This is a genomic window from Mesorhizobium sp. B2-1-3 (assembly GCF_006442495.1).
GTDB lineage: Bacteria > Pseudomonadota > Alphaproteobacteria > Rhizobiales > Rhizobiaceae > Mesorhizobium.
On the sequence record NZ_VFWL01000001.1, the window covers coordinates 668,527 to 781,547 of the forward strand.

Annotated in this window: 103 protein-coding genes, 1 tRNA gene, 1 other RNA gene and 2 pseudogenes (2 of these 107 only partly in view); 73 read left to right on the forward strand and 34 right to left on the reverse strand. The window is 64.3% G+C overall.

What is annotated here, in order from left to right:
• Positions 1-38: the final stretch of an MFS transporter gene (locus FJ973_RS03535; RefSeq protein ID WP_140880322.1), read on the forward strand. It extends 1,246 nt beyond the left edge of the window; 38 of the gene's 1,284 nt are visible here — the last part of the coding sequence; its start codon lies beyond the left edge, outside the window; it ends in the stop codon at positions 36-38.
• An 85-nt stretch (positions 39-123) separates the two neighbouring features.
• Here FJ973_RS03535 and FJ973_RS03540 read toward each other — a convergent pair whose 3' ends face one another.
• Positions 124-405, reverse strand: coding sequence for a hypothetical protein (locus FJ973_RS03540; protein ID WP_140554862.1), 282 nt, complete (start codon positions 403-405; stop codon positions 124-126).
• A gap of 199 nt (positions 406-604) precedes the next feature.
• On the opposite strand from FJ973_RS03540, the gene typA reads away from it, so the two are divergent.
• A complete protein-coding gene (gene typA / locus FJ973_RS03545) occupies positions 605-2,434 on the forward strand; it encodes a translational GTPase TypA (RefSeq protein WP_140492867.1) in 1,830 nt (609 codons plus the stop codon).
• A 55-nt stretch (positions 2,435-2,489) separates the two neighbouring features.
• Here the strand turns inward: typA and FJ973_RS03550 are convergent, their stop codons facing one another.
• Complete coding sequence (locus tag FJ973_RS03550) at positions 2,490-3,116, reverse strand: DUF1062 domain-containing protein (protein ID WP_140554863.1); 627 nt, start codon at positions 3,114-3,116, stop codon at positions 2,490-2,492.
• A gap of 383 nt (positions 3,117-3,499) precedes the next feature.
• On the opposite strand from FJ973_RS03550, the gene FJ973_RS03555 reads away from it, so the two are divergent.
• On the forward strand, positions 3,500-4,114 hold the full coding sequence (locus tag FJ973_RS03555; protein WP_140554964.1) for a LysE family translocator: 615 nt from the start codon (positions 3,500-3,502) through the stop codon (positions 4,112-4,114).
• 3 nt (positions 4,115-4,117) lie between these two features.
• Here FJ973_RS03555 and FJ973_RS03560 read toward each other — a convergent pair whose 3' ends face one another.
• Together FJ973_RS03560 and FJ973_RS03565 are read right to left on the reverse strand one after the other, a co-directional pair.
• Positions 4,118-4,441 carry a YciI family protein gene (locus FJ973_RS03560; protein WP_140554864.1) on the reverse strand — a complete coding sequence of 108 codons (324 nt, stop codon included), beginning with the start codon at positions 4,439-4,441 and terminating at the stop codon, positions 4,118-4,120.
• Between the two features lie 126 nt (positions 4,442-4,567).
• Entirely contained in the window at positions 4,568-5,131 is a 564-nt protein-coding gene (locus tag FJ973_RS03565) for a peroxidase-related enzyme (protein WP_140554865.1), read from the reverse strand.
• Between the two features lie 135 nt (positions 5,132-5,266).
• Between FJ973_RS03565 and FJ973_RS03570 the strand changes: the two genes are divergently transcribed.
• Together FJ973_RS03570 and FJ973_RS03575 are read left to right on the forward strand one after the other, a co-directional pair.
• Entirely contained in the window at positions 5,267-10,099 is a 4,833-nt protein-coding gene (locus FJ973_RS03570; RefSeq protein ID WP_140554866.1) for an NAD-glutamate dehydrogenase, read from the forward strand.
• 251 nt (positions 10,100-10,350) lie between these two features.
• A complete protein-coding gene (locus FJ973_RS03575) occupies positions 10,351-11,727 on the forward strand; it encodes an MFS transporter (RefSeq protein WP_140492883.1) in 1,377 nt (458 codons plus the stop codon).
• Positions 11,728-11,862: 135 nt separating this feature from the next.
• Here the strand turns inward: FJ973_RS03575 and purH are convergent, their stop codons facing one another.
• From purH to htpX, 4 genes are all read right to left on the reverse strand, one after another.
• Complete coding sequence (gene purH, locus FJ973_RS03580) at positions 11,863-13,479, reverse strand: bifunctional phosphoribosylaminoimidazolecarboxamide formyltransferase/IMP cyclohydrolase (protein WP_140492888.1); 1,617 nt, start codon at positions 13,477-13,479, stop codon at positions 11,863-11,865.
• Positions 13,480-13,569: 90 nt separating this feature from the next.
• Complete coding sequence (locus tag FJ973_RS03585; protein ID WP_140492891.1) at positions 13,570-15,294, reverse strand: heparinase II/III family protein; 1,725 nt, start codon at positions 15,292-15,294, stop codon at positions 13,570-13,572.
• A gap of 249 nt (positions 15,295-15,543) precedes the next feature.
• Complete coding sequence (locus tag FJ973_RS03590; RefSeq protein WP_224681105.1) at positions 15,544-16,926, reverse strand: RsmB/NOP family class I SAM-dependent RNA methyltransferase; 1,383 nt, start codon at positions 16,924-16,926, stop codon at positions 15,544-15,546.
• A complete protein-coding gene (htpX, locus tag FJ973_RS03595; protein WP_140524985.1) occupies positions 16,923-17,936 on the reverse strand; it encodes a zinc metalloprotease HtpX in 1,014 nt (337 codons plus the stop codon). Before htpX ends, FJ973_RS03590 begins: the two co-directional genes overlap by 4 nt.
• Positions 17,937-18,054: 118 nt before the next feature.
• On the opposite strand from htpX, the gene FJ973_RS03600 reads away from it, so the two are divergent.
• Positions 18,055-18,273, forward strand: coding sequence for a DUF1674 domain-containing protein (locus FJ973_RS03600; RefSeq protein ID WP_140492901.1), 219 nt, complete (start codon positions 18,055-18,057; stop codon positions 18,271-18,273).
• Between the two features lie 59 nt (positions 18,274-18,332).
• On the opposite strand, the gene FJ973_RS03605 is transcribed toward FJ973_RS03600, so the two are convergent.
• Positions 18,333-19,007 (reverse strand): HAD-IA family hydrolase, encoded by a 675-nt coding sequence (locus FJ973_RS03605; protein ID WP_140492904.1) that lies wholly within the window; start codon positions 19,005-19,007, stop codon positions 18,333-18,335.
• A 181-nt stretch (positions 19,008-19,188) separates the two neighbouring features.
• Between FJ973_RS03605 and FJ973_RS03610 the strand changes: the two genes are divergently transcribed.
• The 3 genes from FJ973_RS03610 to FJ973_RS03620 all read left to right on the forward strand — a co-directional run bounded on the left by FJ973_RS03610 (position 19,189) and on the right by FJ973_RS03620 (position 23,455).
• On the forward strand, positions 19,189-20,058 hold the full coding sequence (locus FJ973_RS03610) for a transglutaminase family protein (RefSeq protein ID WP_140518227.1): 870 nt from the start codon (positions 19,189-19,191) through the stop codon (positions 20,056-20,058).
• A gap of 290 nt (positions 20,059-20,348) precedes the next feature.
• Positions 20,349-21,827: a TadE/TadG family type IV pilus assembly protein gene (locus FJ973_RS03615; RefSeq protein WP_140554868.1), complete on the forward strand. Its 1,479-nt coding sequence runs from the start codon at positions 20,349-20,351 to the stop codon at positions 21,825-21,827.
• 365 nt (positions 21,828-22,192) lie between these two features.
• The gene (locus FJ973_RS03620; RefSeq protein ID WP_140492912.1) at positions 22,193-23,455 is read left to right on the forward strand and encodes a cyclopropane-fatty-acyl-phospholipid synthase family protein; all 1,263 of its coding nucleotides are present in this window, start codon (positions 22,193-22,195) and stop codon (positions 23,453-23,455) included.
• Between the two features lies 1 nt (position 23,456).
• Here the strand turns inward: FJ973_RS03620 and FJ973_RS03625 are convergent, their stop codons facing one another.
• Both FJ973_RS03625 and acs read right to left on the reverse strand, forming a co-directional pair.
• Complete coding sequence (locus tag FJ973_RS03625) at positions 23,457-24,197, reverse strand: MOSC domain-containing protein (RefSeq protein WP_140492915.1); 741 nt, start codon at positions 24,195-24,197, stop codon at positions 23,457-23,459.
• An 8-nt stretch (positions 24,198-24,205) separates the two neighbouring features.
• Positions 24,206-26,161 (reverse strand): acetate--CoA ligase, encoded by a 1,956-nt coding sequence (acs, locus tag FJ973_RS03630; RefSeq protein ID WP_140554869.1) that lies wholly within the window; start codon positions 26,159-26,161, stop codon positions 24,206-24,208.
• A 304-nt stretch (positions 26,162-26,465) separates the two neighbouring features.
• Between acs and FJ973_RS03635 the strand changes: the two genes are divergently transcribed.
• Positions 26,466-26,738 carry an usg protein gene (locus FJ973_RS03635; protein ID WP_140492921.1) on the forward strand — a complete coding sequence of 91 codons (273 nt, stop codon included), beginning with the start codon at positions 26,466-26,468 and terminating at the stop codon, positions 26,736-26,738.
• A gap of 231 nt (positions 26,739-26,969) precedes the next feature.
• Here FJ973_RS03635 and FJ973_RS03640 read toward each other — a convergent pair whose 3' ends face one another.
• Positions 26,970-28,004 carry an aldo/keto reductase gene (locus tag FJ973_RS03640; protein WP_140554870.1) on the reverse strand — a complete coding sequence of 345 codons (1,035 nt, stop codon included), beginning with the start codon at positions 28,002-28,004 and terminating at the stop codon, positions 26,970-26,972.
• Positions 28,005-28,062: 58 nt separating this feature from the next.
• A complete protein-coding gene (locus tag FJ973_RS03645) occupies positions 28,063-29,244 on the reverse strand; it encodes an MFS transporter (protein ID WP_140554871.1) in 1,182 nt (393 codons plus the stop codon).
• 124 nt (positions 29,245-29,368) lie between these two features.
• Between FJ973_RS03645 and FJ973_RS03650 the strand changes: the two genes are divergently transcribed.
• Positions 29,369-30,274 (forward strand): LysR family transcriptional regulator, encoded by a 906-nt coding sequence (locus FJ973_RS03650; RefSeq protein ID WP_140554872.1) that lies wholly within the window; start codon positions 29,369-29,371, stop codon positions 30,272-30,274.
• Positions 30,275-30,434: 160 nt separating this feature from the next.
• On the opposite strand, the pseudogene FJ973_RS03655 reads toward FJ973_RS03650, so the two are convergent.
• The 3 genes and pseudogenes from FJ973_RS03655 to FJ973_RS03665 all read right to left on the reverse strand — a co-directional run.
• Positions 30,435-31,478 (reverse strand): annotated as a pseudogene (locus tag FJ973_RS03655) (aldo/keto reductase); the annotation flags it as partial.
• A 117-nt stretch (positions 31,479-31,595) separates the two neighbouring features.
• Positions 31,596-31,850, reverse strand: a complete 255-nt coding sequence (locus FJ973_RS03660; protein WP_140554874.1) for a type II toxin-antitoxin system Phd/YefM family antitoxin — start codon at positions 31,848-31,850, stop codon at positions 31,596-31,598.
• A gap of 100 nt (positions 31,851-31,950) precedes the next feature.
• The gene (locus FJ973_RS03665) at positions 31,951-32,613 is read right to left on the reverse strand and encodes a YggS family pyridoxal phosphate-dependent enzyme (protein WP_140554875.1); all 663 of its coding nucleotides are present in this window, start codon (positions 32,611-32,613) and stop codon (positions 31,951-31,953) included.
• Positions 32,614-32,766: 153 nt separating this feature from the next.
• On the opposite strand from FJ973_RS03665, the gene leuS reads away from it, so the two are divergent.
• From leuS to FJ973_RS03680, 3 genes are all read left to right on the forward strand, one after another.
• Positions 32,767-35,391: a leucine--tRNA ligase gene (gene leuS / locus FJ973_RS03670; RefSeq protein ID WP_140524996.1), complete on the forward strand. Its 2,625-nt coding sequence runs from the start codon at positions 32,767-32,769 to the stop codon at positions 35,389-35,391.
• Positions 35,378-35,956, forward strand: coding sequence for an LPS assembly lipoprotein LptE (gene lptE / locus FJ973_RS03675; protein ID WP_140518239.1), 579 nt, complete (start codon positions 35,378-35,380; stop codon positions 35,954-35,956). The genes leuS and lptE overlap by 14 nt, the downstream gene beginning before the upstream one ends.
• 263 nt (positions 35,957-36,219) lie before the next feature.
• Positions 36,220-38,781, forward strand: a complete 2,562-nt coding sequence (locus FJ973_RS03680) for a DNA translocase FtsK (RefSeq protein WP_140554876.1) — start codon at positions 36,220-36,222, stop codon at positions 38,779-38,781.
• A gap of 73 nt (positions 38,782-38,854) precedes the next feature.
• Here FJ973_RS03680 and fsa read toward each other — a convergent pair whose 3' ends face one another.
• Positions 38,855-39,511, reverse strand: a complete 657-nt coding sequence (gene fsa, locus FJ973_RS03685) for a fructose-6-phosphate aldolase (protein ID WP_140518241.1) — start codon at positions 39,509-39,511, stop codon at positions 38,855-38,857.
• 90 nt (positions 39,512-39,601) lie between these two features.
• On the opposite strand from fsa, the gene FJ973_RS03690 reads away from it, so the two are divergent.
• Entirely contained in the window at positions 39,602-41,785 is a 2,184-nt protein-coding gene (locus tag FJ973_RS03690) for a primosomal protein N' (protein WP_140554877.1), read from the forward strand.
• A gap of 6 nt (positions 41,786-41,791) precedes the next feature.
• Here the strand turns inward: FJ973_RS03690 and FJ973_RS03695 are convergent, their stop codons facing one another.
• Entirely contained in the window at positions 41,792-41,998 is a 207-nt protein-coding gene (locus FJ973_RS03695; RefSeq protein ID WP_140492958.1) for a type II toxin-antitoxin system prevent-host-death family antitoxin, read from the reverse strand.
• 62 nt (positions 41,999-42,060) lie between these two features.
• Here FJ973_RS03695 and FJ973_RS03700 point away from each other — a divergent pair, with 62 nt between their 5' ends.
• From FJ973_RS03700 to FJ973_RS03735, 7 genes are all read left to right on the forward strand, one after another.
• Positions 42,061-42,756, forward strand: coding sequence for an aspartate/glutamate racemase family protein (locus tag FJ973_RS03700; RefSeq protein WP_140554878.1), 696 nt, complete (start codon positions 42,061-42,063; stop codon positions 42,754-42,756).
• A gap of 95 nt (positions 42,757-42,851) precedes the next feature.
• The gene (locus FJ973_RS03705) at positions 42,852-43,247 is read left to right on the forward strand and encodes a DUF4345 family protein (RefSeq protein WP_140518245.1); all 396 of its coding nucleotides are present in this window, start codon (positions 42,852-42,854) and stop codon (positions 43,245-43,247) included.
• Between the two features lie 235 nt (positions 43,248-43,482).
• On the forward strand, positions 43,483-44,043 hold the full coding sequence (locus FJ973_RS03710) for a F0F1 ATP synthase subunit delta (protein WP_140492968.1): 561 nt from the start codon (positions 43,483-43,485) through the stop codon (positions 44,041-44,043).
• A complete protein-coding gene (atpA, locus tag FJ973_RS03715) occupies positions 44,043-45,572 on the forward strand; it encodes a F0F1 ATP synthase subunit alpha (protein WP_140492971.1) in 1,530 nt (509 codons plus the stop codon). The genes FJ973_RS03710 and atpA overlap by 1 nt, the downstream gene beginning before the upstream one ends.
• Positions 45,573-45,618: 46 nt before the next feature.
• Positions 45,619-46,503, forward strand: coding sequence for a F0F1 ATP synthase subunit gamma (locus FJ973_RS03720; RefSeq protein ID WP_140492974.1), 885 nt, complete (start codon positions 45,619-45,621; stop codon positions 46,501-46,503).
• A 70-nt stretch (positions 46,504-46,573) separates the two neighbouring features.
• The gene (gene atpD / locus FJ973_RS03730; protein ID WP_181169578.1) at positions 46,574-48,160 is read left to right on the forward strand and encodes a F0F1 ATP synthase subunit beta; all 1,587 of its coding nucleotides are present in this window, start codon (positions 46,574-46,576) and stop codon (positions 48,158-48,160) included.
• 114 nt (positions 48,161-48,274) lie between these two features.
• Positions 48,275-48,682, forward strand: a complete 408-nt coding sequence (locus FJ973_RS03735) for a F0F1 ATP synthase subunit epsilon (protein WP_140492977.1) — start codon at positions 48,275-48,277, stop codon at positions 48,680-48,682.
• Between the two features lie 53 nt (positions 48,683-48,735).
• Here FJ973_RS03735 and FJ973_RS03740 read toward each other — a convergent pair whose 3' ends face one another.
• On the reverse strand, positions 48,736-50,226 hold the full coding sequence (locus tag FJ973_RS03740; protein ID WP_140554879.1) for a mannitol dehydrogenase family protein: 1,491 nt from the start codon (positions 50,224-50,226) through the stop codon (positions 48,736-48,738).
• A gap of 359 nt (positions 50,227-50,585) precedes the next feature.
• On the opposite strand from FJ973_RS03740, the gene FJ973_RS03745 reads away from it, so the two are divergent.
• Genes FJ973_RS03745 through FJ973_RS03775 form a run of 7 tightly spaced genes read left to right on the forward strand, consistent with a single transcriptional unit; the run spans position 50,586 to position 56,203 of the window.
• Complete coding sequence (locus FJ973_RS03745; protein WP_140554880.1) at positions 50,586-51,563, forward strand: TRAP transporter substrate-binding protein; 978 nt, start codon at positions 50,586-50,588, stop codon at positions 51,561-51,563.
• Positions 51,560-52,150, forward strand: coding sequence for a TRAP transporter small permease (locus FJ973_RS03750; RefSeq protein WP_224681114.1), 591 nt, complete (start codon positions 51,560-51,562; stop codon positions 52,148-52,150). Before FJ973_RS03745 ends, FJ973_RS03750 begins: the two co-directional genes overlap by 4 nt.
• Positions 52,151-52,153: 3 nt before the next feature.
• Positions 52,154-53,434: a TRAP transporter large permease gene (locus tag FJ973_RS03755; RefSeq protein WP_140554881.1), complete on the forward strand. Its 1,281-nt coding sequence runs from the start codon at positions 52,154-52,156 to the stop codon at positions 53,432-53,434.
• An 11-nt stretch (positions 53,435-53,445) separates the two neighbouring features.
• Entirely contained in the window at positions 53,446-54,219 is a 774-nt protein-coding gene (locus FJ973_RS03760) for a FadR/GntR family transcriptional regulator (protein ID WP_140554882.1), read from the forward strand.
• Positions 54,220-54,241: 22 nt separating this feature from the next.
• Entirely contained in the window at positions 54,242-55,093 is an 852-nt protein-coding gene (kduI, locus tag FJ973_RS03765) for a 5-dehydro-4-deoxy-D-glucuronate isomerase (protein ID WP_140554883.1), read from the forward strand.
• Complete coding sequence (gene kduD / locus FJ973_RS03770) at positions 55,090-55,854, forward strand: 2-dehydro-3-deoxy-D-gluconate 5-dehydrogenase KduD (RefSeq protein WP_140554884.1); 765 nt, start codon at positions 55,090-55,092, stop codon at positions 55,852-55,854. Before kduI ends, kduD begins: the two co-directional genes overlap by 4 nt.
• A 10-nt stretch (positions 55,855-55,864) precedes the next feature.
• Positions 55,865-56,203 carry a cupin domain-containing protein gene (locus tag FJ973_RS03775; protein ID WP_140518251.1) on the forward strand — a complete coding sequence of 113 codons (339 nt, stop codon included), beginning with the start codon at positions 55,865-55,867 and terminating at the stop codon, positions 56,201-56,203.
• Between the two features lie 238 nt (positions 56,204-56,441).
• On the opposite strand, the gene FJ973_RS03780 is transcribed toward FJ973_RS03775, so the two are convergent.
• Positions 56,442-57,863 (reverse strand): coniferyl aldehyde dehydrogenase, encoded by a 1,422-nt coding sequence (locus FJ973_RS03780; RefSeq protein WP_140554885.1) that lies wholly within the window; start codon positions 57,861-57,863, stop codon positions 56,442-56,444.
• Positions 57,864-58,053: 190 nt separating this feature from the next.
• Here FJ973_RS03780 and recQ point away from each other — a divergent pair.
• Both recQ and FJ973_RS03790 read left to right on the forward strand, forming a co-directional pair.
• A pseudogene (gene recQ, locus FJ973_RS03785) lies at positions 58,054-59,893 on the forward strand (DNA helicase RecQ).
• A 1,005-nt stretch (positions 59,894-60,898) separates the two neighbouring features.
• Positions 60,899-61,084 carry a hypothetical protein gene (locus tag FJ973_RS03790; protein WP_140554886.1) on the forward strand — a complete coding sequence of 62 codons (186 nt, stop codon included), beginning with the start codon at positions 60,899-60,901 and terminating at the stop codon, positions 61,082-61,084.
• Positions 61,085-61,277: 193 nt separating this feature from the next.
• On the opposite strand, the gene FJ973_RS03795 is transcribed toward FJ973_RS03790, so the two are convergent.
• Positions 61,278-61,367: transfer RNA gene (locus FJ973_RS03795), tRNA-Ser, on the reverse strand.
• A gap of 574 nt (positions 61,368-61,941) precedes the next feature.
• On the opposite strand from FJ973_RS03795, the gene FJ973_RS03800 reads away from it, so the two are divergent.
• The 3 genes from FJ973_RS03800 (at position 61,942) to FJ973_RS03810 (ending at position 63,705) form a co-directional block, all read left to right on the forward strand.
• Positions 61,942-62,610 (forward strand): 50S ribosomal protein L21, encoded by a 669-nt coding sequence (locus FJ973_RS03800; protein ID WP_140554887.1) that lies wholly within the window; start codon positions 61,942-61,944, stop codon positions 62,608-62,610.
• Positions 62,611-62,710: 100 nt separating this feature from the next.
• Positions 62,711-62,980: a 50S ribosomal protein L27 gene (gene rpmA / locus FJ973_RS03805; RefSeq protein ID WP_140493012.1), complete on the forward strand. Its 270-nt coding sequence runs from the start codon at positions 62,711-62,713 to the stop codon at positions 62,978-62,980.
• 137 nt (positions 62,981-63,117) lie between these two features.
• A complete protein-coding gene (locus FJ973_RS03810) occupies positions 63,118-63,705 on the forward strand; it encodes a GNAT family protein (protein WP_181167602.1) in 588 nt (195 codons plus the stop codon).
• Positions 63,706-63,899: 194 nt separating this feature from the next.
• Here the strand turns inward: FJ973_RS03810 and FJ973_RS03815 are convergent, their stop codons facing one another.
• Positions 63,900-64,769: an endonuclease/exonuclease/phosphatase family protein gene (locus FJ973_RS03815; RefSeq protein WP_140525012.1), complete on the reverse strand. Its 870-nt coding sequence runs from the start codon at positions 64,767-64,769 to the stop codon at positions 63,900-63,902.
• A 129-nt stretch (positions 64,770-64,898) separates the two neighbouring features.
• On the opposite strand from FJ973_RS03815, the gene obgE reads away from it, so the two are divergent.
• The 5 genes from obgE (at position 64,899) to FJ973_RS03845 (ending at position 70,603) form a co-directional block, all read left to right on the forward strand.
• Positions 64,899-65,930: a GTPase ObgE gene (obgE, locus tag FJ973_RS03820; protein ID WP_140554889.1), complete on the forward strand. Its 1,032-nt coding sequence runs from the start codon at positions 64,899-64,901 to the stop codon at positions 65,928-65,930.
• Positions 65,931-65,937: 7 nt separating this feature from the next.
• Complete coding sequence (gene proB / locus FJ973_RS03825) at positions 65,938-67,077, forward strand: glutamate 5-kinase (RefSeq protein WP_140554967.1); 1,140 nt, start codon at positions 65,938-65,940, stop codon at positions 67,075-67,077.
• Positions 67,078-67,080: 3 nt separating this feature from the next.
• Positions 67,081-68,367 (forward strand): glutamate-5-semialdehyde dehydrogenase, encoded by a 1,287-nt coding sequence (locus FJ973_RS03830; protein WP_140554890.1) that lies wholly within the window; start codon positions 67,081-67,083, stop codon positions 68,365-68,367.
• A gap of 248 nt (positions 68,368-68,615) precedes the next feature.
• Positions 68,616-69,203: a nicotinate-nucleotide adenylyltransferase gene (locus FJ973_RS03840; RefSeq protein ID WP_140554968.1), complete on the forward strand. Its 588-nt coding sequence runs from the start codon at positions 68,616-68,618 to the stop codon at positions 69,201-69,203.
• Positions 69,204-69,304: 101 nt separating this feature from the next.
• The gene (locus FJ973_RS03845) at positions 69,305-70,603 is read left to right on the forward strand and encodes an MFS transporter (RefSeq protein WP_140517515.1); all 1,299 of its coding nucleotides are present in this window, start codon (positions 69,305-69,307) and stop codon (positions 70,601-70,603) included.
• Here FJ973_RS03845 and FJ973_RS03850 read toward each other — a convergent pair whose 3' ends face one another.
• Complete coding sequence (locus tag FJ973_RS03850; protein ID WP_140554892.1) at positions 70,604-71,455, reverse strand: mechanosensitive ion channel domain-containing protein; 852 nt, start codon at positions 71,453-71,455, stop codon at positions 70,604-70,606.
• 242 nt (positions 71,456-71,697) lie between these two features.
• On the opposite strand from FJ973_RS03850, the gene rsfS reads away from it, so the two are divergent.
• The 10 genes from rsfS to FJ973_RS03900 all read left to right on the forward strand — a co-directional run bounded on the left by rsfS (position 71,698) and on the right by FJ973_RS03900 (position 81,314).
• Positions 71,698-72,075 (forward strand): ribosome silencing factor, encoded by a 378-nt coding sequence (gene rsfS, locus FJ973_RS03855; RefSeq protein WP_135902362.1) that lies wholly within the window; start codon positions 71,698-71,700, stop codon positions 72,073-72,075.
• Between the two features lie 84 nt (positions 72,076-72,159).
• Positions 72,160-72,642 (forward strand): 23S rRNA (pseudouridine(1915)-N(3))-methyltransferase RlmH, encoded by a 483-nt coding sequence (gene rlmH, locus FJ973_RS03860; RefSeq protein ID WP_140517517.1) that lies wholly within the window; start codon positions 72,160-72,162, stop codon positions 72,640-72,642.
• Between the two features lie 167 nt (positions 72,643-72,809).
• Positions 72,810-74,189 (forward strand): murein hydrolase activator EnvC, encoded by a 1,380-nt coding sequence (locus FJ973_RS03865; protein ID WP_140554893.1) that lies wholly within the window; start codon positions 72,810-72,812, stop codon positions 74,187-74,189.
• A gap of 1 nt (position 74,190) precedes the next feature.
• On the forward strand, positions 74,191-75,522 hold the full coding sequence (locus FJ973_RS03870) for a S41 family peptidase (RefSeq protein WP_181168618.1): 1,332 nt from the start codon (positions 74,191-74,193) through the stop codon (positions 75,520-75,522).
• A gap of 198 nt (positions 75,523-75,720) precedes the next feature.
• Positions 75,721-76,896 carry a divergent polysaccharide deacetylase family protein gene (locus tag FJ973_RS03875; protein WP_140554894.1) on the forward strand — a complete coding sequence of 392 codons (1,176 nt, stop codon included), beginning with the start codon at positions 75,721-75,723 and terminating at the stop codon, positions 76,894-76,896.
• A gap of 30 nt (positions 76,897-76,926) precedes the next feature.
• Positions 76,927-77,448 (forward strand): RNA pyrophosphohydrolase, encoded by a 522-nt coding sequence (locus FJ973_RS03880; RefSeq protein ID WP_140493512.1) that lies wholly within the window; start codon positions 76,927-76,929, stop codon positions 77,446-77,448.
• A 92-nt stretch (positions 77,449-77,540) separates the two neighbouring features.
• Positions 77,541-78,680, forward strand: coding sequence for an alanine racemase (gene alr / locus FJ973_RS03885; RefSeq protein ID WP_140493041.1), 1,140 nt, complete (start codon positions 77,541-77,543; stop codon positions 78,678-78,680).
• A gap of 275 nt (positions 78,681-78,955) precedes the next feature.
• On the forward strand, positions 78,956-79,378 hold the full coding sequence (rnk, locus tag FJ973_RS03890; RefSeq protein ID WP_140493045.1) for a nucleoside diphosphate kinase regulator: 423 nt from the start codon (positions 78,956-78,958) through the stop codon (positions 79,376-79,378).
• Entirely contained in the window at positions 79,347-79,934 is a 588-nt protein-coding gene (locus tag FJ973_RS03895; protein ID WP_246675818.1) for a nucleoside-diphosphate kinase, read from the forward strand. Before rnk ends, FJ973_RS03895 begins: the two co-directional genes overlap by 32 nt.
• Before the next feature lie 123 nt (positions 79,935-80,057).
• Positions 80,058-81,314: a D-amino acid dehydrogenase gene (locus FJ973_RS03900; protein WP_140493047.1), complete on the forward strand. Its 1,257-nt coding sequence runs from the start codon at positions 80,058-80,060 to the stop codon at positions 81,312-81,314.
• A 224-nt stretch (positions 81,315-81,538) separates the two neighbouring features.
• Here FJ973_RS03900 and FJ973_RS03905 read toward each other — a convergent pair whose 3' ends face one another.
• Positions 81,539-82,420, reverse strand: a complete 882-nt coding sequence (locus FJ973_RS03905; protein WP_140517524.1) for a LysR family transcriptional regulator — start codon at positions 82,418-82,420, stop codon at positions 81,539-81,541.
• 222 nt (positions 82,421-82,642) lie between these two features.
• Between FJ973_RS03905 and FJ973_RS03910 the strand changes: the two genes are divergently transcribed.
• Positions 82,643-84,139 carry a CoA-acylating methylmalonate-semialdehyde dehydrogenase gene (locus FJ973_RS03910; protein WP_140554895.1) on the forward strand — a complete coding sequence of 499 codons (1,497 nt, stop codon included), beginning with the start codon at positions 82,643-82,645 and terminating at the stop codon, positions 84,137-84,139.
• A gap of 439 nt (positions 84,140-84,578) precedes the next feature.
• The gene (locus FJ973_RS03915) at positions 84,579-84,878 is read left to right on the forward strand and encodes a hypothetical protein (protein ID WP_140517526.1); all 300 of its coding nucleotides are present in this window, start codon (positions 84,579-84,581) and stop codon (positions 84,876-84,878) included.
• 85 nt (positions 84,879-84,963) lie between these two features.
• On the opposite strand, the gene FJ973_RS03920 is transcribed toward FJ973_RS03915, so the two are convergent.
• Complete coding sequence (locus tag FJ973_RS03920; RefSeq protein WP_246672784.1) at positions 84,964-85,614, reverse strand: GntR family transcriptional regulator; 651 nt, start codon at positions 85,612-85,614, stop codon at positions 84,964-84,966.
• 110 nt (positions 85,615-85,724) lie between these two features.
• Here FJ973_RS03920 and FJ973_RS03925 point away from each other — a divergent pair, with 110 nt between their 5' ends.
• The 13 genes from FJ973_RS03925 to FJ973_RS03985 all read left to right on the forward strand — a co-directional run bounded on the left by FJ973_RS03925 (position 85,725) and on the right by FJ973_RS03985 (position 100,607).
• On the forward strand, positions 85,725-86,618 hold the full coding sequence (locus tag FJ973_RS03925) for a dihydrodipicolinate synthase family protein (protein WP_140554897.1): 894 nt from the start codon (positions 85,725-85,727) through the stop codon (positions 86,616-86,618).
• 108 nt (positions 86,619-86,726) lie between these two features.
• Positions 86,727-87,959: an FAD-binding oxidoreductase gene (locus tag FJ973_RS03930; RefSeq protein ID WP_140554898.1), complete on the forward strand. Its 1,233-nt coding sequence runs from the start codon at positions 86,727-86,729 to the stop codon at positions 87,957-87,959.
• A 16-nt stretch (positions 87,960-87,975) separates the two neighbouring features.
• Positions 87,976-88,977, forward strand: a complete 1,002-nt coding sequence (locus FJ973_RS03935; protein WP_140554899.1) for a 4-hydroxyproline epimerase — start codon at positions 87,976-87,978, stop codon at positions 88,975-88,977.
• A gap of 335 nt (positions 88,978-89,312) precedes the next feature.
• Positions 89,313-90,215, forward strand: a complete 903-nt coding sequence (locus FJ973_RS03940) for a branched-chain amino acid ABC transporter permease LivH (RefSeq protein ID WP_140493067.1) — start codon at positions 89,313-89,315, stop codon at positions 90,213-90,215.
• A 4-nt stretch (positions 90,216-90,219) separates the two neighbouring features.
• Positions 90,220-91,818, forward strand: coding sequence for a high-affinity branched-chain amino acid ABC transporter permease LivM (gene livM / locus FJ973_RS03945; protein WP_140493070.1), 1,599 nt, complete (start codon positions 90,220-90,222; stop codon positions 91,816-91,818).
• On the forward strand, positions 91,818-93,320 hold the full coding sequence (locus FJ973_RS03950; RefSeq protein ID WP_140554900.1) for an ATP-binding cassette domain-containing protein: 1,503 nt from the start codon (positions 91,818-91,820) through the stop codon (positions 93,318-93,320). Before livM ends, FJ973_RS03950 begins: the two co-directional genes overlap by 1 nt.
• Entirely contained in the window at positions 93,320-94,048 is a 729-nt protein-coding gene (locus FJ973_RS03955) for an ABC transporter ATP-binding protein (protein WP_140517530.1), read from the forward strand. Before FJ973_RS03950 ends, FJ973_RS03955 begins: the two co-directional genes overlap by 1 nt.
• Positions 94,049-94,065: 17 nt before the next feature.
• The gene (locus tag FJ973_RS03960) at positions 94,066-94,413 is read left to right on the forward strand and encodes a DUF6867 family protein (protein ID WP_140493080.1); all 348 of its coding nucleotides are present in this window, start codon (positions 94,066-94,068) and stop codon (positions 94,411-94,413) included.
• A 137-nt stretch (positions 94,414-94,550) separates the two neighbouring features.
• Entirely contained in the window at positions 94,551-95,669 is a 1,119-nt protein-coding gene (locus FJ973_RS03965; protein WP_140493083.1) for a branched-chain amino acid ABC transporter substrate-binding protein, read from the forward strand.
• A 273-nt stretch (positions 95,670-95,942) separates the two neighbouring features.
• Positions 95,943-99,401 carry a pyruvate carboxylase gene (pyc, locus tag FJ973_RS03970; RefSeq protein WP_140554901.1) on the forward strand — a complete coding sequence of 1,153 codons (3,459 nt, stop codon included), beginning with the start codon at positions 95,943-95,945 and terminating at the stop codon, positions 99,399-99,401.
• 165 nt (positions 99,402-99,566) lie between these two features.
• Positions 99,567-99,827 (forward strand): DUF2312 domain-containing protein, encoded by a 261-nt coding sequence (locus FJ973_RS03975; RefSeq protein ID WP_140493089.1) that lies wholly within the window; start codon positions 99,567-99,569, stop codon positions 99,825-99,827.
• Between the two features lie 32 nt (positions 99,828-99,859).
• A complete protein-coding gene (locus FJ973_RS03980; protein ID WP_140517533.1) occupies positions 99,860-100,300 on the forward strand; it encodes a hypothetical protein in 441 nt (146 codons plus the stop codon).
• 7 nt (positions 100,301-100,307) lie between these two features.
• Positions 100,308-100,607, forward strand: coding sequence for a hypothetical protein (locus FJ973_RS03985; RefSeq protein ID WP_140517534.1), 300 nt, complete (start codon positions 100,308-100,310; stop codon positions 100,605-100,607).
• A 62-nt stretch (positions 100,608-100,669) separates the two neighbouring features.
• On the opposite strand, the gene msrB is transcribed toward FJ973_RS03985, so the two are convergent.
• The 5 genes from msrB to FJ973_RS04010 form a co-directional block, all read right to left on the reverse strand.
• Positions 100,670-101,074: a peptide-methionine (R)-S-oxide reductase MsrB gene (msrB, locus tag FJ973_RS03990; RefSeq protein WP_140493098.1), complete on the reverse strand. Its 405-nt coding sequence runs from the start codon at positions 101,072-101,074 to the stop codon at positions 100,670-100,672.
• 113 nt (positions 101,075-101,187) lie between these two features.
• Positions 101,188-101,985: an MBL fold metallo-hydrolase gene (locus tag FJ973_RS03995; protein WP_140554902.1), complete on the reverse strand. Its 798-nt coding sequence runs from the start codon at positions 101,983-101,985 to the stop codon at positions 101,188-101,190.
• Positions 101,986-102,009: 24 nt separating this feature from the next.
• Positions 102,010-103,200, reverse strand: coding sequence for a VWA domain-containing protein (locus FJ973_RS04000; protein WP_140554903.1), 1,191 nt, complete (start codon positions 103,198-103,200; stop codon positions 102,010-102,012).
• A 7-nt stretch (positions 103,201-103,207) separates the two neighbouring features.
• Positions 103,208-103,654, reverse strand: coding sequence for a GNAT family N-acetyltransferase (locus FJ973_RS04005; protein WP_140525030.1), 447 nt, complete (start codon positions 103,652-103,654; stop codon positions 103,208-103,210).
• Between the two features lie 65 nt (positions 103,655-103,719).
• Positions 103,720-104,583, reverse strand: coding sequence for a LysR family transcriptional regulator (locus tag FJ973_RS04010; protein WP_140554904.1), 864 nt, complete (start codon positions 104,581-104,583; stop codon positions 103,720-103,722).
• A 143-nt stretch (positions 104,584-104,726) separates the two neighbouring features.
• On the opposite strand from FJ973_RS04010, the gene FJ973_RS04015 reads away from it, so the two are divergent.
• Positions 104,727-106,289 (forward strand): MFS transporter, encoded by a 1,563-nt coding sequence (locus tag FJ973_RS04015; RefSeq protein WP_246675819.1) that lies wholly within the window; start codon positions 104,727-104,729, stop codon positions 106,287-106,289.
• A 40-nt stretch (positions 106,290-106,329) separates the two neighbouring features.
• Here the strand turns inward: FJ973_RS04015 and FJ973_RS04020 are convergent, their stop codons facing one another.
• Positions 106,330-107,169: a MoxR family ATPase gene (locus FJ973_RS04020; protein WP_140493116.1), complete on the reverse strand. Its 840-nt coding sequence runs from the start codon at positions 107,167-107,169 to the stop codon at positions 106,330-106,332.
• 159 nt (positions 107,170-107,328) lie between these two features.
• On the opposite strand from FJ973_RS04020, the gene ssrS reads away from it, so the two are divergent.
• From ssrS to FJ973_RS04050, 6 genes are all read left to right on the forward strand, one after another.
• Positions 107,329-107,484, forward strand: a non-coding RNA gene (ssrS, locus tag FJ973_RS04025) — 6S RNA.
• Positions 107,485-107,579: 95 nt separating this feature from the next.
• A complete protein-coding gene (locus FJ973_RS04030; protein ID WP_140554906.1) occupies positions 107,580-108,167 on the forward strand; it encodes a 5-formyltetrahydrofolate cyclo-ligase in 588 nt (195 codons plus the stop codon).
• Positions 108,168-108,229: 62 nt separating this feature from the next.
• Positions 108,230-109,054, forward strand: coding sequence for a YmdB family metallophosphoesterase (locus FJ973_RS04035; RefSeq protein ID WP_140493122.1), 825 nt, complete (start codon positions 108,230-108,232; stop codon positions 109,052-109,054).
• Positions 109,055-109,124: 70 nt separating this feature from the next.
• A complete protein-coding gene (locus FJ973_RS04040; RefSeq protein WP_140554907.1) occupies positions 109,125-109,892 on the forward strand; it encodes a TerC family protein in 768 nt (255 codons plus the stop codon).
• 80 nt (positions 109,893-109,972) lie between these two features.
• Positions 109,973-110,260 carry a BrnT family toxin gene (locus FJ973_RS04045; RefSeq protein WP_140525035.1) on the forward strand — a complete coding sequence of 96 codons (288 nt, stop codon included), beginning with the start codon at positions 109,973-109,975 and terminating at the stop codon, positions 110,258-110,260.
• Positions 110,241-110,528 carry a BrnA antitoxin family protein gene (locus FJ973_RS04050; protein ID WP_140525036.1) on the forward strand — a complete coding sequence of 96 codons (288 nt, stop codon included), beginning with the start codon at positions 110,241-110,243 and terminating at the stop codon, positions 110,526-110,528. Before FJ973_RS04045 ends, FJ973_RS04050 begins: the two co-directional genes overlap by 20 nt.
• 6 nt (positions 110,529-110,534) lie before the next feature.
• Here the strand turns inward: FJ973_RS04050 and FJ973_RS04055 are convergent, their stop codons facing one another.
• The 3 genes from FJ973_RS04055 to FJ973_RS04065 all read right to left on the reverse strand — a co-directional run bounded on the left by FJ973_RS04055 (position 110,535) and on the right by FJ973_RS04065 (position 112,110).
• Positions 110,535-111,002, reverse strand: a complete 468-nt coding sequence (locus FJ973_RS04055) for an SRPBCC family protein (RefSeq protein WP_140554908.1) — start codon at positions 111,000-111,002, stop codon at positions 110,535-110,537.
• Positions 111,003-111,220: 218 nt separating this feature from the next.
• A complete protein-coding gene (locus tag FJ973_RS04060) occupies positions 111,221-111,610 on the reverse strand; it encodes a VOC family protein (protein ID WP_224618075.1) in 390 nt (129 codons plus the stop codon).
• Positions 111,611-111,627: 17 nt separating this feature from the next.
• Positions 111,628-112,110: an SRPBCC domain-containing protein gene (locus tag FJ973_RS04065; RefSeq protein WP_140493137.1), complete on the reverse strand. Its 483-nt coding sequence runs from the start codon at positions 112,108-112,110 to the stop codon at positions 111,628-111,630.
• 51 nt (positions 112,111-112,161) lie between these two features.
• Between FJ973_RS04065 and FJ973_RS04070 the strand changes: the two genes are divergently transcribed.
• Both FJ973_RS04070 and FJ973_RS04075 read left to right on the forward strand, forming a co-directional pair.
• On the forward strand, positions 112,162-112,485 hold the full coding sequence (locus FJ973_RS04070; RefSeq protein ID WP_140525038.1) for a helix-turn-helix domain-containing protein: 324 nt from the start codon (positions 112,162-112,164) through the stop codon (positions 112,483-112,485).
• A 211-nt stretch (positions 112,486-112,696) separates the two neighbouring features.
• A protein-coding gene (locus FJ973_RS04075; RefSeq protein WP_140525039.1) for a YebC/PmpR family DNA-binding transcriptional regulator crosses the window boundary here: on the forward strand, positions 112,697-113,021 show its 5' end (the start). 425 nt of this gene lie beyond the right edge of the window; 325 of the gene's 750 nt are visible here — the first part of the coding sequence; its start codon is at positions 112,697-112,699; the stop codon falls past the right edge of the window.

Genomic DNA, 113,021 nt, shown 5'->3' on the forward strand with positions numbered 1-113,021 from the left:
GCCGGCCGGCGTTCGACCCGGAGCCGCAAGCGGCATAGTGCGCCTTCGAACGAGTGTGCCGTCGGTCAGATTGGCGATCTTTTCGATAAAGGGGAGATCGGCAGTTCGACGGCGCGCAGCCGATCAGTCGGGATAGCAGACCAACGGGACGTTGGGCCAAACCGCACTATCGCAATTGGCGCTTTCCTGCCTTTGCTTGAAGGCCGCGCTGACGGGCCCCGTCACCACCGGATCGACGCCATCGGGCGCATCCGCAAAGACCTGTTCGGCGCTCGGGACATCGCTCGGCAGAGCGGGCCGCGCTTCCTTGAGCGTCGCCGCGGATTGAGCGGCGCCGGCAGCCAGCAGCACGGCGAGAGCCGCAGTTGCAAGAATCGGCCGAAATTTGACGACTGCGTTGGTCATGGTGTTCGAACTGCCCGGGCCCGCAAAAGGTTCCCGCCTTGGTTAACAAAACCATTTCACATGGCGATGCTTAAGATTTGATGATTATTTGGTGTCGCGCTTCCTCTTTCGCAAATGCGAAAAACCCTGTATGAGCCGCGCAACACGAAAGAGGCGGCGCCTTTTGGCCTGCTGCCTGCAACGCTCCCGAGACCAGATCATGAACCTCCGCAATATCGCGATCATCGCGCACGTCGACCATGGAAAGACCACCCTTGTCGACCAGCTTCTGAAACAATCCGGCGCCTTCCGCGACAATCAGCGCGTCGCCGAACGCGCCATGGATTCCAACGACCTCGAAAAGGAACGCGGCATCACCATCCTGGCCAAGGCGACCTCGGTCGACTGGAAGGGCACCCGCGTCAACATCGTCGACACCCCCGGCCACGCCGATTTCGGCGGTGAGGTCGAGCGCATCCTGTCGATGGTGGATTCGGCGATCGTGCTGGTCGACGCCGCCGAAGGCCCGATGCCGCAGACCAAGTTCGTCGTCGGCAAGGCGCTCAAGGTCGGCTTGAAGCCCATCGTCGTCATCAACAAGATCGACCGGCCGGACGCCCGCCATGTCGAGGTGGTCAACGAGGTGTTCGACCTGTTTGCCGCGCTCGACGCCACCGACGAGCAGCTCGACTTCCCGATCCTTTATGGTTCGGGGCGCGACGGCTGGGTCTCGGAAAATCCGGAAGGTCCCAAGGACCAGGGCCTGTCGCCGCTGTTCGACCTCGTCCTCAAGCATGTGCCCGCGCCGACCGTGCATCCCGGCCCGTTCCGCATGATCGGCACCATCCTGGAAGCCAATCCGTTCCTCGGCCGTATCATCACCGGCCGCATCGAGAGCGGCACGCTGAAGGCCAACCAGGCGGTCAAGGTGCTGCATCATGACGGCACCCAGATCGAAACCGGCCGCATTTCCAAGATACTGGCCTTCCGCGGCCTCGAGCGCCAGCCGATCGAGGAAGCGCAGGCGGGCGACATCGTGGCCATTGCCGGCCTGTCCAAAGGCACCGTCGCCGACACGTTCTGCGACCTGAGCGTGAGCGAGCCGCTGCACGCGCAGCCGATCGATCCGCCGACCGTGACCATGTCTTTCCTCGTCAACGATTCGCCGCTGGCCGGCACGGAAGGCGACAAGGTGACCAGCCGCGTCATCCGCGACCGCCTGCTGCGCGAAGCCGAGGGCAATGTCGCGCTCAAGATCGAGGAATCGCCTGACAAGGATTCCTTCTTCGTGTCGGGCCGTGGCGAATTGCAGCTTGCCGTGCTGATCGAGACCATGCGCCGCGAGGGCTTTGAAATCGCCGTGTCGCGGCCGCGCGTGGTCATGCAGAAGGGCGAGAACGGCGAATTGCTGGAGCCGGTCGAGGAAGTCGTCATCGACGTCGACGAGGAGCATGCCGGCGTCGTCGTGCAGAAAATGTCCGAGCGCAAGGCCGAGATGGTCGAATTGCGCCCCTCCGGCGGCAACCGCCAGCGCCTCGTCTTCCACGCGCCGACGCGCGGCCTGATCGGCTACCAGTCGGAACTCTTGACCGACACGCGCGGCACCGCCGTGATGAACCGGCTGTTCCATGCCTATGAGCCCTATAAGGGCGAACTGCCCGGCCGCACCAACGGCGTGCTGATCTCCAACGAGCAGGGCGAGTCCGTCGCCTACGCCATGTGGAACCTGGAGGATCGTGGCCCGATGGTCATCGATCCGGGCGTCAAGGTCTATCAGGGCATGATCATCGGCATCCACTCCCGCGACAACGACCTGGAAGTGAACGTGCTGAAGGGCAAGAAGCTGACCAACATCCGCGCCGCCGGCAAGGACGAGGCGGTCAAGCTGACACCGCCGATCCGCATGACGTTGGAGCGCGCGCTGGCCTGGATCCAGGACGACGAGCTGGTCGAGGTGACACCGAAGACCATCCGCCTGCGCAAGCTTTATCTGGATCCCAACGAGCGCAAGCGCTTCGAGAAATCGTCCAAGGCCGTCGGCGCCGCGTAATTTCTGCTTTCTGATCGGGAGGGGCGGAGCACCTGGTGCTTCGCCCCTCTGCCGTTCATCCCCTGGCGGCAGATATGATGGCCTGCCGGTCGGGTTCGCCGGCCAGATCGACGCGGACCGTCGTCCCGTCGCGTGCCGGCTTGCGCAAAGCCTTGGCCCCGTCGCAATCGACAACCAACAGGCGTTTCTCTTCCAGGGCCTGAAGCCGCGACCGTGAGATGCCGAGTTCGTTGGCGAGCAAACGATCGAGTCGCAGCGATATCGGCATTTCGAGCCCGAGCCGGAGCTCCAGCACGCTTGCAGCTTCGCTTGTCCCGCCAAGCGCCGTCTTGTGCACGTCGACGTCGGGAAACTCCTCGACACGCCCCACCTGGCCGCGCAGTGCGGTCACATCGAATGCATGGCGCCGGGCAAGTGCTGCATCGTTGCTCTCCAGCGCCCGCAGCAGCGCCGGCTCGATGTCGCGGCGGTTGCGGCGCTCGAAAATGCCGAAATTCCAGGAATTGTCGCAGTTGATACAACGATAGATCAGCCAGACGTCAATGCGCTTGCCGTTGGCGTTGACGCGGAACTTTCCGCTGCTGCGATAGGCTTTGACGCCGCCGCAGCGATTGCAGGTGATCAGGGGACGTGGTGCGGTTTGAGGCGCGATCGTCCAGCGGATGCGCAAGGCGGAAGACATGCCGATAAGCCCTTCCCGTCGGGAAGTTCATCAGGTCGGCAATGTCGAGATGCCCAGGCGGGCACGGCGTGGCGGTAGGCTGCGGTTCTTGGGATCAGGCGTCGCGGCGCATGCGACAGCGGTTCAGCAGTGCCAAACCGGTCTCGAACCGCCGCCCAGAGGAACACATGAAATGGAAAAAGGCACCGTTGTGGCGGCGCCATGCATTGTGTCGGGGGAGTTGACGAGACCGGCGGTTACGTAGGCAAAGTGAAGCTCGAAATTGTTTCGCGGCGATCTATCTAGCCGCGTGATGCCGGGCCGGCAAGCATGTTGATGCTACCGAAGCTCGATCGCTTGCGCTAATGTCTGGCATTGAAGGTTTTCAAGCCGAGATCCTCGCCATGCACCTCACCTCGCTCCTGATCTTCGCCGCCGCGCTCTTCGTGGCCGCCGGTTCGCCGGGCCCTTCGATCGCGGCACTCGTCGCCCGCGTCATCGCCAAGGGATTTCGCGACGTGTTCCCATTCCTGCTCGCCATGTGGATCGGCGAGGGCATCTGGCTGTCGCTGGCCGTGTTCGGGCTGGCGGTGGTGGCGCAGACTTTCCATTTCGCTTTCGTCATCGTCAAATGGGTCGGCGTCGCCTATCTCGCTTACCTCGCCTGGAAGATGTGGACCGCGCCTGTCGAAGCGAAAGAAGGCGAGATGCCGCGCGAGGATTCGCCCGGCAAACTGTTCTTCGCCGGCATGGCCGTGACGCTCGGCAACCCCAAGATCATGATGTTCTACCTGGCCTTGCTGCCGACCATCATCGACCTTGCTTCGGTGACGGTGGTTGGCTGGATCGAGCTGACGGCGACCATGGCGGTGGTGCTTGTTATCATCGACCTTGCCTGGGTGCTTGCCGCCGCCCAGGCGCGCAAGCTCCTGAAGAGCAAGCGCGCCATGAGAATTGCCAACCGCGTCAGCGCCACCACCATGGCCAGTGCAGCCGCGGCGATCGCGGCGCGCTCGTGACCGTCACATCATTTCGACGATCGGCGCGATCTCGACGCTGAAGGCCGGGTTCATCAGGATCGGGCAATCCCTGGCCTTGGCGACGGCATCGTCGATGTCCCTGGCTTCCACGATCGTGTAGCCGGCGGTCGGGTTGCTGCCGCCATTGTTCTCGACCTTGCCGTCGGGCAGCACCGTCTTCGACATGCCGACCGGATTGCCGCCGTCGACCACGGCCGAGCCGAGCTTGCCGTACCAGCCGTTCCAGGCATCCATCGCCGCTTTGCGTTCGGCCTCCTCGATCGGCATCTTGCCGGAGCCGTGATAGACATAGAGAAATTTCGCCATGTTCTCCTCCCTTGTCGGCGGCATCGAACCGGCATGCGGTCATGCCGCCCGGCGATCATCTGACCAAACCGGCAAACAAGCAATGAAAATGAGAGGTGGCTAATATATGAGCAGGTAGCCTGCTCGTCACCTTGCCATGGCGTGGTACTCGGAGTTCGGGCGCATATCGATTGCCGCCGCCACCCGGTTCGACATGTTGAAGAAGGCGGCCGTGGAGGCGATGTCCCAGATGTCGCGGTCGGTGAAGCCGGCCATGCGCAGGGCCGCGCGGTCGGCTTCGACGATCTTGGCCGGCTCCTCTGTCAGCTTGACCGAGAATTCCAGCATCGCGACCTGCTTCGATGAAAGATCGGCGGCGCGGAAATTCATTACCATCATTTCGCCGAGCGAAGGGTCGCCCGACAGCTGCCGCACGGCGGCGCCATGCGCCGTCAAGCAGTAGTAGCAATGGTTGATGGAGGAGACAGCGACCGCGATCATCTCGCGCTCCAGCTTCGACAGGCCTGAATCACCCAGCATCAGATCATTGTACATGTCGGTGAAGGCACGCAGCTTCTTGTCGTCGAAGGCATAGGCGCGCAACACGTTGGGGACCAGGCCGAGCTTCTCCTCGCATTTGGTGAAATAGGTCCTGGTCGCATCGCTCAGTTCAGCGGCGGCGAGATCGAGCGCGGTGATCTTGTCGGTCATGGGCATTCCTCCTCGTTTGTCGCCGGCTGCCGCCGAATTGCGATAATTCTTGGCACGCCGTCAAACCTTTGTCGCCAAATAGCGGTCATCTGCTACATAGTCCGCAAAAGCATACGACGGGAGGAAAGAAGCATCATGGCCAGCGTGAAATCGGCGAGCAGGTCGAAGAAGAAAGCCACGGCGATGCCGAAGACGCAGGAAAGGCCGGCCAGGCTTGCCGACTACCTGCTCGCCCGCGCGCCGGCGGAAGACATTGCCGCCTATGAGGTGGCCGACCTCGAACGCGCCGCGGATCTCGCCGGCCGCGCGGTCGCCGGTCACAAGAAGGGCGCGTGCGCCGTCGCCGTCGACACCGATTCCGGCGTCGTTCGCGAGGGCCGACCCGTCACGATCGTCACCGTCGTCAACGACAATATGCCTTTCCTGTTCGATTCCATACTCGGCGAGATCACCGAGAGTGCCGGCGAGCCGACCCTGGTCACCCACCCCGTCATCACCGTCCGCCATGGCAAGGACGGCGTCGAGGAAATTCTCGGCGACGGCAATTTTGCCAGGGACGACGGCAGCCACGACCGGCTGAGCGTCATTCACGTCCATATTCCCCGGCTGACCCCGGAGCAGGCGAACGGCTTGGCAGAGCGGCTGCGCAAGATCCTCGGCCAGGTCCATTCAGCCGTCAGCGACTGGAAGCCGATGCTGGCCCGCCTCGACCAGGCGATCTCGGAATTCCGCTATTCGGCGGTACCCCTGGACAAGAAGAGCGTGGCCGAGGCGATCGCCTTCCTGGAGTGGCTGCGCGACGACAATTTCACTTTCCTCGGCATGCGCGAATTCACATATGTCGGCGGCGAGGAAAGCGGCACGCTGGAGCGTGCCGACAAGCCTGGCCTGGGCATATTGTCCGACCTGGACGTGCTGGTGCTGCGGCGCGGCACCGAAGCGGTGACGACAACGCCGGAGATTCGAGCCTTCCTGCATGGGCCGGAGCCGCTGATCGTCACCAAGGCCAATGCCAAGTCTTCCGTGCACCGGCGCATCTATCTCGATTATATCGGCATCAAGACCTACACCGCCAAGGGCGCGCTGGCGGGCGAACTGCGCATTGTCGGCCTGTTCACGTCGACCGCCTACACGCGCTCGGTGATGAAGATCCCCTATCTCAGGTCGAAGGCCGAAACCGTCATCGCCAAATCCGGTTTCGACCGGCACGACCACTCCGGCAAGGCGCTGATCAACGTGCTGGAGAGCTATCCGCGCGACGAGCTGTTCCAGGTACCGGTGCCGATCCTGAGGAAGCATGCCGCGGCCATTCTGGGCCTCGTCGAGAGGCCGCGCGTGCGGGCACTTGTGCGCGCCGACCAGTTCGACCGCTTCGTCTCCATCCTCGTCTTCGTGCCGCGCGACCGTTACGACAGCGTCGTGCGCGAGAAGGTCGGCACCTACCTCAAGACGGTGTTCGAAGGCCGGCTGTCGGCCTACTACCCGGCCTTCCCGGAAGGCGGGCTGGCGCGTGTGCATTTCATCATCGGCCGCTCCGGCGGCAAGACGCCGAAGGTCGAACAGGCGACGATCGAGGCGGCGATCCGCGACATCGTGCGCACCTGGGAGGATGCCCTTTCCGAGGCGGCGGAAACCAGCGGCAGCGACCCGGCGCTGAAGAGGATCGCGGCACGATTTCCGGAAAGCTACCGGGACTCCTTCAGCGCCGGTGTGGCGCTGGTCGATGCCGGGCGTATCGCCAAGATCAGCGCCAGCAATCCGATCGCCATCGATTACTATCGCCATGCCGAGCAGAAGCCGCACCAGGCGGCGCTGAAAATCTATCACCATGGCAGCCCGGTGGCGCTGTCGCGGCGCGTGCCGGTGCTGGAAAACATCGGTTTCCGCGTCATCAGCGAGCGCACCTTCGAGGTCGGCGACGACAAGGCCGGGAATAGCGGCCAGCCCGGCATGATCGATAGTGATCAGCCCGGCACCGTGTTCATCCACGACATGGAGCTGGAGAACGGCTACGGAAAGCCGATCGACCTCAGCAATGGCGGCGCGCTGTTCGAGGACGCATTCCTGTCGGTGTGGCGCGGCGACGTCGACAATGACGGCTACAACGGCCTTGCCCAGACCGCAGGCCTGTGGTCGGGCGAAATCACCATCCTGCGCGCCTATGGTCGCTATTTGCAGCAGGCCGGAATCCCGCAGAGCCAGGATTTCATCGCCGCGGCCCTCAACCGCTATCCCGAGATCGCACGCGGCCTGCACGCGCTGTTCATCGCCCGGCTCGGGCCGACGGCCGAGACGGAAGGCGTGGTGGCGGCAAAGCATCTCAAGGCCAAGATCAGGGACGCACTGGAAGACGTTCCCAACATCGATGACGACGCCATCATCCGCCGCTACCTCAATCTCATCGAAGCCTCGCTGCGCACCAATCATTTCGTTGCCGATACAAAAGCCAAGGGCCAGTCGCTGGCGATCAAACTCGATTCGCGTTCGGTCGAGGGATTGCCCGAGCCGCGACCGTGGCGGGAAATCTTCGTCTACGGCTCTGAGGTCGAGGGCGTGCATCTGCGCTTCGGTCCGGTGGCGCGCGGCGGCCTGCGCTGGTCGGACCGCGCCCAGGATTACCGCACCGAGGTGCTCGGCCTGGTCAAGGCACAGCAGGTCAAGAACGCGGTCATCGTGCCGGTCGGCGCCAAGGGCGGGTTCTATCCGAAGAAGCTGCCGATGAGCGCCGGCCGCGACGCCATCTTCGAAGCCGGCACATCGGCCTACAAGAACTTCGTTTCCAGCCTTTTGTCGATCACCGACAATATCGGCCTCGACGGCGTCATCCCGCCGGCCGGCGTTGTCAGGCGCGACCAGGACGATCCCTATTTCGTCGTTGCCGCCGACAAGGGCACGGCAACTTTCTCGGACACCGCCAACGCCATCAGTGAAAGCCATGGCTTCTGGCTTGACGATGCCTTCGCCAGCGGCGGTTCGGCCGGGTACGACCACAAGAAGATGGGCATCACCGCCAAGGGCGCGTGGGAGGCGGTCAAGCGACATTTTCGCGAGATGAACCGCGACATCCAAACCACGCCCTTCTCCGTCGTCGGGGTGGGCGACATGTCGGGCGACGTGTTCGGCAACGGCATGCTGTTGTCGCCGAAGACAAGGCTGATAGCCGCCTTCGACCACCGCGACATCTTCATCGATCCCGATCCCGACATGGCGGCGTCGATGGCCGAGCGCCAGCGCATGTTCGCTCTTCCCCGCTCGAGCTGGCAGGACTACGACAAGAGCAAGCTCTCCGAGGGCGGCGTCATCGTCTCGCGCGGCCAGAAATCGATCACCTTGCCGGCCGCTGCTGCTGCTGCGATCGGCCTCAACAAGACGACCGCCACGCCGGTCGAGATCATGAGCGCCATCCTCAAGGCGCCCGTCGACCTCTTGTGGTTCGGCGGCATCGGCACGTATTTGCGGGCCTCGACCGAGACCAACGCCGAGGTCGGTGATCGCGCCAACGACGCCGTCCGCATCACCGCGCTCGACGTGCGCGCCAAGGTGATCGGCGAGGGGGCCAATCTCGGGGTGACGCAGCGCGCGCGCATCGAATTCGGCATGAATGGCGGGCGTTGCAATTCCGACGCCATCGACAATTCGGGCGGGGTCAACTGTTCCGACGTCGAGGTCAATATCAAGATCGCGCTGGCGTCCGCCATGCGCAAAGGGTCGTTGACCCGGCCTGCGCGCGACAAGCTTCTCGCCGAGATGACCGGCGAGGTCGGCGAGCTGGTCCTGTCCAACAACTACCAGCAGACGCTGGCGCTCTCCATCGCCCGCAAGCGCGGCCTCGCCGACATCGCCCACCAGGCCCGCTTCATGTCGGCGCTGGAAGCACGCGGCCTGCTCGACCGCACGGTCGAGACGCTGCCCTCGCCGGCGGCCCTTGCCGAGCGCGAGACGCGCGGCGAGCCGCTGACCAGGGCCGAGCTCGGCGTGCTGCTCGCCTATGCCAAGATCGTGCTGTTTTCCGACATCGTCGCAAGCGACGTGCCTGACGAGCCGCATTTCGACCGCGACCTGATGGGTTATTTCCCCGACCGGATGGCGAAGAAATATGCCGCTGAGATACACGGCCATCGCCTGCGCCGCGAGATCATCGCCCGCGTCGTCGCCAATGAGCTGGTCAACCGCGGCGGTCCCTCCTTCGTCAACCGGTTGCGGGAAGCAACGGGGCGCACCGCCGCCGACGTGGTGCGCACCTTCGCCGTGGTGCGCGACGGCTTTGCCTTGCCGGCGCTTTACCGCGAGATCGACGCACTCGACAATCAGATCGACGGCCAGATGCAGCTCGATCTCTACCAGGCGGTCAGCCGGCTGATCTACGTGACCAGCGGCTGGTACTTGAAGAACGACGCCGGCACGGCGCCGCTTGCCCAGCGCATCGCCGAATTGCAGGAGGCTCGCAAGGCGCTGGAGCCGAAACTCGTTTCGCTGCTCCCCGATTATTCGCGCGAACGGATCGACGAGAAGCGGCATGGACTGGTCAAGGCCGGGGCGCCGGACAGGCTGGCAGCGCAACTGGCGCTGGCCGATGTGGCGGAGCTGATCCCCGACATCGCGCTGACGGCGCGAACGGCAGGCGCCGACATCGTCGCCGCGGCGAAGGCCTTCTTCGCGGTCAGCGACGCCTTCCGTATTCCGCGCGTCGAGGAGGCGGCCCGCTCCATCACACCGGCGGACTATTACGACCAGCTCGCCCTGTCGCGCGCCACCGACACGATCGGGACCGCGCGGCGCGGCATCGCGGTGGCGGCACTCGTGAACCACGCCGGGGCAGCCGACCCGGTGGCGGCGTGGCTGGAGGCCGGCGGGGAGAGGATCGGCCGCACCCGCGAACGGCTGCAGGCGCTGACCGAGGGCGGCGACATCACCGTGTCGCGGCTGTCGGTGGCATCGGGCCTGATGAGCGATCTGACAGGGATGTGAGCCATCGCCTGACGTACCCTTCCCAGGCGGGTGCCCTGCGAAGCAGCGGGGAGGGGCGGCGCCGGACGCCACCCGGACCTTCGGTCCGACCTCCCACAAGGGGGAGCTAGGGTCGGCGCCCTTGCTCTCGTCGGAATGAAGGCGGGTAAGCCAAAGAACGGCCGCGCGACTCGTGTTCGTTTGCATGACCAGCGGAAAACATGCAGACATGGGGTGAACCGCCCAACGAAACGAAGGCGACCGGAGGGGACATGGCCGAAGTAGCAGTGCAGCGGGCGTCCGGGCGCGGCATCTGGGGGTGGATGTTGTTCGACTGGGCGGCGCAGCCCTTCTTCACGGTCGTCACCACCTTCATCTTCGGCCCCTATTTCGTTTCGCGCATGGCCAGCGATCCGACCACCGGCCAGGCCGTCTGGGGCTACGGCATCGCCGCGGCCGGACTGGTCATCGCCGTGCTGTCGCCGATCCTCGGTTCGATCGCCGACCAGACCGGGCCGCGCAAGCCGTGGATCGCCTTCTTCGCGGCGATCAAGATCGCCAGCCTGGCGCTGCTGTGGCTCGCCGCGCCCGGCTCGAACCTGTTCCTGATCGTGGCATTGTTCTCGCTGGCCTCGGTGGCGGCTGAATTCTCCACCGTCTTCAACGATTCCATGATGCCGCGCCTGGTGCCGAAGGGCGAGATCGGCCGCATCTCCAACATGGCCTGGGGGCTTGGCTATCTCGGCGGTATGATCGCGCTGATCTTCGTCGTGCTGTTCCTGGCCGGATCGCAGGAGACCGGCAAGACCATCATCGGCCTCGACCCGCTGTTCGGGCTGGACCCGAAGCTCGGCGAGGATGCCCGCGCCACCGGGCCGCTGTCGGCCGGCTGGTATTTCCTGTTCATCCTGCCGATGTTCCTCTTCACTCCCGATGCCATCAAAGGCATCCCGATCAAGCCTGCGGTGCGCGAAGGCCTGTCGGAGCTGAAGTCGACCTTGGTCGAGGTGCGCAGGCGCGGCGGCATCTTCCGCTTCCTCGTCGCCCGCATGATCTATCAGGACGGCGTCAATGCGCTGCTGGCGCTCGGCGGCACCTTCGCGGCCGGCATGTTCCAGTGGTCGATCACCGAGATCGGCATGTTCGGCATCATCCTCAACGTCGTCGCCATCTTCGGCTGCTGGATCGCTGCGCGGCTCGACACCGCGCTCGGCTCCAAGGCGGTGGTGATGATCGCGCTGGTCATGCTTTCGGTCGCCACCATCGGCGTCGTCTCGACCGGCCCCGGCTTCACGCTGCTCGGGCTTATCCAGCTCTCGACCACCGATTCCGGGGGCCTGTTCGGCACCGCCGCGGAAAAGGCCTACATCCTCTATGGATTGCTGATCGGGCTCGCCTTCGGGCCGGTGCAGGCGTCATCGCGGTCCTATATGGCGCGCAGCGTTACGGCGTCGGAATCCGGCCGCTATTTCGGCATCTATGCGCTGGCCGGGCGCGCGACCAGTTTCCTGGCGCCGTTCTTGGTGGCGACCATCACGGCGGTGAGCGATTCGGCGCGGCTCGGCATGGCGGTTATCATCCTGTTCCTGGCCATAGGCATGGCGATCCTGATCAGGACGCCGTATCCGGCGGACCGGGCGGCGGAGTGATTTACCCTCCCCCTTGTGGGGAGGGTCGATCCGCGAAGCGGAGCGGGGTGGGGGACGGCGCTGCCCCCCCGTCTCACGAGCTTTGCTTCGCAAACATCGCTCGCCGACCCTCCCCACAAGGGGAGGGTGAGGCGCTCAATGTCTGAAGTGTCTCACGCCCGTGAACACCATGGCGATGCCATGCTCGTCGGCGGCGGCAACCACATCGTCGTCGCGCATCGAGCCGCCGGGCTGGATCACCGCCGTGGCGCCGGCCTCGATGGCCGACAGCAGGCCGTCGGCGAAGGGGAAGAAGGCGTCGGAGGCGACGACAGAGCCCTTGGTCAGCGGCTCGGCCCAGCCCGCCGCTTCCGCAGCGTCGAGTGCCTTGCGGGCAGCGATGCGCGAGGAATCGACGCGGCTCATCTGTCCGGCGCCGATGCCTACCGTGGCGCTGTCCCTTGCGTAGACGATGGCGTTCGATTTGACGTGCTTGGCGACGCGGAAGGCGAATTTCAGGTCGGCCAGTTCGGCCGGCGTCGGCGCCCGTTTCGTCACCACCTTCAGTTCGAGGTCGTCGACGACGGCGTTGTCCCTGCCCTGCACCAGCAGGCCGCCGGCGACGGATTTGACGGTTGTGCCGATCGCGCGCGGATCCGGCAGGCCGCCCGCGACCAGCAGGCGCAGGTTCTTCTTCGCGGCCACGATCGCTGCCGCCTCGTCGGTGGCGCCGGGCGCGATAATGACCTCGGTGAAGGTCTTCACGATCTCTTCGGCGGCCTCGGCGTCAAGGATGCGATTGACAGCGACAATGCCGCCATAGGCCGAGACCGGGTCGCAGGCCAGCGCCCTGGCGTAGGCCGCCTTCAGCGTCGAACCCTCGGCGACGCCGCACGGGTTGGCATGCTTGATGATGGCGACGGCGGCCGAGCGCGCCGGGTCGAACTCGCCGGCCAGCTCGAAGGCGGCGTCGGTATCGTTGATGTTGTTGTAGGAAAGCTGCTTGCCCTGGAGCTGGCGCGCGGTGGCCACGCCCGGCCGCTTGTCGCCATTGACATAGAAGCCGGCGCCCTGGTGCGGGTTCTCGCCATAGCGCATCACGGTCTCCAGCCTGCCGCCGAAGGCGCGCCAGGTCGGGTGCTCGATCTCCAGCGCCTCGGCGAACCAGCCCGAGATTGCCGCGTCATAGCTGGCGGTGCGGGCAAAAGCCTTGGCCGCGAGCTTCTTGCGGAAATCCAGCGAAAGCGAGCCGATATTCATCTCCAGCGCATTGAGCACGGAGGCATAGTCGCCGGGGTCGGTGACGATGGCGACATAGGCGTGGTTCTTGGCCGAGGCGCGGATCATCGCCGGGCCGCCAATGTCGATGTTCTCGACGATCGCCGCGTAGTCGGCGCCGGAGCGGCGGACTTCCTCGAACGGATAGAGATTGCAGACGACCAGGTCGATCGGCTCGATGCCATATTTGTGCATCGCCGCGGCGTGATCGGGATCATCGCGAACGCCGAGCAGGGCGCCATGCACCGACGGGTGCAGGGTCTTGACGCGGCCATCCATGATCTCGGGAAAGCCGGTGAGCTCGGAGACGTCGCGGACCGCCAGGCCCGCATCGGCGATCGCTTTTGCCGTGCCGCCGGTCGACACCAGCTCGACGCCGGAAGCGGCGAGCGCCCTGGCGAGATCGATGAGGCCGGTCTTGTCGAAGACGGAGAGCAGCGCGCGACGCACGGGAACGAGGTCGGGAGCGGGAATGTTCTTGGCGGCGACGGCCATGGGCGTGCTTTCACGGCTGGAGGGGCAGGCCCGCGCCGTATCATATGAGATCAGGAAATCAAGGCGCAAGCTCGGTCAGCGCAGGCGCGGTCAGTTGTTTTCGGGATAGCCGGCGATTGAGGTGCGGGTGAGCTGCCAGTGGACTTCGGCGATGTCGGACGGCTTGAAGGCAAGCACGATCTGCCGGCTGCGGCGCGGGCCGCCGAGACCGGCGAAGTAGATCGATTCCTCGACCTCCGGCACCATCTCGGTGCAGGTGAACACCCAGCTATCGGCCTGCTCGGCGGTCAGCACCAGGCGGTCATGCTCGTCCTGCAAAAGGTTGATGTCGGGATGGACGTGGAAGCGCACGGTGACGAAATCGCGGCCATTGTTGCGGATCACCGCACCTCCAGGACGCTGGAAGCGGTCCCTGCCAGTCAGCACATTGCCGTTCGAGGACAGTTTCAGCTCGCGCTCGTGCAGGAAACCGAAGCGCTGGATATAGCCGTCATGGCGGGCGATGAAGCCTTGAACGCCCTTCTGGTCGATACGCTTGCACTGCACATGCTGCGGGCCGCCGATCAAAGGCGACCCCAGAAGATCGTTGATGCGCAGCGAATGGCTGAACCGCGCCGACGAGGTGTCGTTGATGGTGGCGGTCGAATGCGCGGCGGTGGCGCGGGCCAGGGGCCGGAATTCGGCGGCGCCATAGGTGTCGATGCCGGCATTGACGATGTAGTGCTGGCGGCCCGACGACAGCTCGAACGCAAGGCAGCTGGCATGGGCGGCATTGGAGACGTGGACGGGCGGCGGCAGGCCGGTGTCGGCGATGACGGTGACGCCACCCATGGACAGCCGCTCATAGCCCGAATGCGGTGCATGCAGCAGCGGCGAGCCGGCGGTGTCGTCGTGGCGCAGGATGCTGGCGATGCGGTCATGGATGGTGGCGCCCATGCCGTTGAAGCGGGCGAGGCTGCCGTCCTGGTGGCGGAAGAAGCGCAGCGCCGGCAGCATCCTGTCGATGGCGCCGATCAGGGCCTGTGGCGGCGCTTCCGCCTGGTTGGCGTAGGTCTGCCGCAGCGGCAAAAGGTCGGCGAGGATTTCCAGCACCGCCATTGGGTTGCGCGAGATGTGGCCGCCATCAGGAAGGATCTGGCGGTCCAGTTCCTCGGCGAGGTTGCGGGTGGCGCCGCGCAGCGCCGATGCGGGCGCCGGCAGCGACAGGGCGGCGAAGGCGAGGGCGATGCGGGCGCGCAGCCTGTCCTTGCCGTCAGGCATTTCGCGCGCCATCGACCTGAGGTAGCGGATCTGGACGGCCAGCGATTTCAGGAAGGCGCGGTAGAACGGGAATTCAGCGCCTTGCAGCACGATCGAGGAATGCTGCAGCCAGGCGATGATGCGCTTGGCGGCCGTGCCGGGCTCCCAGGCGATGCCGGAAATGTTGTTTCCATGCGTGGCGATCCAGTCGGACACCAGCGCACGCGCATTGGCGGCGGCAAGCTCGGTGCCGGCGGCGCGCATGTGACGCAGCCAGCGAAAGCCATGCAGCGTCTTCTGCCAGCCGTAATTGGGAACGCTGATCTGGAAGGGCGACTTGCCGCCGGTCTCGACCATATGTCCCGACAGGGGATAGCGGCCATAGTAGATCTCGAGCGCGATCTGCGGGTCGGCCAGCCGCAGGTCCGGCGGCGCGATCAGCACCCGTTCGGGCGTGCGGCCGGAATAGCGCCAGCGATAGACCGGTCCGGCACGCAGGCGCCGGCGCGTTTTGCGCCAAAACTCCTTCGCGACAAGCGCCCACAGACGCGTCGTGTTGCCGGCAGCAAGTGCCAAAACCCCTCCTGATCGTCCTCTATCCCAAGGGCAAGCTTATCTGATTCAACGATTCATGCGAAGGCGAATTCCCGCGAGCGGTGACGCTGCGCCTGGCTTGGCCGCGGTGGCTCCCCAAAAAAGCCAGCAGCTTCCTATGCTTAAACCTTGGAGCGGTTCAGTGCCCTATGGGCATCCATACTCCGCTCCAGATCCTTGTTCCACGCAATTCCGGACGGAGAATCATCACGCAGCTTTCGTGGAATTGCCCTAGCCGGCGCGACGCATGCGCGCGGCGAAAAAGCCGTCGAGACCGGAACGTTGCGGCGAGCCCAGATCGAGGTCGGCAGGTGTGGTGCGCAACGTGCCTTCCTGCGTCAGGAAGGGATCGATGCCGACGATCTCGCCGGCGCGAAGCGGGTCGGCAACGACGCCAGGCGTCGCGGCGAGGAAGCCACGATAAAGCTCCTCGCCTTCGAGTGGGTCGAGCGAACAGTTCGAAAAGACGATCCTTCCGCCCGGCTTAACCAGGGTGACGGCGCGCGCGAGCAGCCGGCGCTGGAGATCGGCGAGCTTCTCGACATCAGCCACAGTCTTGGTCCATGGCACGTCGGGATGCCGCCGCACCGTGCCGGTCGAGGAGCAGGGCGCGTCGAGGAGGACGGCGTCGAACAGCTCGTCCGGCTCGTACTGGAGGAGGTCGGCCTGCACGATATCCGCCGACAGGCGGAGGCGTTCGAGATTCTGCGCCAGCCGCGCCAGCCGGTTCTTCGAGGTGTCGATCGCGGTGACGCGTGCGCCGGCCACGATCAATTGGGCGGTCTTGCCGCCGGGCGCGGCGCAGAGATCGGCGACGCGAAGCCCGCCGACATCACCGAGCAACCGGGCAGGCAGGCCGGCTGCGGCATCCTGGACCCACCAGGCGCCTTCGGCGAAGCCAGGCAGTTCGGTGACCGGGCCGGCAAGCTTCTCCACCCGAATCGTGCCGGTCGGCAGGGCAATGCCGCCGAGCCTTTCGGCCCAGTGCTCCGGATCGGCCTTGACCGAGAAATCGACAGGGGCCTCCTGGCGGTGGGCGGCGAGTATCCGTCCGGCCTCGTCCACGCCATAGGCGGCCTTCAAACGGTCGGAAAACCATTTCGGCGCTTCATCGGTGGTAGCAAGGGCCTCTGGAAGTTCAGCCTCCTTGATCCGCGCGAGCGTGCGCAGCACACCGTTGACCAGGCCGGCAAAGCGCAATGTGCGGGGATCGGACTTGGCATGGGTGACGGCGAGGTCGACCGCGGCGCTGTCGGGAATGTCGAGGAACAGGATCTGCGCGGCCGCCACATGCAAAATATGCGACAGCGCGGTGGCATTGGCCGGCAGCGGTTTTTCCAGACGCCGCGCCAGCAGCCCGGCAATGGTCATGCGATAGCGCAGCGCGGTGACCAGAATGGCGCGCACGAGACCGCGATCGCGCAGGTCCAGCGCCTTGTACTGCGGATGGCCGTTTTCATGGTCGGTCAGGCCGTCGAGCGGCGTCCTGGCATCGATGACGGCGGCCAGCAGCCGCGCAGCCGCCTTGCGGGCGGCAAGGCCGGCAACGAACTCGCCGTCCTTTTTGTGTTCCTGACCACCTGTGCGTCGAGGTGCTCTGCCCGCCGCGCTCACGACCACGGGCCCTTGGGCCCGGTCGGATTGCGACCCCATGGATTGGATTTGGGCTCTGCCGAGGGTTCCGGCGCGGCCGGCTTGCCCCACGGTCCTGCCGATTGCGGCTCGTCGGCCTGCGGCGGCACTGGCGCCTGGCGCTGCGGGGACCGCGATACGCCCCCGTCCATGCGCTGCGCCATCGCTTGCAGCGCGGCGATGCGGTTCTCGGTGCTCGGATGGGTGGAGAACAGACTGTCCATGCGCTCGCCGTGCAGCGGGTTGATGATGAAGAGATGAGCCATCGCCGGATTGCGCTCGGCGTCCGGGTTGGGTATGCGTTCGGCGCCGCGGGCGATCTTGTCAAGCGCCGAGGCCAGCCATAGCGGGTGTCCACAGATTTCGGCGCCGCGCCGGTCGGCCTCGTATTCGCGGGTGCGGCTGACCGCCATCTGCACGATCATCGCGGCAAAGGGCGCCACGATCATCGCCGCCAGCACGCCGACAAAACCGAACGGGCTGTTGTTGTCGCGGTTGCCTCCGAGGAAGAAGGCGAAATTGCCAAGCATCGAGATGGCGCCGGCGAAGGTCGCGACGATCGTCATCGTCAAGGTGTCGCGGTGCTGGACGTGGGCGAGCTCGTGCGCCATCACCGCGGCCACTTCCTCATGCGTCAGCCGTTGCAAAAGGCCGGTGGAAGCGGCGACAGCCGCGTTCTGCGGGTTGCGGCCGGTGGCGAAGGCGTTGGGCTGCGGATTGTCGATCAGGTAGGTCCTGGGCATCGGCAGGCCTGCCTGCTCGGCCAGTGCCTGCACGATGGCGTAATATTCGGGCGCGTTCTTCTCGTCGACCTCGACGGCGCGGTTCATCGACAGCACCATCTTGTCGGCGTTCCAATAGCTGAACAGATTGGTGGCGGCGGCGATCAGGAAGGCGATCATCATGCCGCCCGTGCCGCCGATCAGGAAGCCGACGCCCATGAACAGCGCGGTCATCGCGGCAAGAAGCATGGCGGTGCGAAGTGTGTTCATCGTCTGCTCCCGTCCTGGTCGTGATGTAAGGGGGTCGATCCTCGTGGGCTCATCGCTATATGATGGGAAACGCCGGTACCCGTTTCAATCGGCCTGTTTCAATCCGCCGGAATATCGCATGAACGACGAGACCAGTAAAACACCTGCCAGGGATGACGAAGCGCGGCTGAAGACGCTGACGCCCGCCGCTCGCCGCGCGCTTGAAGAGGCCGCGGCGCGGCGCGAGGACTACCGCCGCAAGGAAGCCGCGGTGCCGAAGGAAGTCGGCGGCCGCGGCGGCAAGGAGCCCGGCCGCTACGGCGACTGGGAGATCAAGGGCCTGACCAGCGATTTCTAATATGCCGGCCCAGCAAACAGCTCATTTGCCGGCAATCGGGTGTTTGATTGTCCCACAGCCTAGAAGGCCGCTGCCGCCGCTCGCTGCGGCTCGAGCGCGATCCAGCCGCGCTCGTCGACGGTGACGCCGATGGCGTCGTAGCCAGCGATCGCGGCATGCCGCGTCGCCAGGGGATGCCGGTGGGTGGCGTTTATGACCATGACCGCTGCGCCCGCCGCCTCGGCCGCCGTGATGCCCGCCGGGGCATCCTCGAACACGAGGCAATCGCGCGCATCGACACCGAGCCGCGTCGCGCCGAGCTGAAAGCAGTCGGGCGCCGGCTTGCCGCGTGAAACATCTTCCGCCGCGATCAGCACGGCAGGGACGGGGATGCCGGCGGCCTTCATGCGCAAGAGCGCCAGTTCGCGCGGTGCCGAGGTTACGATCGCCCAGCGCCCCGGCGGGAGCGCGTTGAGAAACGCGGCGGCGCTGGCGATCTGAACAATGCCCTCCAGATCGGCGGCTTCGGCCTTGAGCAAGAGGTCGGCCTCATGCGCCGGATCGACGCCCGGGAGCGCCAGACCGGCGATCGTCTCGATCGCCCGCACGCCATGGATCGTCGGCAGGAAGGCGGCGACGTCGAGCCCTTGCCGCCGCGCCCAGTCGCTCCACACCCGTTCGGCCGAGGCAATGGAATTGATGAGCGTGCCGTCCATGTCGAAGAGGAAGGCGGCGAATTTTCTGCCCGCGTACATGATTTTCCTTGATTTCGGGGAGGTCTTTCGAGGGAGCGCCGATGGTAACGTCCCGGCGTCGGCATTGGAAGCCGCGCGGCCACCTTTTCGGCCAGTCCCCTTTTCCGTAAGTCAGGGAACCGCGATCCGCCTCCGGCGTTTCAACTTCGCTGCTTTTCCACGACCATCGAAGGGGGACGCGATGCTGATTCGGCTCGGCTACGAAATGGCCATTGAATGCGCTGGAGCCACGCCGGTGATTTCAATGCTCGAGATCCACAGGGACAGGCAGGCCGACATCAAGCGGCAGACGCGCATGCTGACGTCGCCCGCGGTTCCGACCAGGCTCTACAGCGATTTGCATGGCAATTCGTGCCGCCGCTTTACCGCACCCGCCGGCACTTTTCGCATCCTCTACGATGCCGTGGTCGAGGACAGCGGCGAGACGGACGAGGTCAACACGCTGGCACGCGAGGTGCCGGTGGCCGAGCTGCCCGACGAGGTGCTGTTTTATCTGCTGGGCAGCCGCTATTGCGAGACCGATCACCTGAGCCAGTTCGCCTGGGAGCTTTTCGGCCGTTTGCCGTCCGGCTGGGCGAGGGTGCAGGCGATCGTCGATTACGTCCACAACCGGCTGTCCTTCGGCTATGGCTATGCCCGCTCGACCCGCACCGCGGCGCAGGCGCATGAGGAGCAGGTCGGCGTCTGCCGAGACTTCGCCCATCTGGCGATCACGCTCTGCCGCTGCATGAACATTCCGGCACGCTATGTGAATGGCTATCTCGGCGACATCGGCGTGCCGGCCGATCCGGCGCCGATGGATTTCTCGGCCTGGATGGAAGTGTTTCTCGACGGCAAGTGGTACACGTTCGACCCCCGCCACAATGTTCCGAGGATCGGCCGCATCGTCATCGCGCGCGGACGCGATGCCACCGACGTGCCGTTGCTGCACAGTTTCGGCCCGCACCGGCTCAGCCTGTTCAAGGTATGGACCTACGAACAGGAGAACAATCTGTTCAACCCGCCCTACCACGCCATCGACAGGACGGTCACCGCGCAGATGCTGGCCTGAGCCGGGTTTCCATGTATCCCCATACTGCCTCGCTCTGGCACAGGTGCCGCTGTGCCGTGGCGGGACACGGCCGCGCGCCCTGTGCCGCGACGTGCAAGATCGTGGTAAGCGCTTGGTAATGCCGCGCGAACGCAGCATCGGCGTTTACCGGTCATTCACCTTTCCATTCTTGAAAGCGAAGCAAAAACAATAATCTAGTTCCTGGTGCGCGGCCGCTGGCCGCGCCCGGCCGGAATCCTGCATCGATCCGTTTGCCCGGCGACGAGGCCGGGGCGAGCGGAGAGAGAACGATGCGGATTTTCGGGGGTCTTGTGGACGCGGCCGGCGACTTTGCCAGGCATCGCGGCGGGAATTTCGCCATCCTGTTCGGATTCGCCGCCTCGGTCTTGGCGCTGGGCGTCGGCTTCGCCGTCAACATCACCCAGCTCTACAACGCCAAATCGAGCCTGCAGAGCGTGGTCGACGCCGCGGTGACGTCGACGGCGCGGGACCTGACGACCGGCGTCATCAAGGAGGCCGATGCCAACAAATCGGTGCAGGCCTTCCTCGATGCCAACAGCACGGCCGGCATCCTGCAGGCCAACCAGATCGTGCTCGACAGGCTGACGGTCGACAGGACCGCCAGGACGGTGCAGGCGGACGCCCATGTCGACGTCGCCTTCTATTTCCCGCTGTTCGGCACGCGCGACATGCAGCGCGTTCCCGCCTCGACGACAGCGCTCTATTCGGACAAGCAGATCGAGGTGGCCATGATGCTCGACATAACAGGCTCGATGGCGAAGCGGGGCAAGGTCGACAAGATCGGCGATCTGAAAGCAGCAGCGAAAAACGCCGTTCGGACGATGCTCCGGAACCAGGATCCGAAGAACCCCCGCATCCGCGTCGCGATTGTGCCTTACGCATCCGGCGTGAACGCCGGCAAGCTGGCCGAAAACGTCTATGCCGAGAAGCCAGGGAGCTCTGAGCTGCCACCCGTCGCCGGCAGTTCGCTTCTTGTCGCCAAGACGGGCAAAAATTTGCTGCCGTCCTTCAGCGACTACATCTCCATTGTCGGCGCGGCGATGCCACGCCCCGATAATTGCGCCACGGAGCGCAAGGACAAAAATGGCGACGCGGATTTGAGCGCCGACGGCCCAGATGCTGTTCGCACGGACAAGAACGGCAAGAAGTACTACGCCCTGGTCAACCGGGATGATCATCTCGATGGCGGCGGAATGAACAAGTGCCCCGATGCGGAAGTGATTCCGCTGACCGCCGATTCCGGCGCATTGCTTGGTTCGATCGACGACTTTCAGGCTGACGGTTATACCGCCGGCGCGATCGCCATTCAGTGGACCTACTATATGCTGTCGCCGCAATGGCGCGCAGCGATCAAGAATGCCGGCCTCGGCAACGGCGCCTCGGACGTCAACGCGAAGAAGATCGCCAAGGTCGCGATCCTGATGACCGATGGCCAGTTCAATACCGCCTTCGCCGGTGCCGGGGGCCGCTACAACAGCCAGGGCAATCTTGCGCGCGGCAACGCCGAAACGCTGTGCGGCAACATGAAAAATGACGGCATCGAAATTTTCACCATCGGCTTCGACCTGAACAACAAGGACATGTCGGCAACCGAGCGGGATCAGGCAAAGGCGGTGCTGAAGGACTGTTCGTCGAAAGATGCCTCCACCGCTCAAAAACACTATTTCGAGGTGTCGACCGGGGTGGAATTGGACGCCGCCTTTCAGGAAATCATCCGCAACACCGAAAAGGTCGCGCTGACGCAGTAAGCCGCACAAGGAAAAGGCCGCCGCTTCTTTCGAAGCCGGCGGCCTTCCGTGTTTCCGTCCATGGCGCGGCTCCTGGCGGCAACCCGAGGGGTCGCCCGCCGCGCATCTCGCGCCTTAACGGGAAGACTGCTTCCCGAAAGTGCAATCCGCTGAGGCCACGTTCTGGAAAACGAAATCACTCGACATCGGATCACCTCCTTTCAGTTTGTTGAACACGCACTGATGATGGGGTGCGTTGCAGCAAAAGACAAGACGCCGGATGGAAAAAGACGTTTTTCCGGCTTGGCCGCGTCCTTTCGCGCAAGCGGGTTGCGGCCAGGGGTTCAAGCGGACAAGATCGGCCTACCGAATGCAGGGGGAACGGCATGGACGCTACCGAAAGAGCAGCACGCATCGTTCGCACGGTCGTCGAGGCGTTGAAGCCGGGCTTTGCCGTCAGGCTTTGGACCGGCGAGCGCATCGGTCCGGCCGGCGGCCCGGTGCTTGCCATCAACGACCAGGACATCGTCTGGCAACTGGCCCGCCGGCCAAATTTCTCGACGCTGGTCGAGATGTGGATTTCCAAGGCGGTCGACGTGGAGGAGGGGTCGCTGTTTGACCTCTACGCGCTGCCTTCACGAGGCAAGCTGCGGTTCAAGGCGCTGCCGAAGCTCGCGATCATGCGCGACCTGCCGGCCGTGCTGTTCTCGCGAAGGCAGATGACGCAACGCGCCGATCTCGCCGGGCAAAATCCCTTTGTCAGCGGCTCCAACAAGCAGGCGATCCAGCATCACTACGACATATCGAACGCCTTCTACCGGCTCTTCCTCGACGAGCGCATGGTCTACAGCTGCGGGTATTTCAAGGATTTCGCCAATGACATCGACCAGGCCCAGGCCGACAAGCTCGAGCATATCTGCCGCAAGCTCCGGCTGAAGCCTGGCGACCGCCTGCTCGATATCGGCTGCGGCTGGGGCGCGATGCTGATCCATGCGGCGAAGCATCATGGCGTCGTCGGCCATGGCGTCTCGTTGTCGGAGGCCCAGACCGGACTCGCCCGCGAACGCATTCGGGCCGAGGGGCTGGAGGACCGGATCACAATCGAGATAAAATCCTATGCCGAGCTCACCGGAAGCTTCGACAAGATATCCTCGATAGGCATGTTCGAGCATCTGGGGCTGGCCAACCACGCCGCCTACTTCTCGACCGTCCATCGCCTGCTCAAGCCGGGCGGCATCTATCTGCATCATGCCATCACCAGGCGCAGCAAGGGCAGCATGAAGAAGACCTTGCGCAAGGGCTCGGAATACAAGGCGCTGATCAAATACATCTTCCCGGGTGGCGAGATCGACACGATCGGCATGACGTGCGGCAATCTGGAAGCACACGGCTTCCTCGTCCACGACGTCGAGAATCTGCGCGAGCACTACGCCCGCACCTGCCGGCTGTGGGCAGAGCGCCTGCATGCGCGCTTCGACGAGGCCATCGCCGAAGTGGGAGAAGCCAAGGCGCGGCTGTGGCTGCTTTACCTGGCCGGCTGTTCGATCGCCTTCGATCGTGCCTCGGCGCAGATTTTCCAGACGGTCGCCACCAAGCGGACGCGGGGCCCGAGCGGCTTGCCGCCGACGCGGGCGGACCTTTACCGGTAATTCAGGCGAATCGCATCCCGTCGCCGACCTTGACGCTGGCCGCGCGGTCGACCGTGCAGTAGACGCCGAGATTGTGCGCGTTATGACGCACCAGATTGCGCAGGATCGCCGGATCGTCGTCGAAACCGTCCTGGGCGATGATGGTGAAGCCGCAGCGGCGGCACGGCTCGGAAATGGTCAACAGCAGGTCGCCGACGGCGAGTTTCCTGCCGATCCATTCGGTTTCGGGGAAAGTGCCTTCGACCGCCGCCATGTCGATGACGATGTTGGGACGAAAGCGGCGCGGATCGGGAGTGCCTTGCGGATGCAGCGCCTTCAGGCGCGCCAGGGAGGCGGTGGTCAACAGATGGATCGGCGCCTTGCGGTAGCGCGCCTCGGTCAACGGGCCGGAATAGGCCGGCGGAGCGTTCTCCAGGCCGAACGGACGGATCGAGGCCGGAAAGCCTAGATAGTCGGAAACGGCACGGTCGCTTTCGGCGCCGGGCGCCGCCAGCCAATCTGCGCCGGGAATCGCGATCTCGAGCCTGCGGTCGCCAGTCAGCCGGGTGCGGATGCGCGGCACCTTGTGCCACTTCGGCTCGCGATCGGGACGGGCGATCTCATTGTCGGAGGCATCGACCAGGCCGAACATGCGGTCGCCCTCGATGCTCTCGGTGCCGACCGCGATCGTCTCCAGGCGTTCGCCGGCGAGCGAACTCGCCGGATAGCGCCAGAGTTCGGCAACGCTGCCTATCGCGGCCATGGCCGGTGTCAGCCTTTCTTGTTCTGGCGGTTGGCGACGAGGTCGTCGACGACGGCCGGATCGGCGAGCGTCGAGGTATCGCCAAGGGCGCCGAAATCGTCCTCGGCAATCTTGCGCAGGATGCGCCGCATGATCTTGCCCGAGCGGGTCTTGGGCAGGCCCGGTGCGAACTGGATCTTGTCGGGCGTGGCAATGGCGCCGATCTCCTTGCGGACATGGGCGAGGAGTTCCTTGCGCAAGTCCTCGCTCGGCGTCTCGCCGGCCATCAGCGTGACGTAGCAGTAGATGCCCTGGCCCTTGATGTCGTGGGGATAACCGACGACGGCGGCTTCCGAAACCTTGTCATGGCTGACCAATGCGGATTCGACCTCGGCCGTGCCCATGCGGTGGCCGGAGACGTTGATGACGTCGTCGACGCGGCCGGTGATCCAGTAATAGCCGTCGGCATCGCGGCGGCAGCCGTCGCCGGTGAAGTACTTGCCCTTGTAGGTCGAAAAATAGGTCTGCACGAAGCGGTCGTGATCGCCATAGACGGTGCGCATCTGGCCGGGCCATGACTCGGTGATGCATAGATTGCCGTCGGCGGCTCCTTCAAGCACCTTGCCCTCGCCGTCGACCAGTTGCGGCTTGACACCGAAGAAGGGCCGCGTGGCCGAGCCAGCCTTGAGGTCGGTGGCGCCCGGCAGCGGCGTGATCATGATGCCGCCGGTCTCGGTCTGCCACCAGGTGTCGACGATCGGCACCTTGGCGTTGCCGACGACGTTGAAATACCACTCCCAGGCCTCCGGATTGATCGGTTCGCCGACCGACCCCAGCACGCGCAGCGATTTGCGCGACGCCTTTTTCACATGATTGTCGCCGGCGCCCATCAGGGCGCGCAGCGCCGTCGGCGCGGTGTAGAAGATGTTGACCTGATGCTTGTCGATGACTTCCCAGAAGCGCGACTGCGAGGGGTAGTTGGGCACGCCCTCGAACATCAGCGTGGTGGCGCCGTTGGCGAGCGGCCCGTAGACGATGTAGCTGTGGCCGGTGACCCAGCCGACATCGGCGGTGCACCAGTAGATGTCGCCATCATGATAGTCGAAGACATATTGGTGCGTCATCGAGACGTAGACGAGATAACCCGCCGTGGTGTGCAGCACGCCTTTCGGCTTGCCGGTCGAACCCGATGTATAGAGGATGAACAGCGGATCCTCCGCCTTCATCTTCTCCGGCTTGCACTCAGCCTTAACGGTCGCGGCCTCTTCGTGGTACCAGACGTCGCGGCCCGGCGCCCAGCCGATCTTGCCGCCGGTGCGGCGGACCACTACTACCTTTTCGACCCTGGTACCGGCTTTTGCCGCGATCTCGATTGCCTTGTCGGTGTTCTCCTTCAACGGGATCGGCTTGCCGCCGCGCAGGCCCTCGTCAGCGGTGATGACGATGGTTGACTTGCAATCGTCGATGCGGCCGGCGAGCGCGTCGGGCGAAAAGCCGCCGAAGACGACCGAGTGGATGGCGCCGATACGCGTGCAGGCGAGCATCGCATAGGCCGCTTCCGGGATCATGGGCATATAGAGGGTGACGCGGTCGCCCTTCTTGACGCCGTGCTTCTTCAGCACGTTGGCGAAGCGGCAGACATGCGCATAGAGCTCATTGTAGGTGATCTTGCGGTCGTCGTAGGGGTTGTCGCCTTCCCAGATGATGGCGGTCTGGTCGCCGCGCTTCTTCAGGTGGCGGTCGATGCAGTTGTAGGAAACATTGGTCTGGCCGTCCTCGAACCATTTGATGGAGACCTTGCCGTCGAAGGAGGCGTTCCTGACCTTGGAGAAGGGTTTGAACCAGTCGATGCGCTTGCCGTGCTTGCCCCAGAACCTGTCCGGATTCTTCACGCTGTCGGCGTACCATTTGAGATAGGTGTCGTTGTCGATCAGCGCATTCTTCTTCCAGGCCGGCTGAACGCGGTGGACATGAACCTCGGACATTTCCTGCTTTTCCTCCCGAAACTAACGCCGGCTTGAACCGCCAGCGGGATCGCGGCGACGCGGCCGCGAATTCGCGCGCATTATTAACAGTTCCGCGATGACGGCAACATTAGACGTTGGGTTTGCGCGGCGGGATGCCGCACATGGGCCCGCGGCCGCTGTCAGCACTTGCACCGGACCGCTGCTAACTTCATGTTTTCGCGTGCTAAAGCCAGTTTCGATCAAGAAAAAATCAATAGACGGTTAAGCAACCGCGCGCACAATCCATTGTTGGGAGGAAGGAGAATCAACCCGGGGAGCAAAAATGCGCGACCAGCTTGAAATGGACCTGATGCTGCGGGGCTATGGCCTGACCACGGCCAATATCCTTTATCATTTCCCAGACCATCCGCATCTCTTGCAGAGCTTCATATGGCAGGACTACGACATCGCGCCGAAGTTTCCTGTGCTGATCCGCTTCATCGAGTTCTGGAAGACCAAGCTCGAGGGGCCGCTGCATTCGGTCAGCTACACGCACCAGAAGCTCATCGCGCCCAACGAGTGGCGCAAGGTCGACGGCGAATTCGTGCTGCATTAGGGTCGCTGCTTCGAGGCCGTAAGGTCGGCACTCTACGGCGCCCCCCTCTGTCCTGCCGGACATCTCCCCCACGTGGGGGGAGATCGGCAGCTTTGCTAACAGCGCCATCCCTCCACGTTGGAAATTGGCGAAAGCCGAGGTGACATCCAATCTCCCCCCGTGGGGGAGATGTCCGGCAAGACAGAGGGGGGCGCTGCCCCGCTAACCTTCGGCTCTAGCGGTCGGACACGCTCAAACCGCCGGCGGGCTCAGCCGGGCGAAGGCCTCCTGGCGGCGGTAGGGAAAATAAGGGTAGGGCGCGGTGAGCTCGCTTGCCGCATCGAGCTTCCCGATCTGCTCCGGCGTCAACGTCCAGCCGACGGCGCCGAGGTTCTGGCGCAACTGCTCCTCGTTGCGGGCGCCGATGATGACGGACGACACGGTCGGGCGCTGCAACAGCCAGTTGATGGCGATCTGCGGCACGGTCCTGCCGGTCTCCTGCGCCACCGCATCGAGGGCCTCCATGACCCGGTAGAGATGCTCGTCCTCGACCGGCGGTCCGAAGCTCGCGGTGTCGTGCAGCCGGCTTTTCTCCGGCAGAGGCTGGCCGCGACGGATCTTGCCGGTCAGGCGGCCCCAGCCGAGCGGGCTCCAGACCAGCGCGCCGACGCCCTGGTCGAGGCCGAGCGGCATCAGCTCCCATTCATAGTCGCGGCCGACCAGCGAATAGTAGACCTGATGCGCGACATAGCGCGGATAGCCGTGCCTGTCGGCCAGCCCGAGCGACTTCATCACCTGCCAGCCGGAGAAATTGGAGACGCCGACATAGCGCAATTTGCCGGCGCGCACGAGGCCGTCCAGCGTCGACAGCACCTCCTCGATCGGCGTGCCGGCATCGAAGGCATGCAACTGCAACAGGTCGATGTAATCGGTGCCGAGCCGCTTCAGCGCGGCGTCGACGGCCTTGATCAGCCGCGAACGCGAGGAACCATAGTCGGCCGGCCCGTCGCCCATCGGCAGCGAGGTCTTGGTCGAGATCAGCACGGCATCGCGCCGGCCCTTGATCGCCTCGCCGAGCACCTCTTCCGAGGCGCCGTTCGAATAGACATCGGCGGTGTCGAACAGATTGACGCCGGCCTCGAGGCAGATGTCGACCAGGCGCCGCGCTTCCCTGGCGTCGCTGTTGCCCCACGCGCCGAACAGCGGGCCGGAACCGCCGAAGGTTCCCGCTCCGAACGAGAGCACCGGCACTTTCAGGCCCGATGCGCCAAGATTTCGATAGTCCATTTTCTTACTCCTTGTGATTTTGAAAGAAGTCGAATCGATCCGGCTTTGCCGGCGAGCTTCACGACCGGACGCAGACAGGCGCGCCGAGCGCGGTGCCGCGATCGAGACGCAGGGCCAGTCCCGCCACGGCGAGTGCCGCGACCGGCAGCAGCGCGGCGACCCAGGTGAGCGAACCCAGGCCAAGACCTTGGGCAATGACCGCGCCGCCGAGCCAAGCGCCGGCGGCGTTGCCGAGGTTGAAGGCGGCGATGTTGAAGGACGAGGCGAGGCTCTGGCCAGCACCTTGGGCCTTTTCCAGCACCCACATCTGCAAAGGCGCCACGGTGGCGAAGGCGGCGGCGCCCAGCAGGCCGACATAGATCACGGCCAACACCTGGCTGTGGATAGCAAAGCTCATGGTCGCCAGAACCAGGGCGAGCACCACAAGACTGCCGAGCACCGCCGGCACCAGCCAGCGGTCGGCGATCTTGCCGCCGGCGATATTGCCGACGATGAGGCCGCCGCCGAAGACGAGCAGGATCGGCGAAACGGCCGCTTCCTGGAAGCCGCTGATCTCGGTCAGCAACGGGGCGATGTAGGTGAAGACGGCGAAGACGCCGGCATAGCCGAGAACGGTGGTGGCGAAGCCGAGCAGGACGGGCGTGCGGCGCAGCACGGCGAGATCGGCGCGCAGGTCGCTCTTCACGGGAGTTGCTTGGCTGCGCGGCACCAGTGCCAGGATGACGGCAAAGGCCGCGAGACCGACCGCGGTCACCGCCCAGAAGGTGGCGCGCCAGCCGAACGCCTGGCCGAGCCAGGTGCCGAAGGGAACGCCGAGAATGTTGGCGATGGTCAGGCCGGTGAACATGAGCGCGATCGCCGACGCCTTCTTGTTGGGCGCGACCAATCCGGTGGCGACCACCGAGCCGACGCCGAAGAAGGTGCCATGGGCAAAGGCGGTGATGACGCGCGCGCCCATCAACGTCCAATAATCAGGCGCCAGCGCACAGGCCAGATTGCCAATGGTGAAGATCGCCATCAGCGCCAGAAGCACCGTCTTGCGCGGCCAGTTGCCGGTGGCGATCGTCAGCAGAGGTGCTCCGATGACGACGCCCAGCGCATAGCCGGAAATCAGTTGGCCGGCGGCCGAGATCGAGACGCCGAGATCTTTGCTGACGTCGATGAGCAGGCCCATGATGACGAATTCGGTGACGCCGATGCCGAAGGCGCCGGCGGCGAGAGCATAGAGAGCGAGAGGCATGATGTTTCCACTTCGGCGGTGACGGGCGCCCTGTCCAGGCTGCGCCCCGACCGGGAAGATCGTGTGGCCATGCGATGTGAACCAGACTTGCTCCAGGCATACTTTCTGTGAAATAGATTCACAGATGGCGAGATCCGACATCAACCGTTCCGGCGAGATCGAAGTGTTTGTGCGCGTCGTCGAGGCGGGCAGCTTTTCGGCGGCGGCACGTGCCTTGCGCATGACCCCGTCCGCGGTGAGCAAATTGATCGCGCGGCTGGAGGCCAGGCTCGGCGCGCGGCTGGTCACCCGCTCGACGCGCAAGCTGCAACTGACGCCGGAAGGCACTGCTTTCTACGACAGCGGCATGCGCATCCTCGCCGACATGGACGCGGCCGAGCGCGAGGCGGCCGCCGGGGCGGCGCCGCGCGGCCGGTTGAGGGTCAACAGCTACGTGCCGTTCGGCCACCACCGGCTGATGTCGCTGCTGCCTCGGTTTCTGGAGCGTTATCCCGAGATTTCCGTCGACGCCGTGCTGACAGACAGCGTGATCGACCTTCTGGAGGAGCGCGCCGATGTGGCGATACGCGCCGGGCCCTTGCGCGAGTCACGGCTGGTAGCGCGCAAACTGGGGCAGAGCCGGATGGTGCTGGTCGCGGCACCCTCCTATGTCGAAGCGCGTGGGACGCCGCGCACGCTGGCCGATCTCGGGCGTCACAATATGCTGGCCTTCGGCTTTGCGCGGCATATAGACGGCTGGCCTTTTGTCGATGCGGCAGGTGCGCCGGTCATCGTCCCGGTTGTCGGAAACGCAACGCTGACCGACGGCGAGGCGATGCGGCGGATCGCGCTGGCGGGAGGCGGAATCGTTCGGCTGGCGCGCTGGCATGTCCAGCCGGACATCGACGCCGGGGCATTCGTCCCGTTGCTGGAGGAATTCAACCCAGGCGACGAGGAGGCCACCCATGCCGTCTATGTCGGCCAGGGCAAGCATCTGCCTGCGCGGGTGCGGGCTTTTCTCGATTTTCTCTCGGAGGCCGTTCGCCTCTAGAGCAGTTCACCGTTTCATGGAAACGGCGAACCGCTCTAACTCTTTGTTTTGACGCAATTCTGGACAGAAAACCGCACACACTTTTCTTGGAATTGCTCTAACTGAGAAGCCGCGTACCTAAGGCACGCGGCTTCGAAGCAAGCTCGAAAAGCGATCGGGCCTTCGGCACGAACGGCGCCGGCCGCCGGCCGGCCGCCTGCCGCTCCAGCATCCAGCCGGGATATTCGGCCGGCAGCGCGCTCACCTCGTCCAGTCTGGCGAGATCATCGGTATCAAGTTTGAGGTTCGTGGCGGCAAGGTTCTGTTCGAGCTGATCCATGCGGCTGGCGCCGATGATCACGCTCATCACGAAGGGCTTGGCCAGGACATAGCCTAGTGCCACGGTAGCGACGCTGACGTCATGCTTTTTGGCGATCTCGCGCATGACCGCGACCGCCGCCCAGGCGCGGTCCTCGTTGACCGGTGGGAAGTTGAAGGAGGCGCGGCGGCCCTCGCCATTGCCGGGCGCACCAGGGCCGTATTTGCCGGACAGCAGTCCGCCGGCCATCGGCGACCAGACCATAAGACCGAGCTTCTCCTCGTTGATCAGCGGCACGATCTCGCGCTCGAGATCACGACCGGCGATCGAGTAATAGGACTGGATGGTCTCGAAGCGGGCAAAGCCCTTGCGGTCGGCTATGCCAAGCGCCTTGGCGATGCGCCAGGCCTGCCAGTTGGATACGCCGACATAGCGGACCTTGCCGCTGGCAACGAGATCGTCCAGTGCCCGCAGCGTTTCGTCGATCGGCGTCACCGCGTCGGTTCCGTGCAGCTGATAGAGATCGATGTGATCGAGCTGCAGCCGCTCGAGGCTGGCATCGACCGAATCCATGATGTGGCCGCGCGAGGAGCCGCGCTGGTTCGGGCCCTCGCCCATGGCACCATGGACCTTGGTGGCGATGACCACGCTCGACCTGTCAACGCCGAGATCCCTGAGCGACTGGCCGAGCAGGCGCTCGGATTCGCCGAAGGAATAGACATCGGCCGTGTCGAAGAAATTGACCCCGGCGGCGAGCGAGCGGCCGACGATCTCGTTGACGCCTTTCTGGTCGAGGCTGGCGATCAGGCCCCATTGGGCATTCTGGCCGGCGGCGCCGAAGGTCATGGTGCCGAGGCAGAGTTCGGAGACGAACAGGCCGGTATTTCCAAGCTGGTTGTAACGCATGGCGAAGGCTCCAGAGATTTGTGATGACACAGATCAAATAGGAACGGTACGTTTCGTTTCCAGCGCTGGCGTAATCAGCCGGTAGAACTGGACCATCTTGCCGGTGACAGAAACTTGTCAGAGATGGACCGCTCGGATCATTGTGTTCGGGCGGCGATTGACCTCCTCGACAAACTCGTCATCCCAGACGGGGCCGGAGAGAAGATATTGCGCAAGGGAGGGCTTTGCGCCAACCCACCGTTCGTAGTCCTCAACCGCTAGCACCACGGCAGATGGCTGCCCTCGCACCGCAATGGTTTGCGGCCCTTTTTCGCGCGACTGTCTTACCAGCTTCGAGAGGTTGTTTCTTGCGTCCCGCAGCTGCCAGCTCAAGAAGACTACTCCTCGCTTAACTCGCAAGATGTGTTCAGTCCGTCTGTGTATCATAGGCTTAGAACTCACAGACGACAGGGCCAACCCAGGGCGGACGGTTTTATCGACTGCCGAAGATCGCCGAACCGACCCTGACACTGGTGGCGCCGAAGGCGATGGCCGTCTCGTAATCGCCGGACATGCCCATCGACAGTTTGGCGACGCCTGCCTCCCGCGCCAATTTTTCCAGCAGGGCGAAATGCGGGCCGGGGTTCTCGTCCGCCGGCGGAATGCACATCAGGCCTTCGATGGCGAGGCCGTGGACATCACGGCAGCGGGCGACGAAGGTCACGGCCTCGCGCGGCTCGATGCCGGCCTTCTGCGGCTCGGAGCCGGTGTTGACCTGGACGTAGAGTTTCGGTGCCCGGCCTTGCCGGGCGATCTCCTTGGCGAGTTCGGCGGAAATCTTCTCACGATCGACCGTCTCGATGACGTCGAACAGCGCCACGGCTTCCCTGGCCTTGTTCGATTGCAGCGGGCCGATCAGATGCAGTTCGACATCGGGGAAAGCCTCTTTCAGCGCCGGCCACTTGCCCTGCGCTTCCTGCACCCGGTTCTCGCCGAAGACGCGCTGGCCTGCCTCGATGACGGGCCTGATGTCGGCGGCGTCAAAGGTCTTGGAAACCGCGACCAGCGTCACCGCGCCAGCGTCGCGCCGGGCTTCGCGCTCGGCGGCGGCGATCTTCGCCTTGACCGCTAAAAACTGCTGAACGGCGTCGCCCATGTCCAAATCCCGCTGTTTTGACCGCGTTTTTTCCAGACGCGATACCCATATGGTTGACGGGTTTGCCAAACCATGGTGAACACCCGGACCACATCCAATGGACTGCCGAGCTGTCGCCCGCAGTCCGCATGCTTTTTAAGTGAAAAACGTCCCATGGCAACCGAACGATACAATCCGCGCGCGTCAGAGCCCAAATGGCAGAAGGCCTGGGCCGACAGGAAGCTGTTCGAGGCGCACAACGATGATCCGCGCCCGAAATACTACGTGCTGGAGATGTTCCCGTATCCGTCGGGACGCATCCATATCGGGCATACGCGCAACTATACGATGGGCGACGTGGTGGCGCGCTACAAGCGGGCCAAGGGTTTCAACGTACTGCATCCGATGGGCTGGGACGCCTTCGGCATGCCGGCCGAGAACGCGGCGATGCAGAACAAGGTCCATCCCAAGGAATGGACCTATCAGAATATTGCCACCATGCGCGAGCAGCTCAAGGTCATGGGCCTGTCGCTGGACTGGGCGCGCGAATTCGCGACCTGCGATGTCGACTACTACCACCGCCAGCAGATGCTGTTCCTCGACTTTGTCGAGAAAGGCCTGGTGACGCGCAAATCCTCGAAGGTCAATTGGGATCCGGAGGACATGACGGTGCTCGCCAACGAGCAGGTCATCGACGGGCGCGGCTGGCGCTCGGGCGCGCTGGTCGAACAGCGCGAGCTGACGCAATGGTTCTTCAGGATAACCGACTTTGCGCAGGATCTCCTGGATTCGCTCGATCGCCTCGACGAATGGCCCGAGAAGGTCAAGCTGATGCAGCACAATTGGATCGGCCGTTCGGAAGGCCTGCTGATCCGCTGGCCGCTGGCGGCTCCCGTCGCCGGCGAGCAAGAGCTGGAAGTCTATACGACCAGGCCCGACACCATCTTCGGCGCCTCCTTCATGGCGGTCGCCGCCGACCATCCGCTGGCCCGGAAGGCCGCCGAGACCAATCCGGCGCTGGCGAGCTTTATTGACGAAGTCCGCCATATGGGCACTTCGGTGGCGGCGCTGGAGACGGCCGAGAAGAAGGGCTTCGACACCGGCATCCGCGTCGTGCATCCGTTCGACGAGAACTGGACGCTGCCGGTCTACGTCGCCAATTTCGTGCTGATGGACTACGGCACCGGCGCCATCTTCGGCTGCCCGTCCGGCGACCAGCGCGACCTCGACTTCGCCAACAAATACGGCCTGCCGGTGATCCCGGTGGTGATGCCGGAAGGGGCTGAGCCCAAGACCTTCCAGGTCATCGAGGAAGCCTATGTCGACGACGGCGTGATGATCAATTCGCGCTTCCTCGATGGCATGAAGCCGGAGCGGGCGTTCGACGAGGTGGCGAAGCTGCTGGAGCAGAAGACGATCGGCAACCGGCCGATGGCCGAGCGCAAGGTCAACTTCCGCCTGCGCGACTGGGGCATTTCGCGCCAGCGCTACTGGGGCTGCCCGATCCCGATGATCCATTGCGAGGATTGCGGCGTGGTGCCGGTGCCGAAGGCAGACCTGCCGGTGAAGCTGCCCGACGATGTCGAGTTCGACCGCCCAGGCAACCCGCTGGACCGCCACCCGACCTGGCGGCACGTCAAATGCCCGCAATGCGGCAAGGATGCGCGGCGCGAAACCGACACGATGGACACGTTCGTCGATTCGTCCTGGTATTTCGCCCGCTTCACCGCGCCCTGGGCGAACGAGCCGACCGACCCGAAGGCGGCGAACGAGTGGCTGGCCGTCGACCAGTATATCGGCGGCATCGAGCACGCGATCCTGCATCTGCTCTATTCGCGCTTCTTCACCCGGGCCATGCGCGAGACCGGCCATCTCGACCTGGCCGAGCCGTTCAAGGGCCTGTTCACGCAAGGCATGGTGGTGCACGAGACCTATCGCGTGGGATCGGCATCGAACGGGCGCTGGCTGGCGCCGACCGAGGTGCGGCTGGAGGACGTCGACGGCAAGCGCCGCGCCGTCGAGATCGCCACGGGCGAGACGGCGGAGATCGGCTCCCTGGAAAAGATGTCGAAGTCGAAGAAGAACACGGTCAGCCCGGAAGACATCACCGACGGCTACGGCGCCGACACCGCGCGCTGGTTCATGCTGTCGGATTCGCCGCCCGAACGCGACGTCGAATGGACCGACGATGGCGCCGCCGGCGCGCATCGCTTCATGCAGCGCATCTGGCGCCTGGTCTCGACCGCGGCCGAATCGCTGGCCGGCATCGCACCCATAGCGGGCGGTGGCGGTGAAGCCGGGGCGGTTTCCAAGGCCACGCACAAGATCCTGAAAGCGGTCGGCGAGGACATCGAGAAACTCGCATTCAACCGCGCCATCGCCCGCATCTATGAACTCGCCAACGTGCTGACCACGCCGCTCAATGACGTGGCCGAAGGCAAGGCCGATACCGCGCTCAAAGGCGCCTGCCGGGAGGCCGTGGAGGTGCTCGTGCACCTGATCGCGCCGATCATGCCGCATCTGGCCGAGGAATGCTGGGAGGCGCTCGGCGGTGCCGATCTGGTCGCCGAACGGCCGTGGCCGATCTTCGACCCGGCGCTGGTCGTCGACAATGAGGTCACCTATCCGGTCCAGGTCAACGGCAAGAAGCGCGGGGATTTGACAATTGCCCGCGACGCGGACCAAGGTGCGGTCGAAAAAGCCGTGCTCGCTCTCGACTTCGTGCAGAAGGCGCTCGAAGGCAAGGCTCCGCGCAAGGTGATCATCGTGCCGCAGAGGATCGTCAATGTCGTTGCCTGATCGGGAAAAGACAGAGCTGAGCCGTTTGCTGCGCCGTGCCGCGCTTGCCGGCCTTGTCGGCTCGCTTGCGCTCGTTTCGGCCTGCCAGGTGCGGCCGCTCTACTCGAGCGCGCCGCTGTCGACCGGCTCGAGCGCCAATGCCGAACTGGCGTCGATCGCCATCAAACCGGTCAGGACGCGTTACGGCCAGCAGGTGCGCAACAATTTGATCTTCGGATTTGGGCGCGGCGCCGGCGAACCGGCATCGCCGGCCTACTCGCTCGACCTCGGCGTGACCGAAGCCGTTGAATCCTCGGCGCTCGTGCAGGTCGGAACCGACCAGGACGAGCCGACCGCCGGTTCGGTGACGCTGACCGCCGGCTACAGGCTGACCGATGCCAAAACCGGGGCGGTGATCGCGACCGGCAAGCGGGCGATCACTTCGTCCTTCGACAGGCCGCGCCAGGAATTCGCCGCGTACCGGGCACAGATCGATGCCGAGAACCGCGCCGCGCGCGAGCTTGCCAACGCGCTGCAACTGTCCATCGCCCAGGATCTCGCACGGCACGGCAAGACGGCCGGTTAGCGCCGCTCTCCGTTTCATGGTGGCATAACAATCTGGTGCCTGAAGGCCGCCTTTGCCACGGCTCCGGAGCCGGTTCTCCGTTCGCCTTTAGCCGAAGCGCGCGGGTGTGTTGACGATCGTGGGATGACGATCGGCCGCACGGATCCGATCGTCCGACACCGCTGTGAAAGTCACGCTTCGCCGCTCTTGGGGGGCCGACGGGAAGCAACTGTTAACCACTCGCTCTCTATTGCTCAGCAGACATTTCAGCGTGAGTCTTGAGCATGGAATCCAAGCGTTTTCCTCGGGTCAGTTCATTGAAGGCAGCGTCGCCCGATGACCCCGGGGTGAAGCGTTTCACGGGTGTGGACAACAAGGCGGACAGCCAGCGGGCAAGAGCAGCAGGAGCCGGCCCTTCCCCATCCCCTGTCGATCTCGGCGGCAACGAAAGCCCTGCCTGGCAAGACTATTTCTTCCTGGCGCCCAATGTGCGGTTTACGCGCACGCCGGACTATGAAGCCAGCACGCGCCGTCCGCGGGACGAGGCGATTGCCGTCGAGCAAAGCGAATCACCAGCACCGCAGGCACCTGGCCAATCCACCGCGGCTGGGACGTCTTCATCGGCGCCGATACCAAGCCGAAACCTTTCTTCGGGCGCCGCCAGGCCGCCCGTCGGCAACAGAGCGGTGGTGCAACCGGCCCCGGCCCCCGTTCCGTCAGGGCATGCCGGCGAAAAGGCGCGGGCCGCCGCTACGCCTGCGGGCCACAGGATGACTGCGGCGGCGCGGGCGTCCGCACCGGCAGCGTCCGCCCAAGCAGCGACAGCCCCGGTCAAGACGACGGCGCGCGAAAATGTGCGCTGGCCCTATCTGTCGGATCACGTCTTTTTCGAGGTCATGGCGCCCTATTTGGTCGAAGGCCCGTCACCCGCGCCTCGGGCCGTTTCGGTTGCACGCACGACCGCGCCTGTGGTCACCGAGCGGATCGACAACCGCCCCGCGCCAACGGCCGATCCGACCGCGTTGTTCCGTGTCATCGAATGCCTTCCCGGGTCGCCAGCTCCGTCCGCCGTGCCGGATGTCCGTCCGGCCAACTCCAACCAGGCCGCGGTTCAGCCGGCGGCGAACCGCGTGCCGCAGCAAGCCCGGGCTCCGGCCGCAATTCCCGCCGTCGCAAGCAATGCCGTTCCGGCACTGGTCACGCAAAGTTTGGAGCAAGCCGTACCGGCTCCGGCTGCGCGCGCATCGTCGCGAGCGCCACTGGTCGGCAGGATCGTGCCGACCGCGACGGGCGAGACGTACGAACTCCCCTCAGAAGAATTGTTGCAGCAGCCGCCGGAGGGACAAGGCTTCTACATGTCGCAGGAGCGGCTCGAGCAGAATGCCGATCTTCTGGAAAGCGTGCTCGAGGATTTCGGCGTGCGCGGCGAGATCATCCATGTTCGCCCCGGTCCGGTCGTCACTCTCTATGAATTCGAGCCGGCGCCGGGCGTCAAATCCTCCCGCGTCATCGGTCTCGCCGACGACATCGCCCGCTCCATGTCGGCGATCTCGGCGCGCGTCGCCGTCGTGCCGGGCCGCAACGTCATCGGCATCGAGCTTCCGAACGAGGCGCGCGAAACCGTCTATTTCCGCGAGCTGATCGAATCGGAGGGCTTCCGCAAGACCGGCTGCAAGCTGGCGCTCTGCCTCGGCAAGACGATCGGCGGTGAGCCTGTCATCGCCGAACTGGCAAAGATGCCCCACTTGCTCGTTGCCGGCACCACCGGTTCCGGCAAGTCGGTTGCCATCAACACGATGATCCTGTCGCTGCTCTACCGGCTGAAGCCGGAGGAATGCCGGCTGATCATGGTCGATCCCAAGATGCTCGAACTCTCCGTCTATGACGGCATCCCGCATCTTCTGACCCCGGTCGTCACCGATCCAAAAAAGGCCGTTACCGCGCTCAAATGGGCGGTGCGCGAGATGGAGGACCGCTATCGCAAGATGGCGAGGCTCGGCGTGCGCAATATCGACGGCTACAATCAACGCGCCGCCCAAGCCCGCGAAAGCGGCGAGACGGTCGTCATGACCGTGCAGGCGGGCTTCGAAAAAGGCACCGGCGAGCCGCTCTTCGAGCAGCAGGAAATCGACCTCGCGCCAATGCCTTACATCGTCGTCATCGTCGACGAGATGGCCGACCTGATGATGGTCGCCGGCAAGGAGATCGAAGGCGCCATCCAGCGCCTGGCGCAGATGGCGCGCGCGGCCGGCATTCACCTGATCATGGCGACGCAGCGCCCCTCGGTCGATGTCATCACGGGCACGATCAAGGCCAATTTTCCGACGCGGATTTCCTTCCAGGTCACTTCCAAGATCGACAGCCGCACCATCCTTGGCGAGCAGGGCGCCGAGCAGCTGCTGGGTCAGGGCGACATGCTGCATATGATGGGCGGCGGGCGCATCGCCCGCGTGCACGGCCCCTTCGTCTCCGACGTGGAGGTCGAGCATGTCGTGGCGCATCTGAAGGCGCAGGGTCGCCCCGAATACCTGGAAACCGTGACGGCCGACGAGGATGAAGAGGAAGACGAAGGCGATGAGGGCGCGGTCTTCGACAAGGGCGCCGTTGCGTCGGAGGACGGCGATACCAGCTATGACGAGGCGGTCAAGGTGGTGTTGCGCGACAAGAAGTGTTCGACGTCCTACATTCAGCGCCGCCTCGGCATCGGCTACAACCGCGCCGCGTCCCTGGTCGAGCGCATGGAGAAGGAGGGTTTGGTCGGTGCACCAAACCATGTCGGCAAGCGCGAGATCATCATGGGCCGGCGCCCGCCGGTAACCGCAGTTGAGGATGACGGCACGGATTGACCGGGCCTCTTGATCCGCAGCGCATGAAAAAGGCCGGTTGCCCGGCCTTTTTTCGTGTCGGATATAAGCTCGCTCAGCCGATTTTCTGGCCGGTCTTGGCCCAGTCGGCGAGGAAGGCGGCAAGACCCTTGTCAGTCAGCGGGTGATTGACCAGCGCCTTCAGTGTCGCGGGCGGCGCGGTGACGATATCGGCGCCGATGAGCGCCGCCTGCTTGACGTGGTTCACGGTGCGCACGGAAGCCGTCAGGATCTCGGTCTGGAAATCGTAATTGTCGTAGATCTGACGGATCTCCTGGATCACTTCCATGCCGTCCGAGCCGGTATCGTCGATGCGGCCGACGAAGGGCGAGATGAAGGAGGCGCCTGCCTTGGCGGCGAGCAGCGCCTGGTTGGCCGAGAAGCAGAGCGTGACATTGACCATGCGGTTCATCTGGGTGCGGATCGTCTTGCAGGCCTTCAATCCATCCAGCGTCAACGGCACCTTGATGGCGACATTCGGCGCGATCTTGGCCAGCACCTCGGCCTCCGCCATCATCTGCTTGTATTCGGTCGCCACGACCTCCGCGGAGACCGGACCTTCGACGATGTCGCAGATCTGCTTGGTAACCTCGGAGATCTTGCCGCCCGATTTGAGAATCAGCGACGGGTTGGTGGTGACGCCGTCGAGCAGCCCCAGATCGATCAGTTCGCGGATTTCCTTGATGTCGGCGGTGTCGGCAAAAAATTTCATGGCGGTCTCCTGACGATTTCCTCGTGCTTGGGAAGGCACGTTCAGCGTTGCCCTTTGATCTAGAGCAAAGTCGGGGCAAGGTCACGCCTCATGATCGAAGATTCGCCCTTTGTCGCAGCCGCACCGGTGCTGGTGCCGATGCCGGCCGAACGCCCCTACACCTATGCCGTGCCCGCCGGCATGCGGGTGGTGCCGGGCTCGATCGTGCGCGTGCCGCTCGGCCCCCGCCAGGTCGCCGGCATCGTGTGGGACGGCGCGGTCGAGACGGTCGACGCGAAAAAGCTGCGCCCGATCGAACAGGTCTTCGACTGTCCGCCGATCGATCGGGCGATGCGCCGTTTCGTCGACTGGGTGGCGCAGTATACGCTGTCGGCGCCGGGCATGGTGGCGCGCATGCTGCTGAGGGCGCCGGAGGCCTTCGATCCGGAACCGTGGATCGAGGGATTGCAGCGAACCGCGGCCGTTCCGGACCGGATGACGGATGCGCGGGCCCGCGTGCTGGAGACGGCCGAAGGCGGACTGGCCTGGACGCGATCCGGCCTTGCCCATGCGGCCGGCGTGTCGTCGACGGTAATCGAAGGGCTGAAGGCGCAAGGCGTGTTCGAAACGGTGATGATCCCGCCGCGGCCCGTGGTGGCGGAGCCCGACCCAGCCTACGCCGCGCCGGAATTGATGCCCGACCAGAACGAAGCCGCGCGGCTGCTGCGCGCCAATGTCGCGGGCAGCGGCTTCAACGTCGCACTGCTCGACGGCGTCACTGGTTCGGGCAAGACGGAGGTTTATTTCGAGGCGGTGGCGGCGGCACTCGACCGGGGCAAGCAGGTGCTGATCCTGCTGCCCGAAATCGCATTGACCCACGCTTTCCTCGAACGGTTCCAGCAGCGTTTTGGCGCCAAGCCCGCCGAATGGCACTCCGACCTGCCGCCGAGGATGCGCGAACGCGTCTGGCGGCAGGTGGCGGAAGGCGGCGTGCGGGTCGTGGCCGGCGCACGCTCGGCGCTGTTCCTGCCGTTCAAGGAGCTTGGCCTGATCGTCGTCGACGAGGAGCACGACCCCGCCTACAAGCAGGAAGACCGCGTCTTCTACAATGCCCGCGACATGGCTGTCGTGCGCGGCCATATAGGTGGCTTCCCCGTGGTGCTGGCATCGGCGACGCCATCGGTCGAGAGCCGCGTCAATGCCAGCCAGGGCCGCTACGCCAGGGCGGTGCTGTCCGCCCGCTTCGCCGAGGCGGCACTTCCCGACCTGAAAGCGATCGACATGCGGCGCGCGCCGCCGGCGCGCGGCGGCTTCCTGTCGCCGGTGCTGCTCGACCATATGCGACGGACGCTGGAGAGGAAGGAACAATCGCTTTTGTTCCTCAACCGGCGCGGCTATGCGCCGCTGACGCTGTGCCGCGTCTGCGGTCACCGCTTCGGTTGCCCGGTCTGCTCGGCCTGGCTGGTCGAGCACCGCTTTCGCGGCCAGCTCGTCTGCCACCATTGCGGGCACAATGAGTGCCGTCCGGAAGCCTGTCCGGAATGCGGCACGCTCGATCATCTGGTCGCCTGCGGGCCGGGCGTCGAGCGCATCGCCGAGGAAGTCGTCACACATTTCCCGGATGCGCGCACCATCGTTTTGTCGTCGGATCTGATGGGCGGCGTGCGGCGGCTGCGGCTGGAGCTGGAAGCCATCGCCAATGGCGAGGCCGATATCGTCATCGGCACGCAACTCGTCGCCAAGGGCCACAATTTCCCGAACATGACCTTGGTTGGTGTCGTCGATGCCGATCTCGGCCTTGCCAATGGCGATCCGCGCGCCGCCGAACGCACCTTCCAGCTGCTCAGCCAGGTGACCGGCCGCGCCGGGCGCACCGGCAAGAAGAGTCTCGGCCTGCTGCAGACCTTCCAGCCCGACCATCCGGTGATGCGGGCGATCGTCTCCGGCGATGCCGATGCGTTCTACGAGCGCGAGATTTCCGAGCGCGAGCGGGCGGCTCTGCCACCCTTCGGCCGGCTCGCCGGCGTCATCGTCAGCGCGGTGACGCGGGCGGAAGCCGAGGGCCATGCCCGCGCCCTGCGCCGTGCCGCGCCCGAGGCATCCGACCTGTTCGTGCTCGGGCCGGCCGAAGCGCCGCTGTCGTTGCTCGGCGGCCGTCACCGTTTCCGCCTGCTGATCCAGGGCGAGCGCCGCGCCGACATGCAAAGGTTTATCCGGACCATGCTCGCCAACGGGCCGAAGCAGCGCGGCTCGGTCCGGGTGCAGGTCGACATCGATCCGCAGAGCTTTTTGTAAGGTCGCTCAGCGTTCGCGCGGATTGCTGGTCGTGTCCTTCAGTTCGGGACGTTGCCTAAACTCTTCAGGATAGAGTCGACGGGCGTCCTCGATCGATATCACTATGGCCACGGGGCGTCCCCGCTTGGTGATTGTTGTCGGGCTGCCTTTGCTGGCTTCAGCGACCACGGCGCACAGTTCGCTGCGTGCTTTGCTGCTGGATTTTGTTTTCATCGAGTAGCCCTCAACATCGCCTTGGACTGTATCATAAGTCGCTGCAAGGAAAGGAAACCGTTTTGAAAACCCTTGGCCTTCTGGGCGGCATGAGCTGGGAATCGACGGCGATCTATTATCGCCTGCTCAACGATCTCGTGAGGCAGCGTCTCGGCGGGCTGCATTCGGCGAAATTGCTGCTGTGGTCCTTCGACTTCGCCGAGATCGCCGAGCTGCAGCATCACGGGGACTGGGACGGCGCCGGCGCGCTTCTGGTCGATGCCGCGCGCAAGCTCGAGTCAGCTGGCGCGGAAGGCCTGCTTTTGTGTACCAACACCATGCACAAGCTCGCCGACCAGGTGCAGGCCTCGGTATCGGTCCCGCTGACCCACATCGCCGACGCCACCGCAGCCGCTGTCAAGGCGGCCGGCATGCGGCGCCCGGCGCTGCTGGCAACACGGTTCACCATGGAGCAGGATTTCTACAAGCGCCGGCTTGCCGACACATATGGATTGCAGCCGATCGTGCCGGACCAGGCAGGACGCGACATGGTCCATCGCATCATCTATGACGAGCTCTGCCAGGGCATCGTCACCGAGCCATCGAAAACCGCCTATATCGCCGAGATCAACCGCCTGCGGCGCGATGAAAATGCCGACAGCGTGATCATGGGCTGCACCGAAATCACGATGTTGATCGGCCAGCAGGATTTCGACATTCCGGTCTTCGACACGACGCGCATCCATGCTGAAGCGGCGGTCGCCTTCGCGCTCTCCTGATGGGTTTGGCCTAAAGTGCCGGCCGCCATCTGGCGCGCGGCTTTTCCTCCGCTAGAATGCCCGCGATTTCAGAGCGGCATTTACGAGGGGACATTATGGATTTTGCGTTTCCATGGCCGGTGAGCCAGGGCGAATGGCTGGCCTGGTCGAGCGCCGTCGTCACGGTGCTGCTCGGCCTGGTGCTTTTCCTGGCGCCGGGGCTTGCCTTCCGCATTCTGCGCTTGCAGGTCAAGCCGGAGAAGGCGGCGGCGATCGCCGAAGGGCGCGGCCGCATGTCGGGCTTCTATCTCGGCGTCGGCCTGTGCTGCATCCTGCTGGCGCAGCCGCTGATCTACATGGCGCTCGGCTTCTCCTGGCTGTTCACCGCCTTCGGCCGGTTGCTGTCGATGATGTCGGATGGCGCCAACACGCCCTTCAACTGGGTTTCCATCGTCGTGGAACTGGCGCTGGCGGCGTTGCCGCTTGCCTTTGCCTTCGGCTTCCTGCCCTGAATCCGCAGGCAATCCAGGGACTTCGTCCCCGGATGCGACAATAGTGCCTGAAAACCATGCGGAACGACGCATTGCGGTCTTAAAAGGCCTGTGCTAGACGGCAATCGACTTTCGGCCGGGGATAGCGGAAGCCGCGCCTCCGTGCTTGAAAAAATGCAGTAAGGTCAAAGATTTAGCCAGAGTTTTCGCTCGCGCCAACAATCTGCGGCCTGTCAGACAAGAGAAAAGACGGTCCGTGGCCCAATCGTCATCGCCAATCTCAGGTGTCGCAGAACGCTATGCGGGTTCGCTGTTCGAACTGGCATCGCAGGCGAATTCCGTCGCCAAGGTCGAAGCCGACCTCAACAGTTTCGAGGCGATGCTCGCGGGCAGCGCCGACTTGACCCGGCTGATCAACAGCCCGGTGTTCTCCAGCGAGGACCAGGCCAAGGCCATCGCGGCGATCGCCGACAAGGCCGGGATCACCGGCCTGACCGGCAATTTCCTGCGCGTCGTCGCCAAGAACCGCCGGCTGTTCGCCGTGCCCGGCATGATCAGGGCATTCCGCCAGATCGCCGCCGAGCATCGTGGCGAGACGACCGCCGAGGTAACATCGGCTCACCAATTGAGCGCTGCCCAGCAGACTGAACTCAAGGCGGCGCTGAAGAGCGTTGCCGGCAAGGACGTTTCCATCTCCGTCACCGTCGATCCGTCGCTGCTCGGCGGTCTGGTGGTCAGGATGGGCTCGCGCCAGATCGATACGTCGCTCAAAACCAAACTCAATTCGCTCAAGCTTGCACTGAAAGAGGTCGGCTGATGGACATCCGCGCCGCGGAAATTTCCGCAATTCTGAAAGACCAGATCAAGAATTTCGGCAAGGAGGCCGAGGTCTCCGAAGTCGGACAGGTGCTGTCCGTCGGTGACGGTATCGCCCGCGTCTACGGCCTCGACAATGTCCAGGCCGGCGAGATGGTCGAATTCCCCGGCGGCATCCGCGGCATGGCGCTCAATCTCGAAGCCGACAATGTCGGCGTCGTCATCTTCGGCGCCGACCGCGACATCAAGGAAGGCGACACCGTCAAGCGCACCGGCGCGATCGTCGACGTTCCGGTCGGTCCGGGCCTGCTCGGCCGCGTCGTCGACGCGCTCGGCAACCCGATCGACGGCAAGGGCCCGATCAAGGCGACCGAACGCAAGCGCGTCGACGTCAAGGCGCCCGGCATCATTCCGCGCAAGTCGGTGCATGAGCCGATGTCGACGGGCCTCAAGGCCATCGACGCGCTGATCCCGGTCGGCCGCGGCCAGCGCGAGCTGGTCATCGGCGATCGCCAAACCGGCAAGACCGCCATCATCCTCGACACGATGCTCAACCAGAAGTCGGTGCACGACAACGGCCCCGAGAAGGAAAAGCTCTACTGCGTTTATGTCGCCGTCGGCCAGAAGCGCTCGACCGTGGCGCAGTTCGTCAAGGTGCTGGAAGAGCGCGGCGCGCTCGAATATTCGATCATCGTCGCCGCCACCGCTTCCGATCCGGCGCCGATGCAGTTCCTGGCGCCGTTCGCCGGCTGCACCATGGGCGAGTATTTCCGCGACAACGGCATGCATGCGCTGATCAGCTACGACGATCTGTCGAAGCAGGCCGTCGCCTATCGCCAGATGTCGCTGCTGTTGCGCCGCCCGCCGGGCCGCGAAGCCTATCCGGGCGACGTCTTCTACCTGCACTCGCGCCTGCTCGAGCGCGCCGCCAAGCTCAATGACGACATGGGCAACGGTTCGCTGACGGCGTTGCCGGTCATCGAAACCCAAGCCAACGACGTGTCGGCCTATATCCCGACCAACGTGATCTCGATCACCGACGGCCAGATCTTCCTCGAAACCAACCTGTTCTTCCAGGGCATCCGTCCAGCCGTCAATGTCGGCCTGTCGGTGTCGCGCGTCGGCTCCTCGGCGCAGATCAAGGCGATGAAGCAGGTTGCCGGCTCGATCAAGGGCGAGCTCGCGCAGTACCGCGAAATGGCGGCCTTCGCGCAGTTCGGCTCGGATCTCGATGCCGCCACGCAGCGCCTGCTCAACCGCGGTTCGCGCCTGACCGAGCTCCTGAAGCAGCCGCAGTTCTCGCCACTGAAGACGGAAGAGCAGGTCGCGGTGATCTTCGCCGGCGTCAACGGCTATCTTGACAAGCTGCCGGTCAACCAGGTCGGCAAGTTCGAGCATGGCCTGCTCAGCCACATGCGTTCGGCCGGCAAGGACGTCCTCGACGCCATCCGCAAGGAAAAGGCGCTGTCGGACGATCTGCGCGGCAAGCTGAAGGCCGAGATCGACGCTTTCGCCAAGACCTTCGCCTGAGCGAAGCGCCAGTCCGGATGAGACAAGACGGGATCAGGTTTGAAGCATGCCTTCATTAAAAGACCTTCGTAACCGTATCGCCTCGGTCAAGGCGACGCAGAAGATCACCAAGGCGATGCAGATGGTCGCCGCGGCGAAGCTGCGCCGTGCACAGGAGGCCGCGGAAGCGGCGCGCCCCTATTCGGAGCGCATGGGTTCCGTGCTGGCCAACATCACCCAGGCGATCGGCGGCGGTGGCGATGCCCCGGCGCTGATGACCGGCACCGGAAAGGACGACGTGCACCTGCTCGTTGTCTGCACGGCCGAGCGCGGCCTGTGCGGCGGCTTCAATTCTCAGATCGCCCGTCTTGCCCGCGACCACATCCGCAGGCTCCTGGCCGACGGCAAGCAGGTCAAGATCATCTGCGTCGGCAAGAAGGGTTTCGATATCCTGCGCCGCGACTATGCGTCGATGATCCTCGACCGGATCGACCTGCGCGAGGTCAAGACGCTCGGCTTCGTCAATGCCGACACGATCGCCCGCAAGGTCATCCACCTGTTCAATGAGGGCGGCTTCGACATCTGCACGCTGTTCTATTCGCAGTTCAAGTCGGTGATCAGCCAGGTTCCGACCGCGCAGCAGATCATTCCGGCCGCTGCTTCGTCCGCTCCGGCCGAGGCTGCTGACGGCGCCAGCGCCGTCTACGAATACGAACCCGAGCCGGGTGAAATCCTGTCCGAGCTCATTCCGCGCAACATCGCGGTGCAGATTTTCCGCGCGCTGCTCGAAAACGCGGCTGGCGAAATGGGCGCCAAGATGAGTGCGATGGACAACGCCACGCGCAACGCCGGCGAGATGATCAACAAGCTGTCGATCACCTACAACCGCCAGCGCCAGGCGCAGATCACCAAGGAACTGATCGAAATCATTTCGGGCGCCGAGGCGCTCTAGGCGCGGTTTCCCGGGGTCAACGACCTCGATCCGACCGCGCGAGAAACAAAGGACGAAAAGGGTAAAGACGATGGCGAAAGCAGCGACCCCCAAGACGGCGGCTCCCAAGGCGGCAGCCCCGGCCAAGGCGGCACCGGCAAAGGCTCCGGCCGCAGCAGCGAAGGCGGCTCCGGCCAAGAAAGCGGCAGCGCCGACCAGGGCCGCCGCGGTAAAAACCCCGGCCGTGGCCAGCAAGGCCACCGGCATCGTCGGCAAGGTCCGGCAGGTCATCGGCGCCGTGGTCGACGTGCAGTTCGGCGATCACCTGCCGCCGATCCTGAATGCGCTCGAGACCACCAATGTCGGCAACCGCCTGGTTCTCGAAGTTGCCCAGCATCTGGGTGAAAACACCGTGCGCTGCATCGCCATGGATTCCACCGAAGGCCTGGTGCGCGGCCAGGAAGTACGCGACACCGGCGGCCCGATCGCCGTGCCGGTCGGTCCGGGCATGCTCGGCCGCATCATCAACGTCATCGGCGAGCCGGTCGACGAAGCAGGCCCGGTCGACGCGGTCGAGTTGCGCTCGATCCACCAGCCGGCCCCGGCCTATATCGAACAGTCGACGGAAGCACAGATCCTGATCACCGGCATCAAGGTGCTCGACCTGCTCGCGCCCTACGCCAAGGGCGGCAAGATCGGCCTGTTCGGCGGCGCCGGCGTCGGCAAGACGGTGCTGATCCAGGAACTGATCAACAACATCGCCAAGGCGCACGGCGGCTATTCGGTGTTCGCCGGCGTCGGCGAGCGCACCCGCGAGGGCAATGACCTCTATCACGAGTTCATCGAATCCGGCGTCAACAAGAAGGGCGGCGGCGAAGGCTCCAAGGCGGCGCTGGTCTATGGCCAGATGAACGAGCCGCCGGGCGCGCGTGCCCGCGTCGGCCTGACCGGCCTGACGGTCGCCGAATATTTCCGCGACCAGGGCCAGGACGTGCTGTTCTTCGTCGACAACATCTTCCGCTTCACGCAGGCCGGTTCCGAAGTGTCGGCGCTGCTCGGCCGTATCCCGTCGGCCGTGGGCTACCAGCCCACGCTCGCCACGGACATGGGTGCCCTGCAGGAACGCATCACCACCACCACCAAGGGCTCGATCACCTCGGTGCAGGCTATCTACGTGCCGGCCGACGACTTGACCGACCCGGCGCCGGCGACCTCGTTCGCCCACCTCGACGCGACGACGACGCTCAACCGCTCGATCGCCGAAAAGGGCATCTATCCGGCCGTCGATCCGCTGGACTCGACCTCGCGCATGCTCGACCCGCTGGTGGTCGGTGAAGAGCATTATGGGGTCGCGCGCCAGGTGCAGTCGATCCTCCAGCGCTACAAGTCGCTGCAGGACATCATCGCCATCCTGGGCATGGACGAGCTGTCGGAAGAGGACAAGCAGACGGTGGCCCGCGCCCGCAAGATCGAGCGCTTCCTGTCGCAACCCTTCTTCGTCGCCGAAGTGTTCACCGGCGCGCCGGGCAAGCTGGTCGACCTCGCCGACACCATCAAGGGCTTCAAGGGCCTCTGCAACGGTGACTACGACCACCTGCCGGAAGCCGCCTTCTACATGGTCGGCGGCATCGAGGAAGCGGTCGAGAAGGCACAGCGCCTCGCGGCTGAAGCGGCTTAATCAAGGGAAATAGGGAGTAGTCAGTAGTCAGTAGTGAATGGCAGGCAGGTGACCGGGGGCAATTGCCCTTTCTCCCTACTTCCCTACTCACTATTCCCTACTCGCTAAATCGACATGGCAGAAGCTTTCAAGTTCGAACTGGTCTCGCCGGAGCGCCTGCTGGTTTCCGCAGAGGTCGAGGCAGTCGTCATTCCGGGTGCGGAAGGCGAGATGACCGTGATGGCGCATCACGCACCGGTCATGACCACCATCAAGCCGGGCGTCGTCACGGTGAAGGCTGCATCGGGCGGTGAAGAGCGTTACGTCGTCTTCGGCGGTTTCGCCGACATCGTTCCGGCCGGCTGCACGCTGCTGGCGGAATCGGCTGTCGCGGTGAAGGATGTCGACCGCGCCGATCTCGCGCGCCGCATCCAGGAAGCCAGGGAAGACGCCGCCGACGCCAAGGACGACCGGTCGCGCACGAAGGCCGAACAATTCCTCAGCCAGCTCACCACGCTGGAAGGCGCCATCCTGCCGGCTTGAGGCTGGCACCAGTAGTCGACTGAAAAGCGGGGCCTTGCCTCGCTTTTTTGTTTTTAAATGCCCAATGCCGCGAAGGCCTGAGCCGGTCCGCCACGGCGCAACTGCTCGAGATGGACGGCCGCAAGGTCCATCAATCCTGGCCGCTCAGGCGCCCCGGTCGCGAAGCCGGCGAGATCGAACACTGCCGCGACGGTTTCGGCAGCGGGCAGATTCCGGTCAATGATCGCCGTCATCGGCATGTCGAGCGGGTCGGTAAAATGGCCGTCGGGCAGGGATTTGCCGCGCGCTTCGCAGGCGGCGATCCAGGCGGCAACCGCCAGCATGAGATGTCCGGGCGCGGCGCCTGAATGGAGGCGCTCGATCGCGGAGGCCATGATGCGCTGCGGCAGTTTCTGGCTGCCGTCATTGGCGATCTGCGCGGTGCGGTGGGCAAGTGCTGTGTTGGAGAAACGCTGGGCAAGCTCTGCCGTGTAGCTCGCGGTATCCAGTCCGGCATCGGTGGGCAGCGTCGGGATTGCCTCGGCCCACAGCGCATCGACAAAGCGCCTGATCGCCGGATCGGCGAAGGCGCGGTCGACGGTGGCGTGTCCGCTGAGCAGGCCGAGATAGGCAATGGCCGAATGCGCTCCATTGAGCAGTCTCAGCTTCATGTCCTCGAAGGGCCTGACATCCCCGACCATGGTGACGCCGAACTTTTCCCAGGCCGGGCGGCCTGCCGGAAAATTGTCCTCGACCACCCACTGGCGGAACGGCTCGGTCATGACCGGCCAGGCGTCGTCGACGCCGAGCTCGAGAGCGATCCGCGCCCGGTCGGCATCGGTCGTGGCCGGCACGATGCGATCGACCATGCTCGAGGGAAACGCGACCTCGTCGGCGATATGGCCGGCAAGCCTGGTAGCGCCCTTCTCACCGAGGCTGGCATCGCGCAGCGCGGCGAATTCCACCAGCAGCCTGTGCAAGGTCGCCCCGTTGGCAGGCAGGTTGTCGCAGCAGAGCACGGTGAAGGGCTGCAAGCCGGCCGCGCGACGGCGTGCAAGCGCCTCGGCCAGAAAACCGTGCGCGGTCTTCGGCAGATGCGGGTTCGCCAGATCGTGGGCGATGTCAGGGTGGGCTGCGTCGAGCCCGCCGCCGGCGGCCCGCAGATAGGCTTTCTCGGTGATGGTCAGCGTCACGATGCGGGTGCGCGGATCGGTCAGCGCGGCCAGCACGGCGGCGGGATCTTCCAGCGCCACCAGCATCGCGCCGATGGAGCCGATGACATGAAGACTTTCCTCGCCCCCGCTGCGGATCGCCAGCGTGTAGAGCCCGTCCTGCGGCGCAAGCGCATCGCGCGTGTCGGCACTGCGCAGCGACACGCCGACGATGCCCCAATCCGTCTCTCCGGCAGCCAGGCAATCGTCGACATAGGCTGCCTGGTGGGCGCGATGAAAGGCGCCGACCCCCAGATGCACGATGCCTTGCGTGACCGATGCGCGATCAAAACGCGGCACGGCGATCCTGGCCGGCAACGTCGCGATCGTATCCTTCGAAAGACGCCTGTTCATTGCTGTGCGAAGTCCCCGATTGGCCTTTGGGAGCCGCCCCGTAGGGTCGGCGAAGGAAAACGGCAGCGGCGTAACATCCGCTGCCGTCCGGCACAATGGCCGGTTGCCGATCCAAAGTCATCATACAACAACCCATTTTTTGTATGTTGACATTATTTCCCTGCGACCCTACCGATAGCGCCTCTTGGGAGGATCACCGTGGCACTGACCGATGCGGATTTGCTGCTTAGCACCGACGCGCGTCCACGCTCGCTCGCCCGCACCGGATGCTGACCGAATGGCCAAGATGAGCAGGGATGACAGGCTGGTGATGCGCCGGCCCTGAGCCGGCGCTTTGATTTTGAAAAAGGGAGGAAGTCATGTTGCATTTTTCGAAATTGATGGCTGCCACATTCGCCATTGGCTCGCTGTTGATCGGCATTGCCAACGCGCAAACCGTGCTGCGGTCGTCGGATACCCATCCGGACGGCTATCCGACGGTCGAGGCGGTTAAATACATGGGCGAGCTGATCAAGCAGCGCACCAATGGGCGCTATTCGGTCGAGGTCTATCATTCGGCCCAACTCGGCGAGGAGAAGGACACGATCGAGCAGACGCAGTCCGGCGTCATCGACCTCGACCGCGTCTCGATGGGCCCGTTCAACGGCATCGTGCCGGAGACCGCCGTGCCGTCTCTGCCCTATATGTTCCGCTCCGTCGAACACATGCGCCATGTCATGGACGGGCCGGTCGGCGACCAGATCCTGAAAGCTTTCGAGCCGCATCAACTTGTCGGTCTGGCCTTCTACGATTCCGGCGCGCGCTCCTTCTACAACACCAAGAAGGACATCGCCTCGATCGCCGACCTGAAGGGCATGAAGTTCCGCGTCATCCAGTCGGACGTGTTCGTCGACATGGTCAACGCACTTGGCGCCAACGCCACGCCAATGGCTTATGGCGAGGTCTATTCGGCGCTGCAGACCGGCGTTATCGACGGCGCCGAAAACAACTGGCCGAGCTTCGAATCCGCCAAGCACTACGAAGTTGCCAAGCACTACACGATGGACCAGCACCAGATCGTGCCCGAGGTGCTCGTGATGTCGAAGACAAGCTGGGACAAGCTGTCGCCGGAAGACCAGGCGATCGTGCGCCAGGCGGCCAAGGACAGCGTGGTCAAGATGCGTGAGCTCTGGGACGCGCAGGAGAAGAAATCCCGCGACATCGTCGAAAAGGCAGGCGTCAAGGTCAGCGAGATCGACAAGCAGCCGCTGATCGATGCCATGAAGCCGGTCTACGACAAATACCTGTCGACGCCCGAGCTGAAGGACCTGGCCGCGCGGATACAGGCCGAGAAATGACCAGGGCGGGCACCAAGCCAGGCAGCGCGGATATCCCCGCGCTGCCTTCGGGCGAGCCGGCCCTGAGAGGGTTCTGGTTGAGTGCGCAACGGTGGCTCTCCGGGCTCGCCCGGCTGGCGCTTTGGATCAGCGGCGTGGGCTTGACGCTGATGACGATCATCATCTTCTGGCAGGTCTTCTCGCGCTATATGCTGAACCGCTCGCCGAGCTGGACGGAATCCTTTTCGGTGCTGCTGATGGGCTGGTTCATCTTCCTGGGTGCGGCCGTGGGCGTGCGCGAACGCACGCATCTGGGCTTCGACGTGCTGCTCTATGTCCTGCCTGCCTCGGCCAAGGCGGTGCTACGCAGCATCTCCGATCTCGTGGTGCTGGCTTTCGGCGCCGGCATGATCGTCTACGGCGTGCAGCTGACCAGGCTCACCTGGAACACGGTGATGCCATCGCTTGCGCTGCCGGGCGGGGTCAGCTTCCTGCCGGTCATTCTGGGCGGTTTCCTGGTCTGCCTGTTTTCGCTGGAGCGGCTGGCCGGACGTTTTGCCGGCCTGCCCGTCGATGCCGACGTCTATGCAACGGGCGAGGAGATCTGATCCATGGCGCTAGCCGTCCTCTTCGGCACGTTCGTCTTTCTTCTCCTCATCGGCACGCCGATCGCCTTCTGCCTCGGCGTCGCCAGCTTCGCGACGGTCCTCACCCTCGGCCTGCCGCCGGTGGTGGTCTTCCAGCGGCTCAATTCCGGCGTCAGCGTCTTTTCGCTGATGGCTATCCCGTTCTTCATCTTCGCCGGCGACCTGATGGTGCGCGGCGGGATCGCTGCCCGCCTGGTGGCGCTGGCCGGCTCCCTGGTCGGCCAGCTGCGCGGCGGCCTCGGGCAGGTCAACATAGCCGCCTCGACCCTGTTCGGGGGCATTTCCGGCTCGGCGGTGGCCGATGCCTCGGCCGTCGGGGGGCTGATGATCCCGCAGATGAAGGCGCGCGGCTACGGCATCGACTACGCCGTCAACATCACCTCGGTCGGCGCCGTCATCGCTCTCCTCATTCCGCCGTCGCACAACATGATCATCTATTCGATCTCGGCCGGCGGCCGCATCTCGATCGCGGACCTGTTCACGGCCGGCGTGCTGCCCGGCCTGCTGCTAGCGCTGTCGCTGATGGTCACGGCCTATTGGGTGGCAAGCCGCCGGGGCTATCCGACCGAGCCCTTCGCCGGCTTCGGCCGGGCGCTGCAACTGCTTCTCGCCGCCATTCCAGGTCTCATCCTGATCGGCATCATCTTCGGCGGCGTACGGTCCGGCATCTTCACCGCGACCGAGAGCTCCTGTATCGCCATCGTCTACGCCTTCCTGGTGACGTTGCTGGTCTACCGCTCGATGAGCTGGGGCGACTTCGTTGCCGCCACGACCGCCGCGGTGCGCACCACGGCGATGGTGCTGATGATCATCGGCTGCGCCGCAGCCTTCGGCTGGCTGCTCGCCTATCTCAGGGTTCCGGCGGCGCTGGTCGCTTTCCTGCAGGCCGTGTCCGGCGACAAGCTGGTCATCCTGCTGTTGATCAACATCGTCCTGCTCATCCTCGGCACCTTCATGGACATGTCGCCGCTGATCATCATCACCACCCCGATCTTCCTGCCGGTTGTGATGGCCTACGGCGTCGATCCCGTGCATTTCGGCGTGATCCTCATCCTCAATCTCGGTATAGGCCTTTGCACGCCGCCGGTGGGCGCGGTGCTGTTCGTCAGCTGCGCCATCGGCCGCATCCCGATCTGGACCGCGATGCGCTCGATCTGGCCATTCTACGGAGCAGCCTTCGCCGTGCTTATGCTTGTCACCTACGTGCCGGAAATCTCATTGTGGCTGCCGAGCCTGTTCCATTAGGAGATCGCCACGTGTCTGTCGCCGCAACCGACCTCAGGGTCGAGAGAAAACCCAAACTGTCGGAAACCGTCGTCGCGGCAATCCGCAGGCAGCTTCAGGCAGGCGAGATCCTGCCCGGCCACAAACTGCCGACCGAGGGCCAGTTGACCGAAACCTTCGGCGTCAGCCGCACCGTCATCCGCGAAGCCCTGGCCAAGCTCGCCGCCGATGGCCTGGTCGAGCCGCGGCAGGGCGCCGGCGTCTTCGTCACAGAGCACATCTCGACGATGTTCGGGGCGCTCGCGGCCGATATGGGCAGCAAGGATTCGATCGCACTCAACGTGCTCGAAGTGCGGCTCGCCATCGAGATCGAATCGGCCGGGCTCGCCGCTATCCGCCGCAACGCGGCCCAGGAGGCGGCGATCCAGGAAGCCTTCTTCGACTTCGAACGGCTGCTGCTCGCCAGCGAGCCGACCGGTCCGGCCGATCTCGCCTTCCATCGCGCCATCGCCAGCGCCACCAATAACCCGTTCTATGTCGAAATGCTCGACGTGCTCGGCCGGCGTGCCATTCCGTGCGACGTGACCTCGCCCTGGTCGACCGAGCTTGTGCAGTCCGACAGCTATCAGCGCGGGCTGCAGCGCGAGCATCTGGTGATCCTGAACGCGATCACATCGGGCGATGCCGAAGCCGCGCGCGAGGCGATGCGCACGCATCTCTCGGCCAGCCAGCAGCGCTATCGCGAGCGCCTGCATGCGCGGCAGGTCTATTATTCCGACTCGGTCAAGGCGGCCGGCGGCGAATGATCCATCTCAAGTCAGGACAGCAATGAGCCAGAACCATACCGACTATACATCGCGTTTTGCCATCGACCCCGCCGCCGCCGCGGCCATGGGGACCGACGAGTTGCGCCACAATTTCCACATCGAAGACCTGTTCCAGCCCGACCGCGTCAGCCTGACCTACACACATTACGACCGCATGATCGTGGGCGGCGCGATGCCGGCCGGCGCGCCGCTTCGGCTGGAGGCAATCAAGCCGACTGGAACGAAAGGCTTTCTCGAGCGCCGCGAGTTGATCGCCGTCAATATCGGTGGCGGCGGCACGATCGAAGCCGGCGGCCAGCTCCATGAGTTGCAGGTACGCGACATGCTCTATCTCGGCATGGGCACGCAGGATGTGTCGTTTGCCTCAGTCGACAAGGCGGCGCCGGCAAAGTTTTATCTGCTCAGCGCGCCGGCGCATCAAACCTTTCCCAGCCGGCTGATCCGCATCGGTGACGCCCGGCGTCTCGATCTCGGCAGCAAGGAGGCCTGCAACGAACGCTCCATCTTCCAGTTCATCCATGCCGACGGGGCCAGGACCTGCCAGCTCGTCGTCGGCATGACGCAACTTGCGCCGGGCTCCATCTGGAACACCATGCCATGCCATGTGCACGACCGGCGCATGGAGGCCTATCTCTATTTCGACCTGCCGGAGGCGGCGCGCGTCTTCCATTTCATGGGCGAGCCGGACGAGACCCGACACATCGTCATGCGCAACGAGGAGGCCGTGCTGTCGCCCGGCTGGTCGATCCATTCAGGCGCCGGCACCTCCAACTACGCCTTTGTCTGGGCGATGGCCGGCGACAATGTCGACTACACCGATGTCGATCCGGTGGCGATGGAAGACCTGCGGTGAGCGATCTTTCCGCCTTCAGCCTGACCGGTCGGCGCATCCTCGTCACCGGCGCCAACACCGGAATCGGCCAAGGCATTGCCGTCTCGATCGCGCGCGCCGGCGGCATGGTCGTCGGCGTCGGCCGCTCCTCGATGGATGAGACGGCCGCAAGGATCGCCGCGGCGGGCGGTCGGTTCGAGGCGGTCGCGGCCGACCTTGCCGACACATCCGCCGCAGGTCCGATGCTGGAGCGCGTCTGGGACGAAAGCGGGCCGCTCGACGGGCTGGTCAACAATGCCGGCATCATCCGGCGCGCCGACGCCGTCGATCTCTCGGAAGCCGATTGGGACGAGGTGCTCGACCTCAACCTGAAGACGGCTTTTCTGCTCTGCCAAGGCTTCGCCAGGCGCGTCCTTGCCGGCGGACGCAGGGGCAAGATCGTCAACATCGCCTCGGTGCTGAGTTTCCAGGGCGGCATCCGCGTCGCGTCCTACACCGCCTCGAAGCACGGCGTGCTCGGCATCACCCGGCTGCTCGCCTGCGAATGGGCAGCGAAAGGTATCAACGTCAACGGCATCGCGCCGGGCTATATCGAAACCAACAATACGCAGGCGCTGCGCGCCGATCCCGACCGCAGCGCCTCGATCCTGGCGCGCATTCCGGCCGGCCGCTGGGGCCGGCCGGAAGACATTGGCGATGCGGCGGCCTTCCTGCTGGCGTCGGCGTCGGACTATATGCATGGCGCGGTGGTGCCAGTGGACGGCGGCTGGCTGGCGCGATGAGGATATTGCGATGAGCGAAACGAAAATCTTCTCCCAGGCCGGCGCGGGCGCCTGGACGGCGACGCCGGATGGCAACAGGCGGCGCGTTCTCCTGCACACGGATGAACTGATGATGGTCGAGTTCGCCTTCGACAAGGGCGGCGTCGGCGCCCTGCATTCGCATCCGCATGTACAGGCAAGCTACGTCGCCGAGGGCCGCTTCGAGGTGACCATCGACGGCCGGACCGAAATCATCGAGACAGGCGGCAGCTTCATCGTGCCGTCAGGCCTGGTGCATGGCGTCAAGGCGCTCGAAGCCGGCCGGCTGGTCGACAGCTTTACGCCGCACCGCGCCGATTTCCTCGCCTGAGGGCCGGCCATGCGATGAGCGATGGACGCTCGTTTCGGCGCGCTGTTTCCAAATGAAAAACCCGCGCCTCCGGAGAGGCGCGGGTCTGTTGCCTGGGCGCTTGCGCGCCGCGGTACTCGAAACGTGGCCGCAGGAAATGGAGCCTGCCGAATCATGGTGAAGATAGGCTTAACGCGCGGACGCCATGTGATAGCGCCGCCATGTGATCGCGTCGCCGGCGGCGGGCGCCGCACGGCGTTCAAGTGATGTGCCTGAGCAGGCCGAAAAGCCGTTCGAAGGTCCTGCCATAGGGCGGACGCAGAAGGCTCCCCGCGCTCAAGCGCGACTGCAGGAAAACCGGCTTCACCTTGCTGAAGGTGCGAAAGCCCCATTCCCCGTGATAGGCGCCCATGCCGCTGGCGCCGACGCCGCCGAAGGGTTGGTTCTCCTGCACCAGATGCAGCATGCAATCGTTGATGGTGACGCCGCCGGCGATGGTCTCGTGCAGGATGCGTTGCTGGTTGCCGCCGTCTCGCCCGAACCAGTAGAGCGCCAGCGGCCGGTCGGCCCGGTTGACATGGGCGATGGCGTCGTCGATCCCGGCATATTCGAGGATCGGCAGCACCGGCCCGAAAATCTCTTCGCGCATCAGCCGCAGGTCGGGATCGGCGTTCCTGACCAGGGTCGGCGGCAATTTGCGGTCTGCGGCGCCGAACGCCTCGCCGGCCGGGTTGATTTCGATGACATCGGCGCCGGCGTCTCGGGCCTCCGCGATCATGGCCCGCAGGCGCTGATAATGCCGGTCGCTGACGATGGCGGTATAGTCCGGATTGTCGCGCAGGCTGGGGTAGAGCTTCGCCATAGCCGCCGCGAGTTTCTCTGCCACGATGCCTGACTGTCCCTTGGGCACCAGCAGGTAGTCCGGCGCGATGCAGGTCTGCCCGGCATTGAGGAGCTTGCCATAGGCGACGCTGGCCGCCGCCGCATCGAGGTCGCATGAGGGGTCGAAGATTGCCGGCGACTTGCCGCCGAGTTCCAACGTGACTGGAGTGAGGTTGGCCGCGGCGGCCAATGCGACCTCGCGGCCGACGGCCGTCGAACCGGTGAACAGCAGGTGATCGAAAGGCATCGACACGAAAGCCTTGCCGACCTCCGCGTCGCCGGTGATGATGCCGAGTTCGTCCGGTGCGAAATGCTCGGCGGCCAGGCGCGCCAGCAGCGCTGAAAAGGCGGGCGTCAATTCGGAGGGTTTGACCAGCACGCGATTGCCGGCGGCGAGCGCCGCGGTGACCGGCGCGACGGCGAGCTGGAAAGGGTAATTCCAGGGCGATACGATGCCGACGACACCGAGCGGCTGCGGGACGAGGCGGTTCCTGCCCGGCAGAAACGGCAAGGTGGTGGCGACGCGGCGTTCCCGCATCCAGCCTTTCAGGTGAGACAGCGCGTGGCGGATGCCGGCCCGCACCACGAACAGCTCGGCAAGGCGGGTCTCATGAGCCGAGCGGCCGCCGAAGTCGGTGTCGATTGCCGCGCAGATGTCGGCCTCATGCTTTTCCGTGAGCGCCAGCAGCCGGACGAGGCGATCCTTGCGGACATCGAGGCCCGGAAAGGGCTGCGCCTCGAATGCGGCGCGCTGCTGCTTGAAGCGCTCGCCGAGAGCGTCCTGTCTGGTCTGCAGCATCGCTCCCTCCCTGATCGCGCCGGGCAAGCTTACATCGCAGCGCGTGAGCGAATCCAGCAGGGGTGCTGATGTCGCAGGGGAAGGCGCGAATTGGAGCCGGTGGACATGCCACCCCGCGCATCGCGGATAGCGTTCCGGCGATCTTCGCTTTAAGAACGTTGCCTCAGCCAAACCAGGGGACCATTGCGAGATGGCAATATCGACGGCGAGCGTTCCGCCGGATGTACCAGACCCCAAGCAACGCGTGTTGAAGGACGTGTTCGGCTTCGACGATTTTCGTCCCGGCCAGGCCGAAATCATGGACGCGCTGCTGGGCGGACGCCATGTGCTGGCCGTCATGCCGACGGGTGCGGGGAAATCGCTCTGCTACCAGGTTCCGGCGCTGGTCCTGGGCGGCCTTGCCATCGTCGTCTCGCCGCTGGTGGCGCTGATGCAGGATCAGGTCGCGGCGTTGCGCCTTGCCGGCGTGTCAGCCGATACGATCAACTCCTCGATCGAGCGCGAGGCCAATGTGGCGGCATGGCGCCGTGTCGCCTCTGGCCAGACGCGCCTGCTCTACCTCGCGCCGGAGCGGCTGATGACCGAGCGGATGCTCGAGGCGCTGGCCAAGCTCGACGTCAGCCTGATCGCCATCGACGAGGCGCATTGCATCTCGCAATGGGGTCCGGCGTTCCGGCGCGAATATGAGGATCTGTCGCGGCTGCGCTCCATTTTCCCGCAAGTGCCGATCATCGCGCTGACGGCGACGGCGGACGAGGCTACCCGCATCGATATCGAAGCGCGTCTGTTCGCCGGGCGCGCCGAAACCGTGGTGCTGGGTTTCGACCGGCCGAACATCAAGCTTGCCCTTGAGGCCAAGCAGGACAGCAAGCGCCAGTTGCTGCGCTTCGTCGAGCGTCACGCGGGCAAAAGCGGCATCGTCTACTGCCTGTCGCGCAAGAAGACCGAGGAGATGGCGGCTTTTCTCGAGAAGAACGGCGTGACCGCGCTCGCCTATCACGCCGGGATGAGCAAGGAGGCGCGTGAGGCGAACCAAAACGCTTTCATGACGCTCTCCGGCGTCGTCATGGTGGCGACCATCGCCTTCGGCATGGGCATCGACAAGCCCGACGTCGCCTATGTCTTCCACACCGACCTGCCGGGCAGCCTCGAAGCCTACTATCAGGAGATCGGCCGCGCCGGCCGCGACGGGCGGGCAGCCGAGGCGCATATGCTCTACGGGCTCGGCGATATCCGCATGCGGCGCCTGTTCATCGACGACGAAGAATCATCACCTGAACACAAGAAGCGCGGGCATCGCCGGCTCGATACGTTGATCGGCTATTGCGAGGCGGTACAGTGCCGCCGGCAGATCCTGCTCGGCTATTTCGGCGAACAGGCAGCGCCCTGCGGCAATTGCGACAACTGCCTCGACCAGGCGCCGCGCGCCGATGGCGGAGCGGAAGCGCGGATCATCCTGACGGCAGTCGCGCAGACCGGCGAGCGCTTCGGCGCCGCCCATGTCATTGACATCCTGCTCGGCCACGAGACCGAGAAAGTACTGGCGAGAGGCCATCAAACGCTGACCAGTTTCCGGGCCGGCGCGGCGTATAGGAAAACGGTCTGGCTGTCGCTTATCCGGCAACTGGTCGCCGGCGGGTTCCTTGTGCCGGATCCGGACGGCCATGGCGGCCTCGCCATTTCCGAAAGCGGCCGCGCCCTCGGGCGCGGCGAGGTTGCGTTCCATTATCGCGTCGAGATGCGGGACCCTCGCGCGCGGCAGGAAGCGTTCCGGGGAAAGCTCCGCCGCCAGCGCCGAGGGTGTGGATGCATCGCTGCTGGGCGCGCTCAAGGCGCTGCGGCTGCGGCTGGCCAAGGAGCGGCAGGTGCCGGCCTATGTCGTGTTCTCGGACCGCACGCTGATCGACATGGCCGAACGCCGCCCGCGCGACCTCGACGCCTTCGCCGAGGTGAATGGCGTGGGAGCGGCGAAGCTTAGGGAATTCGGGGAGATTTTTCTCGACGCGATTGCCGGGCATCATCCGAATTGAGCTGAACCGGTCGACGCGTCACGCACAGGCTACAGCGGCCATCCAGACAGAAGTGCCTTCGTGACGTCACCTCGCTGTCTGAGCTGATCAATATGGCACCGTCTGCTTTTCGGTGCCGCTTGCCGTGGCGGCTGGTGCGTTCGTCGCGTCAATGATCGACTTCCTTCGTTCCGGCGAGATCACGGAAGACCGTGCGCCAGAACGATAACCATCCTCTCGACTGTCTTCCATGCCTTGACACTGGTGCTAGATTGGCAGTCGTCAAGGCAGGCACCGCCCTGACGAACGACGAAAGGGAGGCAACAACCAATGCAAATCCGAGCCGATACCTTGATAATAGCAGCGGCTATTCTGTTGGGCAGTGGAATGCTCGCCAGGACGCAAGCTCCGCTGGCGGCGTCGCCAGCCGATTGGTTAGTGGCACCCGGCGACGGTATGATGGTGTTCAATTCCGCGTCGAGGAAAGCCTATCATTGCGCAATGATATCAGGCACTGGAAAAGCGCCTTTTGTGAGCTGCTACGCCCCAGCTACGCTGCCCTAACAGCGGGGTTGCTTCGATCAGTACCCGCGCTGCCTCCGTTGCTCGTCGCTGACTGGCGCTGTCACGCGGCCCGCCTGGACGAGCAGACGACTGAGTAGGCGACGCTGTGTCGGCGTCAGCCTGTCAACTGCTTGGCGAGCTTGCCAGTACCGTAAGCCGCCGAGCCTACCAGACGCGGCGAGACCGTCGAAATGGGGACAGTCAGTGCGCAGTGCGCAACGGCCGTCGCCGTGCCCGCCCTATAGACCTGCATCGCCGCTTGGACGGCGCTTTTCGTGTCGACCAGGTCCGAAATCGTTCAATCAGTCTTGGCTGTGCTTGCAGCCTATGGGTGGGAGGACTTGATCCCGGCTTTAGCTGGTCGGCCCGGCGCGAGGGAAGAACAAATCGAGGCGGACGCAACCGTGATCGAGATTTCGGACTGGCCAAATGGCCGTCCGACGGTTGGAACAAATTAGGCTCGTGCGTGACCTGTTCGCCAAGCTCCCGGCGCCGGCGCATTTGGATGATGTTTCCTTATCGTTCGATGGCAGGAACACCAGCAAGCGCAGCGGACGTGTGGCCCAGGTTTTGGAAACGCTGGTTGCGACCGGACTGGCGAGAGAGGACGCAGCTGGTGGCCGCGCCCGCTATTTCGTGCCTCGATGACCCGTGGGTTTCGGCACCGGGCTCGCTGGCGAAGCTCATCGTCAGATGATTACACGGCAATCCCGATGCCAGACAATTACAGCGCCGCAGGAGCTCAGGGCTGCACGCACTCCCCCGGTGCGGCTGCTTCGCTTTAGCAAACGTTTATGGCTGGGCGGGAAAAGCCAAATAAGGTAAGGAAATCAATTCGGACTGGCGGAGAGGGAGGGATTCGAACCCCCGATGGGCTTGCACCCATGCCGCATTTCGAGTGCGGTGCATTCGACCACTCTGCCACCTCTCCGCGGTCATGGTCGGCCGTTGCCGGCGCGGCGCACTAGATAACGGCTGAACGGGCAGGTTACAAGGCCAAATCCGCCGGAAAGTCAGCTTGCGTCAGAGGCTGGCCCGGAGCGACGCGGTCCCGACCGCGGTAGACGATGCCAGCCACTTCGCCGGCCAGCAATCCGGCCAAGATTTCGAACTCGGGTTAACGAGGCCTGAGGACGCCGGTCCGGCGGTGCCGGCGACCTCCTGATAGGAATTTTTTCTTGACGGGGTGAAGGCAACTATGGTAGAGATCTGGTTATGGTGCTGAGTTGCGCCAGAGACCCGCCGCACAGGCGGGTTTTTCCGTTCAAGGCTCCATCAACAGCGCGCCGACGAAAGCTCCGGAGGAACCCGTTAGCCCGGATTCGTTGCCCTGAGAATCTGGCCGTTTGCCTTGACTCGCAACAAACCTTCGGTTAGGGACAGCGCGCAATCGGCGTGGAGGGTTCTTCCGCGCCGCTTGTTTTTTGAACCCGCAGACTGACAAAAAGACGGCCGAACCGCCACAGGCGGTTCATCGAGGCCGACCGAACAGCGAAAGGCAAAAAATGTTCGCAGTCATCAAAACGGGCGGCAAGCAGTATCGCGTCGCCGCCAACGATCTCCTGAAGATCGAAAAAGTCGAAGCCAATGTCGGCGATATCGTCGAGATCGGCCACGTGCTCGCGCATGGCGAGGGCGAGAATGTCACGTTCGGCGCACCGTTCGTCGACGGCGCGGTTGTCACCGCCGAGGTCGTCGAGCAGGGCAAGAACCGCACGGTCATCGCCTTCAAGAAGCGCCGCCGCCAGAATTCGCGCCGCAAGATCGGCCATCGCCAGTTGCTGACCACGGTCAGGATCTCCGAGATCCTGCTGGGTGGCGCCAAGCCGGCCAAGAAGGCCGCTGCCAAGGCGGAAGCCAAGGCCGAGGTAGCCGCCGACGCGGCGCCGAAGGAAGCCAAGGCCAAGAAGGACGCCCCGAAGGAAGAGGCAAAGGCCGAGGCCGCGGCAGCGCCGCTGTTCAAGGCGCCGAAGGGCGAGCCGGACGATCTGACCGTGATCAAGGGCATCGGCCCGGTCGCCGCCAAGGATCTCAACGAACAGGGCATCATCACCTTCGCCCAGCTCGCCAAGCTGACCGAGAAGGATGTGGCCAAGATCGACGAGAACATGCCGTTCAGCGCCGACCAGATCAAGGACTGGCGCGAGCAGGCCAAGGAACTGGCGAAGAAGTAAGGCGAACCGGCGCGAAACGTCGCCGGATCGGACTTGAAACGGAACGCGAACGCGTTCATAAGACCATTCAAGCGCCCCTGGGCGCATCGGAGTTAGTTAGATGGCACACAAGAAAGCTGGCGGCTCGTCGCGCAACGGTCGCGACTCGCATTCCAAGCGTCTGGGCGTGAAGAAGTTCGGCGGCGAAGCCGTCATCCCGGGCAACATCATCATTCGTCAACGCGGCACCACCTGGCATCCCGGCGTCAATGTCGGCATGGGTACCGACCATACGCTTTTCGCGCTCGAAGCCGGCGCCGTGACGTTCAACAAAAAAGCCAACGGCCGAACCTACGTATCGGTCAACCCGATTACCAAAGCAGCGGAGTAGCCGGTTCCGCGCCACAACACCGGCAGCCCATCTCGGGAACCGGTGTCTGGAAGCCAGAAGGTTTGGCAAAGCCAGGAAAAGGATCAAGGGAGATGGGTTTCCATCTCCCTTTTTTCTTGTGCCTGGAGGACTTTGACATGGTTGCCGAAGCGGAAGACTCAGAAGACGAAAGTTATGCGATCGATTGCCCGGTGCTGGTCACCGAGCGGCTGGTGATGCGGGCTCCGCGCGAAAGCGACATCGCGCAACTGGTCGAGCTCGCCGACAACCGTCATGTCGCCGAGATGCTGGCGCGCATGCCGCATCCCTATGGCGAGGCCGAGGCACGCGCTTTCCTGGCCATGGCCAAGTCGCGCCGCGCCGGCATCGCCTATGCGCTGACGCTGGCAGGCACTGAAACCTTCGTCGGCTGCGCCGGATTGAACACCACCGACCGCGGACTGGAGCTCGGCTACTGGATCGGAGAACCCTACTGGAAGCGCGGCTTCGCCACCGAGGCGTCGCACGCCCTGGTCGATCTCGCGTTCCAGCGCACAAACATCCAGGTGCTGCATGCCTCGACGCGGGTCATCAATCCGGCCTCGCGCCGGGTGATCCACAAATGCGGCTTCCAGTATGCCGGCCAGGGCATGCTGAACTCGATTGTCGCCGGCCAGGTGCCGGTCGAGCGTTACCGCCTCGACCGGAAGACATGGACCAGCCTGCGCAACTGGGTACATTTTTGATGTGTGCCGATATTCAGGTGAGGCCGGCCTGCAAACGCTGATTTTCTGCGCTTCCGGTGCTCGCGTACTTTAAGTACGCTCCGCTCCGGTTCTCGAAAACCAACGTTTTCGGCTCGGCCTGACCTGAATCTCAGCACACATCGGCGCTGGGCCTCTGGTCAAAGGTTCGGAAAGAATCGTGCATCGATTTGGGCTCAGCCCAGTTCAGCCCATACCGGCAGATGGTCCGAGCCAACAGCCTTTCGGTCGACCCACAGGCGCTTCAGCGACCGGGCAAGCGAGGCGCTGGTGAAGATATAGTCGATGCGCTTGTGGCGGTCGGTATTGCCGGGGTCCTTGGGGTCGACCCAGCTGACGAGATCGTCGCCGGCGACATTGAGGCGCAGGGCGGCATCGACGGCGAAGTCGGCGGTCAGCGGCATGCCGAATTCGTGGTCCGGCCGGCCGGCGAGTTCGACATATTCGGGCGATCCGGCCAGCATGTTGAAGTCGCCCATGCCGACGAAGGCCTCGGGGTGCGGCAGTTCCGGCAGGCCGATCTCGGCGACGCCGGACAGCGCGCCGCCTTCAAGCGCATAGTTCAACAGGCGCCGGCGCAGGAACTGGATCTGGCTGGCGCGCTCGACCGGGCTGCGGTGATCGAGATGGATGGAATAGAAGCGGATGAAACCAAGCGGCGTCTCGATCAGCGCCTCCAGCGCGCCGCGCTGGAAGTTCATCATCTCGAAGCTGCGGCTTCGCGGCAGGAGCAGGTTGCGCGACAGATGAATGGGCGTCTTCGAAAGCACCATGTTGCCGAGTTGGAAGGTGGTGGTGATGGCGCGGCCGTTTTCGATGCGCGAGCCGATATTGGCCTCGAAATTGCTGCCATAGACGGCGAAATAGTCGGGCAGCGCCTCGCCGATCTCGGCGACCATGTCGCGTCCGCCGTTCCTGGGATTGTTGCGGGTGACCTCCTGCAGCGCGATGACATCGGCGCCGCGCACGGCGTCGGCGATACGCCCGACATCGTACTGCCCATCGAGGCCGATGCCGTACTGGATGTTGTAGGTTACAAGCTTCATGCCGACATCTCCGGCCAACCCCACGCGGCCACTGTCACAAAACGGCCTCGCCCTTCGCCGCGCCTTGGTTTAGAGCAAGGCGCAAGGTTTAGAGCAATGCCGCAAGGCCAATAAAGAAACTGCTGTCCGATGAAATTTCTCGATCAAGCCAAGGTCTATGTCCGCTCCGGCGACGGGGGCGCGGGTTCCGTGTCGTTCCGGCGCGAGAAATTCATCGAGTTCGGCGGACCGGACGGCGGCGATGGCGGCCGCGGCGGCGACGTCTGGCTGGAAGCGGTCGACGGGCTGAACACGCTGATCGACTACCGCTACCAGCAGCATTTCAAGGCCAAGACCGGCACCCATGGCATGGGCCGCAACATGACCGGCGCCAAGGGCGCCGACGTCACGCTGAAAGTGCCGGCTGGAACGCAGGTGTTCGAAGAGGACAACGAGACGCTGATCTGCGACCTCACCGTGGTCGGCCAGCGCTTCCTGCTGGCCAAGGGCGGCAATGGCGGCTTCGGCAACCAGCACTTCAAGACCTCGACCAACCAGGCGCCGCGCCGCGCCAATCCGGGTCAGCCCGGCGAGGAGCTCAACATCTGGCTCAGGCTGAAGCTGATCGCCGATGCCGGGCTGGTCGGGCTGCCCAATGCCGGCAAATCGACCTTTCTCGCCTCCGTCACCGCCGCCAAGCCGAAGATCGCCGACTATCCCTTCACCACGCTGCATCCCGGCCTGGGGGTGGCACGCATCGATGCGCGCGAATTCGTCATCGCCGACATTCCCGGCCTCATCGAAGGCGCGCATGAGGGCGTCGGCATCGGCGATCGCTTCCTTGGCCATGTCGAGCGCACGCGCGTGCTGCTGCACCTGGTGTCGGCGCAGGAGGAGAACCCCGGCAAGGCCTACAAGACCGTGCGCGCCGAACTCGAAGCCTATGGCCACGGCCTGACCGACAAGGCCGAGATATTGGCCCTTTCACAGGTCGATACGCTCGATGCGGATGAGCGCAGGAAAAAGATCGCCTCGCTGAAGCGCGCCGCCGGCCGTGCGCCGATGCTTCTGTCGGCGGTCACCGGCGAAGGGGTCGAAGCGGTGCTGCGCGCGCTGATGGCGGTGGTGGCCGAAGCGCGCGACGCGATCGCGGCGCCGGTCGACACGCGCTGGGAAAAATAGCATGACCGTGCAGTCGCTGAAGAAATACCGGCGCATCACCGTCAAGATCGGCTCGGCGCTTCTGGTCGACCGCACGGCCGGGCTGAAGCGCGACTGGCTGGCGTCGCTGGCCGACGACATTGCCGTGCTGGCTCAAGGCGGCGCGGAAATCCTGGTCGTCTCGTCGGGCGCCATCGCGCTTGGCCGTACCATTCTTGACCTGGGAAAAAGGGCGCTGAAGCTCGAGGAGAGCCAGGCGGCCGCAGCCGTCGGCCAGATCGCGCTGGCCGGCGCCTGGTCGGATGCGCTCGGCAAGGGCGGGTTGAAATCGGGCCAGATCCTGCTCACGCTTGGCGACACCGAGGAGCGCCGCCGCTACCTCAACGCCCGGGCGACGATCTCGACGCTCTTGAAGATGAAGGCGGTGCCGGTCATCAACGAGAACGACACCGTGGCGACCTCCGAGATCCGCTATGGCGACAATGACCGGCTGGCCGCGCGGGTGGCGACGATGATGGGCGCCGACCTTTTGGTGCTGCTCTCGGATATAGACGGTCTCTACACCGCGCCGCCGGCGCGTGACCCGGAAGCCAAATTCGTCGCGGTGGTCGATCGCATCACGCCTGAGATCGAAGCGATGGCGGGTGCCGCGGCTTCCGAACTGTCGCGCGGCGGCATGCGCACGAAGCTCGACGCCGGCAAGATCGCCACCGCGGCCGGCACCGCCATGATCATTACCTCTGGCACGCGGCTTTCGCCGCTGATGGCGATCGAGCGCGGCGAGCGCGCCACCTTCTTCCGCCCGAGCGCCAATCCGGTGAAAGGCTACAAGAGCTGGATCGCCGGCCAGCTCGAACCGGCGGGAAGGCTGACCGTCGATGCCGGCGCCGTCGGGGCGCTGACATCGGGCAAGTCGCTGCTGCCGGCCGGTGTGAAGCTGGTCAGCGGCAATTTCTCGCGCGGCGATACGGTGGCGATCCTGTCGCCCGAGGGCCGCGAGATCGCCCGCGGGCTGGTTGCCTATGATGCGGCGGATGCCGTAAGGATCGCAGGCCTGAAGACAACCGAAATCGAGACCGTGCTCGGCTACGAGGCGCGTTCGGCGATGATCCACCGCGACGACCTTGTGGTCAGCCTCGCGGGCGACCAAGTAACGGGCGGAGGATGAGCCATGCTGAAGCTGCATGAAAAATCCCGGAACGATACAGTGGCGACGATGGCCGACCTCGGCCGCCGTGCCCGCGCCGCCGCACGACCGCTGGCCATCGCTACGACAGCCGCCAAGAACGCGGCACTTGCCGCCATGGCGGAGGCGATCATCGCCCGCGAGCGAGCCATACTTGACGCCAATGCCATCGACATCGCGAACGGGCATGAAGCCGGCCTGTCGGCGTCCTCCATGGACCGGCTGAAGCTCAATCCAGCCCGCATCCGCGCCATGGCCGACGGCATTCGCGAAATTGCCGAACTCGGCGATCCCGTCGGCGACGTGATCGCCAGTTGGGAGCGGCCGAATGGCCTGCAGATCGAGCGCGTGCGCACACCGCTCGGCGTCATCGGCGTCATCTATGAGAGCCGGCCGAACGTCACGGCGGATGCCGGCGCGCTCTGCCTCAAGGCCGGCAACCCGGTGATCCTGCGCGGCGGCTCGGATTCGCTGAACTCGTCGTCGGTGATCCACGCCTGCCTGGTCGACGGCTTGAAGGCAGCCGGCCTGCCTCAGGACGCCATCCAGCTTGTGCCGACCGCCGACCGCGCCGCCGTCGGCGAAATGCTGAAAGGCCTCGGCGGCAATCTCGACGTCATCATCCCGCGCGGCGGCAAGAGCCTGGTCGAGCGGGTGCAGACCGAGGCCCGGGTGCCGGTCTTCGCGCATCTCGAAGGCATCTGCCATCTCTATGTCGACCGCTCGGCCAAGCTCGACATGGCAGTCGGCATCGCCGTCAACGCCAAGATGCGGCGCACCGGTGTCTGCGGCGCGGCCGAAACGCTGCTGGTCGACCGTGCGGTTGCCTCCACCCACCTGGTGCCGATCCTCGACGCCTTGCGCGCCGCCGGCTGCGAGATCCATGCCGATGCCGAGGTGCTGAAGCTGTTCTTCGACGCCAAGCCGGCGACCGATGCCGACTGGGTCACCGAATATCTCGACGCCGTCATCGCGGTGAAGCTGGTCGACGGTGTCGCTGGCGCAATCGAGCATATCGAGACTTTCTCCTCCCATCACACCGAGGCGATCGTCGCCGAGGACGCGCAGGCGGTGGAACGGTTCTTCAACGAGATCGACTCGGCGATCCTGCTGCACAATGCCTCAACGCAGTTCGCCGATGGCGGCGAGTTCGGCATGGGCGCCGAGATCGGCATCGCCACCGGCAAGATGCACGCGCGCGGGCCCGTTGGCGTCGAGCAACTGACCTCGTTCAAATACCGCGTGCGCGGCTCGGGACAGGTGAGGCCTTGACGCTTTTCGTCCAAAGGGCCTGAAGCTTGCGCCCAGCCACCCCCCTCTGTCCTGCCGGACATCTCCCCCGCAAGGGGGGAGATCGGCTGACATTTTTGGTTTCGCCGATCTTCAATGCTCCAAGATTTGTGCCTTCACCGAAGCTGCTAATCTCCCCCCTTGCGGGGGAGATGTCCGGCAGGACAGAGGGGGGTGCCTAGCGAATGCTTTCCCTGCTTGAGCAACCTATCCCGTCCAGCTACCTCAAAATGCCGCATGCCGGCAAAGGCCTTGCCGTCGGCCTGTTCGGCGGCTCGTTCAATCCGCCGCATGCCGGCCACGCGCTGGTCGCCGAGATCGCGCTCAGGCGGCTGGCGCTCGATCAGTTGTGGTGGATGGTCACCCCGGGCAATCCGCTGAAGAACACGCACGAGCTGGCGCCGCTGGCCGAACGGCTGTGCCTGTCCGAGAAGATCGCCAAGAACCCGAAGATCAAGGTCACCGCCTTCGAAGCGGCGCATCATGTGCGCTACACCGCCGACGCGCTGGCGCTGGTCAAGGCGCGCAATCCCGGCGTCGACTTCGTCTGGATCATGGGCGCCGACAGCTTGCGCGATTTCCACCGCTGGCAGCGCTGGCGCGAAATCGTCATGACCTTCCCGATCGCGGTCATCGACCGTCCGGGCGCGACGCTGTCGTTCCTGTCGTCGGTCGTGGCCAAGACCTTCGACTATGCCCGCGTCGACGAAGGCGATGCGCCAAGGCTCGCCCGCATGAAGGCGCCCGCGTGGACCTTCATCCACGGCCCGCGCTCGTCGCTGTCGTCGACGGCTATCCGCGAGCAGGCGAAGGGCTGATCGGTACGCACAGCGCCCTTTCTTCGCAAGGAGGAAGGCAAGTCCGGCAATGTCGCTTTTGCGGCGGCCTTTCGTCATCGAATGGATGATCTTGCGCTGATATGACCACTCTCGTGAAAAGCCAAACCGAAACGGAACCGAGGCACGGCGACACGCCCACGCCGCTGATCGCGATTGCCAGCGTCGTGGTGTCGATGGCGCTGATCGCCATCGGCAACGGGCTGATGTTCGCTTACATCCCCGTCCGGCTCGGCGTGGAAGGCTTCGATCCGACCTGGGCCGGTCTGATCGTCACCGGTCTGTCGGCGGGTGGTCTCGCCGGCTGCATCCTGACCGGACCGCTGGTGCGCAGGGTTGGCCATGCCCGTGCCTTCATGGTGCTGTCGGCGCTGATCGCGCTGTCGAATGCCGCAATCGGCGCCGGGCCGCACCCCCTGTTGTGGATCGCGGCGCGCGCTCTCTACGGCTTTGCCATATGCGGGCTTTTCATCGTCGCGCAGAGCTGGCTCAACGATGCCGTGGCCAACGCCATACGCGGCAGGGTAATGGCCGTCTTCTACGTCGCCTATGTCGGCGGGCTCGGCATCGGCTATGCGACGCTGGCGCTGGTCGACATCAGGACGGCGGATGCATCGCTGATCGGCATAGCCTTCACCGCGCTATCCATCCTGCCCGTCGGGATGACCCGGCTGGCCCAGCCGCCGGCGCCGCAGGCGGCATCGGTGGCGCTGCGCCGGGCCTGGCGGATTTCGCCGGTCGGCGTCGCCGGCATGCTGGCGGTCGGTGGCCTGTCCATGTCGATTTCCGGTTTTGCGCCGATCCACGCCACCGCGAAGGGGTACAGCCAGGCCGACGTGGCGCTGCTGCTTTCGGTGATGCCGCTCGGCACGCTGATCCTGCAGGTTCCGCTCGGCTGGATTTCCGATCGCACCGATCGCCGCTATGTGCTGGTCGCGGCATCCGCGATCGCCGCGGCGGCAGGGATGTTTGCGCTCGGCTTCGACGGCGGTACGCTGGCGGTGCTGCTGGTGATTTATGTGATGTGGGACGGCGCCTCGGAATCGATCTACTCGTTGGCCAGTGCCCACGCCGCCGACCGCGCCGGCAAGGACGACATGGTGGCGCTGTCGAGTTCCTTGTTGTTTGCCTGGTCGCTGTCCGGCTTCATCGTGCCGGGCATCGTGACCGCGCTGTCAGCCGTCTTCGGCACGCAGGCCTTCATCTATGTAACAGTGGTCATCGCCTGCGTCTTCTGCCTGTTCGTGCTTTTGCGCGTGTTCACCGCGCGGCCGGTGCCGGCAACCGAAACCGGCAGCTTCGCGCCGATGACGGCGCAAGCGCCATTGCCGGTGGAACTCGCCTTCGCGCCGGACGAACAGCACCGGCACAGGGGCGATTGACTATTGCCGGCGGGTTTCCGGCGCCGGGGCCTGCGGTGGCGGCAGCGGGATCGATATGCGTTCGCGGTCGAATTCCTGCTTGGCCCGCTTGGTGAGATCGGCCTGGGCGGCGAAGAAATCCACCGATGATGTCCAGTAACGCAAGGTGATCGAGACGGTGCTTTCGCCCAATGCCGCGACAAAGGCGGTCGGCGCCGGCTCACGCTTGACGCGGCGCTCGGCGGCGGCGATCGCAAGCAGCGTCTTCTGGGCGCGGTCGATGTCGTTCCAGGAGCCGATCGAGAGGGTGATGTCGCCGCGCCGCACGCCGTTGCGCGAAAAATTGCGCACCGGCTGGTTCCACAGCGTCGAGTTGGGCGCCAGGATGTAGACGCCTTCGGCGCTCCGGAGCTTGGTGGCGAAAAGGCCGATTTCCTCGATCGAGCCGGCAATGGACCCGACTTCGACGGATTCGCCGATGCGGAACGGCCGCAATGCCAAAAGCATGATCCCGGCGGCAATGTTCTGCAGCGTGCCTTGCAGCGCCAGGCCGATGGCCAGGCCGATGGCGCCGATCGCGGCAATGATCGAGGCCGTCTGCACGCCGAACTGGCCGAGCACCATGATGACGACCAGGACGAGGATGGCATAGCGGACGATCTTGGAAAAGAAGTGCCGCAGCGTCTGGTCAAAGCCATGGATGTGGCCCAGGCCGGCAAAAATCGAACGCTCGGCAAAGCCGGCGACGATGTAGCCGACAACCAGAAGGATGACGGCGCCGACCGCCGAAAGGGAATAGGAGACAATGAGCGCGCTGAGCTGAGAGAGCCCCGCCTGCACGGTCAGGAGGGCATTTTGCGGGTCGATCGGCATAATGGGATTCCGGTTGATCAATCAGCCGATAACCCCTGCGGAACGCCTGGGTTCCGATCTTTTGCGTGTCGCGCGGAACAAGCGGAGCCTCAATGAGTTCGCATGGAAGCGGGGCTCCGTCTTGAAACTGCAACGGAACTCTGCCTATCTAAGCGGTGTCACCCGCTTTCAGGGGTGATTTGGTTGTTCTTGCTGCGAAAGGAAATACACTGAGAACAGCACTGCGGAAGAAGGCCGACATCGTGCCTTCGCCGGCCGGGATCAGCGTAAACGACGCCGTGTCCCGCGCCATCAAGACAGTCCTTGCCAGTCTGGAAGACTCCAAGGCCGAAAACATCGTCTCAATCGACATTCAGGGAAAATCGAGCCTCGGCGACTACATGGTCGTCGCGTCGGGCCGATCGCACCGTCATGTCTCGGCTGTTGCCGATCATCTCCTCAAGGCGTTGAAGGATGCCGGCCTCGGCACGGCGCGTGTCGAGGGGCTGTCCGGCGCCGACTGGGTCCTGATCGATTCAGGCGACATTATCGTCCATGTCTTCCGCCCCGAAGTCCGCGAATTCTACAATCTCGAAAAGATGTGGCAGGCGCCGGACCTCGAGGAAGAGACCTTGCACTGAGCCGGTTGGTTTGGATGCGTGCCGTGGTTCCTGGCCCATTGACGATTTTCGGGCGACACGCATCGGCGGCCCTCTGAGGCGAGGATGAAGATTACCGTTCATGCCGTGGGCCGGATGAAAAGCGGCCCCGAGAGAGAACTCGCCGACCGCTATTTCGAGCGTTTCTCCAAGAGCGGCCCGGCTGTCGGCCTCGAATTCTCCGGCATCGCCGAGATCGCCGAAGGCCGCGCCCAGAACGCCGATGAACGCCGGCGCGATGAAGGCGCAAGGCTGCAGGCGCAGTTGCAGCCCGGCTCGGCGCTGATCCTGCTCGACGAGCGCGGCAAGAACCTGTCCTCGGAAGATTTCGCCGGCCGCATCGGCCAATTGCGCGACGCTGGCCGCAAGGCGCTGGCGCTGGCCATAGGCGGCGCCGATGGCCACGATCCGTCGTTGCGCGCCCAGGCCGAGCTGGTGATGTCTTTCGGTGCGCTGACATGGCCGCACCAATTGGTGCGGGTGATGCTGGCAGAGCAGCTCTACAGGGTCTCGACGATCCTGTCCGGCCACCCCTATCACAGAACCTGAAGGTCGCATCGCACCGAATTCCGCCCCAATGCCGCGCAAGATCACCGCTTCGGGCCGGCTTTCCCTATTTTGCTCACCGGTGTGCGAAACCGCTGCACAGTTTTGGGCGATGCGCATTAATATGGTTGATGGTTCGTTAACGAAGCCGCAGATAGAGTCCATCCCGCATGGCTGAAGGCTGGAAATCGACGACGGGCTCATCGACAGCGGGCTCCTGGCGCGCGCGCTGCGGCATCGCGGCGGCGGTGGTCATCCTGTCGCTCAATGCCGCGTGGGCCGAGAACACGCTCGACACGGCCCCCGATCCGGACCAGAGCCGCGCCGAATACGAACAGATCTCCAAGGAGATAAGCCTGTCGTCCGAGCGGCTGGCCAAGCTGGCCGCCGACATCGCCGCAGTCAAGAAGGACCACGCCTCGATCACCGCCGCGCTGATCCAGTCGGCAATGACCGAGCAAAAGCTTGGGCAGGATATCGAGGACATCGGCGCCAAGCTGGAGGGGCTGAAGACCCAGCAGCAGAAGATCCGCGCCTCGCTGATGGCGCGGCGCGACGTGCTGGCGGAGGTGCTGGGCGCATTGCAGCGCATGGGGCTGAACCCGCCGCCGGCGATCCTGGTCAAGCCGGAGGACGCGCTGTCGTCGGTGCGCAGCGCCATCTTGCTTGGCGCCGTGGTGCCTGAATTGCGCCAGCAGACCGACAGGCTCCTGGCCGACCTCAAGGAGCAGACAAGAGTGACGGCCTCGATCGAGGCCGAGCGGGCACGGCTGACGGCGGCAGTCGGCGAGCAGACTGCGGAAAAGAAGCGGCTCGGCATGCTGCTGGAAGCCAAGCAGAAGCTCGAAGCCGACACGCAGGCGCAGTTGTCGGCCGAGCGACAGCATTCCGAGGAGCTCGCGGCCAAGGCCAGCAGCCTGAAGGAATTGATCGCCTCGCTCGAAGCCCAGGCCGAACGCAACCGCAAGGCCGCGGATGCCGCAAAGGCCGCGGAGGCCGGCCAAGCCGGCGGCGACAAGGCGGGCGGCGACAAGGCGGGCAGGGATAAGGCGGGCGGCGATATGACGGCGTCGCTGCCGGTTCCCGAGGCCAACCGGCTTGCCGCCGCGGCACCCTTCTCGGCGCTGCAAGGACAGATCGCGCTGCCGGTCATCGGCCGCATCAAACGCCGGTTCGGCGCCGAAGACGGTAACGGCGCGGTGATGCTTGGGGACATGGTTGCGACACAATCGGGCGCCATCGTCACCGCACCGGCGGATGGGAATGTGCTTTATGCGGGGCCGTTTCGCTCCTACGGTCAACTCTTGATCCTGAATGCCGGCGACGGTTATCATGTCGTCCTGGCGGGGATGAGCAGAATCAGCGTCGCAACCGGCCAATCAGTGCTCGCAGGAGAGCCGGTCGGTGCGATGGGAGAGGCCCGGGTGGCAAGCACCTCGGCTTCGAAGAATGGAAATGCCACGCCGGAGCTCTATGTCGAGTTCCGCAAGGATGGAAAACCCGTCGATCCGACCCCATGGTGGGCGGACCGTTTTTCTGGAAGGACGTGAAATGATGCGGAAACTGTCGCTTCTGTTTGCCGGTGCGCTGATGGGCGCGTCCGCCATGAGCCTGGTCTATGGCGCGCCCGGCTCGGCAGCGAACGCTGCGGGGTCGGAGACCTACAAGCAACTGGCGATCTTCGGCGATATCTTCGAGCGGGTGCGGGCGCAGTATGTGACACCGCCCGACGACAAATCGCTGGTCGAGAACGCCATCAACGGCATGCTTGCCTCGCTCGACCCGCACTCCTCGTACATGAACGCCGAGCAGGCGCAGGACATGCGCGTGCAGACCAAGGGTGAATTCGGCGGCCTCGGCATCGAGGTCACCATGGAGAACGACCTGGTCAAGGTGATCACGCCGATCGACGATACGCCGGCCGCCAAGGCGGGCGTGCTGGCAGGCGATTACATCGCCAAGATCGATGGCGAGGAGGTTCGCGGCCTGACGCTGAACGACGCGGTCGACAAGATGCGCGGCCTGGTCAACACGCCGATCAAGCTCACCATCCTGCGCCAGGGCGCCGACAAGCCGATCGAGCTGACGGTGGTGCGCGACATCATCAAGGTCAAGGCGGTCAAGTTTCGGGTCGAGAACGACATCGGCTACATGAAGATCACCTCCTTCACCGAAAAGACCTATGACGACCTCGAGAATGCCATCGACACCATCAAGAAGCAGGTGCCGAACGACAAGCTCAAGGGCTATGTGCTCGATCTGCGCCTCAATCCCGGCGGTCTGCTCGATCAGGCGGTGAGCGTATCGGATGCCTTCCTCAACCGTGGCGAGATCGTTTCGACGCGCGGCCGCGATCCCAAGGACGTTACCCGCTTCGACGCCAAGTCCAAGCAGGTCGACGATATTGGCGGCAAGCCGCTGATCGTGCTGGTCAATGGCGGATCGGCGAGCGCGTCCGAAATCGTCGCTGGCGCGCTGCAGGACCTACGCCGCGCCACGGTGGTCGGAACGCAGTCCTTCGGCAAGGGTTCGGTGCAGACCATCATCCCGCTTGGCGAGAACGGCGCGCTCAGGCTGACGACGGCGCTCTATTACACGCCGTCCGGCAAGTCGATCCAGGGCAAGGGCATCACGCCCGACATCAAGGTCGACCAGCCGCTGCCGCCGGAACTGCAGGGCAGGGACCTGACGCGCGGCGAATCCGACCTCAAGGGCCACATCAAGGGTGCCGACGAGAGCTCGACCGGTTCGGGCTCGGCAGCCTATGTGCCACCGGATCCGAAGGACGACCTCCAGCTCATCTATGCCGAGCAGCTGCTGCGCGGCCAGAAGACCGATCCGTCCTTCCCGCCCAATCCGCAGAAGGCCGTCCTCAACCAGTAACAGGTGGCGGCCAACAACGGGTCTGGCCGCCCGATGGAAGCAATGCGATGCTGCCGGGACCGAAAGGTTCCGGCAGTTTGATTCGGGGGTAACGCGAATCCCTCGATACAGGGCGCCAGGGGTGCGCCGGCATGAAGAATTCGCGCATGTCTCTTCGAAACGGTTCCATGTTCGAAGCCATGCGGACGGGGACAGGGCTTGGCTGATATCGGCAAGGACATCGAACGACCGCTCGGGCTGACTGTCCGTCCGCCGCGCACTGCCGGCAAGGTCAGCGCGGGTGCGCTCGTGGCTGCGTTCGTCGTGCTGGCCGTTGTCGGCGTCTCCGGCGCGATCGCGCTCAGGGACAAGCCGTTTCGCAAGCCGCAGGAAGTCGCGGTTTCGACGCCGAAAGTGGTGCCGGAGCCGACCGCTGCGCCGTCCGCTCTAGCGCCGGTCACGACGCCAAAGGCGGAAATGCCGGCCAAGGCTGGAGGCCCGCAGATCATCCATGTGCAGACAGAGGAAGGCGATGGTCCGCCCAAGGCGGCAATCGTCATCCGCGATCCGTCGACCATCGGCCAAAACCTGAAGATCGCGCATATTCCCGACAGGGCGCTGATCGAGGCCGGCGATGCCGGCCCCTTGCCGGTGCGCGCCGCAGACGGCCGGCGGCCCTTCGATGTCTACGCGCGGCCGTGGTCAGGCGCGCGCGGCGCCCGCGTGGCGATCGTCATCGGCGGGCTCGCGGTTTCACAGACCGGCACCCAGGCGGCCATCGCCAAGCTGCCGGCGGAAGTGACGCTGGCGTTCGCGCCGCAAGGCAACAGCATCGGCCGCTGGATGCAGGCCGCCCGGCAGAGCGGCCACGAGATCGTCATGCAGGTGCCGCTCGAACCGTTCGACTATCCCAATGTCAACCCCGGGCGCAACACGCTGACGGTGGCGGCGAGCGCGGAAGAGAACCTGAAGAACCTGCGCTGGGCACTGTCGCGGACGACGAACTATACCGGTGTCATGAACTATATGGGCGCGCGGTTTTCCGCCGACCCGGCGGCAATGGAACCCTTCATGGCCGAGCTCGGCAAACGCGGGCTCGCCTATATCGACGACGGCTCGTCGGCGCGTAGCCTAGCGCCGGATCTGGCGCTGAAGGACGGCGTGCCCTTCGTCGCCGGCGACACGGCGATCGACGCCGTGCAGGATCGCGGCGCCATCCTGAAGAAACTGGACAGCCTGGAGGCGACCGCCCGTGCCAAGGGCACCGCGGTCGGCATCGGCTCCGCTTTCGACCTGACGGTCGACACGGTGTCGTCATGGGTGGCCGAGGCCAAGAAACGCGGCATCGAGATCGTGCCGATTTCAGCGGTGGCGATCGATCCGCAAAAGGGCTAGCCACCGGGAAACAGCTTGAAAGACTGAATGATGCCGAAGACGAAGAAGGTCGACCGCGAGACGCTGCCCTACCGTCCCTGTGTCGGGCTGATGATCCTCAACGCCGAGGGCCTGGTCTGGGTCGGCCATCGTATCGCCGAGCCGGACAGCGAATTCGCCGGCACCACGCAGCTCTGGCAGATGCCGCAAGGCGGCATCGACAAGGGCGAGGAGCCGCTGCAGGCGGCGGAGCGGGAGCTCTATGAGGAGACCGGCATGCGCAGCGTCTCGCTGCTCGCCGAGGCGCCGGACTGGATCAACTATGATCTGCCGGACCACCTCGTCGGCGTCGCCTTCAAGGGGCGCTATCGGGGTCAGACGCAGCGATGGTTCGCCTTCCGCTTCCATGGCGATACCAGCGAGATCCAGATCAATCCGCCGCCCGGCGGCCACACCGCCGAATTCGACAAATGGTCGTGGCGGCCGATGCAGGAGTTGCCCGACCTGATCGTGCCGTTCAAGCGCAAGGTCTATGAAGACGTGGTGACGGCGTTCCGTCACCTTGTGCCATAGCCGGACGGGCCGCGGCCGCGGTTCAAACGCCAGCGGTTGCCGCGCCGGTTCGACCGTCTTATTGATGTCCATCCGCCACAAGAAGGGCCGCCATGCACGACGCCCCCAAAAGATCGCTGCCCGAGGAAGCCGACGCCACAAGCGAGGCTGCTGCCGGGGCCATCCTCACCATCGACCTTGGCGCGATCCGCGAAAATTACCGGCGGCTGAAGGCGCGGCTGGGCGGCGTGCGCTGCGCGGGCGTGGTCAAGGCCGACGGCTACGGTCTCGGCGCCGCGCAAGTGGCATCGGCGCTGATGAAGGAAGGCTGCGACATCTTCTTCGTCGCGCTGCTGTCCGAAGGCATCGCGCTGCGCAAGGCGCTGGGGGCCGGACCGGACATCTACGTGCTGAACGGGCTGCCGCCGGGTTCCGAGCCGGAAGCGGTGGCGGCTGGCTTGTGCGCTGTCATCAACAGTGGCGCACAGTTGCAAGCCTGGCGCGCAGCGACACACCGCGCCGGGCGCCGGCTCCCGGCTGCCGTCCAGGTCGACAGCGGCATGTCGCGGCTTGGGATGGCGCCAGCCGAGGTCGAGGCGGCGGCCGGGGATGTCGGCGCTTTCGATGGCATCGACGTCAGATATGTGATGAGCCACCTGGCCTGCGCCGATGAACCGCGCCACCCGGCCAATGAACAGCAGAGGCTGGCATTCGCGCGGTTGCGTGCCATGCTACCCGTGGCGCCGGCCTCGCTTGCCAACTCCTCCGGCATCTTTCTAGGCCCGCTTTATCATTGCGATCTTGCCCGGCCCGGTGCCGCCCTCTACGGCATCAACCCGACGCCTGGCCAAGCCAACCCGATGCTGCCCGTGGTCGGGCTGCAGGCCAAGGTGGCGCAGACGCGCAGTGTCCAAAAGGGCACTGGCGTCGGCTATGGCCACAGTTACCATGCGCAGGGCCCGCTCAGCCTGGCGACGATTTCGTTCGGCTATGCGGACGGCTGGCTGCGCCGCTCCGCTTCGGCCGCATGGTTCGAGGCGGTGCGCCTGCCTTTCCTCGGGCGCGTGTCGATGGATTCGATCATTCTCGACATTTCCGCCTTGCCGCCCGGCCGGCTCGGAGAGGGCGACCTGGTGGAGTTGCTAGGGCCCTCACAGAGCGTCGACGATGCTGCCGACCATGCCGGCACCATCGGGTATGAAATCCTGGCCAGCCTCGGAACGCGTTTTCACCGGCGCTATCTGGGCGGTTGAGCGGTTTGGCCGCGCTTGACAAGCGGGCGCCATTCGGCAAGCTTTGGCACATGAGCAAGCTCGCTTATATCAAAACCTTCTTCAGGGTCTGCCCGATCGCGGGATCGTAGCCCCGGCGCGGCCGCCTTCCGGCGTCCGTCCGTACCGGGGCATCCATACATCCACAATCGCCATCAAGCCGAACAGCCCTTCGCGGCTGCCGGCCTTTCATCACGCCGCCGCCAGCGCGCCGGCAGGCGCGCATCCGCTCGATGCGCCGGTCCATGAGGTTTGCCATGCAACACGCGAAAGAACTGCGTCCAAACAGCCATCTTCTGATCAGCGACGCCGACCATGACAGGCTGACGGGCCTGGCCAGGGCTTTGCTCGATCGCGCGCCCGAGACGGCCGAGGAGCTGCTTTCGGAAATGGACAGGGCCGTCGTCACGAACGCGGCGGCGATGCCGGCCGGTGTGGTGCGAATGGGTTCGACGGTGATCGTGCGCGGCGAAAGCGGCGACGCCCAGCGCATCATGCTGGTCTACCCGGGTGAGGCCGACATAGCCGAGAACCGCATCTCGGTGCTGACGCCGATGGGAACCGCGCTCATTGGCGCGAGTGTTGGGCAGGCGGTTTGCTGGAACGGTCGTGGCGGTCGGGAACTGTCAGTGACCGTCGAGGCCGTCGATGCGCCGGCTTCCGGCCCGCAACGAGCTTGATGGCGAGGCGGTGATGACGAGCACGAATTGTTGCCTGACGACGAAGGACTTCGCCGTTCTCGAAGTCATGCTGGAGCGCCGACGGGCGTTCGCGGATCCGATCGTGCGCATGCTCGAACACAAGCTTTCAGGCGCCGATGTCGTGCCGATCGATTCGGTCGGCCCCGACATCGTTACGCTGAACAGCAGGGTGGTGTTCGGCGTCGATGCCGGTCCCGCCGAAACGCGAACCCTGGTGCAGCACGAGGTGCGCGGGCCGGTCGGCTCGAGCCTGTCGGTCGCAACGAGGCGCGGGCTCTGCATGCTTGGCATGGCGCAAGGCCAGACGGCAACGGTCGAACACGCCGACGGCAGGCGGGAGTCGATCCTGATCAAGGCCATGCTTTACCAGCCTGAAGCTGCCCGGCGCACGATCAAGCAGAAAGACCAGGCTGACGCGCGGCGACCGCACGGGCCCAGGCTCGTCTACAGTGCCGCAGCCGATTGGCGGCCTCTTGGCGAGACGGCCGGAATGCGGCAGACAGAAGAAGACGACCCCGGTCCCTCGGCGGCGTGAATAGGCAACGGCGCGTGGTCTCGAAGATCGACATCGATTTTCGCTCGGGATCATGCGCAAATCGAAAATACGGCCGCGTCCACGGGCGTCCTGAGGACGCTCGGCGCGGCAAGGAGTGAATGAATGAAAATCATGGTGCTGGGCAGTGGCGTGATCGGGGTGACCACGGCCTATTATCTCGCCGAGGCTGGCCACGAGGTGACCGTGATCGACCGCCAGAAAGGGCCGGGACTGGAAACCAGCTTCGCCAATGCCGGCGAGATTTCGCCCGGCTATGCCTCGCCTTGGGCCGGGCCCGGTATCCCCCTCAAGGCGATCAAATGGCTGCTGATGAAGCATGGTCCGCTGGTGGTGCGGCCGGCCTTCGATCCACATATGTGGACGTGGCTGGTCAAAATGCTGCGCAACTGCACCGCCGAACGCTACGCGGTCAACAAATCGCGCATGGTGCCGCTGGCCGAATACAGCCGCGACACGCTGAAGGCGCTGCGCGAGGCAACCGGCATAGCCTATGACGAGCGGACGCAGGGCACGCTGCAGCTGTTTCGCACGCAAAAGCAGCTCGACGGCACATCAGGCGATGTCGAGGTGCTGAAGAGATATGGCGTGCCCTACGAAATCCTCGACCAGGACGGCTGCATCGCGGCGGAACCGGCTCTGGCCGCGGTGCGCGAAAAATTCGTCGGCGGCCTGAGGCTGCCGGGCGACGAGACCGGTGACTGCAAGATGTTCACCGACAGGCTGGCCGAGCTTTGCGTGGCACGCGGGGTCAAGTTCGAATACGACACGACGATATGGCGCGTCATCCGCAGCCGCAACCGCGTCAACAATATGAGCACCAGCAAGGGCTGGCTGACCGCCGACGCCTATGTGATGGCGCTGGGCAGTTATTCGTCGGACTTCATGCGCCGGATGAAGCGGCCGATCCCGGTCTATCCGGTCAAGGGCTATTCGATCACGGTGCCGATCAAGGATGCCGCCGCCGCGCCGGTGTCGACGGTGATGGACGAAACCTACAAGGTCGCGATCACGAGGCTCGGCGACCGCATCCGCGTCGGCGGCACGGCCGAGATTTCCGGGTTCGACCTCCGGCTGCACGAATCGCGACGGCGCACGCTCGAACACTCGGTCGGCGACCTGTTCCCGGGAGCCGGCGCCATGCGGGAGGCGACGTTCTGGTGCGGCCTGCGGCCGATGACGCCGGACGGGCCGCCGCTGATCGGGCGCACGGAGCTTTCCAATCTCTACCTCAACACCGGCCATGGAACGCTCGGCTGGACGATGGCCTGCGGCTCGGCCAAGGTGCTGGCCGACATCATCTCGAACAAAGTGCCCGATATCGACGCCCGCGCGCTGGCGCAGGAGCGCTATCTGAAATAGACGCCGCCCGCTCGCCATCGGCGGGCGCGGCCGGGGGATATCGCGTCAGAACGCCTGTTTCACCCAGCCCTCGTCGAACAGCAGCCGGTAAGCCCACCGGATGGTCACTTCGGTGGCGACCGATTGGAATGGGCGAGATACTCGTCATCTGGCGAAGAAGGCGGGGTCGAGCACCATCATGCCGTTCTCCGTGTCGTGGAAGAAGCTGCGATGGCCGACATGCGTCAGACGAAAAGATTTCTCTCCCGCTCCACCGCCTTTGTGATGAAGGAGGCAACGATCTGGACGCGGCGCAGCGGCCTGACCGATTCGTGATAGACCAGCCAGTAGGCACGGCGGATGGGCGCCACCACGTCGACGGCCACCAGTTCCGGCATCGAGCGGGCGACGAAAGTGTGCAGGATGCCGATGCCGGCGCCCGACCGAACCGCTTCGGCCTGCCCGAGCGCGGAGGAAATGGCGAAGCTGGTGCGCCAGTCCGCGCTGAATTCGGCGGCGTAGTCGAGCGATGGGCTGACGATGAGGTCCGGCACATAGCCGATCAATGTGTGCCGTCCCAGCTCGGCAGCGGTCTGGGGCAGGCCGTGGGCTTCAGCATAGGCACGTGAGGCAAACAGGCCGAGCGAGTAGTCGACCAGCTTGCCCGCTACCAGCCGGCCCTCGGTCGGGCGCTCGACGGTGATGGCAATGTCGGCCTCGCGGCGAGACAGGGAGAAGGAGCGCGGCACTGGTACGAGCTGAATCGTCAATTCACGGTGCAGCGCGGTCAGTGCGCCGAGGCGCCGGGCGAGGAACGCGACGCCAAACCCGTCCGGCGCGCCGATCCGCACCGTGCCCGAAACGTCGTCGCCTTCGCCTGATATTGTCGAGCGGGCGGCGATCATGTCGCCCTCCATGCGCTCGGCAATGTCGAGGAAGCGCTCGCCGGCGGGCGTCAGCTCGCTGCCGGTGGTCAGCCGGCGAAAGAGTTTCGTGCGCAGCGCGTCTTCAAGTGCGGCGATGCGGCGCGAGACGGTGGCGTGATTGAGTTCCAGGCGCCTCGCCGCGCCAAGGATTTGCCCGGCGCGCGCCACGGCGAGAAAGATGCGGACGTCATCCCAGTTCATGGGGATGGTCCGGATGACAATTTTCAATGTCGCGTTCTGTGGTGAAGGAATTCAACCTGCCAATCCTTGGGCGTCGTCTTCGTGATCCTTCCCATTTGCGAGAATTGATGCTCTCCCGTCAACCGGTGTCTATTTTCCGCACAACGGTTGCGTTCTCCCTCGCGTTGCCATCGGCGTGCCAAAGGCGGACAATGCACCATCACAAACCCAGGGAGAGACATCATGATCGAATACGGTCATTTCATCGGCGGCAAGCGTGTCGCCGGCACCAGCGGTCGCAAGCAGGACGTGATGCAGCCGATGGACGGCTCTGTGCGCGGCACGGTGGCGCTGGCCTCGCAGGCGGAACTGCGCGCGGCGGTCGAGAACGCCAAGGCGGCGCAGCCGAAATGGGCCGCGACCAACCCGCAGCGCCGCGTGCGCGTCCTTATGAAGTTCCTTGAACTGGTCGCCCGCGACTATGACGAACTGGCCGACATCCTGGCGCGCGAGCACGGCAAGACCATCGCCGATGCCAGGGGCGACATCCAGCGCGGCCTCGAAGTGGTCGAGGTCTGCATCGGCGCGCCGCACATGATGAAGGGCGAATTCACCGACGGTGCCGGCCCCGGCATCGACGTCTATTCGATGCGCCAGCCGCTCGGCGTCGTCGCCGGCATCACGCCGTTCAACTTTCCGGCGATGATCCCGCTGTGGAAGATCGCGCCGGCGATCGCCTGCGGCAACGCCTTCATCCTGAAGCCCTCCGAACGCGACCCGGGCGTGCCGATCCGCATCGCCGAACTGTTCATCGAGGCGGGCCTGCCTGCCGGTATCCTCAATGTCGTCAACGGCGACAAGGAAGTCGTCGACGCCATCCTTGACGCCCCCGATATCAAGGCTATCGGCTTCGTCGGCTCGACGCCGATCGCTCATTACATCTATTCGCGCGGCACTGCGTCAGGCAAGCGCGTGCAGTGCTTCGGCGGCGCCAAGAACCACATGATCATCATGCCCGACGCCGACATGGACCAGACCGTCGATGCACTGATCGGCGCCGGCTACGGATCGGCCGGCGAGCGCTGCATGGCGATCTCGGTGGCGGTCCCTGTCGGCAACGACACCGCCAACCGGCTGATGGAAAAACTGGTGCCGCGCGTCGAAAGCCTGAAGGTCGGCCCCTCGACGGATTCCGCCGCCGATTTTGGCCCGCTGGTCACCGCTCAGGCGCTGGAGCGGGTGAAGGGCTATGTCGATATCGGCGTCAAGGAAGGCGCCAAGCTGGTCGTCGACGGTCGCGGCTTCAAGATGCAGGGCTACGAGAACGGCTACTATATGGGCGGCTGCCTGTTCGACAACGTCACGTCGGACATGCGCATCTACAAGGAAGAGATCTTCGGGCCGGTGCTGTCGGTGGTGCGCGCGCCGACCTACGAGAACGCCATCAAGCTCGCCAATGACCACGAGATGGGCAATGGCGTCGCCATCTACACGCGCGACGGCGACGCCGCGCGAGACTTTGCTTCCAGGGTGCAGGTCGGCATGGTCGGCGTCAACGTGCCGATCCCGGTGCCGATCGCCTACTACACGTTCGGTGGCTGGAAGGCGTCGTCCTTCGGTGATCTCAACCAGCACGGTCCGGACGCGTTCCGCTTCTACACCAAGACCAAGACGGTCACCTCGCGCTGGCCGTCCGGCATCAAGGACGGGGCCGAGTTCGTCATCCCCACGATGAACTAGCCGGACGCTTGTCTGCTTGCGCGTCCTCGCCTTCGGCTGCGGGGCGCGCGGGCCGGCATCAAGGACGGGGCCGATTTCGTCATCCCGACGATGAACTAGCCGGACGCTTGTCCGCTTGCGCGTCCTCGCCTTCGGCTGCGGGCGCGCGGGCCGGCATCAAGGGCGGCGCCGATTTCGTCATCCCGACGATGAACTAGCCGGACGCTTGTCCGCTTGCGCGTCCTTCGGCTGCGGCCGCGCGGGCCGGCAGGACCACCCAAAAATCTACGGCCCGAGTCCCCTGGCTCGGGCCGTTTATTTTGCAAACGCTAATGTGATGGAACCGGCGAGGGCGCCAGGACTTAGAGCTACGATCCTGCCCTGGAGGAGGCATGGCAGGCAACCAGAGCGCCGACGGCTGACCGTTAGCATCGCATCGTCGGGCGCAAGGAGGTGTCCGATGGCACAACGTCTCATGTCCATGCTGCTATGCGCCGCGGCGGCGCTATCGATAGGGCCGGCGAATGCAGCCGGCCAATGTGCGGCACGCGCCGACATCGTCAAGGCGCTCGGCGAGAATTTCCACGAAAGCGAGGCCGGGCGTGGCCTGATCAATCCCAACGTGGTGCTTGAGGTGTTCGTTTCCGAACAGGGCAGTTGGACCGTCCTCGCCTCCGACACCAAGGGCCAGAGTTGCATCCTGTCCGTCGGCGAGGGCTGGGACAGCCCGACGATCAAGGCGGCCTTGCCAGGAGCCTGAGCCCCATCGCGTCGAAGCGGTTCAGGCGACGCGTAGTCTTGGGCATGCACTGTCCTGAACCGAGGTCGGTGTCGGGCGGTATGCTTCAACGTGTGGCGGCCGCCTCGGCATGGGCGCGCAGCAATGCCATCAGCCGCTTGGCATCCTTCGCGGCGGCTTCCTCGTCACCGTCGACAATCGAGCGGATCAGCGCGACGTGATGCTCGGCCGATTCCGCCAGGCCGGTATCGGCCTTGTAGCGGAACCAGAAGCGGCGGCTGTGGGTCTGCAGCGGGGCAGCCAGCCTGGCCGCGAACGGGTTGTCGGCAGCCCGCGCCAGCGCCTCGTCCAGCGTCTTGTCGGCCTGGATGAAGGCAAGCACGTTGCCGGAGATGACAGCCTTCTGCATGGCAAGCGCGGCATCGTGGAAGAGGTCGGCTGCGTCGCGGGTGACGAAGCGCGCCGCGGAGCGGGCCAGCACCACCTCGACGCCGCGGCGCGCGTCGAGGACGCGCAGCCAGTCGCCGGGGTGCAGCGGCGCGATGGCGATGCCTGCGCGCGGCCGCACGTCGAGCAGTCCTTCCCAAGCCAGCCTCTGGATCGCCTCGCGCACCGGCGTACGGCCGAGCGCCAGCTTCTCGATCAGGCCGCCTTCAGTGACGAAACTCGCCGGCGCCAGTTCGAGCGTGACAATCATATGCTCGAGCATGCGATAGGCCTTGGTCGCAGCTGGCTCGAACGCAGCGCTCCTCTGCATGGATATCAAAGGCGGTCTCCTGATATATTTTGCATATATCATAGGAGAATCCGTGTTGACAGCGGCTTTCTTAATAGATATACGACTGATATATCAGAGGAGCGATGACCATGTGGACCGGAGTTTTCCCAGCCGTCACGACTAAATTCACCACGGACGACCGCCTCGACCATGCCGAGATGGAGCGCTGCTTCGGCTTGCAGATGGAGGCCGGCTGCGACGGCATCATCGTCTGCGGATCGCTCGGCGAAGGGCCGATGCTGTCCCATGACGAAAAGATTGAAGTGCTGAAAACCGCGCAGAAGGTGGCTGGCAAGAAACCGGTGCTGCTGACGGTGAACGAGGCCGGGACACGCGAGGCCGCCAGCATCGCCCGCCGCGCCGCCAAGGAAGGCGCCAACGGCCTGATGGTGGTGCCCAGCCCGATCTACCATACCAATGCGGAAGAGACGGTGGCGGCGCTGCGCGCCGTCGCGGAGGCCGGCGACTTGCCGGTCATGATCTATTCCAACCGGCTCGCCTACCGCGTGGATGTCACCGTCGACCAGATGGAGGAGCTGGCGTCGGACGAGCGCTTCGTCGCCATCAAGGAATCCTCCGACGACATCAGGCGCTCGACCGAGATCATCAATCGCCTGGGCAGCCGCTACGACCTGTTTACCGGCGTCGACAATCTCGCTTTCGAGGCGCTGTCGGTGGGCGCCATCGGCTGGGTGGCCGGTCTCGTCACCGCCTTCCCGCGCGAGACGGTGGCGATCTACCACCTGATGCAGCGGGGCCGCCGCGAAGAGGCGCTCGCCATCTATCGCTGGTTCCGGCCGCTGCTTGATCTCGACGTCTCGACCTATCTGGTGCAGAACATCAAGCTTGCCGAGGTGTTCGCCATTCAAACCAACGACCGCGTCCGCATGCCGCGCCAGCCGCTGTCGGGCGAGCGCCGCAAGGCGGTCGAGAAGATCGTCAAGGACGCACTGGCGGTGCGGCCGACACTACCGGCGTTCTGAGGCTTTCTTCCGAGAGGCGGCGCCCAGGTGACAGGAAGTTCCAAATCGATGGAAGCGCGGCGGCGCCCCGCCCTGCGGGCGTCTTCTCCCCGTGAACAGGGGGAAGCAATGGATATCGCCATCGTCGGCGGCGGCATCATCGGCATCTGCGCGGCGGCGTTTCTTGCCGAGGCGGGGCGAAACGTCACGGTCTACGACCGCACCGGCATCTGCGAGGAGACGAGCTCCGGCAATGCCGCCGCCTTCGCCTTTTCCGACGTGCTGCCACTGGCGCACAAGGGCATGCTCCGGCAATTGCCGAAATGGCTGGCCGATCCGCTCGGCCCACTCGCCATCCCGCCCGCCTACCTGCCGAAGCTGCTGCCCTGGCTGATCCGCTTCTGGCGTGCCGGCTCGGCGAAGCACTACGAGGCTGGCCTGGCGGCGCAGGCCGCAATGATGGCGCTCGCCGAGGCCGAATGGATGGGCCTGCTCGACCGCTCCGGCACGAGGCGGATGCTGCGCGAGGATGGCTCGCTCGAACTCTACGAAAGCGAGGCCGAATTCCAGGCCTCGCTGTCCGGCTGGGCGGCGCGCCAGCGCTTCGGCATCGGCTTCCGCCATGTCGGCGGCGAGGATCTGGCGGAGCTGCAGCCCGGCCTGTCGCCGCGTTTCGGCAAGGGCACGTTCGTGCCGGGCTGGAAGACGGTCGCCGATCCAAAACTGCTCGGCAAGGCGATCTGGGACTATGCGCAGTCCAAGGGCGCGCGGTTCGAGAAGGCCCGCATCGCCGGCGTCGCCGCGGACGGGAACGGCGCGACGTTGACGCTGGCCGACGGCACGACGCGGCAAGCCCGGCACCTGGTCGTCACCGCCGGCGCCTGGTCGCATCTGCTGGCGCGGCAGCTCGGCGACCGCATTCCGCTCGAAACCGAGCGCGGCTACAACACGACGTTGCCAAAGGCCGCCTTCGACGTGAAGCGGATGCTGATCTTCTCCGGCCAAGGCTTCGTCATCACGCCGCTCGACACGGGCCTGCGCATCGGCGGCGCGGTTGAGCTCGGCGGCATCGAGCGGCCGCCCAACTACGCGCGCTCGAAGGCGCTGCTGCGCAAGGCGCAAGACTTCCTGCCGGGCCTCGATCCTTCGGGCGGACGCGAATGGATGGGGTTTCGTCCCTCGCTGCCGGATTCATTGCCTGTCGTGGGCCGCGCATCGGGAAGCCGGCCGGTGGTCTACGCTTTCGGCCACGGCCATCTTGGCCTGACCCAGGCTGCTGCGACGGGACGGTTGATCCGCGAGCTTGTCATGGGGCAGACTCCGCCGATCGACGTGGCCCCCTTCAGTCCACAACGGTTTTGATTTTTCGAGGAGCGTCATGGCCAGGAAATCCTTCTTCTGCATCGACGGCCACACCTGCGGCAACCCGGTGCGGCTGGTCGCCGGCGGCGGCCCGCTGCTCCAGGGTTCGACGATGATGGAGCGGCGCGCACATTTCCTGGCCGAATATGACTGGATCCGCACCGGCCTGATGTTCGAGCCGCGCGGCCACGATGTCATGTCCGGCTCGATCCTCTACCCGCCGACGCGTGAGGATTGCGACATCGCCATCCTGTTCATCGAGACCTCGGGCTGCCTGCCAATGTGCGGCCACGGCACCATCGGCACGGTGACGATGGCCATCGAGCACGGGCTGATCAAGCCGACGACGCCCGGCGTGCTCAGGCTCGACACACCGGCCGGCCTGGTCATCGCCGAATACAAACAGGTCGGCGAATATGTCGAAGAGGTGCGCATCACCAACGTGCCCTCCTTCCTCCATGCCGAGGGCCTGACGGTCGAATGCCCCGGGCTCGGCGAGATCGTCGTCGACGTCGCCTATGGCGGCAATTTCTACGCCATCGTCGAGCCGCAGAAAAACTATCGCGACATGGCAGACCATTCGGCGGGCGACCTCATCGCCTGGAGCCCGGTGGTGCGGCAGCGGCTCAACGAGAAATACTCTTTCGTGCATCCGGAGAATCCGGGCATCAACCGGCTGTCGCACATGCTGTGGACCGGCGAGCCGACGGTGTCGGGTGCGGACGCGCGCAACGCGGTCTTCTACGGCGACAAGGCGATCGACCGCTCACCGTGCGGCACGGGCACCTCGGCACGCATGGCGCAGCTCCATGCCAAGGGCAAGCTCAAGGCCGGCGATGCGTTCGTCCATGAATCGATCATCGGCTCGCTGTTCAAGGGCAAGGTTGAAAAAGACGTCACGGTCGCAGGCAAGCCGGCGATCATTCCCTCGATCGGCGGCTGGGCGCGCATGACCGGGCTCAACACGATCTTCATCGATGACCGCGATCCGTTCGCGCACGGCTTCGTCGTCAAATAGGCGATTCATCACGCTGCGGAAGGTCGGGAAGGACAAAAAGGATTGCTGTCACGAGCGCAACGAATCGTCTCATCAACTTATTTTGACGGCGATTTCTTCGAAATGGAGCGCATGATGACGCTTAATCGTCAAAGACATTGCGTTATGCCAATGATAGGGTCCGCGATAGTCCAGGGGGCGGGTGCGAAAAAACGGGCAATCGAACGGCGTGCAGTCGGAAACACGCATGACGATCAAAAAATGACGTTGCAATCCCGCCTCGAAACTTTACGACTAGGGGAAATACGAAAAGGAATGCGTCTGCATGGGCGACATTCCAGGGGAGCCATGTACACATGCAGTATTTTGTCCAGCAGCTTATCAATGGGCTGACGCTGGGATCGATCTATGGGCTGATCGCGATCGGCTACACGATGGTCTACGGCATTATCGGCATGATCAACTTTGCTCATGGCGATATCTTCATGGTGGGCGCTTTCACGGCGCTGATCGTTTTCCTCATCCTGGGTGCCCTGTTCTATTCGGTTCCCGTGGTCATCGCGCTGCTGGTGATGATGATCGTGGCGATGCTGCTGACCAGCCTCTACAACTGGACGATCGAGAAGGTGGCCTACCGGCCGCTGCGCGGCTCGTTCCGGTTGGCGCCGCTGATCACCGCCATCGGCATGTCGATCGCGCTGTCGAATTTCGTGCAGGTGACGCAAGGCCCGCGCAACAAGCCGATCCCGCCGATGGTGTCGAAGGTCTACAACATCGAAGGCATCAGCGTGTCGCTGAAGCAGATCATCATCGTCGTCGTCACCGCGTTGCTCTTGGTGTTGTTCTGGTACCTGGTCAACAAGACCTCGCTTGGCCGGGCGCAGCGCGCCTGCGAACAGGACCGCAAGATGGCGGCGCTGCTCGGCATCGATGTCGACCGCACCATCTCGATCACCTTCATCATGGGCGCGGCACTTGCCGCCGTCGCCGGCACGCTGTTCCTGATGTATTACGGCGTCATCGCCTTCTCGGACGGCTTCGTGCCCGGCGTGAAGGCATTCACCGCAGCGGTGCTGGGCGGCATCGGTTCGTTGCCGGGCGCGGTGCTGGGCGGTCTTTTGATCGGCTTCATCGAGAGCATGTGGTCGGCCTATTTCTCGATCGACTACAAGGATGTCGCCGCCTTCTCGATCCTGGCTATCGTGCTGATCTTCCTGCCTTCCGGCATTCTCGGCCGGCCAGAAGTCGAAAAGGTCTGAGATCATGGCCGTCACCGTATCTCCCGAGCGCGACACCGTCGCAGCCACGCCCATGCAGCGCGCCTTGCGCGAGGCGTTCTATGCCGGTGCCATCGCGCTCGGCCTGTTCGTGCTGTTTATCGGGCTCAAGACCGACCAGAACATCTCAAACGAGCTGATCCTGGTGCAGCGCTGGGGGTTGCTCGCCGCAGTGGTCATCGCCACCGCCGTCGGCCGCTTCCTCTATGTCGCCTACGGCCAGCCCTTTTTGGCCAACCAGAAGATCGCCGACGTCGCCACCGGCTTGCTGCCGGCCAGCGTGGCGTCGCGCTTCTTCCTCTTTCCAGCCTTCATCGTGGCCGTCATCGTCGCGGCGCTGCTGTTCGTCTTCAGCAGGTCTCTCGCCGGCTGGGTAGGGGCGGAGCCGGCCGGCTATCTGCAATTCCTGCGCGCCCTTGCGGTCATCTACGCGCTGGCCTGCGTGATCTACTATTTCCGCGGCTTCATCCATGCCAACTTCACAAAACTCGGCATCGCCGCACTGGTGCTCTATCCGATCATTGTCGTGGGCATGCTGTCGCTGATGTCGTGGTCGCTCGTCGGCGGGCTGCAAGGGTCGCTGAAATGGGTCGATAATTTCGGTATCCAGATCCTGATCTATGTCATGCTGGCCTGGGGGCTGAACATCGTCGTCGGTCTGGCCGGCCTGCTCGACCTCGGCTATGTCGCCTTCTATGCGGTCGGCGCCTATGCCTATGCGCTGCTCGGCACGCATTACGGCCTCTCCTTCTGGATCCTCCTGCCGGCCGCAGGCGCCATGGCCGCCTTCTGGGGCGTGCTGCTCGGCTTTCCGGTGCTGCGCCTGCGCGGCGACTACCTGGCCATCGTGACGCTTGCCTTCGGCGAGATCATCCGGCTGGTCATCATCAACTGGCGCGAGGTGACCAATGGCTCGGCCGGCATTTCCGGCATCCCGAAGGTCACCTTCTTCGGCCTGATGAGCTTCAACGTCTCGGATCCGAACTACATCGGCAAGGTGCTGAACATCGCCACATCGAGCGCCTATTACAAGATCTTCCTCTATTACCTCATCCTGGGGCTGGCGCTGCTCACCGCCTTCGTCACGGTCAGGCTGAGGCGCATGCCGGTCGGCCGCGCCTGGGAAGCCTTGCGCGAGGACGAGATCGCCTGCCGCTCGCTCGGCATCAACACCACGACCACCAAGCTGACCGCCTTTGCCACCGGTGCCATGTTCGGCGGTTTTGCCGGCTCGTTCTTCGCCGCCCGGCAAGGCTTCGTCAGCCCCGAATCCTTCGTCTTCCTGGAATCGGCGATCATCCTGGCCATCGTCGTGCTTGGCGGTATGGGATCACTGGTCGGCATTGCCGTCGCGGCTCTGGTCATGATCGGCGGCACCGAGGTGCTGCGCGAACTCGACTTCCTCAAGCAGGTCTTCGGACCCGACTTCACGCCGGAACTCTACCGTATGCTGCTGTTCGGCATGGCCATGGTGATCGTCATGCTGTGGAAGCCGCGCGGCTTTGTCGGCAGCCGTGAGCCGACCGCCTTCCTCAAGGTGCGAAGGGCTGTCTCAAGTTCCTTCACCAAGGAGGGTCACGGCTGATGAACGCGAACCCCTCCATGAACGACGCCATCCTGAACGTCGAACACCTGTCGATGAAGTTCGGCGGCCTGGTCGCGATCGGCGACCTGTCCTTCACCGCCAGGCGCGGCGAGATCACCGCGCTGATCGGGCCCAACGGCGCCGGCAAGACCACCGTGTTCAACTGCATCACCGGCTTCTACAAGCCGTCGGAAGGCATGATCACTCTCACCCGGCAGGACGGCTCGATCTACCTGCTCGAACGGCTGCCCAACCATGAGATCCCGGCGCGCGCCAAGGTGGCGCGCACCTTCCAGAACATCCGCCTGTTCTCGGGCATGACGGTGCTCGAGAACCTGCTCGTTGCCCAGCACAACAAGCTGATGAAGGCTTCGGGCTATACGGTGCTCGGCCTGTTCGGCTTCAGCGGTTACCGCAAGGCCTCGGCCGAATCCGTCGAACTTGCCAAGCACTGGCTTGAGAAAGCCGATCTGGTCGACCGCGCCGACGATCCGGCCGGCGACCTGCCCTATGGCGCGCAGCGGCGCCTCGAGATCGCGCGCGCCATGTGCACCGGCCCGGAGCTTTTGTGCCTCGACGAGCCCGCCGCCGGTCTCAATCCAAAGGAATCGGCCGCGCTCAACGACCTGCTGATGGACATCAAGAACAACACCGGCACCTCGATCCTGCTGATCGAGCACGACATGTCGGTGGTCATGCAGATCTCCGATCACGTCGTGGTGCTGGAATACGGCCGCAAGATCTCCGACGGCAATCCGCAGTCGGTGCGCACCGATCCGCGCGTCATCGCGGCCTATCTCGGCGTCGACGATGAGGAGGTCGAGACCGTGCTGACCGAAGTCGGCGACGAGGACGTCATCGAGCAACTCGATACCGGTCCCGATGCCGCGCATGGTCCGGGAACATCGTCGTCCTATCTCGCCGGCCCGGTGAGCGACACGGTCGGCCACAGCGAAGGCGAGCGCATCACGGTGTCGAAGGGCGCCTCGAAGGCGGCGCAGGTCGATGCGCGGGCGGCGAGCGTTGCGGCCAAGGCTGTCGCGCCAGCACCTGCTTCGCGGACCAAGCCGGTGGCGAAGCCGGCCACCAAGGCGAGCGTCAAGACAGGGGCCAAGACGCCGGCCGCGAAGGCCGCGGGCATCTCGAACCGCCTGGCGGCGCCCCGCGGCGGCAAGGCCGACAATCTCACCCGCATCAAGGGGATCGGCGCGGTCAACGAGAAGAAGCTCAACGAACACGGCATCTTCCACTTCGACCAGATCGGCGCTTGGAAGAAGGCCGATGTCGAGGCCGTCGAAGCGTATCTCGCCTTTGACGGACGCATCGCCCGCGAAGAATGGGTCAAGCAGGCCAGGCTGCTTAGCCAGGGCAAGGACACGGAATTCTCGCGCCGCGTCGACGCCGGCAAGGTGGCGACGAGCCATGCTTCCGGTAAGCAGACAGCAAAGCCCGCGACAGGAGCGGGCAAGCCCGTTCGGGCCAAGCGCGGAGGGGGCAAGTGATGGCCGGGAAGACGCTGCTCGATATCAAGGGCGTGCAGACCTATTACGGCAACATCCGTGCGCTGAACGGCGTCGACGTCACCGTCAACGAGGGCGAGATCGTGGCGCTGATCGGCGCCAACGGCGCCGGCAAATCCACGCTGATGATGACCATTTTTGGAGCGCCACGCGCCCGCGCGGGCACCATCACCTTCGCCGGCGCCGACATCACCCAATTGCCGACGCACGAGATCGCGCGCTTGCGCATTGCCCAGTCTCCCGAAGGCCGGCGCATCTTCCCGCGCATGACGGTGATGGAAAACCTGCAGATGGGCGCCAGCCTCGACAACCTCAAGCACTATGACGAGGACGTCGAGAAGGTGTTCGTGCTGTTCCCGCGCCTGAAGGAGCGCATCGCCCAGCGCGGCGGCACGCTGTCGGGCGGCGAGCAGCAGATGCTGTCGATCGGGCGCGCGCTGATGGCGCGGCCGAAGCTGCTTCTGCTCGACGAGCCGTCGCTCGGTCTTGCGCCGCTGATCGTCAAACAGATCTTCGATGCCATTCGCGAGCTGAACCGCACGCAGGGGCTGACCGTGTTCCTGGTCGAGCAGAACGCCTTCGGCGCGCTGAAGCTGGCGACGCGCGGCTATGTCATGGTCAACGGCAATGTGACCATGAGCGGCACCGGCAAGGAACTGCTCGCCAACCCGGAAGTGCGCGCCGCCTATCTCGAAGGCGGCCATCACTGAGTTCAGGAGTCCTTACCATGCAAGGCATTCTCTACGAGGAACCGTCCATCTGGCAGTTCTTCTTCGTCACCTGCCTGCTCGGCGGCTGGGCGGCATGGATGACCGGCAAGGCCAGTGCCCAGACCTGGCGCAGCTTCGTCCAGCTGTTCGCCTATCTGCTGGGTCTCGGGATCGGCATCCGCTTCATCCATCACGCGCTGTTCAACGGCACGATGTTCTCGCTGCATTACTATGTCGTCGACACCATCGTACTGATGATCCTCGGCTTCGTCGGCTATCAATACACACGAACCAACCAGATGGTGACACAGTATAATTGGCTCTACGAAAGAGCTTCAATCTTGAGCTGGAAACCGAAAGGTTGACGTTCATCATTAACGCCGTTTCGGGGATGAATCGGCGTGACAAGTGCCTGAAAATCGGCAAACTATGCTTTCTGCGATAAGGGTGGGCATCGCATGAAAGCTTCATCCACGCCCACTCCGTTAATGGGAGCGTTTAAATGAAAAAATCACTTTTGTCCGCCGTCGCCCTGACCGCGCTGATCGCGTTCAGCGGCAATGCGTGGGCTGATCTAATGGTCGGCGTTGCTGGCCCGATCACGGGTCCGAATGCCGCCTTCGGCGCACAGTTGCAGAAGGGCGCGGAGCAGGCGGTCGCCGACATCAATGCGGCGGGCGGCATCAACGGCGAGCAGATCAAGCTCGAAGTCGGCGACGACGTCTCCGATCCGAAGCAAGGCATCTCGGTCGCCAACAAGTTCGTCGGCGACGGCGTCAAGTTCGTGGTCGGCCACTTCAACTCGGGCGTCTCCATTCCGGCGTCGGAAGTCTACGCGGAAAACGGCATCGTCGAGATTACGCCTGCCGCGACCAACCCCCAGTTCACCGAGCGCGGCCTGTGGAACGTGTTCCGCACCTGCGGACGCGATGACCAGCAGGGCGGCATCGCCGGCGGTTATCTGGCGGCCAATTTCAAGGACGCCAAGATCGCCGTCGTGCACGACAAGACCACCTACGGCCAGGGCCTTGCCGACGAGACCAAGAAGGCTATGAACGCCAAGGGCGTGAAGGAAGTCATGTATGAAGGCGTCAATGTCGGCGACAAGGACTTCTCGGCGCTGATCGCCAAGATGAAGGAAGCCGGCGTCTCCATCATCTACTGGGGCGGCCTGCACACTGAAGCCGGCCTGATCATCCGCCAGGCGGCCGACCAGGGCCTCAAGGCGACGCTGGTTTCCGGCGACGGCATCGTGTCGAACGAACTGGCTTCGATCGCTGGCGACGCGGTCGCGGGCACGCTCAACACGTTCGGCCCGGACCCGCGCCTGATCCCGGCCAACAAGGAACTGGTCGAGAAGTTCCGCGCGCAGGGCTTCGAGCCGGAGGCCTATACGCTCTACGCCTACGCAGCCATGCAGGCGATCGCCGAGGCAGCCACCTCTGCCAAATCCAACGACCCGCAGGAAGTTGCCAAGGCGCTGCATGAGAAGGGTCCGTTCAAGACCGTGCTCGGCGACCTCTCCTACGACGCCAAGGGTGACCCGACGCTGCCCGGCTACGTCATGTACGAGTGGAAGAAGGGCGACGACGGCAAGTACACCTACGTCCAGAAGATGTAAGCCTGTCCGAATTGACTTCACGGAATGCCCGGCGCCTCGCGCCGGGCATTTTCTTTACGGAAGCAGCGATCGCACGTTTATTGGCGGGCGAGAATTCTCGTTTTGAGGTCAGCGGAGGCTTTCCGCTGATGTTCAGCCGTTTGGGGCCACGCTCAAGGCGGAGAATCCATTTTAAATCGGTTTAAACGCGCGTCAAATTTTGTTTGCACTGCAGCATTTTCACGCTAATCATGGCGCCGCTTGCTCTTCCCTTCCGCTGCTGGAGCCCAGTCCTTGGCCATCACGAAGATCCTCGTCGCCAACCGGTCCGAAATCGCCATCCGCGTGTTTCGCGCGGCCAATGAACTCGGCCTCAAAACGGTGGCGATCTGGGCCGAGGAGGACAAATATTCGCTGCATCGCTTCAAGGCCGACGAGAGTTACCAGGTCGGGCGCGGGCCGCACCTCAACAAGGATATGGGGCCGATCGAAAGCTATCTCTCGATCGAGGAGGTGATCCGCGTCGCCAGGCTGTCGGGCGCCGATGCGATCCACCCCGGCTATGGACTGCTTTCGGAAAGCCCCGAATTCGCCGAGGCCTGTGCCGAAGCCGGGATCACCTTCATCGGGCCCAAGCCGGAGACGATGCGCCGGCTTGGCAACAAGGTCGCGGCGCGCAATCTGGCCATCGAGGTCGGCGTGCCTGTCATTCCTGCCACCGATCCGTTGCCGGACGACATGGAGGCGGTCAAGAAACTTGCCACGGAGATCGGCTATCCCCTGATGCTGAAGGCTTCGTGGGGCGGCGGCGGCCGCGGCATGCGCGCCATCCGTGCCGAGGCCGATCTCGCCCGCGAGGTCACCGAGGGCAAGCGCGAGGCGAAAGCCGCCTTCGGCAAGGACGAGGTCTATCTCGAAAAGCTGATCGAGCGCGCCCGCCATGTCGAAGTGCAGATCCTGGGCGATACCAGTGGCAATGCGGTGCATCTGTTCGAGCGCGACTGCTCGATCCAGCGCCGCAACCAGAAGGTCGTCGAGCGGGCGCCCGCGCCCTATCTCAGCGAGGAGCTGCGCCAGGAGCTGTGCGGCCATGCGCTGAAGATCGCGCGCGAAACCAGCTATATCGGCGCCGGCACGGTCGAGTTCCTGCAGGACGCCGACACCGGCAAGTTCTATTTCATCGAGGTCAATCCGCGCATCCAGGTCGAGCACACCGTCACCGAACAGGTGACGGGCATCGACATCGTCAAGGCGCAGATCCACATTCTCGACGGCTTCGCCATCGGCACGCCGGAATCGGGCGTTCCGGCACAAAAGGACATCAGGCTGAACGGCCACGCGCTGCAGTGCCGCATCACCACCGAGGATCCCGAGCACAATTTCATCCCGGACTATGGCCGCATCACCGCCTATCGTGGCGCCACCGGCTTCGGCATCCGCCTCGATGGCGGCACCGCCTATTCGGGCGCGGTCATTACCCGCTTCTATGACCCGTTGCTGGAAAAGGTGACCGCATGGGCGCCGACGCCGGCCGAGACCATCGCACGCATGAACCGGGCGCTGCGCGAATTCCGCATCCGCGGCGTGGCCACAAACCTGACTTTCCTCGAAGCGATCATCAATCACCCGAACTTCGCCGACAATTCCTACACGACCAAGTTCATCGACACGACGCCGGAGCTGTTCGAGCAGGTCAAGCGCCAGGACCGCGCCACGAAGCTGCTCAACTATCTTGCCGACGTCAGCGTCAACGGCCATCCCGAGACGCGCGGCCGGCCGCAGCCGAAAGCCGATGCCGCCGCACCCGTGGTGCCCTACCTCAACGGCAATGTGCCCGGCGGCAGCAAGCAGAAGCTTGACGTGCTCGGTCCGGAAAAATTCGCCGCCTGGATGCGCTCGCAAAAAGAGGTGCTGGTCACCGACACGACGATGCGCGACGGCCATCAATCCCTGTTGGCGACGCGTGTGCGCACGCACGATATCGCCGGCATAGCGGGCACCTATGCGCGTGCCCTGCCGCAGTTGCTTTCGCTTGAATGCTGGGGCGGCGCCACCTTCGACGTCGCCATGCGCTTCCTCACCGAGGATCCCTGGGAGCGGCTCTCGCTGGTACGCGAGGCGGCGCCCAACCTCCTGCTGCAGATGCTTCTGAGGGGCGCCAACGGCGTCGGCTACACCAACTATCCCGACAATGTCGTGCAGCATTTCGTCAAACAGGCGGCATCAGGCGGCATCGACCTGTTCCGGGTGTTCGACTGCCTGAACTGGGTCGAGAACATGCGCGTTGCCATGGACGCGGTCGGCGCCGAGGGCAAGCTGATCGAGGCGGCGATCTGCTATACCGGCGATATTCTCGATCCCGCGCGGGCGAAGTACGACCTGAAATATTATGTCGGGCTGGCGAAAGAGCTCGAGGCGGCCGGCGCCCATATCATAGCGGTCAAGGACATGGCCGGGCTGTTGAAGCCGAGCGCCGCGCGCGTGCTGTTCAAGGCGCTGCGCGAAGCGACAGACCTGCCCATCCATTTCCACACGCACGATACATCGGGGCTCTCAGCGGCAACGGTTCTGGCGGCGGTGGAGAGCGGCGTCGACGCCATCGACGCGGCGATGGATGCGTTCTCCGGCAATACCTCGCAGCCCTGCCTCGGCTCTATCGTCGAGGCGCTGAAGGGCACCGAGCGCGATCCCGGGCTCGACCCGCAATGGATCCGGAGGATCTCCTTCTACTGGGAAGCGGTGCGCAACCAGTATGCCGCCTTCGAAAGCGACCTCAAGGGGCCGGCGTCGGAAGTCTACCTGCACGAGATGCCGGGCGGACAGTTCACGAACCTCAAGGAACAGGCGCGTTCGCTTGGGCTGGAGACGCGCTGGCACGAGGTGGCGCAGACCTATCATGACGTCAATCTGATGTTCGGCGACATCGTCAAGGTGACCCCGTCGTCCAAGGTGGTCGGCGACATGGCGCTTATGATGGTCAGCCAGGACCTCACCGTCGCCGACGTCGAGAACCCGGCGAGGGACATCGCCTTCCCGGACTCGGTCGTCTCGATGCTGCGCGGCGATCTCGGCCAGTCGCCTGGCGGCTGGCCGCAGGCGCTGCAGAAGAAAGTGCTGAAGGGCGACAGGCCGATCACGGCGCGGCCGGGCTCGCTGCTCAAGCCGGCAGACCTCAAGGCCAGCCGCAAGGAGATCGAACGGAAGCTCGAGCGCAAGCTCAGCGAATACGAGTTCGCTTCCTGGCTGATGTATCCGAAGGTCTTCTCGGACTTCGCGGCCGCGCAGGAAACCTACGGTCCCGTCAGCGTGCTGCCGACGCCGACCTATTTCTACGGCATGAAGCCCGAAGACGAGGTGTTCGTGGACATCGAGAAGGGCAAGACGCTGGTCGTGCGCTGCCAAGCGATCGGCGACGTGGACGACAAGGGCATGGTCACCGTGTTCTTCGAACTCAACGGCCAGCCGCGCCGCGTCAAGGTGCCCGACCGGGCGCATGGCGCGTCCGCCGCCAAGGCAAGGCGCAAGGCCGAACCCGGCAACGAGGCGCATGTCGGAGCGCCGATGCCGGGCGTCGTCTCGGCGCTCGCTGTGGCCGCCGGCCAGGCCGTCAAGGCCGGCGACGTGCTGCTTTCCATCGAAGCAATGAAGATGGAAACGGCGCTGCATGCCGAGCGTGACGGCACGGTCGCCGAGGTGCTGGTCAAGGCCGGCGACCAGATCGATGCCAAGGACCTGCTGATCGCCTTCAGTTGAGAGCTCGCAAGAGAGAGCCACAGACTGTCGGCTTCTGTCGGCAGCCCTGCCAGCCTGTTCGATAACCGCTTGACCCGCCGTCCCCGGTCGGGCATCGAACCGCAGAAATTTGCGGCGGCACGGTTGCCGAGTCGCGGCGAAGCATCGATTTTTTTGGAGAAAAACATGGCCGACGATATCACAGAGACCAGCCAGACTGTTGCCGCCGGCCAGTTGCGTGCCTTCATCGAGCGCATCGAGCGGCTCGAGGAGGAGAAGAAGACCATTTCCGACGACATCAAGGAAGTGTTCGCCGAGGCCAAGGGCACCGGCTTCGACACCAAGGCGATGCGCGCGATCATCCGGCTGCGCAAGAAGGACCAGGCCGAGCGCCAGGAGGAGGAGTCCATCCTGGACCTCTACAAGGCCGCCCTCGGCATGGTGTAAGGCGAGGCATCTCGTGACGTCCGGGGTCGGCGATGAGTGAGTTCGACTTCGGCGGCCGAAGGGCCTCGGAGTTCCGCCAACGCGGCTTCTGGACGCTGTTTGCCGAGCGTCACCCGGAAGAAAGAACCCGGCTGGCGAGGCGAGGGCCCTGGTTCTGGCAGCGCGGGCTGCCGGAATTTGCGCTGGTGCTCTCCATGTACGTGGCGCCGAGCGAGAATGTGGTCGGCGTCTTCTTCGGCCGTAACGAGAAGCTTGGCGCAACCGACGTCTGGGTGCGCCTCAAGCCGTTTCAGCCGGCGATCGAGGAACGGCTGAAGCTCAGGCCGGAGCAGAGCGCACAAAACCTCGGCATCAATTCACAGTGGCGGGTCAACTGCTTTGCCGAGGACAATTGGCCGGCCATGACGGACTGGCTGGTGACCGAATGCTCGCGGTTCGAGTGCGCTGTCACCGAAGTTCTGGGACAGGGATAGGCCGCCGATGCTCGCGGATTTCTTCCGCTCGCGTTGGGATGGCCAGGTGCGGCTCGACCGGCTGTTCTGGCGCGATATGGTGCTCGTCGGCACGGCGATCAACATTGCATCGTCCGTGGCGGCGCTCATTCTGCTGGGGGTGAAGACGCCGCTCGGTCTTGTGCTGGCGGTGCATTTCGCGCCGGTGCCCTACAACATCTTCCTGACCTCGGCCGTCTGGCGGACGGCGGAGCGAACCGGGGGCGCCAAGGCCTCCCTTGCTATGCTGGGTTCGGCGCTCTGGCTGATCGCAACAGTCGTCGTCTGACAATGCTGCACGAAAAAGGCGGCCGAGGCCGCCCTTCGCAGGAAGCGTTGGCGAGGCCGCGCTCAGGCCGCCGGCTCGAATCTCAGCGCCACGCCGTTGATGCAGTAGCGCAGCCCGGTCGGCGGCGGGCCGTCCTCGAAGACGTGGCCGAGATGGCTGCCGCAGCGAGCGCAATGGCATTCCGTGCGGACCATGCCGTAGCTGCGGTCGGTCGTGGTCTCGATGGAACCGGGAACGGGGTCGTTGAAGCTCGGCCAGCCGGTGCCGCTCTCGAACTTCAGCTTGGATTCGAACAGCGGCTGGTCGCAGCCGACGCAAAAGAAGGTGCCGGCGCGCTTTTCGTGAAGCAGCGCACAGCTGCCCGGGCGTTCGGTGCCATGGTTGCGCATGACGGCATATTGCTCAGGCGTCAGCCGGGCGCGCCATTCGGCGTCGGTGCGGGTGACGGGATAGGCGTGGGTGTCCATGCAGAAAACTCCTCGGCCTTGACGGCTCATTGTTGATTGCAATCTCTATTCGCAACAAGATAGGCGTTTGTTACGAGATTTGCCCGCATTTTCGAGCGTGCCGCCTGCGCTCCTCACGCGATCGCCGTGAGATAGCGCGCAACGGAGGCCGCCAGCGCCTGTTTCGCGCCACCGATAATGTTCTGGTTCCACCACGCGCCGTAGATGTCATCGAATGTGAAAGGCTCCAGCGCGGCCGCGATGCGGCGCACGGCGGCCGCATTGAGCGGGATGTAGTTGGGATAGCTGTACATGAAGCTGACGTGGCGGCGGGTCGGCGTCACCTGCAAGATATCGCCGGCCAGGAGAGCATTGCCGCCTTCGCGCTTCCAGTGCAGCACCTGGCCGCCGGCAAAGTGGCCGCCGCAGCGGATGAGCGTCAACGCCGGGTTCAGGTCCAGTGTCTCGCCTTGCCAGCTGACGATCGACGGGTGTGGCCGCATGATCCACTGCCGGTCGTCGTCATGGAGATAGATCGGCACGCCGCCAAACGCCTCGCTCCATTCGACCATCACCGAATAGTAGTGGCAGTGCGAGATGGCGATCCCGGCAAGGCCGCCGCGGCGATTGATCTCGGCCACCGCCTCGTCGGTCACCATCGAGATGCAGTCCCACAGCACATTGCCGTGCGGCGTCTGCGCCAGCAGCGCTCGCTGACCGATGGCGAAGCGCGGCTCGATGCCGAAGGCGAGCACGCCGGCATCATCCTTCATCACGATCCGATGCCCGGCGGCGAGCTCTTCCGGTGTGATCCAGGCCTGGCCTTCCCAGCGCACATATTGCCGCTCGTCCTCGCAGATCGGACAATGCCGAGGCGGCGCTTCGCTCTGCGCGAACTGGACGCCGCATTGCAGGCAGAGGAAACAGGTCATGGAACCTCCCGTCATTGTCCCGGCTTAGTGCTTGCGCGACAATTGCCTGGTGGCGCCTTCCAACCCGGCCAGCGTCAGCGGAAACATGCGGCCGCCGAACATGTCGCGGATCATAGCGATCGAATGGGTGAAACCCCAGTTCTTCTGGCTCTCGGGGTTTAGCCATACCGCGTTCGGCCACTGCCGCAGCAGACGGCCGAGCCAGACGGCGCCCGCCTCCGGATTCCAGTGCTCGACCGAGCCGCCGGGATGCGCGATTTCGTAAGGGCTCATCGAGGCATCGCCGACCACGATCACCTTGTAGTCAGGTCCATATTTGTGGAGGAGATCGAAGGTCGGGATCGTATCGGCATGGCGGCGGCGATTGTCCTTCCACACGCCCTCGTAGAGGCAGTTGTGGAAATAAAAATATTCGAGCTGGCGGAATTCGGCGCGGGCGGCCGAGAACAATTCCTCGACGCTTCTGATGTGGTCGTCCATCGAGCCGCCGACATCGAAGAACATCAAAAGCTTCACCGCGTTGCGCCGCTCTGGCCGCGTCTTGACGTCGAGATAACCGTGCTCGGCGGTGGCGTGGATGGTGCCGGGCAGGTCGAACTCCTCCTCGGCGCCTTCACGCACCCAGCGGCGCAGCCGCTTCAGCGCGATCTTGATGTTGCGGGTGCCGAGCTCGACGGCGTCGTCGAAATTCCTGAACTCGCGCCTGTCCCAGACCTTCACGGCCCGGCAGTTGCGGCTCTCATGCTGGCCGATGCGCACGCCTTCGGGATTGTAGCCATAGGCGCCGAAAGGCGAGGTGCCGCCAGTGCCGATCCATTTCGAGCCGCCTTGGTGGCGGCCTTTCTGCTCCTCGAGCCGCTGCTTCAGCGTCTCCATCAGCTTCTCGAAACCGCCGAGCGCCGCGACCAGCTTTTTCTCTTCCTCGGTCAGGTGCGTTTCGGCCAGCCGGCGCAGCCATTCCTCGGGGATATCAGCGACGTTGACGGCATTCGGACCGCTGAGCGCCTCCACACCCTTGAAGACATGCGCGAACACCTGGTCGAAGCGGTCGATATGGCACTCGTCCTTCACCAGCGCGGCGCGAGCGAGGTAGTAAAAACCTTCGACGTCATAGTCGACCAGCCCGGCTTCCAACCCCTCCAGCAGCAACAGGTATTCCCGCAAAGAGACGGGAACGCGTGCAGCCTTCAGTTCGAGGAAGAAGGGGATGAACATTTTCTGTCTATAAGAGGTCGTACTCGATGAAGCCGGTGCGGCGCGCGACATGGTCATAGAGCTTGCGCGCCGTGGCGTTGGTTTCGTGCGTCATCCAGTAGACATTCCTGACGCCGATCTTGCCGGCTTCCTGCTTCACGGCTTCGATCAGCGCAGCGCCAATCCCCTTGCCGCGCACTTCGGGGTCGGCGAACAGATCTTGCAAGTAGCAGTTGTTTTTCTCAGACCAGCAAGAGCGATGGTACAGGTAATGGGTGAGGCCGACAGCCTTGCCGTCGAGGACGGCGATAAAGCCCTTAGGTTCGAACTCGCCTTGCGTGAACAGGCGCTTCCAGGTGACCTCGTAGACCTCTTGGGGCAGCTTCGTCTCGTAGAAAGCAAGGTAAGCGGTCCAAAGCCTGCGCCAGTCGGCGTGGTCGGATTCTGCGAGCGGGCGGATAGTGATCTCGGCCATTTCGTTCCCTCTGAGGTCTGGAACCCAATCCATACCAACAGAATCGGGATCAGGAACACCCTTCCCTATCCCGCCGGCGAACTATACTCGCGAAAAGCGGTCGCGAGCATGTGCAGCGCCTCTCGTGCCCTTGGCGCCAAGCTGTGCGAATGCAAAACGATCTCGGAAGGGGGAATTGGCGGCAGGCCGAGTTTGCGGCCCACCTCGACCAGGCCGGGCGGCGCGACACGGTAGGCGAGCGCAGCGACGGCGAAGCCGGCCGACACCGCGATATTGACGGCTGCGCCGCCGCCGCCCACGAAAGCCTCGTTCCAGGCAATGCCTGCCTTATCCAGTGCCTCGACAGCTCTCACGCGGTCAGGGCAATTGCATACGGTGCTTAGCAGCGCCAGGCGCAATGGCGTTCCCGGCCGCCATTCGAAGGCCGGGGCGGCGAACCAGCCATATTGAGTGCGCGACAAGGCTTCGCCGCGGCGGCTGTCGTCTTCCTGATGGACAATCACCGCATCGAGCTCACCGCGATCGAAAGCCTCCTCCAGCATGGAGCTCGTATCGATCCTGATGTTGAGCGCGAGCGACGGATCATGGGCATGCAACTGGGCTATCAATATGGACAGCTCAGGCCCGGCGACGTGATCGACAAAGCCGAGAGCAAGCCGACACGGCGCGTCGGAAAATTCCGTAACGGCTCGTTCGTGGGCGGCAAGGAATTCACGCGCCGCCGGGAGAAAAGCCGCTCCCCTTGCCGAGAGGGCCACGCGGCGCGGCGTTCGTTCGATCAGACGCGCGCCGAGCTTCTCTTCCAGCCGACGCAGCTTAACGCTGATCGTCGCCTGGGTGCTGCCCAGCGCGGCAGCCGCACGCGTGAAGCTCTGCAGGTCGGCCACCATGACGAAGGTCCGCACGGCATCGACGTCAAGACTGGGCATCTCTAATCATTCCGTTTTGTCATTTCTGAAATAGAAACGCATAGTCTTTTTTCATGATGGGGGGTCATTTAAGTCATGTCGACCGCTGTGTGAAGAGCGACGCTCGCAGCCACTTCCGAATGCTCCGACTGAAAGTGACCGACATGACGTTTCCAATCGACCGAAACACCGTTGCTCTTGCGGGGGTCTGCCTCGCCTCGCTGCTGTTCGGCCTCGAAATCTCCAGCGTCCCGGTGATCCTGCCGAAACTGGAAACCGTGCTTGGCGCTGATTTCAAGGATCTGCAATGGATCATGAATGCCTACACCATTGCCTGCACCACGGTGTTGATGGCGACGGGGACATTGGCCGACCGTCTCGGCCGCAAACGCGTGATGGTGGGCACCACCGTCGCCTTTGGCCTCGCCTCCCTGCTATGCGGTCTCGCAACGAGCGCTTCGCTCCTTATCATCGCGCGTTTTCTGCAAGGCCTGGCGGGCGGAGCGATGTTTACCTGCAGCGTGGCGGTGTTGTCTCACCAGTTTCAAGACGGCAGTGAACGCGGCAAGGCCTTCGTCGCCTGGAGCGTCGTCTCGGGCATCGGGCTTGGCTTCGGCCCCGCCATTGGCGGATTGATTGTGACGCTGTCGAGTTGGCAATGGGTGTTCCTCATCCATGTGCCGCTTGCCGTTCTTGCCCTGGCCTTCATCGGCGCCGGTGTCACCGAATCGCGCGATCGCAACGCGCAGAAGCTTGACCGGGCCGGCATACTGACACTGTCGTTCGCGGTGTTCGGCTTCTCCTATCTGATCACGCAAGGGGCCGATCTGGGCGCTGGCGTGCGCACCGGCGTGGCAAGCGCGGCCGTGCTGGCCTTCGTCGCGTTCCTCGTAGCCGAGAAGATCAATCCCTATCCGATGTTCGATTTCTCCGTTTTCCGCATCCGCCAATTCTCGGGAGCGATCATGGGCGGCATCGGCATGAATTTCAGCTACTGGCCGTTCATCATCTATCTGCCGATCTATTTTTCGGGGGTCCTCGGTTACGACAGCACCACGACCGGGCTGTTGCTGCTCGTCTACACACTACCCTTCATGCTGATGCCGTCGATCGCCGAGCGCCTGCGGGCACGCTATCAGGCGCGGGTGGCGATCCCGCTCGGCTTGTTGACATTGGGGGTCGGTTTCATCGCCATGTGGATAGGGTCCGGGCTCGAGGGCAACTGGCTGACCATGCTGCCCGGCACGCTGATCGCCGGCATCGGCATCGGCCTGACCAATTCGCCGACCACCAACACCACGACCGGCTCGGTGCCACCCGATCGTGCCGGCATGGCGTCCGGCATCGATATCAGTGCGCGGCTGATCACGCTTGCCATCAACATCGCGGTGCTGGGACTGCTGCTGACGCAGGGGATCGTTTCTTATCTGCGCAACGCATTCGGCACGGCTGTCGACCCGAACGAACTGCGCGCCCTGGCGGAGAAGATCGCAGCCGGCAATCTCGACGGCCTGGCGCAATACTCGCCCAAGCTTGCGACCCTCGACCCGACGGGCGCCATCGTTCATGCCGCCCTGGTCAACGGTTTTGGCTGGGTCATGCTCTATAGCGGGATCGGCGTTCTGGCTCTTGCCGTCATCAGCTTTGCTATCTTCGGTCCAAAACATGTCGCGCCGCAGCAGCGAAGCGGGCGTCCTGCGCAGGGTGCTGGCGAGGTGCGCTCCTAGCAATGCCTTGCGGCTCGGCCTCAGGACGCCGAGCCGCTCGTCACCCTTGCCGTCTCGCCATGAAGGCCAGCCGTTCGAACAGATGCACGTCCTGCTCGTTCTTCAGCAGTGCGCCATGCAGCTTGGGCAGCGCGTTCTTCGGGTCGGCGCGCAGATCCTCGGGCGCGATGTCGTCGGCGACCAGCAGCCTTATCCAGTCGAGCGCCTCGGAGGTCGACGGCTTCTTCTTCAGCCCCGGCACGTCGCGGATTTCGTAGAACTGAGTGAGCGCCGCTCGCACCAGATTCTGCTTGATGCCGGGATAGTGCACATCGACTATCCTGTGCAGCGTCTCGACGTCGGGAAAGCGGATGTAGTGGAAGAAGCAGCGGCGTAGGAAGGCGTCCGGCAGCTCCTTCTCGTTGTTGGAGGTGATGATGACGATCGGCCTCACCGCGGCGCGGATCGTCTCGCCGGTCTCGTAGACGAAGAACTCCATCCGGTCGAGTTCCTGCAAGAGGTCGTTGGGAAATTCGATATCGGCCTTGTCGATCTCGTCGATTAGGAGGACGACTTTCTTGCCGGCGGCGAAGGCTTCCCACAATTTGCCGCGCTTGATGTAGTTCTTGATATCGTTGAACCTGGTATCGCCAAGTTGGCTGTCGCGCAGCCGCGACACGGCATCGTACTCGTAGAGGCCTTGCTGCGCCCGCGTCGTCGATTTGACGTGCCATTCGATGAGTTCCAGCCCGAGTGCCGCCGCCACTTGCCTGGCAAGCTCCGTCTTGCCGGTGCCGGGCTCACCTTTGACCAGCAAGGGCCGTTCCAGCGCGATCGCCGCGTTGACCGCCACCATCAGATCCTTGTCGGCGACGTAGGCCGCAGTGCCTTCGAAACGCATTTTTGCTCCTTGGTTCAGTACGGACGACCGTAAGGAGACGGCTTGGCCCATGCAAGGGTGGGTTGGCGGCGGCGAAATGTGAAGCCGGCAGGGAAAGAGCGCCAACTCTCTGGCGCCAAGTCTCTGGCGCTTGGGAGGGCATCGGCCTATATTGGGGCTGACGGTCTGCGCTTCCCGGCAGGAGACACTTTTCCCCGGGGCCTTAACGATCCTTAGGGAGCTGTCCCTGGGAAGACCCGTGGGTTTTCTCACACGGCGCCCACCTACTTTGTAGGCACCCGGGATCGACTTCTCCACCGGTCGTGTGGATCGTCACTTATTCGCCACATCCACGTATTTCGTGGATCATGCGATGGAAAACGTCGCTCCCAAAACGTCCATTCAGGTCTGGCTTTTTCTAGCGTCTGCGCATGGCATCCTCAAAAGACCTGAAAAAACAGCTGCGCAAGGAAGCGCTTGGCCGCCGCGACGCGCTCGATGAATTCTGGCGGGTGGAAGTCGCGCTCGATATGGCCGAAACCGCGCGCGACCAGCTTGCCATCGAGCCAGGTCAAATCGTGTCCGGCTTCTGGCCAATGCGCTCGGAAGTCGATGTCCGGCCGCTGATGTTCGCCTTGCGCGAAAAGGGCGCACGGCTCTGCCTTCCGGCGATCCTCGACAAGACGACCATCGTCTTTCGCGAATTGGTACGCGGCGCGCCGATGATCGATATGGGATTTGGCACCGTCGGGCCGCATGAGGAGGCCGAAGTTCTTGACCCCTCCGTCATGCTGGTGCCGCTCGCCGGCTTCGACGCGCGCGGCCACCGCATCGGTTACGGCGCGGGCTATTATGACCGTGCGATCGCCAAGCTTGTCGACAAGGGGCATGCGCCCCGGCTGATCGGCATTGCTTTCGACTGCCAGGAAGTGACGATGGTTCCCAATGAGGACCACGACGTCATCATCCCGGAAATACTGACCGAGAGCGGGTTGCGCCGGTTCGCGCCAGAATTGTAGATAGTTCTTTGGGACGCATGATCTTTGCCGAAAGTCATGCCACTTTTCCGGATCAGGCGTAGATGAGACTTCTCTTCCTCGGCGACATGGTGGGCAAGACAGGCCGCACGGCGGTGTGGGAGCAATTGCCGGGCCTGATCTCGGATTTCAAGCTCGATTTCGTCATCGTCAACGGCGAAAACGCGGCCGGCGGCTTCGGCATCACCGAGGAGATTTTTCGCGAGACCATCGCGGCCGGCGCCGATGTCGTCACCACCGGCAACCATGTCTGGGACCAGCGCGATGCGCTCGCCTTCGCGCCGCGCGAAGAGCGCTTCCTGCGCCCGTCCAATTTTCCCAAGGGCACGCCTGGGCGCGGCTCGGGCGTCTACATCGCCAGGAGCGGCGCGCGCGTGCTGGTCGCCAACATCATGGGCCGGGTGTTCATGCATCCCGAGCTCGACGATCCCTTCCAGGCTGGCGAGCGCGAGCTTGCCGCCTGTCCGCTCGGCGAGCAGGCGGATGCCGTGGTCATCGACTTCCACGCCGAGGCGACCTCCGAAAAAATGTGCTTCGCGCATTTCGTCGACGGTCGCGCCAGCCTCGTGGTCGGCACTCACACCCACCAGCCGACCGCCGATCACCATATCCTCAATGGCGGCACCGGCTACATTTCCGACGCGGGCATGTGCGGCGATTATGATTCGTCGCTCGGCATGGACAAGGAGGAGCCGCTCAACCGGTTCCTGTCGAAAGTGCCGAAGGGGCGTTTCGAGGCGGCGACCGGACCCGCGACCTTGTGCGGCGTCGGCGTTGATATTTCCGACCGCACGGGGCTGACCGAGAAGATCGCGCCGTTTCGCCGCGGGCCGCGGCTCGAGGAAACGGCGCCGTCCTTCTGGACGTGACATTGATATAGGGGCTCTCAATACCTAACTGCCGGCGACACTGCTCTAGATCGTAGAGGGGACGACCTCCATGCAGCTTATCGAGTTCCTGGCGCCGCACTTCGCCTTCGTGTCCGATCCCACCGCCTGGGTCGCGCTGTTGACCCTGGTGGTGCTCGAGATCGTGCTCGGCATCGACAACCTGATCTTTATCTCGATCCTGACCAACAAGCTGCCGGAAGCACAGCGAGCCCGCGCCCGCCGGCTCGGCATCTCGGCGGCGCTCGTCATGCGGCTGGTGCTGCTCGCCACCATCTCGATCATCGTCCAACTGACGGCGCCGGTCTTCACCGCCCTTGGCCACGGCTTTTCCTGGCGCGACCTGATCCTGATCGCCGGTGGCCTGTTCCTGGTGTGGAAGGCGACCAAGGAGATCCATCACACGGTCGACCCCGACGACCACCAGGACACGATGCTGGGCGAGACCGTGCAGATGAGCCTTGCCGGCGCCATCTTCCAGATACTGCTTCTCGACCTTGTCTTCTCCATCGATTCCATCATTACCGCCGTCGGCATGACCGACGAGATCGCCATCATGTACATCGCCGTCATCGTGGCGGTTACGGTGATGATGCTGGCGGCTACGCCGTTGGCGAACTTCATAGCCAGGAACCCGAGCATCGTCATGCTGGCGCTGGGCTTCCTGTTGATGATCGGCATGACGCTGATCGCCGACGGCATGGGCTACCATGTGCCCAAGGGTTATATCTACGCGGCGATGGGTTTTTCGGCGCTCGTCGAAGGCCTCAACATGCTGGCGCGGAACCGCACGAAGGCGAAGTCCGGCGGCGGGCATTGAGCCTGACGACATGGCCAATGCCGAGTTCAGGCTGACTCTTACGAAATTGTACGTACAATATCGTAATCGATGGTGCTGCTTTGCGGTTCGAATGGGATGCTGAAAGAGCCAGGCGCAAACTTGCCAAGCTCGGCATCGGATTCGATCTCGCGCAGAAGGTGTTCGATGATCCGCTTTATCTCATCGTGCCCGACCGGTTTGAAGATGGTGAGCAGCGTTGGCACGCTATCGGGACGATCGATGCCGTAGTGGTCATGCTGGTTGTCCACACATATCCTGATCGCGAAGATGAAGGACGAGTTAGGATTGTTGGTGCCCGGAAAGCGACAGCGCATGAAAGGAGGCGCTATGAGCAAGAAGGACCTTAGTCAGGATCAGCGCAACCAGCTCGCCAAGCTGGCTGGTTTGCCTGACAGCGAAATTAATACTTCCGACATCCCAGAAGTTCCGGCGGAGAATTGGATTCATGCTCGTCGTGGACATCTTTACAGACCACTCAAGCAGCCAGTGACAATCAGACTCGATACTGACGTGCTATCGTGGTTCAAGGAGCATGTCGGGGGTGGTGGTTACCAGACCGAAATCAATCGTGTGCTCCGCCATCACGTGATCGAGCAGGAAAAGCGTAAAACCTGAGCCGGTTCAACTCCCCGGTGCGCCCTTCGGGTGACGGTCGCCGATCAGGCCTAGTGTCAGGCCTTGTTCGAGCCAGGCCTTGGCGCCGGCCAGAACGAGCGTGAAGCCGCCGGTTGAATCGACCGCCTGTTTCGCCTGTTCGTCGCCATTGCCGGCAAAGCCGAAATTGTGGACCTCCAGGAAGGTCGCGTCACCTGGCATTTCGGTGAAGGTCCAGATCACCGTGGTCGGCGGATCGCTCCATTGCATGACGATCTTTTCGTTGACGACGATCTCGCTGGCGACCACCGTCGTCGAGACGCCATACATGCGCCACTCCCATTGAACCGGCTTGCCGCCGTCCAGCCTGCCGCTGGAATGGGTGAACCAGAATTTCGTGGTGATCTCCGGGTCGACGATGGCCTCGAAAACGTCGGAGACCGGCCGCCGGATCAGCATGGCGGCTTCGGCCGTCGGTGTCTCGCGGATTTCCATAGCGTTCTCCCCTGCCGAACACGCCTTCACCAGGCGTCGGGCTCCCGCACCATGTGAACGATGTTGGCGGGGCTGGTGATCCAGAAACCGCGGAAGCCTTCTCCCCGCGGCTCGATGACGTCGCATCGCTCGACGCCGGCCTTGGCGAGATGATCGGCGGCGCCCGGGAAATCCCCGGTGAACAGTCCCAGCCAGGATCTCGGCCTGGCCCGGTCCTGCTACGGCAGATTGATCTGCCAGGAAACGCCGAACCTGTCGTTCAGCCAGGCGAAACGGCGGCTGAAGCCGTAATTGCCGGTCGGCATCAGAAACGTGCCGTTTTTGGACAGGGCCTCGACGATGCGTTCCAGCTCTTCTTCGGTGGAACAGTCGACGAAGAGCGAGACCGACGGCGTGAAGGTGAAGGCGTGGTGCACAGGGCTGTTGAAGATCATGACCTCCGTGCCGCCGATGGATGCGCGGGCCAGCTTGACTGCCCCTTCGAGTCCGTCCTCGCCTGCACCGTAGCGCGTGAGGTCGAGGACACGGCTCTCCGGGATGGTTTCGCAATAGAAGGCCATGGCCTCCTCGGCCTTGCCTTCGAACATCAGGAACGGAGTTACTTTCACGGCAGGCCTCCCTTCGCTCAAATGTTGGTCTCGTTGGCAGGCTCGCCCTTCATCTCGCTGCGGTAGTAGCCTTCGCGCAAATTGATGCCGTGTTCGACATAGGCCTTCATGCAGGCCAGCATCTGCGACCAGCCCTCGCAATTGAGATAGGACTTCTTCAGGCCGACCGCGTCCTCGTGCCAGCCGGCCTCGGCGATGGTGACGAAGGTGCCGCCGTCGTCGAGCGGCTCGAAATTCATCTCGATGCGGGTCTTGTAGGCCGGCTTTCCCTCTTCGTCGGTGGCATCCCAGCGCAGCACGATGCGGCTGTCCCTGACGATTTCGTCGACTTCGACCGGCACCTTGCCCCACCACACGACATTGGCGCCCGGCACCAAGGGCGCGCTGGCACCGCCGATGGTGGTGAAATAGGAGCTGAGCTTCTTCGGATTGACGACCGCGTCGAAGACGTCGGCGACCGGTTTGCCGATGCGTCCTGAAACCCTGAAACCAAGAGACATATCCACAGTTCCTTCCTTGATTGATAGGAGCTTATGTTATAAAAAAATAACGTGTCAAGCCGATCGCAAGACGACAATGTTTTCAAGGCGCTGGCGCATCCGCGCCGGCGCGAGATGCTGGATCTGCTGAAGGACGCGCCAAAGACGACCGGCATGCTGTGCGAGGCGTTTTCCGACATCGACCGCTGCACCGTCATGCTGCATCTCAAAGTGCTGGAAGAGGCCGATCTCATCGTGGCGCGGCGCGAGGGGCGCGAGCGCTGGAACAATCTCAATGCGCTGCCGATCAAGCAGATACACGACCGCTGGATCAGCCAGTACGCCGGCCATGCGCTTAGTATCATCGACCGGCTGAAGTCGGATCTGGAGGGGTGAACAGCCGTCACGGCTTTTGCCGTGCGTGGCAAAGCGCGGCGCGGCTGGACGAATTGAGCCGATTTATCTATAAGCCGGCCATTCCGACAAAGAGCGCCATACGTCCATTCGGACGCAGCAGGGACGTTCTGACATTTTGAATTCGAGCATTGCGGAAGGCGGGTCATGCATCTCGCCGCGCGATGCTCTAGCCGAACACGACAGGGGTGCCATGGCTGGCCATTCACAGTTCAAGAACATCATGCACCGCAAGGGCCGTCAGGACGCGGTGCGGTCGAAAATGTTTTCCAAGCTGGCGCGCGAAATCACCGTCGCGGCCAAGAGCGGGACCCCCGATCCGTCGATGAATCCGCGCCTGCGCCTTGCCGTGCAGAACGCCAAGGCGGTGTCGATGCCGAAGGACAACATCCAGCGCGCCATCAACAAGGCGTCGATGGGCGACGCCGAAAATTACGAAGCCGTGCGTTACGAGGGCTACGGTCCCGGCGGCGTCGCCGTAATCGTCGAGGCGCTGACCGACAATCGCAACCGCTCGG

Excerpts from the sequence above, each read along its gene's own strand:
- FJ973_RS03540 (WP_140554862.1), bottom strand. The coding sequence starts at position 405 with ATGACCAACGCAGTCGTCAAATTTCGGCCGATTCTTGCAACTGCGGCT.
- typA (WP_140492867.1), top strand. The coding sequence starts at position 605 with ATGAACCTCCGCAATATCGCGATCATCGCGCACGTCGACCATGGAAAG.
- FJ973_RS03550 (WP_140554863.1), bottom strand. The coding sequence starts at position 3,116 with ATGTCTTCCGCCTTGCGCATCCGCTGGACGATCGCGCCTCAAACCGCA.
- FJ973_RS03555 (WP_140554964.1), top strand. The coding sequence starts at position 3,500 with ATGCACCTCACCTCGCTCCTGATCTTCGCCGCCGCGCTCTTCGTGGCC.
- FJ973_RS03560 (WP_140554864.1), bottom strand. The coding sequence starts at position 4,441 with ATGGCGAAATTTCTCTATGTCTATCACGGCTCCGGCAAGATGCCGATC.
- FJ973_RS03565 (WP_140554865.1), bottom strand. The coding sequence starts at position 5,131 with ATGACCGACAAGATCACCGCGCTCGATCTCGCCGCCGCTGAACTGAGC.
- FJ973_RS03570 (WP_140554866.1), top strand. The coding sequence starts at position 5,267 with ATGGCCAGCGTGAAATCGGCGAGCAGGTCGAAGAAGAAAGCCACGGCG.
- FJ973_RS03575 (WP_140492883.1), top strand. The coding sequence starts at position 10,351 with ATGGCCGAAGTAGCAGTGCAGCGGGCGTCCGGGCGCGGCATCTGGGGG.
- purH (WP_140492888.1), bottom strand. The coding sequence starts at position 13,479 with ATGGCCGTCGCCGCCAAGAACATTCCCGCTCCCGACCTCGTTCCCGTG.
- htpX (WP_140524985.1), bottom strand. The coding sequence starts at position 17,936 with ATGAACACACTTCGCACCGCCATGCTTCTTGCCGCGATGACCGCGCTG.
- FJ973_RS03600 (WP_140492901.1), top strand. The coding sequence starts at position 18,055 with ATGAACGACGAGACCAGTAAAACACCTGCCAGGGATGACGAAGCGCGG.
- FJ973_RS03605 (WP_140492904.1), bottom strand. The coding sequence starts at position 19,007 with ATGTACGCGGGCAGAAAATTCGCCGCCTTCCTCTTCGACATGGACGGC.
- FJ973_RS03610 (WP_140518227.1), top strand. The coding sequence starts at position 19,189 with ATGCTGATTCGGCTCGGCTACGAAATGGCCATTGAATGCGCTGGAGCC.
- FJ973_RS03615 (WP_140554868.1), top strand. The coding sequence starts at position 20,349 with ATGCGGATTTTCGGGGGTCTTGTGGACGCGGCCGGCGACTTTGCCAGG.
- FJ973_RS03620 (WP_140492912.1), top strand. The coding sequence starts at position 22,193 with ATGGACGCTACCGAAAGAGCAGCACGCATCGTTCGCACGGTCGTCGAG.
- FJ973_RS03625 (WP_140492915.1), bottom strand. The coding sequence starts at position 24,197 with ATGGCCGCGATAGGCAGCGTTGCCGAACTCTGGCGCTATCCGGCGAGT.
- acs (WP_140554869.1), bottom strand. The coding sequence starts at position 26,161 with ATGTCCGAGGTTCATGTCCACCGCGTTCAGCCGGCCTGGAAGAAGAAT.
- FJ973_RS03635 (WP_140492921.1), top strand. The coding sequence starts at position 26,466 with ATGCGCGACCAGCTTGAAATGGACCTGATGCTGCGGGGCTATGGCCTG.
- FJ973_RS03640 (WP_140554870.1), bottom strand. The coding sequence starts at position 28,004 with ATGGACTATCGAAATCTTGGCGCATCGGGCCTGAAAGTGCCGGTGCTC.
- FJ973_RS03645 (WP_140554871.1), bottom strand. The coding sequence starts at position 29,244 with ATGCCTCTCGCTCTCTATGCTCTCGCCGCCGGCGCCTTCGGCATCGGC.
- FJ973_RS03650 (WP_140554872.1), top strand. The coding sequence starts at position 29,369 with ATGGCGAGATCCGACATCAACCGTTCCGGCGAGATCGAAGTGTTTGTG.
- FJ973_RS03665 (WP_140554875.1), bottom strand. The coding sequence starts at position 32,613 with ATGGGCGACGCCGTTCAGCAGTTTTTAGCGGTCAAGGCGAAGATCGCC.
- leuS (WP_140524996.1), top strand. The coding sequence starts at position 32,767 with ATGGCAACCGAACGATACAATCCGCGCGCGTCAGAGCCCAAATGGCAG.
- lptE (WP_140518239.1), top strand. The coding sequence starts at position 35,378 with ATGTCGTTGCCTGATCGGGAAAAGACAGAGCTGAGCCGTTTGCTGCGC.
- FJ973_RS03680 (WP_140554876.1), top strand. The coding sequence starts at position 36,220 with ATGGAATCCAAGCGTTTTCCTCGGGTCAGTTCATTGAAGGCAGCGTCG.
- fsa (WP_140518241.1), bottom strand. The coding sequence starts at position 39,511 with ATGAAATTTTTTGCCGACACCGCCGACATCAAGGAAATCCGCGAACTG.
- FJ973_RS03690 (WP_140554877.1), top strand. The coding sequence starts at position 39,602 with ATGATCGAAGATTCGCCCTTTGTCGCAGCCGCACCGGTGCTGGTGCCG.
- FJ973_RS03695 (WP_140492958.1), bottom strand. The coding sequence starts at position 41,998 with ATGAAAACAAAATCCAGCAGCAAAGCACGCAGCGAACTGTGCGCCGTG.
- FJ973_RS03705 (WP_140518245.1), top strand. The coding sequence starts at position 42,852 with ATGGATTTTGCGTTTCCATGGCCGGTGAGCCAGGGCGAATGGCTGGCC.
- atpA (WP_140492971.1), top strand. The coding sequence starts at position 44,043 with ATGGACATCCGCGCCGCGGAAATTTCCGCAATTCTGAAAGACCAGATC.
- FJ973_RS03720 (WP_140492974.1), top strand. The coding sequence starts at position 45,619 with ATGCCTTCATTAAAAGACCTTCGTAACCGTATCGCCTCGGTCAAGGCG.
- atpD (WP_181169578.1), top strand. The coding sequence starts at position 46,574 with ATGGCGAAAGCAGCGACCCCCAAGACGGCGGCTCCCAAGGCGGCAGCC.
- FJ973_RS03735 (WP_140492977.1), top strand. The coding sequence starts at position 48,275 with ATGGCAGAAGCTTTCAAGTTCGAACTGGTCTCGCCGGAGCGCCTGCTG.
- FJ973_RS03740 (WP_140554879.1), bottom strand. The coding sequence starts at position 50,226 with ATGAACAGGCGTCTTTCGAAGGATACGATCGCGACGTTGCCGGCCAGG.
- FJ973_RS03745 (WP_140554880.1), top strand. The coding sequence starts at position 50,586 with ATGTTGCATTTTTCGAAATTGATGGCTGCCACATTCGCCATTGGCTCG.
- FJ973_RS03750 (WP_224681114.1), top strand. The coding sequence starts at position 51,560 with ATGACCAGGGCGGGCACCAAGCCAGGCAGCGCGGATATCCCCGCGCTG.
- FJ973_RS03755 (WP_140554881.1), top strand. The coding sequence starts at position 52,154 with ATGGCGCTAGCCGTCCTCTTCGGCACGTTCGTCTTTCTTCTCCTCATC.
- kduI (WP_140554883.1), top strand. The coding sequence starts at position 54,242 with ATGAGCCAGAACCATACCGACTATACATCGCGTTTTGCCATCGACCCC.
- FJ973_RS03775 (WP_140518251.1), top strand. The coding sequence starts at position 55,865 with ATGAGCGAAACGAAAATCTTCTCCCAGGCCGGCGCGGGCGCCTGGACG.
- FJ973_RS03780 (WP_140554885.1), bottom strand. The coding sequence starts at position 57,863 with ATGCTGCAGACCAGACAGGACGCTCTCGGCGAGCGCTTCAAGCAGCAG.
- FJ973_RS03800 (WP_140554887.1), top strand. The coding sequence starts at position 61,942 with ATGTTCGCAGTCATCAAAACGGGCGGCAAGCAGTATCGCGTCGCCGCC.
- rpmA (WP_140493012.1), top strand. The coding sequence starts at position 62,711 with ATGGCACACAAGAAAGCTGGCGGCTCGTCGCGCAACGGTCGCGACTCG.
- FJ973_RS03810 (WP_181167602.1), top strand. The coding sequence starts at position 63,118 with ATGGTTGCCGAAGCGGAAGACTCAGAAGACGAAAGTTATGCGATCGAT.
- FJ973_RS03815 (WP_140525012.1), bottom strand. The coding sequence starts at position 64,769 with ATGAAGCTTGTAACCTACAACATCCAGTACGGCATCGGCCTCGATGGG.
- obgE (WP_140554889.1), top strand. The coding sequence starts at position 64,899 with ATGAAATTTCTCGATCAAGCCAAGGTCTATGTCCGCTCCGGCGACGGG.
- FJ973_RS03830 (WP_140554890.1), top strand. The coding sequence starts at position 67,081 with ATGCTGAAGCTGCATGAAAAATCCCGGAACGATACAGTGGCGACGATG.
- FJ973_RS03840 (WP_140554968.1), top strand. The coding sequence starts at position 68,616 with ATGCCGCATGCCGGCAAAGGCCTTGCCGTCGGCCTGTTCGGCGGCTCG.
- FJ973_RS03845 (WP_140517515.1), top strand. The coding sequence starts at position 69,305 with ATGACCACTCTCGTGAAAAGCCAAACCGAAACGGAACCGAGGCACGGC.
- FJ973_RS03850 (WP_140554892.1), bottom strand. The coding sequence starts at position 71,455 with ATGCCGATCGACCCGCAAAATGCCCTCCTGACCGTGCAGGCGGGGCTC.
- rlmH (WP_140517517.1), top strand. The coding sequence starts at position 72,160 with ATGAAGATTACCGTTCATGCCGTGGGCCGGATGAAAAGCGGCCCCGAG.
- FJ973_RS03865 (WP_140554893.1), top strand. The coding sequence starts at position 72,810 with ATGGCTGAAGGCTGGAAATCGACGACGGGCTCATCGACAGCGGGCTCC.
- FJ973_RS03870 (WP_181168618.1), top strand. The coding sequence starts at position 74,191 with ATGATGCGGAAACTGTCGCTTCTGTTTGCCGGTGCGCTGATGGGCGCG.
- FJ973_RS03880 (WP_140493512.1), top strand. The coding sequence starts at position 76,927 with ATGCCGAAGACGAAGAAGGTCGACCGCGAGACGCTGCCCTACCGTCCC.
- alr (WP_140493041.1), top strand. The coding sequence starts at position 77,541 with ATGCACGACGCCCCCAAAAGATCGCTGCCCGAGGAAGCCGACGCCACA.
- rnk (WP_140493045.1), top strand. The coding sequence starts at position 78,956 with ATGCAACACGCGAAAGAACTGCGTCCAAACAGCCATCTTCTGATCAGC.
- FJ973_RS03895 (WP_246675818.1), top strand. The coding sequence starts at position 79,347 with ATGCGCCGGCTTCCGGCCCGCAACGAGCTTGATGGCGAGGCGGTGATG.
- FJ973_RS03900 (WP_140493047.1), top strand. The coding sequence starts at position 80,058 with ATGAAAATCATGGTGCTGGGCAGTGGCGTGATCGGGGTGACCACGGCC.
- FJ973_RS03905 (WP_140517524.1), bottom strand. The coding sequence starts at position 82,420 with ATGAACTGGGATGACGTCCGCATCTTTCTCGCCGTGGCGCGCGCCGGG.
- FJ973_RS03910 (WP_140554895.1), top strand. The coding sequence starts at position 82,643 with ATGATCGAATACGGTCATTTCATCGGCGGCAAGCGTGTCGCCGGCACC.
- FJ973_RS03915 (WP_140517526.1), top strand. The coding sequence starts at position 84,579 with ATGGCACAACGTCTCATGTCCATGCTGCTATGCGCCGCGGCGGCGCTA.
- FJ973_RS03920 (WP_246672784.1), bottom strand. The coding sequence starts at position 85,614 with ATGCAGAGGAGCGCTGCGTTCGAGCCAGCTGCGACCAAGGCCTATCGC.
- FJ973_RS03925 (WP_140554897.1), top strand. The coding sequence starts at position 85,725 with ATGTGGACCGGAGTTTTCCCAGCCGTCACGACTAAATTCACCACGGAC.
- FJ973_RS03930 (WP_140554898.1), top strand. The coding sequence starts at position 86,727 with ATGGATATCGCCATCGTCGGCGGCGGCATCATCGGCATCTGCGCGGCG.
- FJ973_RS03935 (WP_140554899.1), top strand. The coding sequence starts at position 87,976 with ATGGCCAGGAAATCCTTCTTCTGCATCGACGGCCACACCTGCGGCAAC.
- FJ973_RS03940 (WP_140493067.1), top strand. The coding sequence starts at position 89,313 with ATGCAGTATTTTGTCCAGCAGCTTATCAATGGGCTGACGCTGGGATCG.
- livM (WP_140493070.1), top strand. The coding sequence starts at position 90,220 with ATGGCCGTCACCGTATCTCCCGAGCGCGACACCGTCGCAGCCACGCCC.
- FJ973_RS03950 (WP_140554900.1), top strand. The coding sequence starts at position 91,818 with ATGAACGCGAACCCCTCCATGAACGACGCCATCCTGAACGTCGAACAC.
- FJ973_RS03955 (WP_140517530.1), top strand. The coding sequence starts at position 93,320 with ATGGCCGGGAAGACGCTGCTCGATATCAAGGGCGTGCAGACCTATTAC.
- FJ973_RS03960 (WP_140493080.1), top strand. The coding sequence starts at position 94,066 with ATGCAAGGCATTCTCTACGAGGAACCGTCCATCTGGCAGTTCTTCTTC.
- FJ973_RS03965 (WP_140493083.1), top strand. The coding sequence starts at position 94,551 with ATGAAAAAATCACTTTTGTCCGCCGTCGCCCTGACCGCGCTGATCGCG.
- FJ973_RS03975 (WP_140493089.1), top strand. The coding sequence starts at position 99,567 with ATGGCCGACGATATCACAGAGACCAGCCAGACTGTTGCCGCCGGCCAG.
- FJ973_RS03980 (WP_140517533.1), top strand. The coding sequence starts at position 99,860 with ATGAGTGAGTTCGACTTCGGCGGCCGAAGGGCCTCGGAGTTCCGCCAA.
- FJ973_RS03985 (WP_140517534.1), top strand. The coding sequence starts at position 100,308 with ATGCTCGCGGATTTCTTCCGCTCGCGTTGGGATGGCCAGGTGCGGCTC.
- msrB (WP_140493098.1), bottom strand. The coding sequence starts at position 101,074 with ATGGACACCCACGCCTATCCCGTCACCCGCACCGACGCCGAATGGCGC.
- FJ973_RS03995 (WP_140554902.1), bottom strand. The coding sequence starts at position 101,985 with ATGACCTGTTTCCTCTGCCTGCAATGCGGCGTCCAGTTCGCGCAGAGC.
- FJ973_RS04000 (WP_140554903.1), bottom strand. The coding sequence starts at position 103,200 with ATGTTCATCCCCTTCTTCCTCGAACTGAAGGCTGCACGCGTTCCCGTC.
- FJ973_RS04005 (WP_140525030.1), bottom strand. The coding sequence starts at position 103,654 with ATGGCCGAGATCACTATCCGCCCGCTCGCAGAATCCGACCACGCCGAC.
- FJ973_RS04010 (WP_140554904.1), bottom strand. The coding sequence starts at position 104,583 with ATGCCCAGTCTTGACGTCGATGCCGTGCGGACCTTCGTCATGGTGGCC.
- FJ973_RS04015 (WP_246675819.1), top strand. The coding sequence starts at position 104,727 with ATGACGTTTCCAATCGACCGAAACACCGTTGCTCTTGCGGGGGTCTGC.
- FJ973_RS04020 (WP_140493116.1), bottom strand. The coding sequence starts at position 107,169 with ATGCGTTTCGAAGGCACTGCGGCCTACGTCGCCGACAAGGATCTGATG.
- FJ973_RS04030 (WP_140554906.1), top strand. The coding sequence starts at position 107,580 with ATGGCATCCTCAAAAGACCTGAAAAAACAGCTGCGCAAGGAAGCGCTT.
- FJ973_RS04035 (WP_140493122.1), top strand. The coding sequence starts at position 108,230 with ATGAGACTTCTCTTCCTCGGCGACATGGTGGGCAAGACAGGCCGCACG.
- FJ973_RS04040 (WP_140554907.1), top strand. The coding sequence starts at position 109,125 with ATGCAGCTTATCGAGTTCCTGGCGCCGCACTTCGCCTTCGTGTCCGAT.
- FJ973_RS04050 (WP_140525036.1), top strand. The coding sequence starts at position 110,241 with ATGAGCAAGAAGGACCTTAGTCAGGATCAGCGCAACCAGCTCGCCAAG.
- FJ973_RS04055 (WP_140554908.1), bottom strand. The coding sequence starts at position 111,002 with ATGGAAATCCGCGAGACACCGACGGCCGAAGCCGCCATGCTGATCCGG.
- FJ973_RS04065 (WP_140493137.1), bottom strand. The coding sequence starts at position 112,110 with ATGTCTCTTGGTTTCAGGGTTTCAGGACGCATCGGCAAACCGGTCGCC.